The organism is Pseudomonas sp. SMV7, assembly GCF_052041995.1.
In the GTDB taxonomy this organism is placed as follows: domain Bacteria; phylum Pseudomonadota; class Gammaproteobacteria; order Pseudomonadales; family Pseudomonadaceae; genus Aquipseudomonas.
This window is the reverse complement of the sequence record NZ_JBKGGT010000008.1, coordinates 114,990-225,026: the sequence shown is the minus strand read 5'-3', so window position 1 is coordinate 225,026 and position 110,037 is coordinate 114,990. Positions and strand designations below refer to the sequence as shown.

Genomic DNA, 110,037 nt, shown 5'->3' with positions numbered 1-110,037 from the left:
GCGCCCCCGCGAAGAGGCCAGGCCTGCAAAAGATGATCTGAAAGGCCCGATCTGTTAGGGTGCCCGCCGATGCACGCCACCTACACGAGGATCCCCGAGTGAGCGCCGAAGAACCCTTGATCGCCGACCTGTTCGAAGTCGACAAACGCCTGTCCCTCAAGCCTGTGGTGGATTTCAACAGCTACCTGCGCAATGCCTTCGGCGAAGGCCCGTGCCGCTGCCACCGCTGCGCCGAAGGTGGCGAGCAGAGCAGCTACAGCCACACCCACACCTTCACTTTCGACGGCCGCCCGTGGCACCGCCGCTTCGCCAGCACGGCGGCCAGCGACGTTGCCCTGGTACTGAAAAAGGCCTGGTTGTCGTACACCAAGGCTGACCTGAACCTGGTCGGCAACCTGGACCTGACCACGCTCAAGACCTTTACCGAAGCCGCCCTGCACAGCCGCCTGCTGGCCCTGCTGCCGGCCAGCGGCCTGGCGCGCGAAGAAGATGGCCAATGGCTGCTGCTGGCCCAGGCTGACTGACAGCCCGGCGGCACGGCAGGATTCTGCCGGTCTGCTAACGTGGTGGAATCCGACCATTCGCAGGTAGTCCGCCATGGCCCGCACAACACCCATCGAGCTGTACCGCAACATCGGCATCGTCGCCCACGTGGATGCTGGCAAGACCACGACCACCGAGCGGATCCTGTTCTACACCGGGGTCAACCACAAGATGGGCGAGGTGCACGATGGCGCCGCGACCATGGACTGGATGGCCCAGGAACAGGAACGCGGCATCACCATCACCTCGGCGGCGACCACCGCGTTCTGGCAGGGCTCGACCAAGCAGTTCGCCCACAAGTACCGCTTCAATATCATCGACACCCCGGGCCACGTCGACTTCACCATCGAGGTGGAGCGCTCGCTACGCGTACTGGATGGCGCGGTGGTGGTATTCAGCGGCGCCGACGGGGTCGAGCCACAGTCCGAGACGGTGTGGCGCCAGGCCAACAAGTACCACGTGCCGCGCCTGGCCTATGTCAACAAGATGGACCGCCAGGGTGCCGACTTCCTGCGCGTGGTCAAGCAGATCGACCAGCGCCTGGGCCACCACCCGGTACCGATCCAGCTGGCCATCGGCAGCGAGGAAAACTTCCAGGGCCAGATCGACCTGGTGAAGATGAAGGCCATCTACTGGAACGACGCCGACCAGGGCACCAGTTATCGCGAAGAAGCCATCCCCGCCGAACTGCAGGCGCTGGCCGATGAATGGCGGGCGCATATGGTCGAAGCGGCAGCCGAGGCCGATGACGAGCTGCTCGGCAAGTTTCTCGAAGGCGAAGAACTGAGCACCGAAGAGATCAAGGCCGGCCTGCGCAAACGCACCCTGAACAACGAAATCGTGCCGACCATCCTCGGCTCGTCGTTCAAGAACAAGGGCGTGCCGCTGATGCTCGACGCGGTCATCGACTATCTGCCTGCGCCGTCGGAAATCCCCGCCATCAAGGGCACCGACCCGGACGACGAAGGCAAGCACCTGGAGCGTCACGCCGACGACAGCGAGCCATTCTCGGCCCTGGCCTTCAAGATCGCCACCGACCCGTTCGTCGGCACCCTGACCTTCGCCCGGGTCTATTCCGGCGTGCTCAGCTCCGGCAACGCGGTGCTCAATTCGGTCAAGGGCAAGAAGGAACGCATCGGCCGCATGGTGCAGATGCATGCCAACCAGCGGGCAGAAATCAAGGATGTGTGCGCTGGCGACATCGCCGCGCTGATCGGCATGAAGGACGTGACCACCGGCGATACCCTGTGCGACATGGACAAGCCGATCATCCTCGAGCGCATGGACTTCCCCGACCCGGTGATTTCCGTGGCCGTGGAACCCAAGACCAAGGCCGACCAGGAAAAAATGGGCATCGCCCTGGGCAAGCTGGCCCAGGAAGACCCGTCATTCCGCGTGCGCACCGACGAAGAGACCGGCCAGACCATCATCTCGGGCATGGGTGAGCTGCACCTGGACATCATCGTCGACCGCATGCGCCGCGAGTTCAACGTCGAGGCCAATATCGGCAAACCACAGGTGGCCTACCGCGAGAAGATCCGCAACACCTGCGAGATCGAGGGCCGCTTCGTCCGCCAGTCCGGTGGCCGTGGCCAGTACGGTCACTGCTGGATCCGCTTCGCCCCCGGCGACGAGGGCAAGGAAGGCCTGGAATTCATCAACGAGATCGTCGGTGGCGTGGTGCCGCGCGAGTACATCCCGGCGATCCAGAAGGGTATCGAAGAGCAGATGAAGAACGGCGTGCTCGCCGGCTACCCGCTGATCAACCTGAAGGCGGCGGTGTACGACGGCTCGTACCACGATGTCGACTCCAACGAAATGGCCTACAAGATCGCGGCCTCGATGGCCACCAAACAGTTGTCGCAGAAAGGCGGCGCGGTGTTGCTGGAGCCGGTGATGAAAGTCGAGGTGGTCACGCCGGAGGAGTACCAGGGTGACATCCTCGGCGACCTGAGCCGGCGCCGCGGGATGATCCAGGACGGTGACGAAACGCCAGCCGGCAAGGTGATCCGTGCCGAGGTGCCGCTGGGCGAGATGTTCGGCTACGCCACCTCGATGCGCTCGATGACCCAGGGCCGGGCGAGCTTCTCGATGGAGTTCACCCGCTATGCCGAGGCGCCGGCAAGCATTGCCGATGCCATCGTGAAGAAGAACCGCGGGGAATAAGTCCTTCTCTTGCACCGGCCTCTTCGCGGGCATGCCCGCTCCCACAAGGGTGAGGTGCGCCCCTGATGTTGGACAAAAAAGCCAACCTCAGGGGCACAGTTCAAGGGTTATGCAATCCCTGTGGGAGCGGGCGCGCCCGCGAAGAGGCCAGCGCAGGCAACAACCCTTCTCAATGCTGCTCCCCCGCCCGCTTCAACAGCTTCTTGCAGCGCTCCGACAAATGCACCACACGCACATGCTTGCCCGCCTTGGCATAACGCTCGCGCAAGGTCTGCAAAGCCGCAATTGCCGAATAGTCGACAAAGCTCAAATGCTGGCAGTCCAGCGTGACCCGGGCCGGGTCGTTGGCGGCGTCGAACTGTTCGAGGAACGCGGTGGTCGAGGCAAAGAACAGCGTGCCATGCAGCCGGTAATGCTTGCCCCCCTCGCCGTCTTCGTGGCTGTCGGCATACAGCTCCCGGGCATGCTGCCAGGCAAAGTTCAGCGCGGCGATGATGATGCCGAACAACACCGCCACCGCCAGGTCGGTGAACACCGTGACCACGGTTACCGCAATGATCGCCAGCACATCGTTCAGCGGTACCTTGTGCAACACCCGCAGCGACGCCCAGGCGAAGGTCTGCTGCGCCACCACGAACATCACCCCGACCAGCGCTGCCAGCGGAATGCGTTCGATCAGCGGGGCCAGGAACAGTACGAACAGCAGGACCATGCCCCCGGCCACCACCCCCGATAGCCGCCCACGGCCATTGGAGCTGAGGTTGATCACCGTCTGGCCGATCATCGCGCAACCGCCCATGCCGCCGCACAGGCCGGACACCATGTTGGCCGCACCAAGGGCCACGCATTCGCGGTCCGGGAAGCCGCGACTTTCGGTGATTTCATCGGTCAGGTTGAGGGTAAGCAGGGTTTCCAGCAGGCCGACCATGGCCATCAGCAGCGCATAGGGCGCGACGATCTTCAGGGTTGCCAGGTTCCACGGTACATCCGGCAGGGCCAGCTGCGGCAGGCCACCGGCAACCTGCGCCATGTCGCCCAGGGTGCGTGTGGGCAGGCCGAGCAGGTACACCAGCAAGCCGACGCCAAGGATCGCCACCAGCGCCGGCGGCACCGCGCGGGTCAGCTTTGGCAACAGATAGACCACCAGCATGGTCAGCGCTACCAGCCCAACCATCAGGTACAGTGGAGTGCCACGGAGCCATTGCCCAGCTTGCTTGAAGTGTTCGAGCTGGGCCAGGGCGATGACGATCGCCAGGCCGTTGACGAAACCGAGCATCACCGGGTACGGCACCAGGCGCACCAGCTTGCCCAGGCGCAGCAAGCCGAACAGGATCATCACCGCGCCACCCAACAGCACCGTCGCCAACAGGTACTGCACGCCGTGCTGCACCACCAGGGCGACGATCACCACCGCCATCGAGCCGGCCGCGCCGGAAATCATCCCCGGCCGACCGCCAAACAGCGCCGTCAGGGTGCAGATGACGAACGCCCCGTACAGGCCCATCAGCGGGTTGAGATGGGCCACCAGGGCGAACGCGATGCATTCGGGCACCAAGGCGAACGAAGTGGTCAGGCCGGCGAGCAGGTCGGCGCGGAGTCGGGCGGGTTTCATGAGGATCCTGTGGTGCAGTCCGGGGCGGACGGGAAAAACGAGGGGCGCGATGTTACGGAATTTGTCTGCCAGCAGCCACCGTTCAGCGCACCCGGTCCCGGCTTTGTATGGCCAGGTCCAGTGCCCGCTGCATGTCCAGGCGTGCCGAGCGCCCCAGGTCCGGGTGGTCCAGCCGCCCGCCGCGCTCCGACGGCAGTATCGGCGCGGTCAGGTCTTCGGCATCCATGGCCTCGAAATCCTGTTCGCTGCCCAGGGTCAGGGCGCTGCGCCGCAACAACATGCGCACCTGTTGCGGGGTCAGCGCCGGGTTGATCGCCAGCATGGTCGCCACGGTGGCCGTGACCAGCGGTGTGGCGTATGACGTGCCGCAGTGCGGCCGATCCGCGGCGGCCGGGCGAATGCACGCGGCAGCGCTGATATCCACGCGCATGTCGATGTTCGAGCTGTGGCGCTTGCGGACATGCCGAGGGTCTTCGACCGGCACCGCCTGGTCACTGCGCTGATGCCCGCCCACTACCAGCAGCTGCTCGGTGATGAACGAGGAAGGCAGCCGATATTCATCGGTGCCCGACCAGGACGCCCCATTGCCGGCCGAGTTCACCACCAGCACATCGGGATGCCTGGCCCGCAGCCAGAGGAAGAATTCTTCGAGCAACTCTTCATAGCCACTCATCGCCAGCCCGGAGCGCACCAGGGATTCGACCTCATCCCCCTGCACGTTCTTCGCCCCGACCCGGTGGATGCCCCAGCTCCAGTTCAACACCCGCACGCCGTCTTCGACCAGGTTCACCGAGGCAGCGATATTGGCGGTGATCCCGGCATCCGAGTTGCGCCCGACAATCACCTCGAAGCCCGGACTGTGTCGGCCCAGCCCGGGCAGGAAGCCTTGCCCCCGGGCCGCCAGGATGCCGGCCACGTGGCTGCCATGGCTACCCGGGCGATCGCCGTCGGGGCCATACAGGCAGGTCTGACCCTTGTCGCAAGCACCCCGGTAAACGCTGAATGGCGGTGCGTCGAAGTCCACCTCGCGCTCGATCACGCCCACCCGTATTGGCTGCACCGGCATCCCGGAAGCAGGGATGCGTCGCTGGTAGAAGTACAACGCATCCATGAAACGGTTGGCGGCCCATTCGTCTGCCTGGTCGATGGCCGGCTGGCCGCTGCCTTCGCCCTCCTCGCCACGTTCGGGTGCGGACTCCTCGACGATCACGGCATCCACGCTGACCTCGGTGCCGATGCGCAGGACCAGCGCGTCGCGTTGCACCAGGTCACGCACCGGCAGGCGCAACTGGTAAACATTGAGCGGCGGGATGGCACCGACCACCTGGGCACCGTACTTGTCGGCAATACGCCGGGCTTCGGCGGCGCCATCGTGTTTTTCTTCGATCAACAGGCTGACCAGGTCGAGGTAGGTGGTCAGGCCATCCATGTTCTTCGCCACTTCGCCAGGCCCTGCGGCAACAACATGGCTGCGCTGACGGGTCAGCCAGACGGCGTTGCTGGTGCGCTCACCGTCCTGCAGCCACAGCGGCGCGCTGCGTTGCTCATCCTTGGCCAGGGTCAGCCTCAGCGTGTCGCCATGCCGCTCGATGCCAGCCTGCTCAAGTTGCGCCCCGCCGAGCCGGACAATCGGTACACCGGCCCCCAGGCCCTCGGCTCGCACGCACCATTGCTGTTCAGCTTCACCCAACAGGTCGCCGCAACGCTGCAGTTGCTTGATGCGCAGCGTGTCCGCTTGCGCCGACACGGCACAACTGAAGATCATCATCAGCATGACGACATGGCGCTTCATGCGATCAGCCCCCCGCCTTTCCTGACATTGCGACTGCCCGACCAGCGCCAAGGTTCAGCTGCATGAACGCCAACTTGTGACCTGGACCCGGCACAAGCGCTACAAATTTGCCATCATGTTGATTCCACCCGCGGAGACCATCCCCATGCCGCTACGCCCGCTTTTCGCCTCGCTGCTGCTGGCCACCAGCCTTACCGTCCACGCCGCCACCGAGGTCGTGCCACTGCAACACCGCAGCAGCGCCGAACTGCTGCCGGCAGCGCAGGCGTTCATCGGCAAGGACGGCAGCGTCACTGCCTTCGAGAACAAGCTGATCGTCAACGCCAGCGCCGAGCGCATCGACGACCTGCGCGCCCTGCTGCAACAACTGGACACTGCCCCCAGGCGCCTGCTGATCAGCGTCGACAACAATGACAGCAACTTCCAGGACAACCGCGGCAACGTGCACGTCATTCACTACGGCACCAGCAACCGCGACGGCGGCATGCAACAGGTTCAGGCCAGCGAAGGCCAGCCGGCACTGATCCAGGTTGGCCAGAGCATCCCGGTTACCAGCACCAGCACCGACAGCTACGGACGCCTGCAGAGCAACACCGAATACCGCAACGTGACCCAGGGTTTCTACGTCACCCCGAGCCTGAGCGGCGATACGGTTCGTCTGCAAATAAGCACCAATAATGACCGCATCAGCCAGGAACGTGCCGATGTAGTGAAAGTGCAAAGCACCGACACGACGGTCACCGGCAGGCTGGGTGAATGGATCACCCTGGCCGGGTTCAACCAGCAGAGCCAGGCCGAGCGCAGTGCATCCAGCCACAGTTACAGCACCCAGCGCGGTGAAAACATGACTTTGCGGGTCAAAGTCGACCTTGTCGACTGATCCCAGGCAACTCAAGGCCTCGACCAAAGGCCTTGAAACTGACTGCCGAGTCGCATTAGACCAAAGATGTAGTAAGCACAAAAAACCACTACAAAACATTTGACAGGGTCTTTTTGCCAAGGGCATGATGGCCTCGCTCCCGCTAATCAGGGGCCCTGGCAAGGGCCTTCGAGGCGCGCTCCTCCCACCCCTGGAGGCGCCTCGTGTCTATACGGCCCACAAGGCGGTTCGACGGGATTGCGACTGCAACGAAGAAGTTGTCCCGAGGGACGGAAGCGCATCACCGCAGTACTGGCAATCGCGTAGCACCGCAGCAAGGCAACCACGAGCCGACCTGCCGGAGTTCCTTGCGCCTGGCCTGCATCCCCTTTCCCTTCGAGCCTTCGCGTTCGCCGCCGCACTTCCACGAACAGGACAGCCGCCAGCGTCCCTGATCGGCCCCGAGCATCAGCACAATTACCCCAAGATCGATGCGACGAGGTTTATTTCCATGGCACTGACACGCGAACAGCAAATTGCAGCCCTCGAGAAAGACTGGGCCGAGAACCCGCGCTGGAAAGGCGTGACCCGTACCTACACCGCCGCTGATGTCGTTCGCCTGCGTGGCTCCCTGCAGCCGGAGCACACCCTGGCCCGCCTGGGTGCAGAAAAACTGTGGAAGCTGGTCACCGAAGGTGCCCACCCGTCCTTCCGCCCAGAAAAAGATTTCGTCAACTGCATGGGCGCCCTGACCGGCGGCCAGGCAGTGCAGCAGGTCAAGGCTGGCATCCAGGCCATCTACCTGTCGGGCTGGCAGGTTGCCGCCGACAACAACTCGGCCGAGTCGATGTACCCTGACCAGTCGCTGTACCCGGTCGACTCGGTGCCGACCGTGGTCAAGCGCATCAACAACGCCTTCCGTCGCGCCGACCAGATTCAGTGGAAAGCCGGCAAGAACCCGGGCGACGACGGCTACATCGACTACTTCGCGCCGATCGTGGCGGACGCCGAAGCCGGTTTCGGCGGCGTGCTGAACGCCTACGAGCTGATGAAAAACATGATCGAAGCGGGCGCCGCCGGCGTGCACTTCGAAGACCAGCTGGCCTCGGTGAAGAAGTGCGGCCACATGGGTGGCAAGGTGCTGGTACCGACCCAGGAAGCCGTGCAGAAGCTGGTGGCCGCGCGTCTGGCCGCTGACGTATCGGGCGTACCGACGATCATTCTGGCCCGTACCGACGCCAACGCCGCCGACCTGCTGACCAGCGACTGCGACCCGTACGACCAGCCATTCGTGGTGGGCGAGCGCACCCGTGAAGGCTTCTACAAGGTACGCGCCGGCCTGGACCAGGCCATCGCCCGCGGCCTGGCCTACGCCCCGTACGCCGACCTGATCTGGTGTGAAACCGCCAAGCCGGACCTGGACGAAGCCCGCCGCTTCGCCGAAGCGATCAAGAAGGAATACCCGGACCAGATCCTGTCGTACAACTGCTCGCCTTCCTTCAACTGGAAGAAGAACCTGGACGACGCGACCATCGCCAAGTTCCAGCGCGAGCTGTCGGCGATGGGCTACAAGCACCAGTTCATCACCCTGGCCGGCATTCACAACATGTGGCATGGCATGTTCAACCTGGCGCACGATTACGCCCGCAACGACATGACCGCCTACGTGAAGCTGCAGGAGCAGGAATTCGCCGATGCCAGCAAAGGCTACACCTTCGTGGCGCACCAGCAGGAAGTGGGTACTGGTTACTTCGATGACATGACCACCGTTATCCAGGGTGGGGCATCGTCGGTGACTGCACTGACCGGTTCGACCGAGGAAGAGCAGTTCCACTGATAGTGGGTTGCGGTTGAAGGAAGGCCCGGGGCTTGTGAAAGCCCCGGGCCTTTGTTTTTGCGTGTACTGGCGGGCAACAGGCTAGCCAAACATGTGGGGCGGCCTTGTGTCGCGAATGGACCGCAGAGCGGCCCCGGCAATCTTGCGACGATATACCGATCCCGGGGGCGCTTCGCACCCCAATCGCGACGCAAGGCCGCTCCCACAGGAGAAATCACCCTGCCGGTAGCACCTCAGTGCTTCATGCCCAGCTCTGCATCCATCAGCGCCTTGGCCATCGCGCTCAAATAGTGGGCGGCCCAGATCATCATCGGCTTCTCATCCATCAGGCCGGTGATGGTCAGTTCGCGTATATAGCCCATCAGTTCTGAAGATTGCTCGCGGGCGTTGCGACAGGGAATGCCTGGCTCGTTGCGAAACAGTGGACGGGTGCCGTTTTCGCCTTGGTAGAAGGTGTTTTTGTCGACGGTGAATTGGTTGTCTTCTGTGGTCATTGTTGTGTCCGCAGGAATTTCCCGAATGCCTGGGCGGGCCTCTTCGCGGGCGCGCCCGCTCCCACAAGTACTGCGCAATTACTGAAGACTGCGGTGATCCTGTGGGAGCGGGCATGCCCGCGAAAGGGCCGGTACAGGCCAAAGCAAAACCCGGGATCAGGTCTATGCTTGTGGCAGCCCAGCCGCAAGGGACCACCCATGCCTCGTCCAAGCCACCTGACCATTCTCGCCTTGGCCGCTGCGGCCCTCTACATATATGCACTGGCCAGCGACAACACCCTGCTCGCCTGGCTGACCAAACCCATCCCGGTACTGACCCTGATCGCTTGGCTGCGCAGCGCCCATGCCACACCTTATCGCCGCTGGATCACCCTCGGCCTGGCCTTCTCGGTACTCGGCGACATCCTGCTGGCCACCCCCGCCGACCTGTTCGTGTTCGGCCTGGTCGCATTCCTTTGTGCCCACCTGGCCTACCTGCGGGCCTATTGCGGCCAAACCTTGCGCCCCGCCCTGCCCGCATTCCTGTTCAGCGCCCTCACCGGCATCACCCTGTTCGGCGTGCTCGCCAGCCACGGCCTCGGCGCATTGCTAATCCCGGTCGCAGTGTACGCCCTGGCCATCAGCGCCATGCTCTGGCGCGCCCTGGCCCTTGGTGGCCTGGCCGCGCTGGGGGCTGGCCTGTTCGTGTTCTCCGACAGCCTGATCGGCATCGACCGCTTCGTCAGCCCGTTCGCTGCCGCACCGTACCTGATCATCCTCACCTACTGGCTCGGCCAGTGGGCAATCGCCTCGTCAGCCAGTCATCGGCCAATCGGCAAAGTATTGACCCAGAGCGGTGCGAGCGGTGTCGGAAGTTGCTAGAACAGGCGTTTTTCGCGTTTGCAAGTAGGGGCAACCGCCAGATGAACTTTTCAAGGTGCAGAACAGCCGAATTATCAGGGATCAGTTCAAATGATATCAATTATCATTTCGAAGTTTGTCCTTCGTTACCAGCGCCAAGAAACATAATTAACAAAACCGCATGCAATGCCCTAACCTCAAGGCTTTCAGCCGGTTACGCGCGGGTTTTGTACTTAATCCTACGAATAAATTTGCGACAGAAATTTTACTTGCACCGGGTTTACCCATAAAATCAGCCCGATTGATTCAGCTGCGACATTTGGTCACTGCACGTGCGACACCAGGTCGCCGCTCTACACTTATTTCAGACTGCAGAGCTGGGTCTCTGTATAAGGATTTCTAGCATGTCCGATTCGGCAGGACTCATCGCCCACAACTGGGGCTTTGCCATCTTCCTCCTGGGTGTCGTCGGCCTGTGCGCCTTCATGCTCGGCCTGTCCAGCCTGCTCGGCAGCAAGGCCTGGGGCCGCGCCAAGAACGAACCCTTCGAATCCGGCATGCTGCCCGTCGGCAGCGCCCGCCTGCGCCTGTCCGCCAAATTCTATCTGGTCGCGATGCTGTTCGTGATCTTCGATATCGAAGCCCTCTTTCTCTTTGCATGGTCTGTGTCCGTCCGCGAAAGCGGCTGGACCGGATTCGTCGAAGCACTCGTTTTCATAGCAATTCTGTTGGCAGGTCTTGTCTACCTTTGGCGCGTCGGGGCACTTGATTGGGCTCCCGAAGGTCGCCGCAAGCGGCAAGCGAAGCTGAAACAATGAGGCTTTGGCATGCAATACAATCTCACCAGAATCGATCCGGATGCGCCCAACGAGCAGTACCCGGTCGGTGAACGGGAAACCGTCACCGATCAACTGCTGGAGGACCAGGTCCACAAGAACATCTTCATGGGCAAGCTCGAAGATGTGCTGCGTGGCGCGGTCAACTGGGGTCGCAAGAACTCCCTCTGGCCGTACAACTTCGGCCTGTCCTGCTGCTACGTGGAAATGACCACGGCCTTCACGGCACCCCACGACATCGCCCGCTTCGGCGCCGAAGTCATCCGGGCCTCGCCGCGCCAGGCCGACTTCATGGTCATCGCCGGTACCTGTTTCGTCAAAATGGCGCCGATCATCCAGCGCCTGTACGAGCAGATGCTCGAACCGAAATGGGTCATTTCCATGGGTTCGTGTGCCAACTCCGGTGGCATGTACGACATCTACTCGGTCGTTCAGGGGGTCGACAAGTTCCTCCCCGTGGACGTCTATGTGCCCGGCTGCCCGCCGCGCCCTGAGGCTTTCCTGCAAGGCTTGATGCTGCTGCAGGAGTCGATCGGCCAAGAACGACGCCCGCTTTCCTGGGTTGTTGGTGATCAAGGCATCTACCGTGCCGAGATGCCAGCCCAGAAGGACCTGCGTCGTGAGCAGCGCATCGCCGTAACCAACCTGCGCAGCCCCGACGAAGTCTGATCCAGCGACCTGCCGCCCGCTCCCCTGGAGCCGGCGGCCTGGCTTCATTCTTAACGTTGACCCAAAGCGACCGAGACCATGACAGCGGACAACGCTATTTTCATTCCGCCCTACAAGGCAGACGACCAGGATGTGGTCGTCGAACTGCACAACCGTTTTGGCGCCGAAGCATTCGTCGCCCAGGAAACCCGCACCGGCATGCCCGTGCTGTGGGTCAAGCGCGAGCAGCTCAAGGAAGTGCTCAGCTTCCTGCGCGGCGTGGCCAAGCCGTACAGCATGCTGTACGACCTGCACGGCGTCGACGAACGCCTGCGCACCCAGCGCCGCGGCCTGCCAGCCGCCGACTTCAGCGTGTTCTACCACCTGCTGTCGATCGAGCGTAACAGCGATGTGATGATCAAGGTGGCGCTCAGCGAAGGCGACCTGAACCTGCCGACCGTGACCGGTATCTGGCCGAACGCCAACTGGTACGAGCGCGAAGTCTGGGACATGTTCGGCATCGACTTTGCCGGCCACCCGCACCTCAGCCGCATCATGATGCCGCCCACCTGGGAAGGCCACCCGCTGCGCAAGGACTACCCGGCCCGCGCCACCGAGTTCGATCCCTACAGCCTGACCCTGGCCAAGCAGCAGCTTGAAGAGGAATCGGCACGCTTCAACCCGGAAGCCTGGGGCATGAAGCGCCAGGGCGCCAACGAGGACTACATGTTCCTCAACCTCGGCCCCAACCACCCTTCGGCGCACGGTGCCTTCCGTATCGTCCTGCAGCTGGACGGTGAAGAAATCGTCGACTGCGTACCGGACATCGGCTACCACCACCGTGGCGCTGAGAAAATGGCCGAGCGCCAGTCGTGGCACAGCTTCATCCCCTACACCGACCGTATCGACTACCTCGGCGGGGTGATGAACAACCTGCCGTACGTGCTCGCGGTCGAGAAGCTGGCCGGCATCAAGGTGCCACAGAAGGTCGACACCATCCGCGTGATGCTGGCCGAGTTCTTCCGTATCACCAGCCACCTGCTGTTCCTGGGTACCTACATCCAGGACGTCGGCGCCATGACCCCGGTGTTCTTCACCTTCACCGACCGCCAGCGCGCCTACACCGTGATCGAAGCGATCACCGGTTTCCGCCTGCACCCGGCCTGGTACCGCATCGGTGGCGTCGCCCACGACCTGCCGCGCGGCTGGGACAAGCTGGTCAAGGACTTCGTCGAATGGCTGCCGAAACGCCTCGACGAGTACGAAAAGGCTGCCCTGCAGAACAGCATCCTCAAGGGCCGTACCATCGGCGTTGCCGCGTACAACACCAAGGAAGCCCTGGCCTGGGGTACTACCGGTGCCGGCCTGCGTGCCACCGGCTGCAACTTCGACCTGCGCAAGGCCCGCCCCTACTCCGGCTACGAGAACTTCGAGTTCGAAGTACCGCTGGCCCACAACGGCGATGCCTACGATCGCTGCATGGTCCGTGTCGAGGAGATGCGCCAGAGTATCCGCATCATCGACCAGTGCCTGCGCAACATGCCGGAAGGCCCGTACAAGGCGGACCACCCGCTGACCACGCCGCCGCCGAAAGAGCGCACCCTGCAGCACATCGAGACCCTGATCACGCACTTCCTGCAAGTCTCGTGGGGCCCGGTCATGCCGGCCAACGAGTCGTTCCAGATGATCGAGGCGACCAAGGGCATCAACAGTTACTACCTGACGAGCGATGGCGGCACCATGAGCTACCGCACCCGGATCCGTACCCCGAGCTACCCGCACCTGCAGCAGATCCCTTCGGTGATCAAAGGCAGCATGGTCGCCGACCTCATCGCGTACCTGGGCAGTATCGACTTCGTTATGGCTGACGTGGACCGCTAAGCATGAACAGCACGCTTATCCAGACAGACCGTTTCGCCCTGAGCGAAACCGAGCGCTCGGCCATCGAGCACGAAATGCATCACTACGAGGACCCGCGCGCGGCGTCCATCGAAGCCCTGAAGATCGTCCAGAAGGAACGTGGCTGGGTACCGGACGGTGCCATCCACGCCATCGGCGAAGTACTGGGCATCCCGGCCAGCGACGTCGAGGGTGTGGCCACCTTCTACAGCCAGATCTTCCGTCAGCCGGTCGGCCGCCACATCATCCGCGTATGCGACAGCATGGTCTGCTACATCGGCGGCCATGAGTCGGTGGTCAGCCAGATCCAGAGCGAACTGGGCATCGGCCTCGGCCAGACCACCGCCGACGGCCGCTTCACCCTGCTGCCGGTGTGCTGCCTGGGCAACTGCGACAAGGCCCCGGCGCTGATGATCGACGACGACACCTTCGGTGACGTGCAGCCGGCTGGCGTTTCCAAACTGCTGGAGGGTTACGTATGACCATTACTTCCTTCGGCCCGGCCAACCGCATCGCGCGCACGGCCGAAACCCACCCGCTGACCTGGCGCCTGCGTGACGACGGCGAGCCGGTCTGGCTGGCCGAGTACGAGTCGAAGAACGGCTATGCCGCGGCGCGCAAGGCGCTGGCGCAGATGTCGGCCGACGACATCGTGCAGAGCGTCAAGGACTCCGGCCTCAAGGGCCGTGGCGGCGCAGGCTTCCCCACTGGCGTGAAGTGGGGCCTGATGCCCAAAGACGAATCCATGAACATCCGCTACCTGCTGTGCAACGCGGACGAAATGGAGCCGAACACCTGGAAGGACCGCATGCTGATGGAGCAACAGCCCCATCTGCTGGTCGAGGGCATGCTGATCAGCGCCCGCGCCCTGAAGGCCTACCGTGGCTACATCTTCCTGCGCGGCGAATACACCACCGCCGCCAAGCACCTCAACCGCGCCATCGAGGAAGCCAAGGCCGCCGGCCTGCTGGGCGAGAACATCCTCGGCAGCGGCTTCGATTTCGAGCTGTTCGTGCACACCGGTGCCGGCCGCTACATCTGCGGTGAAGAAACCGCGCTGATCAACTCGCTGGAAGGCCGCCGCGCCAACCCGCGCTCGAAGCCGCCCTTCCCTGCCGCCGTGGGCGTGTGGGGCAAGCCGACCTGCGTCAACAACGTCGAAACCCTGTGCAACGTGCCGGCCATCGTCGCCAACGGCAACGACTGGTACAAGTCGCTGGCCCGCGAAGGCAGCGAAGACCACGGCACCAAGCTGATGGGCTTCTCCGGCAAGGTGAAGAACCCGGGCCTGTGGGAACTGCCGTTCGGCGTCACCGCCCGCGAGCTGTTCGAAGACTACGCCGGCGGCATGCGCGACGGCTTCAAGCTCAAGTGCTGGCAGCCAGGCGGCGCTGGTACCGGCTTCCTGCTGCCCGAGCACCTCGACGCGCAGATGTACGCCGGCGGCATCGCCAAGGTCGGCACCCGCATGGGTACCGGCCTGGCCATGGCGGTGGACGACAGCATCAACATGGTTTCGCTGCTGCGCAACATGGAGGAGTTCTTCGCCCGCGAGTCGTGCGGCTGGTGCACGCCCTGCCGTGACGGCCTGCCGTGGAGCGTGAAGATGCTGCGCGCACTGGAAAAAGGCCAGGGCCGCGCCGAAGACATCGAGACGCTGCTGGGCCTGGTCAACTTCCTCGGCCCAGGCCGCACCTTCTGTGCTCACGCACCGGGTGCCGTCGAGCCGCTGGGCAGTGCCATCAAATACTTCCGGTCCGAGTTCGAGGCCGGTGTCGCGCCAGCATCTGCTGGTGACACCCTGCGCCCCAATTTGGCGAAGCCGATCGTGGTCGGCGCATAACAAGATGATTAGGCGAGTGGTCCGTGCCACTCGCCAGCTTGCCGACAGGCCCGATTCATTCGTGGCGTGTCGCAAGCTCACCGATTTCCATTAGCCACGCCCGCTCACGCGGGCCAACGAAGAACTTTGAACAATGGCCACTATCCACGTAGACGGCAAAGCGCTCGAAGTCAACGGTGCAGACAACCTGTTACAGGCCTGTCTGTCGCTCGGCCTCGACATCCCTTATTTCTGCTGGCACCCGGCGCTTGGTAGCGTTGGCGCCTGCCGGCAATGTGCGGTCAAGCAGTACACCGACGAGAACGACACCCGTGGTCGTATCGTCATGTCCTGCATGACCCCTGCCTCCGACGGCACCTGGATCTCCATCGACGATGAAGAGTCCAAGGCGTTCCGCGCCAGCGTCGTCGAATGGCTGATGACCAACCACCCGCACGACTGCCCGGTGTGCGAGGAAGGCGGTCACTGCCACCTGCAGGACATGACGGTAATGACCGGCCACAACGAGCGCCGCTACCGTTTCACCAAGCGTACCCACCAGAACCAGGACCTCGGCCCGTTCATCGCCCATGAGATGAACCGCTGCATCGCCTGCTACCGCTGCGTGCGCTACTACAAGGACTATGCCGGTGGTACCGACCTGGGCGTATACGGCGCCCACGACAACGTGTACTTCGGCCGCGTCGAAGACGGCGTGCTGGAAAGCGAATTCTCCGGCAACCTGACCGAGGTCTGCCCGACCGGCGTGTTCACCGACAAGACCCACTCCGAGCGCTACAACCGCAAGTGGGACATGCAGTTCGCCCCGAGCATCTGCCACGGCTGCTCCAGCGGCTGCAACATCAGCCCGGGCGAGCGCTACGGCGAACTGCGCCGGGTGGAAAACCGCTTCAACGGTTCGGTCAACCAGTACTTCCTGTGCGACCGTGGCCGCTTCGGCTACGGCTACGTCAACCGCAAGGATCGCCCACGCCAGCCGCAACTGGCCGACGGCACCAAGCTGAGCCTGGACGCCGCCCTGGACAAGGCCGCCGACCTGCTGCGCGGGCGTACCATCGTCGGTATCGGCTCGCCGCGCGCCAGCCTGGAAAGCAACTACGGCCTGCGTGAGCTGGTCGGCGCCGAGTACTTCTACTCGGGTATGGAAGCCGGCGAACTGGCCCGCGTGCGCCTGGCCCTGGACGTGCTGAACAACAGCCCGCTGCCAGTGCCGACCCTGCGCGACATCGAAGACCACGACGCCGTGTTCGTGCTCGGCGAAGACCTGACCCAGACCGCTGCCCGCGTCGCCCTGGCCGTGCGCCAGGCCACCAAGGGCAAGGCCGAGGCCATGGCCGAAGCGATGAAGGTGCAGCCGTGGCTCGACGCGGCGGTGAAGAATATCGGCCAGCACGCGCTGTACCCGCTGTTCATCGCTTCGCTGGCGGAAACCAAGCTGGACGACGTCGCCGAAGAATGCGTGCACGCCGCCCCGGCCGACCTGGCCCGCATCGGTTTCGCCGTGGCCCACGCCATCGACCCGAGCGCGCCTGCCGTGGCTGGCCTGGACGCCGAAGCGCAAGCACTGGCCCAGCGCATCGCCGACGCCCTGGTCGCTGCCCAGCGCCCACTGGTAGTCGCCGGTACCTCGCTGGCCGACCCGGCGCTGATCGAAGCCGCCGCCAACATCGCCAAGGCCCTGAAGCTGCGTGAGAAGAACGGTTCGCTGAGCCTGGTGGTGCCTGAAGCCAACAGCCTGGGCATGGCCATGCTCGGTGGCGAGTCCGTCGACGCTGCGCTGGATGCCGTCATCAGCGGCACGGCCGACGCCATCGTGGTGCTGGAAAACGACCTGTACACCCGCGTGCCAGCGGCCAAGGTCGACGCAGCCCTGGCCGCGGCCAAGGTGGTGATCGTTGCCGACCACTCGAAAACCGCGACCGTCGACCGCGCGCACCTGGTGCTGCCGGCCGCCTCGTTCGCCGAAGGCGACGGTACCCTGGTCAGCCAGGAAGGCCGTGCCCAGCGCTTCTTCCAGGTGTTCGACCCGCAGTACCTGGACAGCAGCATCCTGGTTCACGAAGGCTGGCGCTGGATGCACGCCCTGCGTGCCACCCTGCTGAACAAGCCGGTCGACTGGACCCAGCTCGACCACGTCACCAGCGCCTGCGCCGAAGCCGCCCCGCAACTGGCTGGCATCGTCAACGCCGCGCCATCTGCCGCGTTCCGCATCAAGGGCCTGAAGCTGGCCCGCGAACCGCTGCGTTATTCCGGCCGTACCGCCATGCGCGCCAACATCAGCGTGCACGAGCCACGTACCCCGCAGGACAAGGACACCGCGTTCGCCTTCTCCATGGAAGGCTACTCGGGCTCCGCCGAACCGCGCCAGCAGGTGCCGTTCGCCTGGTCGCCGGGCTGGAACTCGCCGCAGGCCTGGAACAAGTTCCAGGACGAGGTCGGTGGCCACCTGCGCGCCGGTGACCCGGGCGTGCGCCTGATCGAATCGCAAGGCGACCGCCTGAACTGGTTCACCCGCATTCCGGGGGCCTTCAACCCGGCCCGTGGCACCTGGACCGCGGTGCCGTTCTTCCACCTGTTCGGCAGCGAAGAAAGCTCCTCGCGCGCCGCCCCGGTGCAAGAACGCATCCCGGCTGCCTATGTCGCCCTGGCCAAGTCCGAAGCCGACCGCCTGGGCGTCAACGACGGCGCCCTGCTGAGCCTGACGGTCGGCGGTGTGGCGCTGCGCCTGCCGCTGCGCATCAATGAACAGCTGGGCGCTGGCCTGGTCGCATTGCCGAAAGGCCTGGCCGGCATTCCGCCAGCCATCTTCGGTGCATCCGTCGAAGGTCTGCAGGAGGCGGCACAATGAGCTGGTTCACCCCCGAAGTGATCGATGTGATCCTCTCCGTGCTGCGGGCCATCGTGGTCCTGCTGGCGGTGGTGGTCTGCGGTGCGCTGCTCAGCTTCGTCGAGCGTCGCCTGCTGGGCTGGTGGCAGGACCGTTACGGTCCGAACCGCGTCGGCCCGTTCGGCATGTTCCAGATCGCTGCCGACATGCTGAAGATGTTCTTCAAGGAAGACTGGAACCCACCCTTCGTCGACCGCGTGATCTTCACCCTGGCACCGGTGGTGGCCATGAGCGCCCTGCTGATCGCCTTCGTGGTCATCCCGATCACCCCGACCTGGGGCGTCGCCGACCTCAACATCGGCCTGCTGTTCTTCTTCGCCATGGCCGGTCTGTCGGTGTACGCGGTGCTGTTCGCCGGCTGGTCGTCGAACAACAAGTACGCCCTGCTGGGCAGCTTGCGTGCCTCGGCCCAGACCGTGTCGTACGAAGTGTTCCTGGGCCTGGCGCTGATGGGCGTGGTGGTGCAGGTGGGCTCGTTCAACATGCGCGACATCGTCGACTACCAGGCACAGAACCTGTGGTTCATCATTCCGCAGTTCTTCGGCTTCTGCACCTTCTTCATCGCTGGCGTCGCCGTGACTCACCGTCACCCGTTCGACCAGCCGGAAGCGGAACAGGAACTGGCCGACGGCTACCACATCGAGTATGCCGGCATGAAATGGGGCATGTTCTTCGTCGGTGAGTACATCGGCATCATCCTCATCTCGGCACTGCTGGTGACCCTGTTCTTCGGCGGCTGGCACGGCCCGTTCGGCATCCTGCCGCAGCTGTCGTTCCTGTGGTTCGCGCTGAAGACCGCATTCTTCATCATGCTGTTCATCCTGCTGCGCGCCTCGATCCCGCGCCCACGCTATGACCAGGTGATGGACTTCAGCTGGAAGTTCTGCCTGCCGCTGACCCTGATCAATTTGCTGGTGACCGCTGCGCTCGTGCTCTACAACGCGCCAGCCGTCGCGGCCCAGTGAGGATTTGACCCATGTTCAAGTATATCGGCGACATCGTTAAGGGCACCGGCACCCAGCTGCGCAGCCTGGCCATGGTGTTCTCCCACGGGTTCCGCAAGCGCGATACCCTGCAGTACCCCGAAGAACCCGTGTACCTGCCGCCGCGCTACCGCGGCCGCATCGTCCTCACCCGCGACCCCGATGGCGAGGAGCGCTGCGTGGCGTGCAACCTCTGCGCGGTGGCCTGCCCGGTCGGCTGCATCTCGCTGCAGAAGGCCGAGACCGAGGACGGCCGCTGGTACCCGGAATTCTTCCGCATCAACTTCTCGCGCTGCATCTTCTGCGGCCTGTGTGAAGAAGCGTGCCCGACCACCGCGATCCAGCTGACTCCGGATTTCGAAATGGCCGAGTTCAAGCGTCAGGACCTGGTGTACGAGAAAGAAGACCTGCTGATTTCCGGCCCCGGCAAGAACCCTGACTACAACTTCTACCGTGTTGCGGGTATGGCGATCGCTGGCAAGCCGAAAGGCGCTGCACAGAACGAAGCCGAGCCGATCAACGTGAAGAGCTTGCTCCCATAAGGACAGAAAGATGGAATTCGCTTTCTACTTCGCATCCGGGATCGCCGTGCTCTCCACCCTTCGGGTGGTGACCGGTACCAACCCCGTGCACGCCTTGCTTTACCTGATCATTTCGCTGATTTCCGTGGCCATGATCTTCTTCGCCCTGGGTGCGCCGTTCGCCGGCGCCCTGGAAGTGATCGCCTACGCCGGCGCCATCATGGTGCTGTTCGTGTTCGTGGTGATGATGCTCAACCTCGGGCCGGCTTCGGTCGCCCAGGAACGCGGCTGGCTCAAGCCGGGCATCTGGGCCGGGCCGGTGATCCTCGCCGCCCTGCTGCTGCTGGAGCTGCTGTACGTGCTGTTCGTCGCCCCGAGCGGCGCCGCCATCAGCGGTACCAGCGTGGGCCCGAAAGCCGTGGGCATCAGCCTGTTCGGCCCGTACCTGCTGGTGGTCGAACTGGCTTCGATGCTGCTGCTGGCGGCAGCCGTCACCGCCTTCCACCTGGGCCGCAACGAGGCGAAGGAGTAAATCATGGGTGCTATCCCTCTCGAGCATGGTCTGGCGGTCGCCGGCATCCTGTTCTGCTTAGGTCTGGTTGGCCTGATGGTCCGCCGCAACATCCTCTTCGTGCTCATGAGCCTGGAAGTCATGATGAACGCCTCTGCGCTGGCGTTCATCGTCGCCGGTGCCCGTTGGGTCCAGCCCGACGGCCAGGTGATGTTCATTCTGGTGATCAGCCTGGCAGCCGCCGAGGCCAGTATTGGCCTGGCCATCCTGCTGCAGCTGTATCGCCGCTTCCACACTCTCGACATCGATGCTGCCAGTGAGATGCGCGGATGAACCTTCTCTTCCTGACTTTCGTCTTCCCCCTCCTCGGCTTCCTGCTGCTGTCGTTCTCGCGCGGGCGCTTCTCGGAGAACCTGTCGGCCCTGATCGGCGTCGGCTCGGTGGGCCTGTCGGCCGCCGTGGCGGCCTACGTCATCTGGCAATTCAACGTTGCCCCGCCGGAAGGCGGCGCATACAGCCAGCTGCTGTGGCAGTGGATGTCGGTGGACGGCTTCGCGCCGAGCTTCACCCTCTACCTGGATGGCCTGTCGGTGACCATGCTCGGCGTGGTCACCGGTGTCGGCTTCCTGATCCACCTGTTCGCGTCCTGGTACATGCGTGGTGAAGCCGGTTACTCGCGCTTCTTCTCATACACCAACCTGTTCATCGCCAGCATGCTGTTCCTGGTCCTCGGCGATAACCTGCTGTTCATCTACTTCGGCTGGGAAGGCGTGGGCCTGTGCTCGTACCTGTTGATCGGTTTCTACTACAGCAATCGCAACAACGGTAACGCGGCACTCAAGGCGTTCATCGTCACCCGCATCGGCGACGTGTTCATGGCCATCGGCCTGTTCATCCTGTTCGCCCAGCTGGGTACCCTGAACGTGCAGCAGCTGCTGGTGCTGGCACCGCAGAAGTTCCAGGCTGGCGACACCTGGATGGTCCTGGCCACGCTGATGCTGCTGGGTGGTGCGGTCGGTAAATCGGCGCAGCTGCCACTGCAGACCTGGCTGGCCGACGCGATGGCCGGCCCGACTCCGGTCTCCGCACTGATCCACGCGGCAACCATGGTGACCGCGGGCGTGTACCTGATCGCCCGCACCAACGGCCTGTTCCTGCTGGCGCCGGACATCCTGCACCTGGTTGGCGTGGTCGGTGGCGTGACCCTGGTACTGGCCGGCTTCGCCGCGCTGGTGCAGACCGACATCAAGCGTATCCTCGCCTACTCGACCATGAGCCAGATCGGCTACATGTTCCTCGCCCTGGGCGTGGGTGCCTGGGACGCGGCGATCTTCCACCTGATGACCCACGCCTTCTTCAAGGCCCTGCTGTTCCTGGCTTCCGGTGCGGTGATCGTTGCCTGCCACCACGAGCAGGACATCTTCAAGATGGGCGGCCTGTGGAAGAAACTGCCGCTGGCCTACGCCAGCTTCGTGGTCGGTGGCGCTGCCCTGGCCGCCCTGCCGATCGTGACCGTGGGCTTCTACTCCAAGGACGAGATCCTCTGGGAAGCCTTCGCCAGCGGCAACACCGGCCTGCTGTATGCCGGCCTGGTCGGCGCGTTCATGACCTCGCTGTACACCTTCCGCCTGATCTTCATCGCCTTCCACGGCGAAGCCAAGACCGAAGCCCACGCGGGCCACGGCATCAGCCACTGGCTGCCGCTGGGCGTGCTGATCGTGCTGTCGACCTTCGTCGGCGCCTGGATCACCCCGCCGCTGGCAGGCGTGCTGCCGGAAAGCGCCGGCCACGCCGGTGGCGAAGCCAAGCACGCGCTGGAGATCACCTCGGGTGCCATTGCCATCGCCGGTATCCTGCTGTCGGCCCTGCTGTTCCTGGGCAAGCGCCGCTTCGTCAGCGCCGTGGCCAACAGTGGCATCGGCCGTGTCCTGTCGGCCTGGTGGTTCGCTGCCTGGGGCTTCGACTGGATCTACGACAAGCTCTTCGTCAAACCGTACCTGTTGATCAGCCATATCCTTCGCAAGGACCCGGTTGACCGCACCATCGGCCTGATTCCTCGGATGGCGCGTGGCGGCCACGTCGCCATGAGCAAGACCGAGACTGGCCAGCTGCGCTGGTACACCGCCTCTATCGCCGTGGGTGCCGTGCTGGTGCTCGGTGCCGTGGTAGTGGCTGCGGTATGACTATGAATCTTGCGACTTTGCCAAAGGAAACCAACCCGTCATGATTTTGCCTTGGCTGATCCTGATCCCCTTCATCGGCGGCTTCCTGTGCTGGCTGGGTGAGCGCTTCGGCGCCACCCTGCCGCGCTGGATCGCGCTGCTGACCATGTCCCTGCTGCTCGGCATCGGCCTGTGGCTGTGGGCCAACGGCGACTACACCCTCGCCCCTGCTCCTGGCGCCGAGCCGGCCTGGGCCCTGGAATACAAAGTCCAGTGGATCCAGCGCTTCGGCATCAGCATCCACCTGGCCCTCGACGGCCTGTCGCTGCTGATGATCCTGCTCACCGGCCTGCTCGGTGTGCTGTCGGTACTGTGCTCCTGGAAAGAAATCCAGCGCCACGTCGGCTTCTTCCACCTCAACCTGATGTGGATCCTCGGCGGCGTGGTCGGTGTGTTCCTGGCCCTGGACCTGTTCCTGTTCTTCTTCTTCTGGGAAATGATGCTGGTGCCGATGTACTTCCTCATCGCGCTCTGGGGTCACAGCTCGGCAGACGGCAAGAAGACCCGGATCTACGCGGCGACCAAGTTCTTCATCTTCACCCAGGCCAGCGGCCTGATCATGCTGGTGGCGATCCTCGGCCTGGTGCTGGTCAACTACACCAACACCGGGGTGATCACCTTCAACTACAGCGACCTGCTGAAAGCCGAACTGCCAGCCGGTACCGAGTACCTGCTGATGCTGGGCTTCTTCATCGCCTTCGCGGTGAAACTGCCGGTGGTGCCGTTCCACTCCTGGCTGCCTGACGCTCACGCCCAGGCGCCGACCGCAGGTTCCGTGGACCTCGCCGGTATCTTGCTGAAGACTGCGGCCTACGGCCTGCTGCGCTTCGCCCTGCCGCTGTTCCCGAATGCCTCGGCCGAGTTCGCGCCGATCGCCATGACCCTGGGCCTGATCGGTATCTTCTACGGCGCCTTCCTGGCCTTCGCGCAAACCGACATCAAGCGCCTGGTCGCGTTCTCCAGCGTCTCGCACATGGGCTTCGTGCTGATCGGTATCTACTCCGGCAGCCAGCAGGCGCTGCAAGGCGCGGTGATCCAGATGCTGGCCCACGGCCTGTCGGCTGCCGCGCTGTTCATCCTGGCCGGCCAGCTGTACGAGCGCCTGCACACCCGTGACATGCGCGAAATGGGCGGCCTGTGGCACCGCATCGCCTACCTGCCGGCCATCAGCCTGTTCTTCGCCGCCGCCTCCCTGGGCCTGCCCGGCACCGGCAACTTCGTCGGCGAATTCCTGATCCTGATCGGCAGCTTCGCCAGCGTGCCGTGGATCACCGTGATCGCCACCACTGGCCTGGTGTTCGGTTCGGTGTACTCGCTGATCATGATCCACCGCGCCTACTTCGGCCCGGCCAAGGCCGACAGCGTGCTGGCCGGCATGGACGGTCGCGAGCTGATCATGGTCCTGGGTCTGGCAGTACTGCTGATCCTGCTGGGCGTGTATCCGCAGCCGTTCCTCGACACCTCTGCCGCCACCATGAGTGGTGTGCAGCAGTGGCTCGGTTCCGCTTTCACTCAACTCGCTTCGGCCCGGTAAGAGCGCTATGGAATTCACCACTCAACACTTCATCGCATTGGCGCCGATGCTGATCACCACCATCACCACGGTGGTGGTGATGCTGGCGATCGCCTGGAAGCGCAACCACTCGCAGACCTTCCTGCTGTCCACCGTGGGCCTCAACCTGGCCCTGCTGTCGATCCTGCCGGCGCTGAAGGTTGCGCCGCTGGCGGTCACCTCGCTGGTGACCATCGACAAGTTCGCCTGCCTGTACATGGCGATCATGCTGGTGGCCACGCTGGCTTGCGTCACCCTCGCCCACGCCTACCTCGGCGAAGGCGCCAAGGGCTTCCCGGGCAACCGCGAAGAACTCTACCTGCTGTTGCTGATGTCGGCCCTCGGCGGCCTGGTGCTGGTCAGCGCCAACCACCTGGCCGGGTTGTTCATCGGCCTCGAGCTGCTGTCGGTACCGGTCTACGGCCTGGTGGCGTATGCCTTCTTCAACAAGCGCTCGCTCGAGGCCGGCATCAAGTACATGGTGCTTTCGGCCGCCGGCTCGGCGTTCCTGCTGTTCGGCATGGCCCTGCTGTATGCCGACGCCGGCAGCCTGAGCTTCGACCAGATCGGCAAGGCCCTGGCTGCCACCAGCATGCCAAGCCTGCTGGCCCAGCTGGGCCTGGCCATGATGCTGGTCGGCCTGGCCTTCAAGCTGTCGCTGGTACCGTTCCACCTGTGGACCCCGGACGTCTACGAAGGCGCCCCGGCGCCGGTCGCCGCGTTCCTGGCCACTGCCAGCAAGGTGGCGGTGTTCGCCGTGGTGGTACGCCTGTTCATGCTCTCCCCTGCGGCCAGCAGCGGCGTGCTGAGCACCGTGCTTGCGGTGATTGCCGTGGCCTCGATCCTGATTGGTAACCTGCTGGCACTGACCCAGAGCAACCTCAAGCGCCTGCTCGGTTATTCGTCCATCGCCCACTTCGGCTACCTGGTCATCGCCCTGGTGGCCAGCAAAGGCCTGGCCCTGGAAGCCATGGGCGTGTACCTGGTCACCTACGTGATCACCAGCCTCGGCGCGTTCGGTGTCATCACCCTGATGTCGTCGCCTTATGGCGGCCGTGACGCCGATGCGCTGTACGAGTACCGCGGCCTGTTCTGGCGCCGTCCGTACCTGACCGCAGTCCTGACCGTGATGATGTTGTCGCTGGCCGGTATCCCGCTGACTGCCGGCTTCATCGGCAAGTTCTACATCATCGCCACCGGCGTCGAGTCGCACCTGTGGTGGCTGGTCGGTGCGCTGGTGATCGGTAGCGCCATCGGTGTCTACTACTACCTGCGCGTCATGGTCACCCTGTACCTGGTCGAGCCGAACCTGCGTCGCCACGACGCCCCGCTGAAGTGGGAACAGCGCACCGGCGGCGTCATGCTGCTGGCCATCGCCATTCTCGCCTTCGTGCTTGGCGTGTACCCGCAGCCGCTGCTGGAAATGGTCCAGCAGGCGGGCCTGCAACTGATCGGCTGATTACCCCGGCAAAACAAGACACCCCGCTGATGCGGGGTGTTTTTTTATCTGCCTTGCCTGTTCTGCAGGTATTGTCAGGTTCACCGTCGATTCCATGCACGCCAGGATCTGGCCAATCTCCCAGGAACTTTTGCCGTAGGCACATCACAACAGGACTTGCTGTTCACGTGGCGTCAGGCGAACCGGGGCGTCCGCCAAAGGTTGCTGCGCGCATCGAGGGTTGTCATTCATGTTTGAACTCCGCAGGTGATTGAGTCAGGCATCGCTGCCGGTCTGCCGCCACCTTACGAAGCGCGTGCCGTGCGGCTCTACTACTGCGGTTTGTAGAGAACTTTCGTACAACCACTCCTGATGAAACCAGCAGCAAATTTGCCGGATTCCTTCGTGCTTTATTCGCGATTTCGCTCGTCTCAACGCCGTTGTCCTTTGCCCTGTCGCCTGGAGTCGTACAATGCGTTGCGTTTTGCCCCTATCGTCCTGCCTTGGCCTGCTGGCCGCCTTGGCCGCCAACCAGGCTGCGGCGGCCTCCTCGGTCGAACTGGGCCAGGTGCTGATCACGGACGAGGAGCAGAATGACCTGGGCGCAGCCCGCGAACGCCTGCGCGAGGTGCCTGGGGCGACCAATCTGGTGGACATGCAGCGTGCAGGACAAGGCCGGGTCGCAAGCAACCAGGACGTGCTCGCCTACCAGCCCGGGGTATTCGCCCAATCGGCTGGCAACGATGGCATCAAGCTGTCGATCCGCGGCTCGGGCATCAACCGCGCCCCAGGGGCCCATGGCTCCGGGGTCTACACGCTGTTCGACGGCCTGCCCCTGACCGGTCCGGGCGGTACGCCGTACGAACTGTTCGAGCCGCTGTGGCTGAGCCGTGCCGAAGTGCTGCGTGGTGCCAATGGCTTTGACCAGGGCGCGCTGGCCCTGGGCGGAGCACTCAACTACATCACCCACACCGGCTACGACGCGGCGCCGCTGCAGGTGCGCTACGAAGTCGGCAGCCGTGGCTATCAGCACCGCCAGGTGAGTTCGGGCCAGGTACTGGGCAACTTCGACTATTACCTGGCGCTGACCGATTCGGAGTATGACGGCTACCAGGCGCACAGCAGCGGCAGTGCGAAAGGCGTTGCCGCCAACTTCGGCTACCGCTTCAACCCTGACCTGGAAACCCGCTTCTACCTGCGTTATCGGGAAACCGAGAACGAACTGGCCGGGCGCCTGACCAAGGAGCAGATCAAGCACCACCCCCGCGCTGCCAACCCGAACTACCTGGCCCGCGACGACAGCCGCCCTCAGCCGGGCAGCACCTGGCTGGGCAACAAGACCACCTTCTACCTCGACGACGATGCACGCCTGGAAGCCGGCCTGGTCTACCACGACTACCCGATGGACCTGCGCGAAGGCCCGATGCGCCTGAAGGTGGCCTACACCGATGTCAGTGGCACCTTGAATTACTTCCGCCGTGACACCCTGATGGGCCACGACAGCAAGACCACCGTTGGCTGGCGCACCACCAAGCACCTGCCCAACAGCGGCGCCTCGCAATTCGAACGGACGGGTGACGTGTTCGGCAAGCGTACCCGCGACTTCACCTACCAGGGTTCGGACACCGTGCTGCATGCCGGCAATGCCCTGGAACTGGTGCCGGACCTGTGGCTGACCACTGGCCTGGCGCTGATCTACACTCGCCGCGAAAGTGCGGTCACCTACCCTGCCGAAGGCGGCAAGGTAAGCCTGCATGACTGGGACTATGCACCTCGCCTGGGGCTGCGCTATGACATCCACCCGGACCTGCAGGTGTACGGCAACCTGAGCCGCTCGGTCGAACCGCCACATCCCTGGGCGCTGATCTGGAGCGCGCCGACTGCCTACCAACCGATCGAAATGCAGAACCAGACAGCCACCACGCTGGAGCTGGGCGCGCGCGGCGATTCGGCAATAGGCCATTGGGACCTGGCCTGGTACTACGCGCAGGTGCGACATGAACTGCTGGCCGTGGAAATCCTGCAGGGCGCTCCGGCGAAGGAATTCAATGCCAGCGCCACCGTGCACCAGGGGGTGGAGGCAGGCCTCGACAGCACGCTATGGGAACGCGCCGGGGCTGGCAGGCTCAGCTTGCGCCAGGCCTACACCTTCAGTGACTTCCACTACCGCGACGACGACCAGTTCGGCGACAACCGCCTGCCCGGCATCCCGATGCACTACTACCAGGCCGAGCTGCGCCATGACTGGCCCAGCGGGTTCTACGCGGCGGTCAACACGCAGATGGCATCGAAGGTGCAAGTCGACTATGCCAACAGCTACCACGCCGACGCCTATGCCTTGCTCGGCGCGCGCCTCGGCTGGAATTCACCGAAACAGGACTGGCAGACCTGGCTTGACCTGCGCAACCTGACCAACAAGCGCTATGCGGCAACGGTGACACCCGGCTACAACGACGCGGGCAAGGACGTGGCCCGCTCGACACCGGGCGAAGGGTTCGCCGTGTATGCCGGGGTTTCCTACAGCTTCCGCTGAAGCGCTGCACACAGCTGGCCTGGTGTCGCGAAAGGGCTGCTGCGCAGCCTTCGCGACACCAGGCCGCTCAAGGCGGTCAAACCGCCCTGTTCAACTTCACCCACGAAGCGAACTTGTCGATGAACCCCTGCAGGAACGGCCGGGTCTTGTCGTTGAGCTTGCCGGCCTCGTCGAACAGGCTCGCCGCACCGCCAATGTAGGCTTCGGGCATCTGCATGCATGGCATGTCCAGGAATACCAGCGACTGCCGCACGGCATGGTTGGCACCAAAGCCACCAATGGCTCCCGGCGATACACTGACCACCGCCGTCGGCTTGCCACTCCAGGCGCTTTGCCCGTAGGGCCGCGAGCCGACATCGATGGCATTCTTCAGGCAGCCCGGCACCGAACGGTTGTACTCCGGGGTGACGAACAGCACTGCATCGCTGCGGCGGATCTCATCGCGAAAACGCTTCCACGATTGCGGCGGCGCATCGGCCTCGACATCCTCGTTGTACAGCGGCAAGTCGCCGATCTCGACGATCTTCAGGGCCAGGCTGGACGGCGCCAGCTCCGAGAGTGCGCGGGCAACCTTGCGATTGTAGGAGTCCTTGCGCAAGCTACCGACGACGACTGCTACCGAATACACCTGGGTCATGGCAATTTCCAACCTTTGCTGGGTAAAGGGACGTTGTAGTTATAGATGACCGTTGTTCGCCACTTTGGTTTTTTTTCCGGCGGGCGAAAACTTCCGAGGCGGTTCCACGGTCTATCCGTTCAGACATTCCCTACGAAATTCAGAGGTTTTCCCACAAATGGCAGCAGTAATGGTCGGCCAATTTCACGCCCGTGACGCCGAAGGCCGCATCTACCCCGTGCACGAGTTTCAGGAGTCGACCCTGCAAGTGGACGGCAGCACGCTGGGCGCGCCCATCACCACTTACCGCCTGGCCATCGGCGACAAGGTCAACCACCTGGGTGAAAACCGCTTCGAACTGGCCCGCAGCGGCGTCGAGCTCATTCGCATTCCTTGATGCAATCCACCGTGTAGCGGCCACTTTCGCTCTGCAGGCCATGCACGTCGGCGAGAAAGCCTGGGAAGCCCTGGTTGAACGCCCTGGCAAAGGCCAGGTAGTCGAGTATCGAGCGGGTCGCTTCGGTGAACCGTTCCCCCGGCATGATCAATGGGATGCCCGGCGGGTACGGCACCAGCATCACCGCCGCCACCCGCCCCGACAGCGCCTCGATCGGCACCGCCTCCACTTCGCCACGCACCATCTGGTCATAGGCACTGGCCGGGCTCATGGCGACCTCCGGCAAGCAGGTGAACAGCCGCTTCAGTTGCTTGGCGGTGGCATTGCTGCGGTAGCAGCCATGCAACTGGTCGCACAGCTCGCGCAAGCCCATGCCCTGGTAGCGGGACGCATCGGCAGCCATTACGCTGGGCAGGCAGTCGTTCAGCGCTGTGTTGCCGTCATAGTGGCGCTTGAACTCCAGCAACTCGGTAAGCAACGTGCTCCACTTGCCCTTGGTAATGCCCATGGAGAACAGCACCAGGAAGCTGTACAAGCCGGTCTTTTCCACCACCAGCCCGCGCTCCCAGAGGAACTTGCTGACCACCGCCGCCGGGATGCCATGTTCGCCCAGCGCACCGCCCGCACTCAGGCCGGGCATTACCAGCGTCACTTTCAGCGGGTCGAGCAGCACGTAGTCATCCGCCACTTCCGTGAAACCGTGCCACTCGGCGCCCGGCTGCAGTAGCCAGTCCTGCGCGGCCAGGCGATGGATGCCTTCGGTGCCCGGCGGCTGCCAGATGCTGAACCACCAGTCGTCTGCGGCAATGTGCTCGCGCAGGTTGGCCAGGGCGCGGCGGAAACTCAGGGCCTCGTCGAACATTTCTTGCAGCAGTGAATGCCCGGCCGGGCCTTCCATCATGGTCGAGGCCACGTCCAGCGAGGCGAGGATGCTGTACTGCGGCGAGGTCGAAATGTGCATCATGAACGCTTCGTTGAAGCGGTCCCGGTCCAGTTGGCGCCTGGCCCCGTCCTGCACGTGAATCATCGAGGCCTGGCTGAACGCGGCCAATAGCTTGTGGGTGGAATGGGTGCTGAACACCAGCGGGCTGTCTGCCGCACAGGCCGTGCCCATGGCGTAGCGCCCGGTAAAGAAGCCGTGGAACGCCGCGTAGGCGAACCAGGCCTCGTCGAAGTGCAGCACCTCGACACTGGCGCCGAGGGTCTGCTTGATCAGCCCGGCGTGGTAGCACAGGCCGTCATAGGTGGAGTTGGTCACCACTGCCAGCTTGATGCGCTGCCCGCGGTCGCGCGCGAGCGGGTTGGCCTGTATCTTCGCCTGGATCGACGCGGGGCTGAATTCACTGAGCGGGATCGGCCCGATGATCCCCAGTTCGTTGCGTTCGGGGCACAGGTACAGGGGGATGGCGCCGGTCATGATGATCGCATGCACCACCGACTTGTGGCAGTTGCGGTCCACCAGTACCAGGTCGTCACGGCCAACCATGGCGTGCCAGACGATCTTGTTGGCGGTGGAGGTGCCATTGATGACGAAGAAGGTGTGGTCGGCGCCGAAGTTGCGCGCCGCCCTGGCCTCGGCCGCGGCCAGGGGACCGGTGTGGTCGAGCAGCGAGCCCAGTTCCGGCACCGAAACCGACAGGTCCGAGCGCAGGGTATTCTCCCCGAAGAACTGATGGAAAGCCTGGCCCACCGGGCTTTTACGGTAGGCCACACCGCCACCGTGGCCCGGCGTGTGCCAGGAATAGTTGGATTGCGCGGTGTGCTGCACCAGGGCCTTGAAGAACGGCGGCAACAGGCCATCGAGGTAAGTGTGCGCGGCACGGGCGACCTGGCGCGCGAGAAACGGCACGGTGTCTTCGAACAGGTAGAGGATGCCACGCAGCTGGTTCAGCTCGCTCATGGCTTCGGCAGGGGCATTTTCCAGGGTGACCTGCTCGCCCAGGGCGAAAATCGGCAGGTTGGGCGCACGCAGCCGAGCCAGGCGGATCAGCTCGGCCATGTTCTGCAGCAAGTGGGTATTCTCGGCGACACCTTCGGCGGCGATCAGCATGCAGGCCAGGCCGTGGTGGGTGGTGGCGACCAGGCGCGCTTCGGCGTGGTCGGCGGCCTTGATGACGGTAAAGCCGTCCTGGCTCAGCTCCTCGGCGATACCGCGCACACGCTCGCCGGCAACGCTGTCGGCCTTGATGGCACGGTGGACGATGAGGATGGGGAACTTGAGGTCCTTGTACATCAGGTGGCTACCTCCGAAGGACATGGAGTCCCAATGAGGTTAGCTGCAGGAACGGCCTCGTGTCGCGAAAGGGCCGCAACGCGGCCGCAACACCTCGCGGCAGGCTATCAACCGGCAGGCGTCTCGGTCAGCACCTGCCACATCGCGGGCCCACCAGCCGACTTGGCAATCGCCGCCAGGCGCTCGGCATGCGCCTCCAGCTCCTCGGCATTGGCCATGATCACCCGCCCCGGTGCACGCCCGACAATCCGGCGGATCTCGCTGCCAGCCGCCGCCTGGCCGTCATCCCCGGCGTCGGCACCGTGGCCTGCCAGCGACAGGCTGGTCTGGCCACCGGTCATCGCCAGGTAGACGTCAGCCAGCAGTTCCGAGTCGAGCAGTGCGCCGTGCAGTTCACGGCCCGAGTTGTCGATGTCGTAGCGTTTGCACAGCGCATCGAGGCTGTTGCGCTGCCCCGGATGGCGCGCGCGCGCCAGCAGCAGGGTGTCGAGGACGGTGCAGTGCTGCGAGATGTCGGCGCGGTCGTGCTGGCCCAGCAGGGCGAACTCGTTGTTGATGAAGCCAACGTCGAACGCCGCGTTGTGGATGACCAGCGTAGCGCCCTGGATGAATTCGAAGAATTCCTCGGCGACATCGGCAAAGCGTGGCTTGCCGACCAGGAAGGCATCGGTGATACCGTGGACGTTGATGGCGCCCTCGTCACTCTCGCGGTCCGGCTGCAGGTAGACATGGAAGTGCCGCCCGGTCAGGCGCCGACCGATCACCTCGACACAGCCGATCTCGATGATCCGGTGGCCTTCGCTGACCGGCATACCCGTGGTTTCGGTATCGAGAATGACAAACCGCTTATCTTGCTGCTGCTCCACGCGGGGCGCTCCAACTTGCATCAGTCACAAAGGTGGCGATTGTACCCCAGCTCAGCGCTGCGCGCGCACCTCATCGACCCCACGGTTGGCGAGCTGGTCGGCGCGTTCGTTGCCGGGGTGGCCGATATGCCCGCGTACCCATTTCCAGGTCACCTTGTGGCGGTTGACCTGCTGATCCAGCAGTTGCCACAAGTCGGCGTTCTTCACCGGTTCCTTGCTTGCGGTCTTCCAGCCGCGCTTCTTCCAGTTGACCATCCATTCGTTGATGCCCTTCATCACGTACTGCGAGTCGGTGGTCAGCACCACCTCGCATTCGCGCTTGAGCGCCATCAGCCCCTGGATCGCCGCCATCAGTTCCATGCGGTTGTTGGTGGTTTCGCGTTCGCCGCCCCACAGTTCCTTCTCGACGCCCTTGTAGATCATAAGGACCCCCCAGCCGCCCGGGCCGGGGTTGCCCTTGCAGGCACCATCGGTAAACATCTCGACGCTTTCGCTCATGTACCACTCATGTTCAGTGCTTTTCAGTGTCCGGATTGACCGCCGTGCGGTTGACCTTGGCCAGCGGCAGCGGCAGCAGCTTGCCCATCGGTTCGCGACGTTCCGGGCGCAGCGGCCGCAGGCCTACCACCATCTTGCGCGCAACCAGCAGGTAGACGCCGCCACCGGAGCCCTGCCAGCCCCCGGCCAGGCGTTCCCAACCCGCCAGGCGCTGTTGCCAGGCGGCAGAGGCGAGCGGCGGACGATAGCACCCGAAGCGGCGTTTCTCCAGCGCGAAGCCCAGCAGGTTGAGCCAGTCACCCACCCGCGAAGGAGAGATGCAGCGGGCCTTGCGCAAGGCGCCATGGCTGAACAGATGGCGCACGCCCCAACCGCTCCATGGGTTGATGCCGATAATCAACAGGTGCCCGCCAGGGCGCACCGCGCTGGCGGCCTCGCGCAGCAAACCGTGGGGTGACAGGCTGAAATCCAGGCCATGCTGCAGCACCACCACGTCGGCGGCGTGCTCGCTCAGCGGCCAGGCCTGTTCTTCACAGACGATCTCCACCCCTGGCAGCGGCGCGCCCAGGCGCACGTTGCGCTGCACCTGCGGGGCGCTGGGTGGCGGCTCGGCGCACGGCCCATAGTGAACAAGGTAACCGCCGAAGAAGCGCCCGAGCTCTTCTTCCAGCAGTTTTTCCTCCTCCTTGAGCATCAGCTGGCCGAGTGGGCCGTTGAACCACTCACGGGCCAGGCTGATCAGCTTGACCCAGTCCGGGTCGGCCTGGGCAAAGGCTTGGTCGGTCATTGCGCTCTCCCTCGAAGGTTCTCGCACCGCGCCATCGCGGCTAAGATGCCCTCATGTGCCACGCTAGGCGAATCGGATCCGCACCATGATACAGATCGATGCTCTCCCCGCTTTCTCCGACAACTACATCTGGTTGTTACAGGATACTGCCAAACGCCGCTGCGCGGTGGTCGATCCGGGAGATGCCGGCCCAGTGGAAGGCTGGCTGTCGGCGCACCCGGGCTGGGTGCTGAGCGACATTCTCGTCACCCACCATCACCATGACCACGTCGGCGGCGTGGAACGGCTCAAGCAACTGACCGGGGCGCGGGTGTGCGGCCCGGCCCGGGAACGCATTCCGTGCCGTGACCTGGCGCTGGACGATGGCGACCAGGTGAGCGTGCTGGATGTGACCTTCCAGGTGCTGGCCGTGCCCGGTCACACCCTAGGCCATATCGCCTTCTTCAGCGACCAGCCGGCAACCCCCGTGCTGTTCAGTGGCGACACCCTGTTCGCCGCCGGTTGCGGACGCATGTTCGAAGGCACCCCCGAGCAGATGCAGCCGGCCCTGGCCCGCCTGGCGGCGCTGCCTGCGCACACCGAGGTGTACTGCGCCCATGAATACACCTTGAGCAACCTGCGTTTCGCCCAGGCGGTGGAACCTGGCAACCTGCATGTTCAGCAGCGGTTCGCGGACGTTACCCGCTTGCGTGCCGACAATTGCATCACCTTGCCATCAACGATCGGCCTGGAACGCCTGACGAATCCCTTCCTGCGCACCTCTGAAACATTAGTTAAACAAAAAGCAGACGAATGGAAGGGACATTCAAACCCCTCGCATGTCGCTGTTTTTGCTGCCTTGAGGTCTTGGAAGGACACCTTCTGATAACGCCAAGATATATCGCAAGCGAGGCTCAACGGTTGACCCGGCCCGGAGCGGTTTCTAGAATCGCCGAAATTTTTCGCCCGGAAACCTGTGTCAGCCGATGTCTTCACGTAGCCGCAGAACCTCTCATTCCGTCGCCCTGACGCGCCTGGCCCAAATCAGTGCGCTGGCCCTGGCCGCCACCCTGGTGGGCTGCCAGAGCACCCGTCAGCTCGACGAATCCGATAGCGTTCGCGCGCACAACTACCAGGCACGGATCAAGCACAAGCCGTCACCGTTGCAGGTCAAGCCGGCCGAGCAGCCGCCGCAGGACGTGTGGGAACGCATGCGCCAGGGTTTTGCCCTGCAGGACAACATCGACGTCAACCCACGCATCGAGCAGCAGCGCCTGTGGTTCGCCAGCAACCCGAGCTTCATCGAAACCGCTGGCGAGCGCGGCAGCCTCTACCTGCACTACATCGTCGAGCGCCTTGAAGAGCGCGACATGCCGCTGGAACTGGCCCTGCTGCCAGCCATCGAAAGTGCCTACAACCCGATGGCCTACTCGCGCGCCCACGCCGCGGGCATGTGGCAGTTCATCCCGTCGACCGGTCGCCACTTCAACCTGCGCCAGACCAACTTCTACGATGGCCGTCGCGACGTGACCGCCTCGACCAACGCTGCGCTGGACTACCTCAGCCGCCTGCACGACATGTTCAACGGTGACTGGCTGCTGGCCCTGGCCGCCTACAACGCCGGCGAAGGCACAGTCAGCCGCGCCATCGAACGCAATGAACGGCTCGGCCTGCCGACCGACTACTGGAACCTGCCGCTGCCCCAGGAAACCCGCGACTACGTGCCCAAGCTGCTGGCCCTGTCGCAGGTGGTGCTGACGCCGGAAGCCTATGGCGTGAACCTGAGCCCGATCGCCAACGAACCCTACTTCGAGGCGGTGGTCATCAACGACCGCCTCGACCTGTCGCGCGTGGCAGCCTTCGCCAACATCGACGAAGACGAACTGATCCAGCTCAACCCGGCGTACAAGAAACGCATGACCGTGGACGGCCCGCAGCAACTGCTGGTGCCAACGGCAAAGGCGCAACTGTTGAGCGACAGCCTGTCCAACCTCAAGCCCGAGCAACTGGTCAGCCTGCAGCCGAACAAGGCCGTGTTTGCCCGTGCCGTCGCGGAAGCCCAGGCACCGGTGGCGGCGCGCAGCTACCGGGTCAAACGTGGCGACAACCTGGGCAGCATTGCCAAGGCCAACCGCGTTTCGGTCAAGGACATCAAGCGCTGGAACCGGCTCTCTGGCAACAGCGTACGCGCTGGCCAGGTCCTGGCCTTGCGCGGGGGCGATGCACCCAGCGCGGCTGCCAACCGGGTAGCGGCATCCGGCAAGCGTTCCACCCAGTACAAGGTGCGCAAGGGCGACTCGCTGTACCTGGTGGCCAAGCGCTTCAACGTTGAAATGCAACATCTCAAGCGCTGGAACCCGCGTAGCGGTCACGCCCTGAAGCCAGGCCAGACCCTGACCGTCTACCTCTCGCATTGACCTCGATAGAAACAACGCAGTCCTTGTAGGAGCGGCCTTGTGTCGCGAAAGGGCTGCGGCCGCAGCCCCAGCTTCTTGCAGTGAATGCCGCTATTGCCGGAGCTGCTGTGCAGGCCTTGCGCGACACGAGACAGCTCCTACAGCTACCGCGCCCCCCTGTTACACATAAGCAGGGACGCCTGCCCTCCTCTCCTGCAAAACCTCTCTTTTTCCAACCCCAGCAAGCTGTTACTGTACCCCGATCAAAGCCCAACGCCTCTGGATCGGATGCCGACTTGATACGTCCCCTCCTGCTGTCACTCAGCCTGGCCTTGAGCTTTCCCGCAGCCGCGATGGTGAGCGAAAGCCACGGATACGCGCAGTTCGGCACGCTCAAGTACCCAGCCACATTCACCCATTTCGACTGGGTCAACCCGCATGCGCCCAAGGGTGGCACCTTGCGCGCCATGGCTTTCGGTACCTTCGACACGCTCAACCCGTACACCTTCAAAGGGTCGAGCCCGGTTACCACGCCCAACTTCCAGCAATATGGCATCAGCGAGCTGAACGAGCCGCTGATGGTCGGCACCGGCCAGTACGACCCGTCCGGCGACGAGCCGACCTCCAGCTATGGCCTGATCGCGCGCTCGGTGGAGTACAGCGAGGACCGCAGCTGGGTGGTATTCAACCTGCGCCCGGAAGCCCGCTGGCATGATGGCAAGCCGATCACCTCGGCAGATGTGGCGTTCTCCTACCGCACGTTGCTCAAGGACGGCCACCCGATCTACCGCACCAACCTGCAGGAAGTGCAGCGGGTGGATATCCTCGGCCCGCTGCGCATCCGCTTCGTGTTCAAGCGCGCCGGCAACCCGCTGCTGATCCTGCGCCTGGGCGAGATGCCGGTGCTGCCCAGGCATTACTGGCAGAACCGCGACTTCAAGGCCACCACCTTCGAGCCGCCGCTGGGCAGTGGCCCGTACCGCATCACCGAGGTCCAGCCCGGGCGCCGGCTGGTATTCGAGCGGGTGAAGAACTACTGGGGCAAGGACCTGGCGGTGAACCGTGGCAAGTACAACTTCAACCGCGTCGAATATGAGTTCTATCGCGATGCCACGGTGGCCTTCGAAGCGTTCAAGGCCGGCGAATTCGACATCTATATCGAACACCAAGCGAAAAACTGGGCCAACGGTTACAACTTCCCGGCCGTGCGCCGTGGCGAGGTGATCAAGGCGCAGATCCCGCACCGCATTCCGACCCAGACCCAGGGCCTGTTCATGAACAGCCGGCGGGCGACCTTCAGCGACCCACGGGTACGCCAGGCACTGGGATTGATGCTCGACTTCGAGTGGACCAACCGCGCGCTGTTCAGCGGCGCCTACCGCCGCTCGACCAGTTACTACCCCAACAGCGATTTCACCGCCAGCGGCCTGCCCACCGGCAAGGAGTGGCTGCTGCTGGCACCGTTTCGCGACCAGTTGCCGGCCAGGCTGTTCAGCGAACCGTACAAGGTCAGCCAGACCGATGGCCGCGGCATCGGCCGCCAGACCCTGCGCCAGGCGCTCGGCTTGCTTGCCGAAGCCGGCTGGAAGCTCGATGGCCAGCGCCTGGTCAACAGCAAGGGCCAGCAACTGCGCATGGAGCTGCTGTTGGTCAACCCCAACCTTGAACGCATCCTGCAGCCTTATGTGGAAAACCTGGCCAGCATCGGCATCGATGCACACTTGCGTACCGTCGACCGTGCCCAGTACAAACAGCGCCTGGACCAGTTCGATTTCGACATGATCCTGATGACCCTGAACCAGACCCTGAGCCCTGGCCTTGAACAGTGGCTGTACTTCCACTCCAGCCAAGCCACGACCAAGGGCAGCAAGAACTATGCTGGGGTCAGGGACCCGGTGGTCGACCACCTGCTCGACGCCCTGCTCGCCGCCCGCACCCGCGATGACCAGGTGGCTGCCGCCCGCGCCCTGGACCGCGTGCTCTCATGGCAGTACTACATGATCCCCAACTGGTACCTCGACAATCATCGCCTGGCCTACCGCAACCGGTTCGCCTTCGTCACCACGCCGCCCTACACCCTCGGGCTGAACAGCTGGTGGATCAAGACTTCGGAGAAAGCCCAATGATGCCAACGCACCGACTGCGCCAGCTGGCCGGCAGCCTGTTGCTTGCCTGCCTGAGCCTTCCCGCCCTGGCCGCACCGCAACACGCACTCACCCTGTATGACGAGCCCCCCAAATACCCGGCCGACTTCAAGCACTTCGACTACGTCAACCCCGACGCCCCCAAGGGCGGCACCTTCCGCCAGTCCAGCTTCGGCGGCTTCGACAGCCTCAACCCGTTCATCAACAAGGGCGTATCGGCCGAGAACATCAGCATCATCTACGACACCCTGATGCGCCAGAGCCAGGACGAGCCGTTCACCGAATACGGCCTGGTGGCCGGCAAGATCGAGAAGGCCCCGGACAATAGCTGGGTGCGCTTCTACCTGCGCCCGGAAGCACGCTTCCACGACGGCCACCCGATGCGCGCCGACGACGTGGTATTCACCTTCAATGCCCTGATCAAGGACGGTGCGCCGCTGTACCGCCAGTATTATTCCGACGTTGCCGAAGTGGTCGCCGAAGACCCGCTGAAGGTGCTGTTCCGCTTCAAGCACAAGAACAACCGTGAGCTGCCGCTGATTCTTGGCCAGTTGCCGGTACTGCCCAGGCACTGGTACGAAAACCGCGAATTCGACCGCGGCAACCTGGAAATCCCGCTGGGCAGCGGCCCGTACAAGGTCGCCGAAGTGAAGGCCGGGCGCTCGGTACGCTACGAGCGGGTCAAGGATTACTGGGCCAAGGACCTGCCGATCAACCGCGGCTTCTACAACTTCGATGTGATGACCTTCGATTCCTACCGCGACACCACAGTCGCCCTCGAAGCCTTGAAGGCGGGGGCGTTCGACTATGCGCTGGAAGTCAGCGCGAAAAACTGGGCCACCGCCTACAACGTACCGGCCGTGCGCGAGGGGCGCCTGATCAAGGAAGAGCTGCCCAACGGTAACCCCACCGGCATGCAGGGCTTCATCTTCAACATTCGCCGCCCGGTGTTCCAGGACATCCGCGTGCGTCAGGCACTGAGCCTGCTGCTGGACTACGAGTGGACCAACAAGCAGCTGTTCAACGGTGCCTACACCCGGACCGGCAGCTACTTCGAAAACTCGGAAATGGCCGCCCGCGGCCTGCCCAGCCCCAGCGAGCTGAAAATCCTCGAACCGCTGCGCGGCAAAGTGCCCGAACAGGTGTTCAGCGAGGCCTTCCACAACCCGGTCAGCGACGGCAGCGGGATGATCCGCGAACAGCAGCGCCAGGCCTACAAGCTGCTGCAGGAAGCCGGCTGGAAAATCGTCGACGACAAGATGGTCGACGCCCAGGGCAAGCCGGTGAGCATCGAGTTCCTGCTGGCACAGACCGAGTTCGAGCGCATCCTGTTGCCGTTCAAGCGCAACCTCGCCGACCTCGGTATCGAGCTGAATATCCGCCGGGTCGACGTGTCGCAGTACATCACCCGCCTGCGTTCACGCGACTACGACATGATCGTCGGCGGCTACCCGCAGTCCAACTCGCCAGGCAACGAGCAGCGCGAGTTCTGGTCCAGCGCCGCCGCCGACAACCCCGGCAGCCGCAACTTCATTGGCCTGCGCGACCCGGCCATCGACCAGCTGGTGGAACAATTGATCAACGCCGATTCACGCCAGAGCCTGATCGACCACTGCCGCGCCCTCGACCGCGTGTTGCTGTGGGGCTACTACGTGATCCCCAACTGGCACATCAAGACCTGGCGCGTGGCCTACTGGAACCACATCGGCCACCCCAAGGTATCGCCCAAGTACGACATCGGCATCGACACCTGGTGGATCAAGCCCGGCGTGACGCCGGCGGTCGGCGCCACCGCTGCGGACGAGGCCAACTGAGATGCTGGCCTATATCCTGCGCCGCCTGCTGCTGATCATCCCGACCTTGTTCGGCATCCTGATCATCAACTTCATCATCGTCCAGGCCGCCCCCGGCGGCCCGGTCGAACAGATGATCGCCAAGCTCGAAGGCTTCGAAGGCGCCACCAGCCGCATTGCCGGTGGCGGTGCCGAAGTGTCGGTGGCCGGTTCCAACTACCGTGGTGCCCAGGGCCTGGACCCGGCGTTGATTGCCGAGATCGAGCGCATGTACGGCTTCGACAAGTCGGCGCCCGAGCGCCTGTGGATCATGATCAAGAACTACGCCCGGCTGGACTTCGGCGACAGCTTCTTCCGTGATGCCAAGGTCATCGACCTGATCATCGAAAAGATGCCGGTGTCGATTTCGCTGGGGCTGTGGAGCACGTTGATCATGTACCTGGTGTCGATCCCGCTGGGTATCGCCAAGGCGGTGCGCCATGGCAGCCACTTCGACGTGTGGACCAGCTCGGCGATCATCGTCGGCTATGCCATCCCGGCGTTCCTCTTTGCCATTCTGCTGATCGTGCTGTTCGCCGGCGGCAGCTACTTCGACTGGTTCCCGCTGCGCGGCCTCACCTCGAACAACTTCGACGAACTGAGCACCACCGGCAAGGTGCTGGACTACTTCTGGCACCTGGTCCTGCCGATCACCGCGCTGGTCATCGGCAACTTCGCCACCATGACCTTGCTGACCAAGAACAGCTTCCTCGACGAGATCAACAAGCAATACGTGGTCACGGCCAAGGCCAAGGGCCTGAGCCGGCCGCGCGTGCTGTACGGCCACGTGTTCCGCAACGCCATGCTGCTGGTGATCGCCGGGTTCCCTTCGGCATTCATCGGTATCTTCTTCACCGGCTCGTTGCTGATCGAGGTGATCTTCAGCCTCGACGGCCTGGGCCTGATGAGCTTCGAGGCGGCCATCAACCGCGACTACCCGGTGGTCTTCGGCACCCTGTTCATCTTCACCCTGCTGGGGCTGGTGGTGAAACTGATCGGCGACCTGACCTACACCCTGGTCGATCCACGCATCGACTTCGCCAGCCGGGAGCACTGACATGGCCTTGTCCCCCCTCAACCGTCGGCGCTTCGAGCGCTTCAAGGCCAACCGCCGTGGCTGGTGGTCGCTGTGGCTGTTCCTGATCCTGTTCGGCCTGAGCCTGGGCGCCGAGCTGATCGCCAACGACAAGCCGATTGCCGTGCGCTACGACGGCGCGTGGTACTTCCCGGCATTCAAGCGCTACCCGGAAACCACCTTTGGCGGCGAATTCCCGCTGGAAGCCAACTACAAGAGCCCGTACATCCGCGAACTGCTGGCGAAGAAAGACAGCTTCGTACTGTGGGCACCGATCCCGTTCAGCTACCAGAGCATCAATTACGACCTGCGCGTGCCGGCCCCGGCGCCGCCGTCGGCAGACAACTGGCTGGGCACCGATGACCAGGGCCGCGACGTGCTGGCACGGGTCATCTACGGTTTCCGCATTTCGGTACTGTTCGCCCTGACGCTGACCCTGCTCAGTTCCATCGTCGGCGTGATCGCCGGAGCCCTGCAGGGCTTCTATGGCGGCTGGGTCGACCTGGCCGGGCAGCGCTTCCTGGAAGTCTGGTCCGGCCTGCCGGTGCTGTACCTGCTGATCATCCTGGCCAGTTTCGTGCAGCCGAACTTCTGGTGGCTGCTGGGCATCATGCTGCTGTTCTCGTGGATGAGCCTGGTGGACGTGGTGCGCGCCGAGTTCCTGCGCGGGCGCAACCTGGAATACGTGCGCGCCGCCCGTGCCCTGGGCATGCGCAATGGCGCGATCATGTACCGGCACATCCTGCCCAACGCGATGATCTCGACCATGACCTTCATGCCGTTCATCCTCACCGGCGCCATCGGCACCCTCACCGCCCTGGACTTCCTCGGTTTTGGCCTGCCGCCTGGCGCGCCGTCGCTGGGCGAGCTGGTCGCCCAGGGCAAGTCCAACCTGCAGGCGCCATGGCTGGGCATCAGTGCCTTCGCCGTGCTGGCGCTGATGCTGAGCCTGCTGGTGTTCATCGGCGAATCCGCCCGCGATGCCTTCGACCCGAGGAAGTGACATGAGTGAACAGAACCTGATCGAAGTGCGCGACCTGGCGGTGGAGTTCGTCACCGGGGAGCAGGTCAACCGCGTGGTGGATGGCATCAGCTTCGATATCCGCAAGGGTGAGACGCTGGCCCTGGTCGGCGAGAGCGGCTCGGGCAAGTCGGTGACCGCGCACTCGATCCTGCGCCTGCTGCCCTACCCCCTGGCCCGCCACCCCAGCGGCAGCATCCGCTTCGAGGGCAAGGACCTCCTGCAGCAGAACGAGAAGAGCCTGCAACGCATCCGCGGCAACCGCATTGCAATGATCTTCCAGGAGCCGATGACCTCGCTGAACCCGTTGCACTGCATCGAGAAGCAGATCAACGAGATTCTCTTGCTGCACAAGGGCCTGAGCGGCAAGGAAGCGACGGCACGTACGCTGGAGCTGCTGGACATGGTCGGCATCCCCGAGCCGCGCAAGCGCCTGAAGGCCCTGCCCCACGAGCTGTCGGGCGGGCAGCGCCAGCGGGTGATGATCGCCATGGCGCTGGCCAACGAACCCGACCTGCTGATTGCCGACGAACCGACCACGGCGCTGGATGTGACCGTGCAGTTGAAGATCCTCGACCTGCTCAAGGAACTGCAGGCGCGCCTGGGCATGGCCTTGCTGCTGATCAGCCACGACCTCAACCTGGTGCGGCGCATCGCCCACCGGGTGTGCGTGATGCAACGCGGGCAGATCGTCGAGCAGGCCGAATGCAGCCGCTTGTTCAGCGCCCCGCAGCACCCCTACACGCAGATGCTGATCAATGCCGAGCCCAGCGGGCTGCCGGCCCACAACCCGGTGGGCGCGCCCTTGCTGGAGGTGGATGACCTCAGGGTGTGGTTCCCGATCAGGAAAGGCTTGCTGCGGCGTACGGTCGACCATGTGAAGGCGGTGGACGGGGTCAACTTCAGCCTGCCGCAGGGGCAGACGCTGGGAATTGTCGGCGAGTCCGGCTCGGGCAAGTCGACGCTGGGCCTGGCGATCCTGCGGCTGATTGCCAGCCAGGGCGGGATTCGCTTCCACGGGCAACAGCTCGAATGCCTCAACCAGAAGGCAGTACGGCCACTACGGCGGGAGATGCAGGTGGTGTTCCAGGACCCGTTCGGCAGCCTGAGCCCGCGCATGTGCGTGGCGGACATCGTCGGTGAAGGGCTGCGCATTCACAAGATCGGCACGCCTCAGGATCAGGAAGCGGCGATCATCGCGGCGCTGGAGGAAGTCGGCCTGGACCCACGCACGCGGCATCGCTACCCGCATGAGTTTTCCGGTGGCCAGCGCCAGCGCATTGCCATTGCCCGGGCCCTGGTGCTGAAGCCGGCGCTGATCCTGCTGGATGAACCGACATCGGCGCTGGACCGCACCGTGCAGCGCCAGGTGGTGGAACTGCTGCGCAACCTGCAGCAGAAGTACAACCTGACCTACCTGTTCATCAGCCATGACCTGGCGGTGGTCAAGGCACTGAGCCACCAGTTGATGGTGATCAAGCATGGCCAGGTGGTGGAGCAAGGGGACGCGCAGGCGATCTTCCACGCGCCGCAACATCCGTATACCCGGCAGTTGCTGGAGGCGGCGTTTCTGGAGGTGGAGGCGTCGTAGCCAACCACTGCCAGGGCGGGGGCCCGCCCTGGCACGCCGCAAACTTCTGTGGATCGCGCGCCCCCGGTCGGACACTCAGAAATCGATGGTGCCGGAGAACTTCACCAGCCGCGGATCGCCCTGGGTCAGGTACCCGCCATTGGCCGAAGCCCAGTAGTTCTTGTCAGTCAGGTTTTCCACGTTGACGCGTAAGGTCAGGTCTTTTTCCGCCACTTTCAGCGTATAGCGGCCACCGATGTCGAAACGGTTCCAGGTCGGCAGGCTGACATTGTTCGCGGCATCCACATACTGGCCGCCAGTGCGCAACATGCGTGCATTCAGCGCCAGCCCCGGCACACCCGGGACATCCCAGTCGACACTGGCATTGAGCTGGAAGGTTGGCACCCCGATGGCGTGGTTGCCGTCATTGCTGCCGTTGGCGGTATTCTTCTGCTCCGAGCTCATGCGGGTACCACCGGCCATCAGCCGCAGGCCTTCGACGGGCTCGCCGAACAGGCTCAGTTCCAGGCCTTTGTTGACCTGTTCGCCGTCGCGGATAAAGACGTTGTTCAAGGTGTAGCCGTCCGACGGCTTCTCGATGCGGAACACGGCCAGGTTCGCGCCAAAGGTCTGCCGGTCGAGCTTGATACCGGCTTCAAGCTGCTTGGTGCGACCTGGGGGAAACATCTCGCTGGCGTTGGAAACATTGGCCGGCGCCGTTGGCCCCTGGGCCAGGCCTTCGATACGGTTGGCGTACAGCGAGACGCTATCGGTGGCTTTGAACACGACGCCGTATACCGGCGTGGTGATCGACTTGTCGTAGGGGTCGCCACTGCGGCTGCCGTCCGTACTCGGCCGGCCAGGCGTGACAGGACCGCTGCCATCGTAGGAATAGCTTTGCATACGCAGTTGCTGGCGGCGCACGCCGTAGGTCAGTAACAGGCGGTCGTCGAACAGGCCAACCGTGTCGGAAATCGCCAGGCTGCGGGTGCGGGTCTTGGCGGTTACCCCCGGGTCGCCCATGTCACCGCCCCAGCGGGTGACATTGGCAGGCTTGGCTTGCTGCACCGTGTCGTAGATGTTGCTGCTGATCGGCGAATAGAAGGTGTAGGCGTTTTCCGCCTGGGTCCACAAGGTGTTCGCCCCCACGGCGATCTGGTGGCTGATCGCTCCGGTCTGCAACCGGCCATTGAGGCCGGCACTGAAGCTGCTGTTGTCTTCACCATGGACAATGTCGGAAGGGGTAATCGTCGCCGCGCCGCTGTTGCCGACCAGCACCGGGGTGCCATAGGTGCCGTGTTCGCGCGTATGCCGTGCACCGCCGGCCAGGTAGGCCGTCCAGTTGTCGTTCAGGTCCCATTCGCCGCGCGCCATGCCAAAGGTGTCTTCCGACTCGCTGTAGCTCCAGGCCTGACCATAGTTATGGCTGGCATCCGGCGCGGTCGGCAGGCGGGTGGTGGTGCCACCCAGGCGCACCGAATTGCGCAGGTGGTTGATGCGCTGCTTCTGGTAGCCGATATCGGTCGACAGGCGGAAGTTGTCGCCGCGGTAATCCAGCCCTGCGGTAAACAACTTGGTGCGCTGGTCCTGATCGTCGACCGCCGTTTCGCCTTCACGCTGGCTGAGGTTCAGCCGCGCACCGAAACGGTTGTCTTCACCATAGCGCTGGCCGATATCGAGGTGTTCGCCCATGCGGCCATCAGCGCTGATGTCCTGGGTGTAGCGACGTGTCGGCAAGTCTTCGGCGCGCTTGGGCCGCAGGTTGACGTTGCCGCCCAGGCCGGTGCCGGTCGGGCTGACGCCATTGAGAAAGGCATTCGGCCCCTTGAACACTTCGACCCGTTCCACGCCGTCGGTGGCCATGACCTGGCGCGGCAGGATGCCGTACAGGCCATTGAAGGAAATGTCATCACCGGCCAGCGGCAATCCCCTGATCACGAACACCTTGGACTGGTTGCCAAAGCCGTACGACTCGCGCACCGAAGGGTCGTTGGCCAGCACGTCGCCGATGTCTTCGGCCTGCTGGTCTTCGATGACCTTGGCGGTGTAGCTGGTCATCGTGAAGGGCACATCCATGTAGTCCTGGTCGCCCAGCACGCCCATCTGCCCGCCCCGGGCAACCTGCCCGCCGGCGAACGCCTCAGGCACTGCGCCTGGCCGCGCCTTCAGGGCATCGGCACTGATGTCGGTAGCCTCCAGCTGGATCGGTTCGCCAGCCTGGGCCAGCAACGGGACGAAACAGCAGAACGCCAGCAGAGCTGGCCGTGACGGTGGCGGCGAAGGCATGTCAGGTTCCGGGGCGAGATCAATGATTTTGCTAATGCTAATGCTTCGCAAACACATATGGCAAATCTGCCCCCCTACGTCATGCCTAGCCCAGGTCTTCGCTGACCCGCTCCACCGCATCCACCACCTTGCGTGCCCCGGCCTGGATGGCGCTGATGGCCGTACCGGCCTGGAGCGCCAACTGCAATGCGCTGGCCGCCTCCATCCGGCTACGCTCGACCTCGCTGACTGCCTGGCTGGCCAGGACCTGGTTACGTGCAACCACGGCATCGATCTCGGCGGTGGCCGTGCTGGTGCGTGCCGCCAGCTTGCGTACCTCATCGGCCACCACGGCAAAGCCTCGGCCCTGCTCGCCGGCACGTGCCGCCTCGATGGCCGCGTTGAGGGCCAGCAGGTTGGTCTGCGCGGCAATCCCGCCAATGGTCTGCACGATGGCGCTGATGCTGGTCGATTGCTCGCCCAGGGCACTGATGGTGACCCCCGCAGCCTGCATCTGGCGCGCCACGTCGTGCATGGTCTGCTCCATGGCATGCATCACCGCCACACCTTCGCTGGCGCCGGCGTCGGTGCTGCGGGAAACGTCCAGCGCCACCTGCGCGGCACGCTTGACCTCCTCCTCGCGGCGCACCTGGTCAGTCACCACCGAAGCGAACTTGACCACCTTCACCAGGCGCCCCCGGGCGTCGGTGACCGGGTTGTAGCTGGCTTCCAGCCAGACCTCACGGCCTTGTCGGTCCAGGCGGCAGAAGCGACCCGCCACATAACGGCCGGTATTGAGCGTCTGCCAGAACGCGGCGTAGTCAGGGCTGCTGGCCTGCGCGGCGCTGCAGAACATCCGGTGATGCCTGCCCACCACCTGCTCGAGCCGATAGCCCATGGCATCGAGAAACATCGGGTTTGCCTCAAGCACAATGCCATCGAGCCCGAACTGGATCACCGCCGTCGAACGCAGCAACGCGTCGAGCAGTGCCTGGCCCTGCTGGGCCGGGCTCGGCAGCCACTGCGCCAGCGGTTGGCCAATGGCACTGTCGGGCTCTGCGCCCAGGACGGCAGCGCATGCCGGGTTGAGTTCCAGCACGCGGCCCTGGGCATCCAGCCTCATGAAAGGTCCCTGTTCGATCTGGGCCAGACGCTGGCGAAGGCTCAGTATTTCCGCATCGCGCTCGGCGAGCGCGGCTTTGAGGTGCCGATTGAACATGGAAGTACCTGCGTAATGACAAGATGTGATCAGGCCAACGGGCCTGCCAACCGGGTGCGGCAGAACCACTGCCGGAACACCTCGACCGGCATTGGCCTGGCGATGTGGTAGCCCTGCGCCTCGGCACAGCCCCAGTCTTTGGCCTGGGCAAGCTGCTCGGCCGTCTCGATACCCTCGGCAGCCACTTGATAACCCAGGCTGCTGGCCAGGCCGACCACCGACTGCACCAGCAAGGCCTCCTTGCCCCCACGCGCGGACCGCTGCACAAGGCTTCTGTCCAGTTTGACCAGCGAGGCCGGAAGGCGAGTGAGGTAGGCCCAGTTGCTGTAACCGGTGCCGAAGTCGTCGATGGCGACAGCAATGCCGGCCTGGCCGGCGCGCTGCAATTGCCGGTGCACCTCTTCGGGCTGCTCCATCAGCACACTTTCGGTGAACTCCAGCTGTACGCGGCCCGGCTCAACCGCCTGGCGTTGCAGTTCGGCCAGCAAGGTGTCCATGAACGTCGCGCTTTCCAGGTCCCGCGCGGTGACGTTGAAGCTGACGCTGAAATCCAGGCCGCGGGTGCACTGCAGAATGCGCAGCACGGCACACATTACCCAGAGGCTGAGGTTGGCCATCAGCGCGGTTTGTTCTGCCAGCGGGATGAACTCGCCGGGCGCAACGTCCCCCAGCAGCGGGTGGCGCCAGCGCAACAAGGCCTCGGCAGAGCGACACTCACCGCTGCGCAGCTCGACCCGCGGCTGCAGGTGCAGGCTCAGTTCATCTTCGCTGTGCAACGCCTGCGCCAGCGATGTGAGCAACATGAACGCACGACGTTGGGCCGCGTCCACCTCGGTCTGGTACCAGGCATGCCGCCCCGCACTGCGCCGTGCCGTGTCGGCAGCGGCCACGGCGCGGCGCAGCCACTCCAGGCTGTTGCGCTCATCCTCCAGCGGGGTGATGGGCGCGATGCCGATGCCTGCGTCCAGCAGCACGGGTATCTGGTGACACTGGGCAGGCGCCTGGAGCGCCTGGAGGATGCGCTGGCAAAGCGGCAGCACAGCAGCGGCATCCTCGAGCAGCACGGCGAACCGGGTGGGGCTGATCTTGTACAACGGCAAGCCGCTTTCCAGCTGGCTGGCGATGCGCGACTTGGCCTGCAAGGTCAAGTCATGGGCAAAGTTGTACCCCAGCCCGCGAATCAGCTCGCTCAGCGCCTCTGCCGACATGATGTCGACGGCCAGCAGTGTCATCGACTGGCCGCGCTCCAGCCCCGCGCCAACGTCACATTCGAGCTTCAGGCGGTTGAACAGCCCTGTGGCCTGGTCGTGAAAGTTGTTGCGGCGCATGCCGGCGATGATCTGCATGGCCATGTCGGCGAAGGCCAGCAGCATCTCGCGCTGAGCGTCGTTCAGCGCTGCGCGCGGTGCGGTGTCGATGATGCAGAAACTGCCGATCGCCACCCGCTGCTCGACCCGTAGCGGCGCACCACAGTAGTAGCGAATACCCGGTTCACCGGTCACCAGAGGATTGTCCGCGAAGCGCGGGTCGGCAGCAGCGTCGAGTATCTCCAGCGGCTGCGCCTGCAGGATGGTGTGGGCACAGAACGATACGTCCCTGGCCGTGCCCGCTGCCTCCAGGCCAGCGCGGGCGGTGAACCATTGCTGGCATTCACCGACTATCGAAACCAGGCAGATGGGTGCCGCAAAATAATGCCGGGCCAGCTCTACCAGCGCACGCAACTCACTGCTCTGCTCCTGATGCTGCACGCACCATTCGGCAACTGTGGCCAGGCGCTCCTGCTCGTAGGTCGGAACGGGCGCAACCTTCATGTCGTTTCACCTGTCCCACGGGGGGAGCCAACGAAGTAATAGCACTACGCTACACCCAATATGTGTACAAGACAAAGTATTTGTACAAGTATTGTATAAGTTTTACGATCGTCGGCCACCGGGATCAGCGCGTAGTCATCAGAAAAATTGACGATTATCGTCTTTCATCATCAATCAAAACCCGCATAAATTTTCTACCGCCCTCTTCAGCGAACACGGTAGAGCCATGCCCACCCAGCCAGTAACGCCCTCTTCCTCCGTCATTGACATCCTGGCCCAGCGTTCCAGCCTGCCAAACCCGGCGCTCGACCCCTGCCAGGCCAGCGATCTGTTGCTGGCCCATTACGGGATTGCCGGCGAACTGTCGGCCATGGGCAGCCAACAGGACCTCAACCTGCGGGTGGACACAGCCCAGGGCAGCTTCGTGCTCAAGGCATGCCACGGCAGTTATGCGCGGGAGGAACTTGAAGCCCAGCATGCAGCGCTGGCTTACCTGCGCGAACAGGGCCTGCCGGTACCAGCCGTGCGCGCGGCCAATGATGGCCAGGCGCTGCTGGAAGTGGACGTGAACGGCCAGGCGCTGCGCATTCGCTTGCTCGACTACATCGAAGGCCAGCCACTGACCCGCCTCGGGCACATGCCGACGTACCTGATGGCCGAGCTGGGCGGCCTCTGCGCCAGGCTGGACAAAGCCCTCGCCGGCTTCGACCACCCAGGCCTGGCGCGGACCCTGCAATGGGACCCGCAGCACGCACAGGCGCTGATCCAGCACCTGTTGCCGGTACTGTCCGACCCCGCACGCCGCGCGCGTATCGAACAGGCCAGCGCCGTGGCAGCCGCGCATCTGGCCCCGCTGGTCGGGCAACTGCCGACCCAGGCCGTGCACCTGGACATCACTGACGACAATGCGGTCTGGGCCCGCGACGCTGCACGCCAATGGCAGCTGCAGGGCGTGATCGATTTCGGCGACCTGCTGCGTACCTGGCGTATCGCCGACCTGTCGGTAACCTGCGCGGCGCTGCTGCACCACGCAGAGGGTGACCCGCTGCGCGTCCTGCCGGCCGTGCACGCCTACCAGGCGCTCAATCCACTGAGCGAAGCCGAGCTACGCGCCCTGTGGCCACTGGTGGTCAACCGCGCCGCCGTGCTGGTGCTGAGCAGTGAGCAGCAGCTCAGCGTCGACCCGGGCAACCAGTACATCCGCGACAACATCGCCCATGAATGGGAAATCTTCGACACCGCCACTGCCATGCCTTTCGCGCTGATGGAAGTGGCCATCCTGCAAGCGGCGGGGCTGCAACCTGCCACGCCGGACCTGAGCAGCTGCGCGCCCCTGCTCCCGGAGCTGAATGAGCAGCCCGTCGCTCGCTTGGACCTCGGCGTGCTCAGCGTGCATTACCAGGCAGGCAACTGGGAACAACCGGGCTTCGACCAGCACCTGCTGAGCACGCAGCCGGCCCCGGCCTGCAGCCTGCACGGCCAGTATCGCCTGTCGCAAACCCATATCGACCGCCCCGAAGAGCCCGCCACCTGCGCCCTCGGCGTCGAGTTGCACGTGCCCAATGGCAGCCTGGTGCAAGCGCCGCAAAGCGGTACCTGGCAGCGCCATGGCGACAGCCGTGGCTGCCTGCGCAGCGCGCACTGGGCCTTGTGGCTGCAAGGCCTGGAAGGCGCCCCCGCCGATGGCCAGGTCGTGGACAAAGGCCAGTTGCTGGGTAGCAGTTGTGGCTTCCTCAGCGTGCAGTTGTGCCTGGACAGCAGCATCCAGCCGCCCTTCTTCGCCACCCCGTCGCATGCTTCGGCCTGGCTGGCCCTGTGCCCGTCGCCGGCAGCGCTGCTGGGCTTCGACTGCGATGCCGAACCGCTGCCGGACCCACAGGCCCTGCTGGCCCGCCGCGACGCCAGCTTCGCCCGCTCGCAGAAGCACTACTACGCACAGCCGCCACATATCGAGCGCGGCTGGCGCAACTACCTGATCGACATGCAGGGCCGCTCGTACCTGGACATGCTCAACAACGTCGCCGTGCTGGGCCACGGCCACCCGCGCATGGTCGCCGAATCGGCGCGGCAGTGGTCGTTGTTGAACACCAACTCGCGCTTCCACTACGCGGCCATCAGCGAGTTCTCCGAACGCCTGCTGGCGCTGGCACCCGCAGGCTTCGACCGGGTGTTCATGGTCAACAGCGGTACCGAAGCCAACGACCTGGCCATTCGCCTGGCCTGGGCCTACAGCGGCGGGCGCGACATCCTCAGCGTGCTGGAGGCCTACCACGGCTGGTCGGTGGCCACCGATGCCATCTCCACCTCGATCGCTGACAACCCGCAGGCTCTGGAAACCCGCCCGGACTGGGTGCACCCGGTAGAAGCGCCGAACACCTTCCGCGGCCGCTTCCGCGGTGCCGACAGCGCCGCGCAGTATTTGCACGATGTCGACGCCAAGCTGGCCGACCTCGACGCCCGTGGCCGCCAACTGGCAGGCATCATCTGCGAGCCGGTATATGGCAACGCCGGAGGCATTGCGTTGCCGGCCGGTTACCTGCGCGCAGCCTATGCCAAGGTTCGCGCCCGTGGCGGGGTATGCATCGCCGACGAAGTGCAGGTCGGGTATGGCCGCCTGGGCGAGTATTTCTGGGGCTTCGAGGAACAGGGCGTGGTGCCGGATATCATCACCATGGCCAAGGGCATGGGCAACGGCCAGCCACTGGGCGTGGTCATCACCCGCCGGGAAATTGCCGAAGCCCTGGAGGCCGAGGGCTACTTCTTCTCCTCGGCCGGCGGCAGCCCGGTCAGCTGCCGCATCGGCATGGCGGTACTGGACGTGATGCAGGAGGAAGGCCTGTGGGACAATGCCCGCGACACCGGGCGCTACTTCAAGGCACGCCTGCAAGCGCTGGTGGACAAGCACCCGCTGGCCGGCGCCGCGCATGGCTCGGGCTTCTACCTGGGGCTGGAACTGGTGCGCGACCGCGAAACGCTGGAGCCGGCCACCGAGGAAACCATGGCGCTGTGCGACCGCCTGCGTGACCTGGGCATTTTCATGCAGCCGACCGGCGATTACCTGAACATCCTCAAGATCAAGCCACCGATGTGCACTACCCGAGCAAGCGTCGACTACTTCGTCGACAGCATCGACCGGGTGCTGGGCGAAGGCCTGTAAGGGGGCTGTCAAGCGGGCCGGCGAGTGGTCATAATTTCCGGCCCGTTCATCAGGTTTGCCGACATGGCTTTCAGCAGCGACTCCCTGGCTATCTTCCTCGCCGTGCTGGAGGCGGGTTCGTTCTCCGCCGCCGCGCGCAAGCTGGGGCGCGTGCCTTCCGCCGTGAGCATGGCGATCGCCCAGCTGGAAGCGGAGCTCGACCTGGTGCTGTTCGACCGGGCCACGCGCAAGGCCTTGCCGACCAGTGCCGCCCTGGCACTGGAGCCCCAGGCCAGGCAGGTGATGTGCCAGCTCAACCTGCTCGACGCGCAGGCCCTGCAGCTGCACAAAGGCCTGGAAAAACGCCTGACCATTGCCATGGCGCCCGAGCTGCAGACCGGCCGCTGGAGCCAGCCACTGGAAATCCTCGCCGAGGAATTCCCCAGCCTGGAGATCGAGGTGCGCTCGGCCACCCAGACCGAGGCCATTCGCCTGCTGCATGACGGCAGCGTGCAACTGGCGCTGGTGTTCGAGCGGCCCGGCATCGACGAGCGCGAATCATTCCTTGAAGCCGGCAGCCAGTTGCTGGTGGCCGTGGCGTCACCACGCCATCCCGCCGGGCAGAACCGTGGCGCACCATTACCCGAAGAGGCTTTCGCCGAACAACGGCAGATCATTGTGGCCTCGGGCAAGGCCACCGGTTCGGACCCGCGCATGGTGCTGTCGCGACGCATCTGGCTGACCGACAGCTACCTCGCCACGCTGGACCTGGTGCAGTCCGGCCTGGGCTGGGCCTACCTGCCGCAGCCGCTGGTGGAACCGCTGATTGCGTCGGGTGCGTTGGCGGAAGTGCGCTTCGACAACATGGCCAGCCGCCTACGGTTGTGGGTCGACATCATCTGGGTCAAGCCGCGCCCGCTGGGGCTGGGTGCGCGGCGCTACCTGGAGGTCATGCGCCAACTGTTCGAGAAGGAGCCGCCGCGGGCCTGATCGTGGCTGGCCCGGCAGCCTCCAAGACCATCGAAAACGCAAGAAGCGAAACTTCCTACAAGCCTTTGGGACGCCCTCACCTCCCCTGCAAATTGATTCCTCGCTAGTGTTCTGCTCTCCCAGCGGACGCCATTCCAGGTGCACTAGTCGAAAAGGAATTTCACATGCAGAGCCAGGCAGAGCCGGCCACTCGCTTCCCACAGCGCCTCCATGACTTCGCCACCCGGCAGCGCAGGCCAGAAGACGCCCTCTATCTTCTGCTCGACCCGTTTGCCGGGTGTCCGCCCGAGCACCCCTTGAGCATTCCGGCCCTCATCGACGCGCTAGGCAGTGAAGCCGTAACCCGTATCGACTGCTCCGGGCTGGTCCAGGACCCGCAATACTGGCCAGCCCTGGTCCAGCTGGCCCAACCTGGCTCAGTGCCGCCCGCCCTGGCCGCTGTCAGCGCGACCTGCGCCGCACGGGAGGCAACGGCCACCTGGCACCATGTGTGTGGCTGGCTGCTCAGCGAGCAACCCGCCGACCTCATCGGCCGGCACATCAGCCAGCAATGCCAGGTGCTGCATCAACCGCCACCGCATGGCATCACGGCCTGGTTCCAGCCTGTGCGCCTGGCCTTGCTGCGCGTGACCATGCGAAACGCAGCCGAGGTGCTCGGGCCCATTCGTAGCTGGCTACACCCGGATGGCCGTGGCAGTTGTGCGGTATTTGAACAGCAGCCATTGGCTGGCGAGCTGGTCGTCCCCGAAGCCGTGAGGGCGACCCAGCACGTCGCACCGCAGATCATTCAACTGCTCGTTGCCTGGCGTCGCCTGAATGCCGTGCAGCAAACCTATGCTCCCTGGCACTTCGCAGGCGCAGCGGGTTTGCCGGTACACGCGCCCGCCCATGCCATGAACCTGATCCTAAAAGCCTTCAAACAGGGCCTGCGCAACCGCGCCGATCTCCAGTGCATGTGCCTGCACCTGCTCATGATTCACCCACTGCTCCTGCAGCACCCGACCATCCAGCACGATGTGGCACAGGCGGCTGCCGGCGAGCAACGCCTGGCGGCCCGCTTCGCCAGCTACGACGACCGCACCTGGTCGCACATCGTCGCAGCTTTGCCGCAGGCAAGGAGTTACTCATGAGCATCAGCAAAGCCATCCACATCGCCATGCAGGAAGAGATTCCCAACACCTATGGCCACTGCAATGCCTGCGGACGGCTCGGCCTGCCGATCCTGCTGCTGCGCGAAGCCTACGCCCCGCGCCCGGATACCGAGCGCCCCTATCGCCTGGCGGACGACAGCGAGATCACTTTCCACCCGATGCACACCGACCAGTTGCGCCTGCTGCGCCAGGGTTACGTCTACGTGCTGCTCGACCAGGAAATCTGGCAAGCCTACGAGGTCGCGGCAGCCGGGACCCTGCAGCGTTTCCCGGTGTCGCAGATGCCCCTGGCGCCACCCAGGCCATTGCCCAAGTGGTGCGCCACCGAGGGCCATGACGTCATCGCCTCGTTCATCAACATCGATACCCTGCGCTACCGCAAAGCCTGGATCGCCTTCGCCAACGACCCCTGGCCGCGGGCGGTCCTCGACCGCTACCGGCAAGGCATCGCCAGCGGCGACCCGGGCACCCTCGCCCGCTTTGTCGAGGTGGACCTGGACACCGCGCGCAACGATCCTGCCAGCCTCGGCATCGCCATGACCGACAGCTTCCGCTTCGGCCTGGAGAAGGTGCTGGAGTTCTCGACGTTTTCCTCCGCCAGGTATGCCAGCGTGCATGGCTTCTACAGCCGCCTGGGGCGCTGGCACGAAACCCGCGTCCAGGTGCGCAACGCCATCCAGCGCGAGCAACTGCCCAACGGCATCCTGGCGCTGACAGTGCCCGACCCGGTCGGCATGGTGATGGAGCTGAATGCGCAGCGCACGGGCTGGGTCCAGTCCATGCAGGCGTGGCGCGCGCAGCCGCAGCGGCACTTCGAGTACTTCACCTCGCAGGCGCTGCTGGGCATCCGCGAGCTGCACGCCGCCACCGCCGCCGCGCAGGGTGCCGAAGATGCACAGCGCGAGGCGCGAGAGGTCGAGCAATGGAACCACAGCGCGCTGGCCGGCAAGGCGCCTCTGCCGGCGGTGGACATCGAGGCAAGGAGCGAACGCAACATCGCGCGCAAACAGCAGGAAGCCCGCGAGCGCCTGGAGGAGCGTTACGACGAAAGCGCCCGCGCCGCGTTCCAGGCCGATTACGATCGCGAGCTGCAGAACTGGCAGGCAATGATCGACCAGGTCGGCAAGCTGTATGCACGGCACTATGCCGCGCGCGCGTTCCAGCAAATCGGTTACTTCGACTATGACGCGGCAGACCCTGTGTCGGTCGAGTATTTCATCCAGATGATGGCGGCCTGCCTGGCCGGTGGCCCTACTGAAGCCCTGCCCGCGCAAGGTCAGCCGCTCGGGCTGACCCAGCATGTCTGGCAGCAACTGCTGGAAGATGAGCAGAGCCTGCTGTACCAGGCACTGCTGGCCAAGCACCAGGGCCTGATGCAGCAGGTGGTCGCTGCGCTGTCCGGGGACGACTTCGGCAAGGTGCACGACATCATCAAGGGCATCGCCGGGACTGGCGACGGCCAGCTGTTGATGATCAAGCCGATCCAGGATGCCGTCGGCCAGTTGCTGGCCGCGACCAACAGTGCGGGGAACGCACTCAGCCAGCACCTCAGTGAACGGGCCAGGACGCTGATCGGCCACGTGCACCGCTCGGCGTTGGCACTGTTCGCCGGGCAGCAGGTGACCCCGTTCCGGCTCTCGCTGACCCTGGGCGAGTACATGAGCCTGCTCGACGAGGCCGTGCAGGCACGGACCGAGGCGTTCTTGCAGCAGATCGACCAGCAGTTCCGCGATCCCCTGAGGCGCAAGGTGCGGGCCATGGTGCTGAGCGGGGCGATCAATATCGCCGCACCGGGCAATCGCAACCAGATGATCGAGGTGGTGCTGTGGACGTTCGAAAGCGCCGAGACGCTGCAGGCGCGGCTGGTACAGCTGCGGGAAGGAGCAGCCGGTGGTGTCGGGGCGCTGGTACGGAATATCGCGATCGGTGCGGGTACGCTGCGTACACAGGTCACGGAGGGGTTGAAGATCAGCTCACTGGCCGCGCAAAGCGTGGCCAGCGATGCCATGCGCAGCCTGCGCGATGCCGCCGCCAGTGGCGGCAGCGCCGGCTTGCTGTTTGCCCTGGGCAGCCTGTGGTTTCACCAGGACAGCCTGGGCAGGAACTATCGGGCGTTGCAGGAAACGCATCAGAACAACCCGGAAGCGCTGGCGGCGATCTGGTCTTCGTCGCTTGGGTTGTTGGGGGCAAGTGTCGAATCGGCAGGACTCGTTGTTGCAGTGGTACGCCCAAAGATACCGTGGCCGGGAATGGTAACCACCGCTTCGCTGGGAACCGGCATTGCTAGATATGGCGCCGGTATTGCGGCCATTGCTGGTGTTATGGATGCAGTCCAATACAGTTATGCAAGATCCAGGGCTCGTCTAAACGGTGACTTCGCAGCAGCGAGAGATTATCGCCGTGCAAGCCTGGCGGCCTTCGGATCGGCAATTGCTGGTACTGCCGCTGCAGTGGGTTCCAGCGCTCTACTCGGCCCTGTAGGCATAGCCATCCTCGCAGGGCTGGTAGCATATACGCTGGCTACATCCGCAAAACAAGCAGAGTCCTCATTAACGGAGCTCTGGGCGAGGCACAGTACATGGGGACTACCTCAACAGCATCGTCAATGGATCCATCCGAAAGACTTGGACACAGCGATAGGCAGCTTGAACGCCGCAGTGATAGGTCTACAGGCGGAAGTTTCAATCCAGATCCAATTCATTCTCAGTAATAACATGCACGTCAAAGCTGGCAGCTCTGTATTTTTTGACGATGGCAACGCTGTACCTGCAAACCAGTACCTACGCTATTTCATACACTTTCCCAATTACAATCCAAGCTTCTCTCGCTACCAGTGGACACTAACCCTACACCGCGGCGGCCTGCATGATGGGACTGTAGTCCTAACAGAGGACAGCATTATACCTACAAAGGCGACAACTAAAGACCAAAAACCACAAGACCTATTTTATGATTTATCCGACGTAAAAACCCATACAGAATTTAACGATATAACGAAAAACCTGAGTTTGCAGGCGTCTATTCCGCTAACTGATCACCATAACATTCAAGCTATTGAGCTTAACGTAACTTACTGGCCAGACAGACAGGATTCATCAGGCTTCGCGCAGCTCATCGTCAAAGAAAACAATATTCAGAAATGGGAGATCGATAAGCTATGAGCCGTCCGTTATTAAACCCTCCGTGTACAGGATGGAAAGAGGATTTACCTGCTCCTGAGTGCAGTCCTTTGCTAGAAGCAAGCTTAGGCAAGCAGGCACCAAATTTTCAGGATTGCGTTTATCTTGAGGTGCCCCGGAGCGCCATGTCGCCACGAGGCATAGTTTCAGCACTCGCAATCATATTACTCATTTCTTACATCACCCAACTGCCTCTCATCGTCACCCATACAAACTTCAAGGACCTTTCCTCAGTATTTGCAACAGCCTTGGAACTTCTGTTGGTTTCTTGGGGTATAGCGGTTTTTATTCGCTGGGACATCATGCCACCCAGGGATCTACCCATCCGTTTCAACCGAGCCCGCCACAAAATCTATGCCTACAACTTCAAACACCAATGGTGGAACCCATTCGACAAAGGCAAAGTCGTGCCGGTGAGTTACAACTGGTCCCAAGTCCGCGCCGAACGCTGGTCACAAACCGGCGTCCTCCCAAACGGCGGAGTCATATTCAAATGGGGTGTCATGCTATCCATCGTAGCTCCGGGCACGAACAACGTAATCGACCGCTTTCCTCTAAGTACGATGGGGGCTGACCAGTACGCCTGGGCCTATATCTGCACGTACATGCAAAAAGGCCCCTCAGCCCTGCCGCCCCCCGGCGAACCGAAGGACCATGACGATGTGCTCTGGTGTGAATTCGCCCTGCGCCTGGCGCCTAGGGTCGTGTGGCCAGCAGAAATGGATCAGGAGTCGAGAACAGCGCCCTGAACCAAGGGGCTTGAGCTTGCTGGGGCTGGCTTGCCGGCGATGTGGCCGGGACAGGCAGCACAGGGCAGCCACTATCACCCGCTTTTCCCACGGTCAGGCGGTTGGCGCTACCAACCTGTACCCGACCCCCGCCTCGGTGATGATGAACCGTGGCGCGGTGGGATCATCGCCCAGCTTCTGTCGTAAATGCCCCACCACGATCCGCAGGTAATGGGTGTCATCCACGTGGGTCGGCCCCCAGATATCCTTGAGCAGCTGCTGCTGGGTAATCACCCGCCCCGGGTGCCCGGCCAGTTGCGCCAGCAGTGCATATTCCTTGCGCGTCAATGCCACCTCTACCCCGTCCAGGGTCACCCGGCGAAAGGCGAAGTCCACGGTCAGCGGCCCGAAGCTGGCGGCGATCTCCGAGCCGCCGGCCTGCGGCACCTGGCGCAGCAAGGCGCGCACCCGGGCGAGGAATTCCTGGATACCAAACGGCTTGGTCACATAGTCATTGGCACCGCCATCCAGCGCATCGACCTTCTGCACTTCGCTGGCGCGCACCGACAACACCAGCACCGGCACCGCACTCCACTCCCGCAACTCACGCAGCACCTGCTGGCCGTCCATGTCCGGCAGGCCGAGGTCGAGCACCACCAGGTCGGGTTTGCCCAGCGCCGCCTGGGCCAGCCCTTCGCTGCCGGTGGCGGCCTCGAGCACCTTGTAGCCTTGCGAAGCCAGGCTGATGCGCAGGAACTTGCGGATCTGCGGTTCATCGTCGATGACCAGAAGAGTAGCGGACTGGCTCATGGGGTTTCGCTTTCGGCTTCAGGTTGAGGGGGCAGCGGCAAGCATAGAGTGATGCAGGTGCCCTGGCCATCGATGCCTTCGCCAACCTCGATCTGGCCACCGTGCGCGCCGATCATGCCCTGGCAGATGGCCAGGCCCAGGCCGGTGCCCTGCCCGCCACGGTCTCCGCGGGCTGCGGTGTAGAACATGTCGAAGATCTTGTCGCGGTCAGCTACCGGAATGCCCGGGCCCTGGTCGCTGACGGCGAAGCATAACCGGGCGTCGCGTACCGACACCTGCAATTCCAGCCGGCCATTGGCCGGCGAGAAGCGCGCGGCATTTTCCAGCACATTGACCAGTGCCTGTTCGATCAGCGCCGCATGCACGAACAGCAACGGCAGCTCGGCCGGCACATCGGTGTGCACGCGCAGCGGTGCCAGCACCACGCGCAGGCGGTTGAGCGCGCTGCCGACGATGTCGGCCGGGGCCACCCAGTCGCGGGCCAGCTTGAGGCCGCCATGGCCCAGGCGGGTCATGTCCAAAAGGTTCTGGATGTAGCGGTCCAGGCGTTCCGCCTCATTACGCGTGCCCTCCAGCAATTCGCGGCGGTCTGCAGCCGGAATCGCTTCGCCCAATGCCAGCAGGCTGTCGATGCTGCCTCGCATGGCCGTCAACGGAGTACGCAGGTCGTGCGACACCGAGGCGAGCAAGGCGCTGCGCAGTTGCTCGGTTTCGCCATGCAGGCGTGCCGCCTCCAGCTGTTCGGCCAGGCGCGCGCGGGCCAGGGCCTGGGCCAGCGGCTGGCCCAGGGCGGTCAACAAGCGCCGGCGCGGATCGCTGAGCGACTGGCCGGAACGTGAGCGCACGCCAAGCAAGGCCAGGGGCTGTTCGTCCACCGCCAGCGGCCACCACCACCAACAGCCATTGGGCAGGGTATCGCTGCCATGGCCGGCGGCCTGGCCATGCTGCCAGGCCCATTCGGCTGCGGCGCGTTCGTTGTCGCTGAAGGCATGGGCAATGCCACTGGCCACCTGCAACTGGCCTTCGGCATTGCGCTCCAGCAGGCATACCTGCGCATCCTGCCATCCGTCCAGGTACTGCGCGGCGGCGTTGAGCACCGCCTGGCGGTCGGTGGCCACCGTCAGCCGACGCGACAGGTCGAGCAACTGGCTGGTCTGCGCCTGGGTTTCGCGCAGCGCCTGCAACTGGCGGCGCTGGCGCGCGGCCAGGTTGCCGGTGAGGGCGGCCATCAGCAGGAAGAACAGCAGGGTCAGCACGTCTTCTTCGCGCTGGATGGTGAACGAGAAGTTGGGCGGGATGAACAGGAAATCGTAGGCCAGGAACGACAGCGCGGCGCAGGCCAGGGCAGGCCCCAGGCTGCTGCGCACTGCCACCAGCAACACGGCGGCGAGGAATACCAGCGAGATATTGGGCAACGCCAGTACGCTCGACACCGCCCAGGCCAGGCCCGCCGCCAGGAGGGTCGCCAGCAGTGCCAGCAGGTAATGGCGCCAGACCCACACCTGCCGCACCGCCAGACGCGGCGCCTGCGGCTGCACGTCACGGTCGAGCACGTTGATTTCCAGGCCGTGGCTGTCCCGCAGCAAGCGCGCGGCCACACCGGCCCCGAACAGGCGCCGGCGCAAGCGGTTGCGCGACTGCCCGACCAGCACCAGGCTGGCGCGCCGCTCGGTGGCATGCTGGATCAATGTGGCCGCCACTTCGCCGGCGCGCAACAGCACCACTTCGCCACCCAGGCGCTCGGCCAGTTGCTGGGCCGCCAGCAGGCGCTGCCGCGCGGTTTCGTCGCGCAAACGGCCATTGTCCACGTGCACCAGGCTCCACGGCAGGTGGCGGCGCTGCGCCACCCGGCTGGCATGGCGTACCAGGCGTTCGGCCTGGTCGTCACCATCCACCCCCACCAGCAGGCGCCCGCGCAGTGCCGGAGCCTCCTGCCCGCGCTGGCGATAGCCGTGCGCCAGGTCGGCATCCACCTGGGCAGCGGCAGTCTGCATGGCCAGCTCACGCAAGGCAGTGAGGTTGGTTTGCGAGAAGAACGCGTCGATGGCGGCGCGCGCCTGCTCGGGCACGTACACCTTGCCTTCGCGCAGGCGCTCGAGCAGTTCGCGCGGTGGCAGGTCGATCAGCACCAGCTCGAAGGCTTCCTGCAGCACCCAGTCCGGCAGGGTTTCGCGCACTTGCACGCCGGTGATGTCGCGGACCTTGTCGTTGAGGCTTTCCAGGTGCTGGACGTTGACCGTGGTGTACACGTCGATGCCGGCGGCCAGCAGCTCCTGAACATCCTGCCAGCGCTTGACGTGGCGGCTGCCGGGCGCGTTGGTGTGGGCCAGCTCGTCGACCAGCACCAGGGCTGGCGCGGCCTTCAGCAAGCCATCGAGGTCCATTTCCTCGAGGGTGACGCCGCGATACTGGCTGCGCAGCATGGGCTGCTGCTGCAGGCCACCGAGCAGCGCCTCGGTTTCGGCGCGGCCGTGGGTTTCGACCACCCCGGCCACTACTTGCACGCCCTGGCGTTGCTGGGCGTGGGCGGCCTGGAGCATGGCGAAGGTCTTGCCGACGCCGGGAGCGGCGCCGAGAAACACCTTCAACCGGCCGCGGCCGGTTTGCGCGAGGGTAGCCAACAGCGCGTCTGCGCGGGTGGAGTCACTCATCTTTCATCCTTTGCTATTTCCAGCAAGCAGCAAATCCAGGGACAAACACCGTACCTGTGGGAGCGGGTTCACCCGCGAATACGATGGTGGCACCACTATCGCATTCGCGGGTGAACCCGCTCCCACAGGGGTCCCTGCTAGCCCCTCAAGTCATCTATCAATGGCTGAGGTTTTCCAAGGCCTGGTTCAAAGCCAGCACATTGACCACCGGCGGGCCAACCAATGGTTGCAGGGTGGCGTCTTCGAGCAAGCCTTGCAAGCGCTCTACCGGCAGTTGCCGCGCCGCCGCCACCCGTGGAATCTGGTAGGCCACGGCTTCCGGTGGCAGGTGCGGGTCGAGGCCACTGCCCGAGGTGGTCAGCAGCGCCTGGGGCACCGGCCCCTGCTGCGCCTGATACTGCGCTGCCGCAGCACCCTTGACCCGCTCGGCCAGCGCCGGGTTGCTCGGCGACAGGTTGCTGGCGCTGCTGGCCACGGTGGCGAATGCGCCTGCCGAAGGGCGTGAATGGAACCAGCCATCGCCGTGGAAATCCTGGGCGATCAGCGCCGAACCGCGTACCTGGCCCTGGTCATCGCGCACCAGGCTGCCGTTGGCCTGGCTGGGGAATGCCAGCTGGGCAATCCCGGTCACCGCCAGCGGATACAGTGCGCCAGTCAGAAGGGTCATCAACAAGGCCAGGCTCAGCGCCGGGCGGACATAGGCGTTCATGATGGCCTCCTCAGACCAGGTGCAGGGCAGTGAGCAGCAGATCGATCAGCTTGATCCCGGCAAACGGCACGACGATGCCGCCCAGCCCGTAGATCAGCAGGTTGCGCCGCAGCAGGTGCGCCGCACTGGCGGCCTGCACCCGCACGCCGCGCAGCGCCAGCGGGATCAGCACGATGATGATCAGCGCGTTGAACACGATGGCCGAGAGGATCGCGCTCTGCGGGCTGGCCAGGTGCATCAGGTTGAGCACGCCCAGCTGCGGGTAGATGGCAGCGAACAGCGCCGGCAGGATGGCGAAGTACTTGGCCACGTCGTTGGCGATGGAAAAGGTGGTCAGCGCACCGCGGGTGACCAGCAGTTCCTTGCCGACCTGGACCACGTCCAGCAGCTTGGTCGGGTCACTGTCCAGGTCGACCATGTTGGCCGCCTCGCGCGCGGCCTGGGTGCCGTCGTTCATGGCCATGCCCACGTCAGCCTGGGCCAGGGCCGGGGCGTCGTTGGCGCCGTCGCCGCACATGGCCACCAGGCGGCCGTCGTTCTGCTCCTGGCGGATGCGGGCCAGCTTCTTCTCCGGCGTGGCCTCGGCCAGCACGTCATCCACGCCGGCCTCGGCGGCAATGGCGGCAGCGGTCAGCGGGTTGTCGCCGGTCACCATGACCGTGCGGATGCCAAGCTTGCGCAGCTCGGCGAAGCGCTCGCGAATACCGGGCTTGACCATGTCCTTGAGGTGGATCACACCGAGCAGGCGCTTGTCCAGGCACACCAGCAACGGCGTGCCACCGCTCTGGGCGATGCGCTCCACTTCACGGGCCAGCGCCGGCGGCATTTCCAGGCGTTGCATGCCGACGAACGCCAGCACGGCATCGACGGCACCCTTGCGGTAACGGTGCTGCTGGAAGTCGATGCCCGACAGGCGCGTCTCGGCGCTGAACGCCACGGCCTCGAATTGCCCGGCGGCCGGCTCGATGAAGTCATGCAGTTGGCGCAGGTACTCGACGATCGACTTGCCTTCGGCGGTGTCGTCGGCCAGCGACGCCAGCAAGGCGCCCTCCCCCAGCTCACGGGCGGTGACGCCCGGGGCGGCATGCAGCGCGCTGCAGCGGCGGTTGCCGAAGGTGATGGTGCCGGTCTTGTCGAGCATCAGCGTGTGCACGTCACCGGCGGCTTCCACTGCACGCCCCGAGCGGGCAATCACGTTCAGCCGCACCAGCCGGTCCATGCCGGCGATGCCGATGGCCGACAACAGGCCGCCGATGGTGGTGGGGATCAGCGTCACCAGCAACGCGGCGAGGAAGATCAGCGGTAGGCTGCCTCCAGCGAAGTGGGCGAACGGCTGCAAGGTCACCACCACGATCAGGAAGATCAGGGTCAGGCCGATCAGCAGGATGTCGAGGGCGATCTCGTTCGGGGTCTTCTGCCGCTTGGCGCCTTCGACCAAGGCAATCATGCGGTCAAGGGTCGATTCGCCCGGGTTGCTGGTGATCCGGATCAACAGCCAGTCGGAGACCAGCCGGGTATTGCCGGTCACTGCCGAGCGGTCGCCACCGGACTCGCGGATCACGGGCGCCGACTCGCCGGTAATGGCGGCCTCGTTGACCGCAGCGATACCTTCGAGCACCTCGCCGTCACCGGGGATCATTTCGCCGGCCGTCACCCGCACCACATCGTCCTTGCGCAGCGCGCTGGCCGCGACGGTTTCGTAGCTGCCGTCGCGCTTGCGGCGTTGCGCAGTCAAGCCCTGGCTGCCGGCCTTGAGGCTGTCGGCGCGGGCCTTGCCACGGCCTTCGGCCAGGGCTTCGGCGAAGTTGGCGAACAACACCGTGAACCACAGCCACAGGGCGATCTGCACGGCTACGCCGGTGCTGACGCCACTGCCAGGCACGGCGCACAGGACGGTGGTCAATAACGCCGTCAGGGCGACCACCAGCATCACCGGCGAGCGCTTGAGCTGACGCGGGTCGAGCTTGACGAAGGCCTGCACCAGCGCCGGGCGCCACAGTGCGGCGAAACGGGTCTGGTCCTTGGCACTGTGGCGGGTTTGCACTTCAGGAATAGGCATGTTCATGGTCGATCCTCAAAAACCCAGGCTCAGGTGTTCGGCAATCGGCCCAAGGGCCAGGGCCGGCAGGAAGGTCAGGCCACCGACCAGCAGAATGGTCACCAGCAGCAGGCCAGTGAACAGCGGGCCATGGGTGGGGAAGCTGTTCAGCCCCTGGGGCGCGCTTTTCTTCGCCGCCAGGCTGCCGGCCAAAGCCAGCACCGGCAGGATGTAGCCGAAGCGGCCGATGAGCATGGCCAGGCCGATCATCAGGTTGTGGAACACCGTGCCGGCGCCGAAGCCGGCAAAGGCCGAGCCGTTGTTGGCGGCACCCGAGGTGTAGGCGTACAGCAACTGGCTGAAACCATGTGCACCGGGGTTGCTCACCGCAGTCGCCGGGCCAGGCAGACTGGCGGCGATGGCACCGAGCACCAGCACGCCGACCGGCATCACCAGCAGGGTAGCCACCAGCAGTTGCACCTCGCGGGCCTGCAGCTTCTTGCCCAGGTATTCCGGGGTGCGGCCAATCATCAGCCCCGCCAGGAACACCGCGATCAACACGAACAGCAGCATGCCGTACAGCCCAGCACCGACACCGCCGAAGATCACCTCGCCGACCATCATGTTGACCATCGCCACCATCCCGGTGAGGGGGTTGAGGCTGTCGTGCATGGCATTGACCGAACCGTTGGAGGCCGCTGTGGTAGTCACCGTCCACAGCACCGAGCCGGTGGTGCCAAAGCGGCTTTCCTTGCCCTCCAGCGGCGCACTCTGCTGTACCTGCGCGCTGTCCAGGGCCGGGTTGGGCTGGTGCTCGGACCACAACGCCGTGCTACCGCCGATCAGGAACAGGGCCAGCATGCAGGCGAGGATGGCGCGGCTCTGGCGCAGGTCCTTCACGTAGTGGCCAAAGGTGAACACCAGCGCCGCCGGAATGAGGATGATCGACGCCACCTCGAACAGGTTGCTCCAGGCCGTGGGGTTCTCGAACGGGTGCGCCGAGTTGACACCGAAGAAGCCACCGCCATTGGTACCCAGTTGCTTGATGGCGATCTGGCTGGCGGCCGGGCCCAGCGGGATGGTTTGTTCGCTGCCTTGCAGGGTGATTGCATGAGCGTAATCGGCCAGGGTCTGCGGCACGCCCTGCCACACCAGCAGCAGCGCCAGCAGCAGGCACAGTGGCAGCAGGCCGTAGAGGGTGGCACGGGTCATGTCGACCCAGAAGTTGCCCAGCGTCGTCGCGCTGCGCCGGGCGATGCCACGGCACAGGGCGACCAGCACGGCCAGGCCGGTGGCGGCGCTGACGAAGTTCTGCACGGTCAGGCCGAGCATCTGGCTCAGGTAGCTGACCGACGCCTCACCGCTATAGGCCTGCCAGTTGGTGTTGGTGACGAAGCTGACAGCGGTGTTGAACGCCAGCGACCACTCTTGCCCGGGCAGGTGCTGCGGATTCAAGGGCAGGTAGCCCTGCAGCAGCAACACGGCGAACAGCAGCAGGAACCCGGCCAGGTTGAAGGCCAGCAGGGCCAGGCTGTACTGCTGCCAGTTCTGTTCCTGGCTGCTGCGCACACCCGCCAGCCGGTAACAGGCCTGCTCGACCGGGCCGAGCACAGGTGACAGCCAGGTCCGCTGGCCTTCCATGACCTTGTGGTAGAAGCGGCCCAGGAAAGGTGCCGGCACCAGTACCAGGGCGAAGAACGCCACCAGCAGTGCGAAATCGTAACTGTGCATGGCCGCTCCCTAGCCGCGATCGGCGCGCAGCAGCGCCACCAGCAGATAAAACGCCAATGCCACTGCCAGCAGCAGTGACAGCCCGTCGAGCACGTTCATGTGTAGTTCTCCCCGTGGTGCGGCTTGAGCCGCTTTGGGGGAATTGTCCGAGGGAGGGGCGTAAAGGGGCGAGATCGAGCGGCCGCGATCAGAATAAAGAATGCGTAAAGATCAAATAGGTGTTGCCTGCACCGACCTCATCGCGGCTAAAGCCGCTACAGGCCGCGTCAGGCTGGCAACCAGACCGGTTCGGTACGTTGCAAAAATACAGGAGCGGATTTATCCGCGATGCGCCGCGCAGGCGGCGCTCGATCACATGGGAGACAAACACCGCAAGGCGAACTAAGACTGCACCTGCCCCGAATTCCGGCTCCAGTCCAGCAACAGGCTATACCCCACGGCCAGCAAGGTCGGCCCGATGAACAACCCGATGAAACCAAAGGCAATCAACCCGCCAAATACCCCCAGCAGCACAATCACCAGCGGCAGGTTGCCGCCACGGCTGATCAGGTACGGCTTCAGCACGTTGTCCACGCCGCTGATGACGAAGGTGCCCCAGATGCCGAGGAACACCGCCATGCCGTAATCACCCTTCCACACCAGCCAGGCCGTGGCCGGGATCCAGGCCAAGGGCGGCCCCATGGGGATCAGGCTGAGCATGAAGGTCACCAGGCCCAGCACGATGGCGCCGGGGACACCGGCAATCAGGAAGCCGATCAAGGCCAGCACGGCCTGCGCCGCAGCCGTGCCGATCACACCGTTGACCACCCGCTGCACCGTGCCGGCGACCAGTTCCAGGTAGTACTCGCCGCGCTCGCCCACCAGGCGGTGCAGCAGGCGCAGGACGAACGCCGACAACCGCGGGCCGTCGCGATAGAAGAAGAACACGAAGACCAGGCTCAGGGTCAGCTCCAGCACGCCGCTGCCGATTTGCGCACTGCGCGCCAGCAACCAGTTACCCACCTGCCCCAGGTGCGGCTTGATCGAAGCCAGCAAGGCCGCGCCCTGCTGGTCCAGCGACTGCCACCAGCCGACCAGGCGTCCGCCCACCAACGGGATGCCACCCAGCCAGGCCGGTGCATCGGGCAGGCCATCGACCTGCACGTCACGGACAAACGCCGTGGCATCGCGAATATGGTCGGCCAGGTTGAACCCCAGCCACACCAGCGGCAGGGCCACGATCAGGATCCAGGCGCTGGTGAGCAGGCTGGCGGCCAGGGTTTCGCGACCGCCCAGCACGCGGGTAAGCAAGCGCATCAGCGGCCAGCTGGCAAAGGCCAGGATGGCCCCCCACAACAGCGCCGAAATGAACGGTGCCATTACCCAAAGCCCGGCACCCAGCAGTGCCAGCAGCAGAATCTGGATCAACAGACGGTCATTGTTAACCATGGCGCGGCTCGTTCAACGGATCAGTTCAAGGTGCAGGCCTTCGCCTGGCGCGCTACCGACCTCGAGACGGCCACTGCGCACCCCCGCCTTGACCAGCGCCTCGCGCCAGGCTTCAGCCTGCGGGCCACTGAGGCTGGCACGCAGGGTGCTGTCGAGGTTGAGGCTGCGCGCCAGCAGGTCTGCCCAGGTGTCTTGCGGCGCCGCCAGGTCAGGGTAGTCGAGCTTGCCGGTGTCGCGCATTTCCCGCAGCACCGTGGCGGCAGTCGGCAGCAGTACCCCCAGCGGGCTGCCGGCGACGAACTCCTCCACATGCAGGTAGGCGCGGCGGTTGCCGCGGGTAACGCTGTACAGCGCGACCAGGGTGTCGGCCTGCTGCGCCGAGCGGCGCAGCAGGATGAACGCCTGTTGCTCGTCGCCACCGTTGAGGCGGGCATTGGCGAATACATCGTTGGCCCACAGGCTGGCTTCGCCGCAATCGCGGCCCTGACACCAGAACAGTGGGTAGCCACCCTCGCGCTGCAGCGCTTCGCGGGCGCTGGTGAATGCTTCGCGGGCGGTGCGCTCGACCGGCAGCTCATAGGTGACCGAGCTGACCTGGCCGCGGCTTTCGACCTTGTTCTCGACCCGCAGGCGACCGCTGATCTTGCGTAACGGGCCCATCGGGTAGACGCGCTCCTGCTCCACCGCCGGGCGCTGGTCGACCACCTTGGCGTCCACCGGTACCGGCAGGCTGCTGCCCCATGACACCGGGCTGACCAACACCACGCAGGCCGCGAAGGCAAAACGAATGGCAACAGGCGCGCTCATCGGCGACCCAGGCGGCGCTCAGCGCCGAGGTGAAGCTCCAGGATGTCTGGCAATTGCATGGTTGTCTCCCTGTTCAACCCGCCAAGCCTCGACAGTTGTCGGTTGCAAGTCAAGCAAAGCCAAAGAAGCGATTGAAACAGTCTGCGACAAGCACTGCGCCGTGCTCATCGTTCAGGTGCAGGTGATGGCCACCGGGCAGCCTCACCTGTTCAAAGGGTAGCTGCTGCAGCAACGCGGTGTGGCGTGCCAGCATGCCATCGGCCGCCACAACCAGGCACACCGGACAGCTCACCCGGCGCACATGGGCCATGGCCTGGGCTTCACTCAGGCGCAGCGGCGATGGCAGGGTCAGGCGGCTGTCGCTGCGCCAGCTGTAGCCACCCGGCACCGGCATCAGGCCGCGCTGGGCCAGCAGCTCGGCGGCCTCGCGACTGACCGCGACCATGCCCTTCATGCGCGCCTCTACGCCCTGCTCGAGCGTCGTGTACACCGACTTGCGCTTGTCGTCCAGGCGCAGCTGGGCCTGCAGGGCCATGCCCAGGCGCTCGGCGGTGTCCTGCTCGGCACCGGTCGGGGGGATGACGCCATCGATCAAGGCCAGGTGGCTGACCCGCTCCGGCAACGCCCCAGCCAGTTGTACCGAAATGATTGCCCCCAGCGAATGGCCGAGCAGGGCGAAACGTTGCCAGCCCAGTTGCCCGGCTACCCGCAGCACGTCATGGGCGTAATCGGCCAGGGCATAGCCGGCGCCGGGCGGCCGGTGCTCCGAGTAGCCATGCCCAGCCAGGTCCAGGGCGACGATGCGCAGGCCTTTGAGGCGCGGTGCCAGGCGGGCGAAGCTGTTGGCGTTGTCGAGCCAGCCATGCAGGGCGATCACCGGCAGGCCATCGTCCGGGCCGAACAGGTGCGCTGCCAGCTCGATATGGCCCAGGCTCAGGCGGATTTCCTCGACCTGCGTGCTCATGCCTGGCTCCAGCGGTCGAACAGGCCCTTGATCAGGCTGGCGGTGTCGGTTGGCCGCTCCAGGGGGAACATGTGCCCGCCCGGCACGCTGTGGTATTCGCCCTTGGGCATGCCGCGTACAGCCAGCGCATGGTGGCGGCGAATGACATTGCTGCGCTCGCCGCGGACCATGGCCAGTGGCACCTGCAGCTGCCGCGCAGGCGCAGGGCTGGTATGCGGAATGCTACGGTAGATGCTGATTTCGGTGGCGACGTCGAAGCGCAGTTGCAGTCCCTGCGGCATCGCCTGCAGACCATGCTCGACATACGCATCCAGGCAATCGGGGTCGAAATGGCGAAACAGCGATTTGCCGGCAAAATAAGCCCGGGCGCTGTTACGGTCGCCGAAGGTTTCGCGGCGTCCCAAGGTGCGGCCAGCCGGGGTGATACGGTCGATGAAACCGAAGCGCTTGGCGGTGCGCAGCAGCCATTGGTCAGCGCGGGTGAGCACTGGCGAGTCGAGCATCACCACGCCCCGGTAGTACTCCGGGCGGCGCAGGGCCGCGTGCAAGTGCAGCACACCGCCCAGCGAATGGCCGACACCCCATACCGGCTGATCCTGCCGGGCCAGGTGGTGCAGCAGTTCATCGACCAGCCCCTGCCAGTTGTCGTCCACCGGGAAGCGCGGATCGTGCCCGTGCTGTTCCAGGTGCTGAACCTGGTAGTCCGGTGCCAGTGCCGCGAACAGCTTGCCGTACGTGGCAGAAGGGAAACCGTTGGCATGGGCGAAGAAGATCTGCTGCGACATGGCGCCACATCCGGATGGCAAATGATGGCCCATTGTCGGTATCGCCGGAAGGTTCGGCAACATCCGGAAAGGTCATCGACAAGGGCTATCAGGTCACTGTTGCTCAAGATCTGAAGCATTGCACCACCTTCGTGGCGGCGGGCAATCCTTGGGTTCAAGCCGGGGAGTTGATCGCCCGCAGGGTCATCAGGCCAGCCAGCGGCCAGTCCCCTTCCAGTTCCGCCAGGCTGGCAGTGCTCATGCCCGCCGGCCGCTGTTGATGGCCATGCTCCAGCGCGCCGACCAATGTCCCCACCAACGGCTGATGACTGACCAGCAACACATGCTCCAGGCCCAGGCGCTCGATTTCGCCGATCACCTGCTGCACGTCACTTTCGGGCGTCAACCACGGCACAGTGCGCACCGGTTCGGCGAAGCCCAGGGTGTGGTGCACCAGGGCTGCCGTCTGCTGGGCGCGCACGTATGGGCTGGCGAGGATCGCCTGCAACGGCTGCCCCAGCAGGCGAGCGGCGCTGTGCAACACCTGCTCGCGACCATGGGCGGTCAGCCGGCGTTCGGCATCGCTGCTGGCCCGCGGCTCCGCTTCACCGTGGCGCAGTACCCACAGCTTCACAGCTTGGGCTCCTCGTCACGCACCGGGTGCGGCGCAGCAGCCACGGCGTGCGGCGCCTCGCCTTCCGGGGCGCGCGGCGTCGGCCAGTCGGCGAACGGCCAGGGTTTCTGGTCAGTGTGGAAAGTGCCGAACCGACCAATCTGCGCCAGGTACTGGCTGAGGCTGTCACCAAAATTCATCAGGCTGGCGCTCGGCGCGCCGTAGACCAGGCGGTAGACCAGTTGCACCAGTACCAGGCCGCCGAGGAGGATCTCGGCCAACTGCCAGACCACCAGGAACACCAGCATCCACAGCACCCGCAGGATGATCGACTCGCGCTGGGCGCGCTCCGGGGTATCGTTCATGTTTCGCTCCTTGCTTCGTGCGGCTCAGTTGAAACCGCTGATGGAAATGAAATCGACATCGGTCTTCGGCTCGGCGCGCATCAGGTGCTCGATCACCTGGTTCAGCGTGCGGCCTTCGAACAGGATCGCATGCAGGCCGGCCACCAGCGGCATGTACACTTGCACTTCCTGGGCCTTGGCCTTGAGTACCTTGAGCGTATTGACCCCTTCGGCCACTTCGCCCAGGCGGTTGACGGCCTGCTCCAGGCTCAGGCCTTGGCCCAGGGCATATCCCACCTGGTAGTTGCGGCTCTTGGGCGAGGAGCAGGTGACGATCAGGTCACCGACGCCGGCCAGGCCGAGGAAGGTCATGGGGTTGGCACCCTGGCTCACGGCAAAGCGGGTCATCTCGGCCAGGGCACGGGTAATCAGCATGCTCTTGGTGTTCTCGCCCATGCCCAGCGCCACCGCCATGCCGGCGATGATCGCGTAGACGTTCTTCAACGCACCACCCAGCTCGACGCCAAAGCGGTCGGTACTGGCATAGACACGGAAGGTACGCCCATGCAGCACGGCCTGCACCTGCTGGCACAACTTTTCGTCTTCGCTGGCGACCACGGTGGCGGTCAGGGCGTGTTCGGCGATCTCGCGGGCCAGGTTGGGGCCGGAGAGCACGCCGATGCGGGCTTCGGGGGCGATTTCCTCGAGGATCTGGCTCATCAGCTTGAAGCTCTGCGCTTCGATGCCCTTGGTCAGGCTGACCAGGTACTTGCCGCGCAGCAGCTCGGCATGGGGCGCCAGCACGCTGCGCAGGGCGCTCGATGGCAGGGCGACGAAGATCAGGTCGCTGGCTTGCAAGGTGGCCAGCAGGTCGTTGACCGGTTCGACACCGTCCTGCAGGCGGATGCCCTTGAGGTAGCGTGGGTTTTCGCGGTTGACGCGCATGGCTTCGGCTTGCTCGGGGTCGCGCATCCATTGGCGCACTGGCACGCCATTTTCGGCCAGCAGGTTCGCCACGGCGGTGCCGAAGCTGCCGCCTCCCAGAACTGCAACAGGTTGCTGTTCAGTCATAATCAATCCGTTAGAGCCATTAAGTTAAGTGGCGACCTGAACATTATACGGGTCGTCTGCTACAGAGCCAGTGGTGGGGTTTTTCGGGTTCGCCTTGGGGGCGCGCTCGATCGCACAGGCGCTGAACCCCTCAAGACATGCACCCCCGCCCCAACCACCCTCCCAAGCCGGCCTACCCCACGGCCCACTGGCAAAACCCGCTCGGTCAGTTACCATGCCTGTCTCAATCCTGAAACAAGGCAGCTTTGTGTTCCCTGGCATGCCCCCGTACCCGCGCCTGCTCCTGCTGACTGCCCTGCTCGGCGGCCCGGCCGTGGCCGACGATCTGTTCATCGACAACACCGACCTGCCGCAGGTGCTGACCGCCACACGCTTGAAACAATCCCCCGCAGCAGTGCCGGGCAGCATGACCGTGCTCGACAGCGAGCTGATCCGCGCCAGCGGCGCCCGCGATATCCCCGAGCTGCTGCGCCTGGTGCCAGGCATGATGATCGGCTACGGCGCCGGCAACCAGCCGACGGTCAATTACCACGGCAGCAACGTCAATGACGCCCGGCGCATGCAGGTACTGATCGACGGCCGCTCGGTGTACCGCGCAGGCCTGGCCACGGTGGACTGGAGCGATATCCCGCTGGCCATGGAAGACATCGAGCGCATCGAGGTATTCCGTGGCCCCAACACGGTCAGCTACGGCGCCAATGCGCTGATGGCGGTGGTCAACATCCTCACCCGCAACCCCGCCGACAGCCATGGCACGCGGCTGAAGACCACCCGCGGCGAGGACGGCATCAACGATTTCTACGCCAGCCACGGCTTCGGCTGGGACGGTGGCGACATGCGCCTGTCGCTGTCCGGCCAGCAGGACGACGGTTTCGATGAAAACCAGTTTGGCCAGGACTACCGTGACAGCCGCCGGCTGACCCGCCTCAACCTCAATGCCAGCCACAGCCTGGCACACGACCAGACCCTGGAATGGCAACTGGCAGCGAAGGAAGGCAGCAACCAGCGGCCATACACCTACCAGCCGGTGTTCAAGAAATACGAGGCGGGCAACGACGCTGACGTCAATGCCAAGGACTACGCTGGCTCGCTACGCTGGACCAAAGACTTCAGCTCCGAGCACAGCCTGTATGTCCAGGGCTCGGCCCAGCACTTCGACCGTCAGCAGGTCTGGCGGGCCTGCGACGCCTTGCAGTCGTTCAGCCCGGAATTGACCCAGCTTTGGCAGATCAACCCTGACTTTGCCGAAAAAGTGGCACGCGGCATTGCAACCGGTGCGCCGCTTTCGACCGACGACCCGGTCATGAAAGGGCTGCTGGAGAAGGTTCAGCAGCAATGGGCGAACGGTGGCAACCAGCAGGTCTGCGGGGATGTCGACCAGAGCACGCGGGAAACCCGCTACGACCTGGAAATCCAGGACACCCTGAGCCTGACCGACAGCCTGCGCCTGCTCAGCGGCATGAATTACCGCTACGATCGTGCCGACTCGCAAACCTACTTCAATGGCAGCATCGACGACCAGACCTGGCGCCTGTTCGGCCAGTTGGAGTGGCGCGCCGACGAGCACTGGATCCTGCAAGGCGGCACCATGTTCGAAGACTCGCGCCTGTCGGGCAGCTCGCTGACGCCGCGGGTGGCGGTCAACTACCTGATCACCCCGCGCCATGGATTGCGCGCGGTGTATTCGGAGGCCGTGCGTTCGCCCGACATGTTCGAGAACAACGTCAACTGGAGCTACACGGTCAAGAACCTCAGCCCCAATGCGTTCGGCCTGCAAAACGGCGAGTACTTCGTCAAGACCCGTGGCCCGGGCGACCTTGAGCAGGAGCGTATGCGCTCGCGCGAGGTAGGCTACAACGGTTACTTCAGCGACATCGGCCTGAGCATGGATGTGAAGCTGTTCTACGACGAGATCACCGGAATGATCAGCGAGCCCCTGAAGAACAACCAGTTTATCGCCAGCAATGCCAACAAAGCCCGTTTCAGCGGTAGCGAGGCACAACTGGACTGGCGCCCGACCCTGCGCGACCGCCTGCGCCTGACCTATGCCTACGTGGATGCGTGGGCCAGCAACCCCGACGACCGCCGCCTCAGCGCCCGCAACAGCGGTTCGGCCGGGTGGATGCACGAATGGGGCGATGGCTGGTCGAGCGCGCTGTTCTACTATGGCGACGATGCGCTCAACCAGTACCGTTACGAGCGCCTCGACCTGCGCCTGGCCAAACGTTTCCGGGTGCGCGGCAGTAACCTTGAACTGGCGGCGCTGTGGCAACAGCGCCTGGACGATGAGCCGACCACGGCGATCCAGAACCGCTACGACAGCCGCCACCGCCTGAGCGTCAGCGCGGAGCTGGAGTTCTGATGGCCCTGTTGCTGCGCCTGTTGCTGCTGTGCCTGTGGCCGTGGGGGCCGCTGTCCGCCAGCGAAATCGTGCTGGTCGGCGCAGAGGACCAGCCCGGCATCCGCAGCTTCGTCGCGGCACTGGAAAGCCGTCGCCCGCACGATCATGTGCACTTCCAGACCACCGCCGACCTGCCACGCCCCGGCCTGCTCAAGAGCGACCTGCGCCTGATTTTGCTGGACAACGCCGCGCTGGAATGGCGCCTGGGTGAAAACACCGGCCCGCCAGCCCTGGCCATGCGGGTCAGCCGAGTACAGGCTGCACAGCGCCTGGGAAAGTCGCTGCCAGCGTTCCTCACGTTGTTGTGGAGCGACCCACCGCTGGGCCGGCAACTGCGCCTGGCGCGCTACCTGCTGCCACAGGCCCAGCGCATTGGCGTGCTGTATGGCGAGCACAGCGGTTTCCTGCTCGAAGAGCTGCGCCTTGCCGCCCGCCCGCTGGGCCTGGAGATCATTGCCCAGGACTGGCCCGACCCGCGTGACAGCCGGCCGCTGCAGCACCTGCTGGCCAACAGCGATGTGCTGCTGGGCCTGGACGACCCTGACCTGTACAACTCCAAGACCGCCAAGAACCTGCTGCTGAGCAGCTATGGCCGGCAGATGGCGCTGATCGGCCCGAACGCCGGGTTCGTCCGCGCCGGCGCACTGGCCAGCACCTTCAGCGACCAGGACGACTGGCTGGCGGTACTCGACCAGTTGCTCGACCAGCCGCCGGCGCGCTGGCCGCGCAGCTTGTATCCGGCACGCTACGGCGTCAGCGGCAACCAGCAGGTGGCACGCGCCCTGGGCCTTGAACCGATCGATCCGAACGCCGCCGCCAAGGCCATGGCCGAAGGAGAACCCACCCCATGAGCAAGCGCCTGAGCTGGGACATCCACACCCGCACCCAGATCATCAGCCTCGGCCCTGCCCTGTTGCTGACCCTGCTGCTGATCAGCTTCTTTACCTTCGTCCGCATCCAGGACCTGCGCCAGGAGCTGAACCACACCGGGCAACTGATCGCCAACCAGTTGGCGCCGGCCTCGGAGTACGGGGTGATCTCCGGCAACAACGAGGTGCTCGAGGGCCTGATGCGCGCCACCCTCAGCATTCCCCACGTGCGCTTCCTCGAAGTGCAGGACAGCCGCAACCACATTCTGGTGTACGTCGAGCAGTCCGACGAAAGCGCCAACCGCGCGCAGCGTGTCGAAGTGTTCCAGGCGCCCATCCGCCTGCAGCAGATCCGCCTGGACAGTGACTTCCTGCAACAGGGCAAGACAACCGCCCCGGCCATCGGCGACGACTACCTCGGCCGGGTGATCGTCGGCATGTCCGATGACGCCTTCAGCCAGCGCCAGCAGGAAATCGTGATCAAGGCCGGCATCCTCGCGCTGTTCGCCCTGTTGTTCACCTTCCTCCTGGCGCGCCGCCTGGCCCTCAGCCTGGCCAAGCCGATCAGCGACATGGGCCATGCGGTCAAGGCCATCCAGCAGGGTGAGTACGACAGGTTGTTGCCGGTGGTCGACGACAGCGAGCTGGGCCACCTGGCGCGCCATATCAACAACCTGGCGCATGCCCTGGAGCAGGCCAGCGACGAGCAGAAACAGGCGATTGCCGAGCTGATCCAGGCCCGCGAAGAGGCCGAGCAGGCCAACCGCGCCAAGTCGGACTTCCTGGCAATGATGAGCCACGAGCTGCGCACACCGATGAATGGCGTGCTGGGCATGCTGCAGTTGCTGGAAACCACGCCGCTGAACACCGAACAGGCCGAGTACGCCGCGGTGGCCAGCGAGTCCACCGGGCACCTGCTCAAGGTCATCAATGACATCCTCGACTTCTCGCGCATCGAACGTACCGCGCTGCAGCTGGAACACATCGACTTCAACCTCGGCGAGCTGATCACCAGCAGCGTCCTGTCGTTCCAGCACAGCGCCCAGCAACGCGGCCTCGGCCTGCACCTGCAACTCCCGGTCGGGATCGAGCACTTGCAGGTCAACGGCGACCCCACGCGCATCCGCCAGATCCTGCTGAACCTGGTCGGCAACGCACTGAAGTTCACCGAACGCGGGCAGGTGCAGGTCGAGGCGCACTGGCAGGTGCTCGACCGGCAACTGATCTGGCTGACCTGCAGCGTGCGTGACACCGGTATCGGCATCGACAGCGAACGCCTGGAAATGATGTTCGTGGCCTTCCAGCAGGCCGACAGCTCGATTTCCCGTCGCTATGGCGGCACCGGGCTGGGGCTGTCGATCGCCCGCACCCTGGCCGAACGCATGGGTGGCAAGCTGCGCGGCGAAAGCCGTGAAGGCCTTGGCTCGACCTTCACCCTGGAAATGCCCTTGGCCCTGGCCAGCCCTGCCGCGGCCGCGCTGGCGCAGCCTGCCGATACACAACCTGCGGTTGGCGACCACGACCAGGTGCTGCTGGTGGAGGACAACCAGGTCAACCAGAGCGTCATCGCCGCCATGCTGCGCAGCCTGGGGCTGGCGGTATGCACCGCCGAGGACGGCCTGGAGGCGGTCGAGCGGGTCAGCCGGCAGCGCTTTGCCGCCGTGCTGATGGACTGTCGCCTGCCGCACCTGGACGGCTATGAGGCCACCCGGCGCATCCGCCAATTGCCCAACGGTGCCGCGCTACCGATCATCGCCTTGACTGCCAATGCCTTGCAGGGCGACCGCGAGCGTTGCATGGCAGCCGGGATGGACGACTACCTGAGCAAACCCTTGCGCCGCACCGAACTGCAGCAGGTACTGCAGCGCTGGCTGCCCGGTCGGACAACCGCGACTGGCGATAAATGCTAAAGTGCGGCAGTCTTAAACACTGGACAGGACCTTCAACGGACCTGAAAATAGACGTTTCAGTGCACACCTGTACTTCTTTCACCAGGCGCACTGTGACTTTCACCACAACGCAATAGTCTACCTGTAGGCTGCCGCCCCGAAGCAGTTGGTTTTCGGGCCGGCCGGGAAGATTCATCCCCTGCCACAGGGGGTTATTGAGGAGCTCGCATGACCAAACAACACGCCTTTACTCGGGAAGACCTGCTGCGCTGCAGTCGCGGTGAGCTGTTCGGCCCAGGTAATGCGCAACTGCCCGCGCCGAACATGCTGATGGTCGATCGCATCACCCATATCAGCGAAGAAGGCGGCAAGTACGGCAAAGGTGAATTGGTCGCCGAGCTGGATATCACCCCGGACCTGTGGTTCTTCGCCTGCCATTTCGAGGGCGACCCGGTAATGCCGGGCTGCCTGGGCCTCGACGCCATGTGGCAGCTGGTCGGTTTCTTCCTCGGCTGGCAGGGCCTGCCGGGCCGCGGCCGCGCCCTGGGTTCGGGCGAGGTGAAGTTCTTTGGCCAGGTACTGCCGCAGGCCAAGAAGGTCACTTACAACATCCACATCAAGCGCGTCCTGAAGGGCAAGCTGAACATGGCCATCGCCGATGGCTCGGTCAGCGTCGACGGCCGCGAGATCTACACTGCCGAAGGCCTGCGAGTCGGCGTGTTCACCTCCACTGACAATTTCTAAGGGTTATTCGCATGCGCCGCGTCGTTATCACTGGTCTGGGCATCGTATCGTGCCTGGGCAATGACAAAGCTACCGTCACCGAAAACCTGCGCAACAGCCGTCCGGGTATCCGTTACAACCCGGAATACAAGGAAATGGGGCTGCGTAGCCAGGTTTCCGGGTCCATCGACCTCAACCTCGAAGAACTGATCGACCGCAAGGTCTACCGCTTCGTCGGCCATGCCGCTGCCTACGCCTACCTGGCGATGCAGGACGCGATCAAGGACGCCGGCCTGACCGAAGAACAGGTTTCCAACCCGCGTACCGGCCTGGTGGCTGGCTCCGGCGGCGCCTCGACCCTGAACCAGATGGAAGCGCTGGACACCCTGCGCGAGAAAGGCGTCAAGCGTGTCGGCCCGTACCGCGTAACCCGCACCATGGGCAGCACCGTTTCGGCGTGCCTGGCCACCCCGTTCAAGATCAAGGGCATCAACTACTCGATCTCGTCGGCCTGCGCCACTTCGGCACACTGCATCGGTACCGCGCTGGAGCAGATCCAGTGGGGCAAGCAGGACATCGTCTTCGCCGGTGGCGGTGAAGAAGAGCACTGGAGCCAGTCGTTCCTGTTCGACGCCATGGGTGCCCTGTCGACCAAGCGCAACGAGACCCCGGAACTAGCCTCGCGCGCCTACGACGCCGACCGTGACGGCTTCGTCATCGCCGGTGGTGGCGGCATGGTAGTGGTCGAGGAGCTGGAACACGCGCTGGCCCGCGGCGCCAAGATCTACGCCGAAATCGTCGGCTACGGCGCTACTTCCGACGGTTACGACATGGTCGCTCCGAGCGGCGAAGGTGCCATCCGCTGCATGCAGCAGGCGCTGTCCACCGTCGACACCCCGATCGACTACCTGAACACCCACGGCACCTCGACCCCGGTCGGCGACGTTGCCGAGATCAAGGGCGTGCGCGAAGTATTCGGTGCCAACGCGCCGAAGATCAGCTCGACCAAGAGCCTGTCGGGCCACTCGCTGGGCGCCGCCGGCGTGCACGAGGCGATCTACTGCCTGCTGATGATGGAAAACAACTTCATCGCCGGCTCCGCCAACATCGACGAGCTGGACCCGGAGGTCGCCGACCTGCCGATCCTGCGCAAGACCGAAGAAAACGCCAAGATCGACACGGTCATGAGCAACAGCTTCGGCTTCGGCGGCACCAACGCCACCCTGGTGCTCAAGCGCTGGACTGGCAAGTAAGACGCTGATGCAGTAGACGAAAACGCCCCGACTGGTTCGGGGCGTTTTCATTTGTATCGCCTGTGCCGGCCTCTTCGCGGGCACGCCCGCTCCCACAGGGGCCCCATGGCATTCAGGCTTGTGGTGACCCTGTGGGAGCGGGCATGCCCGCGAAGAGGCCGGCACAGGTCACTGGCGAACTTTGGGCAACACCGCCAGAAAATTCTCCCGGGCCACTTTGTTGGCCACCTGTTCCGGCAATGCATCCAGAAACGGCCTGAACCCGTGCATCTGCTCCCCAAGGCTGCCAAACCGCCCTACCACATCCGAGCCCAGCATGAAGCGCTCCGGGTACTTCTCGACCAGGGCCAGCCACGCCTTGCGCGGCACGCCCTTGTCGTCCAGCAGGTAGGGCTCCAGCACGCTCCACGACAGGTCGACATACAGGTTCGGGTAATCCTCCAGCAACCGCGTCAGCACCGGCAGGAGAAAATCCATCTGCGTCTGGTGCCGGTGAATTTCCATGCTGGTACCGGCGTGCGCCCAGATGAAACGCGTGTGCGGGTGATTGCGCAGCGGCTCTTCGATCTCTGCCAGGTACAGCGGGTTGCGCTCGCGCTTGGAGGTGATATTGGAATGCAGCAGCACCGGCAGGTCGCGCTCGGCCGCCAGGTGGTAGATGCGGGTCATGGCTTCGTTGTTGGCGCGCGGTGTGTCGCCGCTGGTCAGCGCCGTCAGGTCGTCATGCCGGGTGAACACCTCGCCGATGCCCTGCCACAGCCCCGGGTACAGATCGAGCATGCGCTCGATATGGCTGACGGCATTCTTGTCTACCGGGTTGAAGCCGGTCAGGAACGGGTGAAAGCGTTTGCGCTGCGCCGGCGGCAACTGCTGCAGTGCCGCCGCCACATAGGTGTCGGTGGCGCTGTACCAGTAGGCATCGGCGTCGTCACCCGCGTAGTAGCGCGGGCGCTTGGGCTCGTCTTCATGCCATTTCTTGGCCACCGGGATGCCGGAAATCATCGATTGCTCGATGCCTGCAGCATCCATCGCCTTGATCAATGCCGACATGCCTTCGCTTTCCTGGAAGAAATCGACGTAGTGCAGATGCGCATCACTGTAGCGGTAGTCACGCGCCTGTACCGCCTGGCACAACCAGGCGGACAACAGCGCGCAGGCCAGCGCTCGGGCTATCATGGGCAGGGTCCTTTTGCGAATACCGACCCAGTAGACCGGCAGCCCAGCGAGACGGTTCAGCCGAGGCAGACAAACCGCTATGCTTGGGGCATTTCCACCGTGCCTGGAGCCCGTCCCATGAGCAGCCCCTTGGTCATCCACCCGCGTGCCGAATCGGTCGAGGGCCAGCCGATCCTCCGGCCGCTGCCGTCGGCCCAGTGCCGCAGCGTCGGCCCGTTCGTGTTTTTCGACCACATGCTCGAAACCGACTATGCCCCGGGGCATGGCATGGACATCCGCCAGCACCCGCATATCGGCCTGTCTACCCTGACCTACCTGTTCGAAGGGGCAATACTGCACAAGGACAGCCTCGGCTCGGCACAGCGGGTGCTACCGGGTGACGTCAGCTGGATGACCGCAGGCAGCGGCGTGGCCCACGTCGAGCGCACGCCCGAGGATGCCTTGGCGCATGGCTCGCGCCTGCATGGGTTGCAGGTATGGCTGGCATCGCCGCGCGCGCAGGAACAAGGCCCGGCGAGCTACAGCCATTACCCGGCTGCCAGCCTGCCCGTCAGTGACAGCCTGGGGGTGCGCATCTGCATGATCGCCGGCAGCGGGTTCTGCCTGGAATCACCGGTGGCAGTGCTTTCCCCTACCCTTTACGCCTACGTGCAAATGCAGCCGGCGACCACCTTGCGCGTCCCGACCGAGCATGCCGAGCGGGCGTTGTACCTGCTCGATGGCGAGCTGGTGATGAACGATGAGGAGGTGGAGCCGTGCAGCCTGGTGATCCTGCCGGAGGGCGAAGAGGTGACGCTGTATGCGGAGGGTGAGTGCCAGCTGGTGCTGATTGGCGGTGCGCCACTGGATGGTCCACGGCGAATGAACTGGAATTTTGTCGCCAGTGATGGAGAACTGATCGAGCAGGCCCGGGCCAGGTGGGCCGCTGGGGACTGGCCGGTGGTACCGGGAGAGACGTCGAGAATCGAGTTGCCACGCTGATTGGGGCCGCAAAGCGGCCCCAGGCCAGGTCAGCGCTGGAACACTTCAGTCAGCAGATTATGCATCGCGCGGAACGCCCGCTCCGAGGTACGCCGGTCATACTGCATCTTGCCTGGCACATTGGCGCTCGGGTCGGTAAACGAATGCACTGCGCCGCCATAGCTGAGCAATTGCCAATCGACCTTTGCCGCGTTCATCTCGTCCTCGAACGCCGGCAGCTGCTCTTTCGGCACCAGCGGGTCCGAGGCGCCGTGCAGCACCAGCACCGCGCCCTTGATGCGCTTGGCATCCGCAGGGTCCGGCGTGTCCAGGGTGCCATGGAACGACACCGCCGCGCGCAGGTCGGCGCCAGAACGTGCCAGCTCCAGGGCACAGCAGCCACCGAAGCAGAAGCCGAACGTGGCCACCTTGCCCGGCTCCAGCAGCGCCTTCGACTGCCCCAGCAGCTGGGCCAGGGCTTCCTGCATGCGCTTGCGCAATTCGCCACGGTCGTTCTTCAGCGGCATCATGGCCGCACCCGCCTCGTCGGCATTAGACGGGCGCAACGATTGCCCGTACAGGTCGGCAATCAGCACCACATAGCCCTTCTCGGCCACTTCCTTGGCGATGCGCTCGGCCCCTTCGCCAATGCCCATCCAGTTCGGCGCCATCACCAAGCCAGGGCGGCGGAGCGCACCCGGCTCATACACCAGGCGGCTTTCGTAGGTCTTGCCGGAGAGGTGGTAGACCAGCGATTCGACGATTACTTTGCTCATCAAACACTCCTTTGCCACTCATGATCACAATGCCCGCCATGAAAAAAGCCCGCCGAAGCGGGCTTTTCATCCATCAACTCAAGCAGACAGCTCGACCAGCAGCTTGTTCAGGCGACGAACGTAAGCCGCAGGGTCCTTCAGGCTGTCACCGGCTGCCAGGGCCGCCTGATCGAAGAGGATATGCGACAGCTCGGCGAAGCGGTCTTCGCTCTGCTCGTTGTCCAGCTTCTCGATCAGCGGGTGGGTCGGGTTGAACTCGAAGATCGGCTTGGACTCCGGCACCTTCTGCCCGCTGGCCTCGAGGATCTGACGCATCTGCAGGCCCAGGTCCTGCTCACCGATGGCAAGAATCGCCGGCGAGTCGGTCAGGCGGTGCGACACGCGAACTTCGGCCACGCTGTCACCCAGTGCGCCCTTCAGGCGCTCGACCAGGCCTTCCTTCTCCTTGGCGACTTCTTCCTGGGCTTTCTTGTCTTCTTCCGAATCCAGCTTGCCCAGGTCCAGGTCGCCGCGGGCGACGTCGACGAAGGCCTTGCCGTCGAACTCGTTGAGGTAGCTCATCAGCCACTCGTCGATACGGTCGGTCAGCAGCAGCACTTCGATGCCTTTCTTGCGGAAGACTTCCAGGTGCGGGCTGTTCTTGACCTGCGCATACGATTCGCCGGTCAGGTAGTAGATCTTGTCCTGGCCTTCCTTGGCACGGGCCAGGTAGTCGGCCAGGGCAACGCTCTGCTCGCCGCTGTCGTCCTGGGTGGAGGCGAAGCGCAGCAGGCCGGCGATCTTCTCCTTGTTGGCGAAGTCCTCGGCCGGGCCTTCCTTCAGCACCTGGCCGAAGTTTTTCCAGAAGCCCTTGTACTGCTCGGGTTCGTTCTTCGCCAGCTTCTCCAGCATGTCCAGCACGCGCTTGGTCAGCGCGGTCTTCATCGAGTCGATGATTGGGTCTTTCTGCAGGATTTCACGCGACACGTTCAGCGACAGGTCGTTGGAGTCGACCACGCCTTTGATGAAGCGCAGGTACAGCGGCAGGAACGACTCAGCCTGGTCCATGATGAACACGCGCTGCACGTACAGCTTCAGGCCGCGTGGTGCTTCGCGCTGGTACAGGTCGAACGGCGCGCGCGCCGGCACGTACAGCAGCGAGTTGTATTCGAGCTTGCCTTCGACCTTGTTGTGGCTCCAGGCCAGCGGGTTCTCGAAGTCGTGGCCGATGTGCTTGTAGAACTCCTGGTATTCCTCGTCCTTGATCTCGGTACGCGGACGGGTCCACAGGGCGCTGGCACGGTTGACGGTTTCCCATTCCTGGGCTGGCTGCTCCTCGCCTTCGGCGGCAACCTGCTCCTTCGGCAGCTGGATCGGCAGGGCAATGTGGTCGGAGTATTTCTTGACCACGTTGCGCAGGCGCCAGCCATCGGCGAACTCCTGCTCGCCCTTCTTCAGGTGCAGGACAATGCGGGTACCGCGCTGCGGCTTGTCGACGGTGGCGACTTCGAACTCGCCCTCGCCCTTCGACGACCAGTGCACGCCTTCGGCGGCCGGCAGGCCGGCGCGGCGGCTGTACACGTCGACCTTGTCGGCGACGATGAAAGCGGAGTAGAAGCCCACACCGAACTGACCGATCAGGTGCGAGTCCTTCTTCTGGTCACCGGTGAGGTTCTTCATGAAGTCGGCGGTGCCGGACTTGGCGATGGTGCCCAGGTGGGCGATGACGTCTTCGCGGCTCATGCCGATGCCGTTGTCCTCGAGGGTCACGGTACCGGCGTCCTTGTCGAAGCTCAGGCGAATCTTCAGGTCGGCGTCGTCCTCGAACAGCTCTGGCTTGGCCAGGGCCTCGAAACGCAGCTTGTCGGCGGCGTCGGAGGCGTTGGAGATCAATTCACGCAGGAAGATCTCCTTGTTCGAATACAAGGAATGGATCATGAGGTGCAGCAGCTGCTTCACCTCGGTCTGGAAGCCCAGCGTTTCTTTTTGAGTCTCCACACTCATGGTCTTCAAAACTCCGATCTGATGGCAGTTGGCGCCGGCGGCCGGTTCGGCCTGCGTTAACGGCGGATGTCATGCAGATGGGGGCTGCCCGGATGATTTCAAGGGCGTTTCCGGTTCGATCTTGAAATGCGCACGGGCGGTGGCAATCGGCGCCTGCCGGTCGCCCTGCCAAGCCGTGATCGCCACATTGGTCACCCGCCGCCCCTGGCGCCATAGCTGGCACTGGGCATAGGTATCGCGAAAGTGCCCGGCGCGCAGGTAGTCGATGGAAAAGTCGATGATCTTCGGAATGCTCGCGCTCTCGCTGTAGATCAACAGATAAAGGGCTGCCGACAACTCCATGAAGCCTGCAATCACCCCGCCGTGGATCGCCGGCAGCAGCGGGTTGCCGATGTTGTCCTGGCTGGCCGGCAGGCGGAACAGCAGATCATCGCCCTGGCGTTCGCATTCGATGCCGATCAGGCTGGCATAGGGAATCAGCGCCAGTAAAGGCCGGTAATCGCCAACCGCGTGGGCGGCGTTGAGCTGCTGGCGAACCGCGTGCGGAATCATGCGCCGCCCTCCTTCAGGCTGTTGCCGAAACGGATGCCACCCTTGATCTGCTGGCCCAGGCGCATGAACGTACCCACTACCTGGCAGATCGGTTGCGCCGGGTCGTCCTGGTAGGCCGTGCCACGGGTAAAGATTACGTCGCGGGTTACCCGATAGCACTGGGCGTGACCGTAGATGGCCTTGCCGGCTTCGGCCGGGTGCATGTAGTCGATGCGCAGGTCCAGGGTCGGGCACACTTCGAAACGCGGTAGCACGCACAAGGTGGCCATGCCGCAGGTGGTGTCCATCAGCGTGGTCAGCGCGCCGCCGTGCACGGCACCGGTCTGCGGGTTGCCGACAATGGCCGGCGACCAGGGCAGGACCAGGGTCATGCCATCGGCATCGGCCTGGGCCACGCGCATCTGCAATAACTGACAATGTTGCAGCGCCGAGAGAAAACGCTCGGCCATGGCCTTCAAGGTTGCATCGCTCATAGGCTGTTACCACCCACCTTGCCACTGCGGCATAAATTCGTTAAAAAGTCTATATAGAAGAGGATGTTATATATGTGTAACCTTCGCGGAACTTATTCCGCGTAGTTGGACTCGAAGGAACAAGTCACTTATTCCACCAAGGAGAAACACCCCCATGCGTAAACCTTTTGCTTTTGCTCTGATGCTGGCCGCTGCCATGGGCCTGGCTGCTTGCGATAAAGCGAGCGAAGACAAAGCCCAGGACGCACAGCAACACGCCGAGCAAGCCCAGGAAAAAGCGGGCGAAGCTCAGGATAAAATGAACGAGGCTGCCAAGGAAAACGCCGAAGCCGCCAAAGATCAGGCCGAAGCCGAGCAGAAGGCTGCCGAAGAAGCCGCTCCGGCTACTCCGGCTCCGGAAGCCGCGCCAGCCACCCCGGCCGAACCTGCCAAGCAGTAATCGGTCTACACAAAAAAACCCGACATGGTCGGGTTTTTTTGTGCCTGAAAACAGCAAGTAAAACGTTTCAGTTGTTTACGCCCACAGCGTGTTCCCTCGGCACTTCGGTTGGCAGACTTTCAGTGGGTGTGAATACCATCACATCCAGCACGTCCGAATGGAACTCGCGGCGGTACAGAATCAGCACCACGCCCACACTCATGGCCATGAATAACCACGGGCTGATGAACCAGCTCAACATGGCCATGCCGAAGTAATAAGAACGCAGCCCGAAGTTGAACTGGTTGGCTGCCAGTGACAACACCCTTGCCGCCCGCGAGGCGAATGCCTTGCGTTCCAGTTCATTGACCAGGCGCTCGCCGATCATCGGCGCCGAACCCACCAGCACTGCGGCGAAGTTGTACTGGCGCATGCACCAGCTGAAGGTGAAGAAGGCGTAGACGAACACCATTGCCAGGCACAACAGCTTGATCTCCGACATGCCCTGCGAGGTTTGTTGCACCAGCGGCAGGTCCGCCAGCAATGACAGTGCCCGGTCGGAAGCGCCGAGCACAGTGAGGATACCCGCCAGGATGATCAGGGTACTGGAGGCGAAGAACGACGCGTTGCGCTCAAGGTTGCCAATTACGCTGGCATCGGCGATGCGGTTGTCACGCAACAGCATGCGGCGCATCCAGTCCTCACGGTAGAGATGCAGCACGCTGGCCAGGCACGCGGTGTCGCGGCCCTTCCAGATGGCATAGCGGGTGTAGCCGCCCCAGCACAAGGCGAACCAGGCGATGGCCAACAGGTTGTTGAGATTGCTTTGGATGAAGTTCATGCAGGGTTCCCGAGCGGGCCAGATACCTGAAGGATAGGGACCGGATTTCGACGCTGGCAAGCGGCAAAAGGCACACATCCATCCTGATATTTGTACTGCTCATCCCGGCCTCTTCGCGGGCACGCCCGCTCCCACAGGTACACCGCCAATTCTGAGGCTTGCGCTTTACCTGTGGGAGCGGGCGCGCCCGCGAAGAGGCCGGTGCAGGCAAACAAAAAGCCCCGTATCCTCTCGGATACGGGGCTCTTTTGGGCTTCCACCCTTGGCGAGCACCTTGTGGCTTGTGGCCAGTGCCGCCCTCAGGCTTCGACTGTCAGGCCAGCGCTTCGCGCGGCTTGCCCAGCAGGCGGTCGCAGGCCACGGCGCCGACCAGGGTCACCACCGAAGGCACCAGCCAGGCCAGGCCCTGGTCGCTCAGCGGCAGGTGGGCCAGGAAGTCCGGCAGCACGTGGGCAATGCTGCTGCCCTTGATGGCATCGACCATGCCGAACAGCAGCGACACCAGCATCACTGGCGCCAGGATGCGGGTCGGCGAGTTCCACAGCTCTTTAACGAAGCTCAGGCCGACCACCACGATGCAGGGTGGGTAGATCGCGGTGAGCACCGGGATCGAGAACATGATCAGCTTGGTCAGGCCGAGGTTGGAAATCAGCAGCGAGAAGCCCGCCAGGATCACCACAAGGGCACGGTACGACAGCGGCAGGATCTGGCTGAAATACTCGGCGCAGGCGCAGGTCAGGCCGACAGCGGTGACCAGGCACGCCAGTGCGATCAGCACGGCGAGGAAGCCGCTGCCCAGCGAGCCGAAGGTGTGCTGCACATAGGCATGCAGCACCGCCGCGCCATTGGTGGCACCCGCCGCGATCTCGTGGCTGCCGGCGCCCAGGCGGAACAGGCTTACGTACACCAGGGCCAGGCCGACACCGGCGATCAGGCCGGCGATGATCGCATAGCGGGTGATCAGCTTCGGCGACTCGACCCCGCGCGAGCGGATGGCATTGACGATGACGATACCGAATACCAGGGCGCCCAGGGTGTCCATGGTCAGGTAGCCATCGGAGAAGCCCTTGGAGAAGGCCGCGGCGGCATAGGCCGGCTGCGCTTCACCCATGGTCCCGGCGGGCAGTGCGAAGGCGGCGATGCCCAGCACCGCCAGGGCGATGATCTTCAACGGCGCCAGGAAGCGGCCCACGGTATCGAGCAACTTGCCCGGGTACATGGACACCGCCAGCACCACGAGGAAGTACACCAGGCTGTAGATGAACAGTGCCAGCGGGCTTTCGCCGGTCAGCGGTGCCACACCCACTTCGAACGACACGGTCGCGGTGCGCGGGGTGGCGAACAGCGGACCGACCGACAGGTAGCACACGGCCGCCAGCAGGCCACCAAAGAACTTGCCGATCGGGCTGCTAAGGGCATCCATACCGCCACCGACCTTGGCCAGGGCGACCACGGTGATGACCGGCAGGCCCACGGCGGTAACCAGGAAGCCCAGGGCGGCCATCCATACGTGCGGGCCAGACTGCAGGCCGACGATAGGCGGGAAGATGATGTTGCCCGCGCCCACGAAAAGCGCAAACGTCATAAAGCCAAGCGCCAGGATGTCCTGGCCTTTTAAAACTTTCATTTAAGGTAGTACCACACTGCTGAAATCGGGATTCGAGAAGGGATTTCCCCATGGGTTGGGGGAAATGCTGCCCGGCTTGATAAGCCAGACCCGTTTAGCGTGTCGTTCCCTTTTGGGGGACGGGCACAGAGTGAGCGCGTAGGGTAACTGTTTTGTCACTTAAACGCACTGGCACAGTGCTGCTTGTCCGATGTGCGTATGTGTTTGTCGTCTGTGCAACCGCGGGACGGTCAGGATTATCCCGATATCGGGAAATTCGTCTGCCTGAAAATTCCTATCAAACCCATCGAAAAATCAATATTGCCTGTACCGGCCTCTTCGCGGGCTTGCCCGCTCCCACAGGAGATCTCCACATTCCGAGCCTGTGGTGATCGCCTGTGGGAGCGGGCAAGCCCGCGAAGAGGCCGGTACAGGAATACCCAACCCCCGGAAACGACAAAGGCCACCCGAAGGTGGCCTCTGTGCGCGTGGGGGGGTGCAGCGGTATTACTTCTTGACTTCCCAGCCAGTCAGCTCGGCCAGGGCCTTGCCGATGTCAGCCAGGGAACGCACGGTCTTCACACCAGCGTCCTGCAGGGCAGCGAACTTCTCGTCTGCAGTACCCTTGCCGCCGGAGATGATGGCGCCAGCGTGGCCCATGCGCTTGCCCGCCGGAGCGGTAACACCAGCGATGTAGGAAACGACAGGCTTGGTGACGTTGGCCTTGATGTAGGCCGCAGCTTCTTCTTCAGCCGAACCGCCGATCTCGCCGATCATGACGATCGCCTCGGTCTTCGGGTCTTCCTGGAACAGCTTCAGGATGTCGATGAAGTTGGAGCCTGGAATCGGGTCGCCACCGATACCGACGCAGGTCGACTGGCCGAAGCCGGCGTCGGTGGTCTGCTTGACCGCTTCGTAGGTCAGGGTGCCGGAACGCGAAACGATACCGACCTTGCCTGGCAGGTGGATGTGGCCTGGCATGATGCCGATCTTGCACTCGCCCGGGGTGATGACGCCTGGGCAGTTAGGGCCGATCAGGGTCACGCCCAGCTCGTCGCACTTGACCTTGGCATCCAGCATGTCCAGGGTAGGAATGCCTTCGGTGATGCAGACGATCAGCTTGATGCCGCCGAAGGCCGCTTCCAGGATCGAGTCCTTGCAGAAAGGAGCCGGAACGTAGATGACCGAAGCGTCAGCGCCGGTGGCCTCTACCGCTTCTTTCACGGTGTTGAACACCGGCAGGCCCAGGTGGGTGGTGCCACCCTTGCCTGGGGTTACGCCGCCGACCATCTTGGTGCCGTAGGCGATGGCCTGTTCGGAGTGGAAAGTACCCTGCGAGCCGGTGAAGCCCTGGCAGATAACCTTGGTGTCTTTATTGATCAGGACGCTCATTACTTGCCCTCCGCAGCTTTGACAACTTGTTGAGCAGCGTCGGTCAGGCTGGTTGCCGCAATGATGTTCAAACCGCTTTCTGCCAGTACTTTAGCGCCCAGTTCGGCGTTGTTGCCTTCGAGGCGAACGACCACCGGAACCTTGACGCCGACTTCTTTCACTGCACCGATGATGCCTTCGGCAATCATGTCGCAGCGAACGATGCCGCCGAAGATGTTGACCAGAACGGCCGCGACATTGCTGTCGGACAGAATGATCTTGAACGCTTCGGTAACGCGCTCTTTGGTAGCACCACCGCCAACGTCGAGGAAGTTGGCCGGCTTGCCGCCGTGCAGGTTGACGATGTCCATGGTACCCATGGCCAGGCCGGCACCGTTGACCATGCAGCCGATGTTGCCTTCGAGGGCAACGTAGTTCAGTTCGAACTTGGCAGCGTGGGCTTCACGGGCGTCGTCCTGCGACGGGTCGTGGAAGGTTTTCAGCTTCGGCTGACGGTACATGGCGTTGGCGTCGATGTTGATCTTGGCATCGAGGCAGTGCAGGTCGCCGTCGGCCTTGATCACCAGCGGGTTCACTTCCAGCAGCGCCAGGTCGTGGTCCTTGAACAGCTTGGCCAGGCCTACGAAGATCTTGGCGAACTGTTGAACCTGCTTGCCTTCCAGACCCAGCTGGAACGCCAGTTCACGGCCCTGGAACGGCTGAGCGCCGACCAGCGGATCGATCGTGGCCTTGAGGATCTTTTCAGGGGTTTCGTGAGCGACTTTCTCGATGTCCACGCCACCTTCGGTGGAGGCCATGAACACGATACGGCGGCTCGAACGATCGACTACAGCGCCCAGGTACAGCTCTTTGGCGATGTCAGTGCAGGATTCGACCAGAATCTTGGAGACGGGTTGACCGTTGGCATCGGTCTGGTAGGTAACCAGATTCTTGCCCAACCACTGTGCAGCGAACGCCTTGGCGTCTTCTTTGCTGCGAACCAGCTTGACGCCGCCCGCCTTGCCGCGACCACCCGCGTGAACCTGGGCTTTTACCACCCACTCGTTCCCGCCGATCTTGTCGCAGGCTTCTGCCGCTTGCTCAGGGGTATCGACAGCGAAACCCTTGGAAACTGGCAGGCCGTATTCAGCGAACAGCTGCTTACCCTGATACTCGTGAAGATTCATGCTTTTTACCGTCTTCGTTAGGTACTGCGCTTCGGCGCTGCGCCATTGGGCGCCGCACCACCTGTGACCGTTGACCCCGGTTTTCCCGTGTGATCCGGTCCGGCGGACTTTCCGCGGTGAGTCATGCACGCAAGACTCACGACGGGCAGCCCGCCGTGGTTTCTTATAATTAACGCTTCTTACGGTTGGCCACGTGAATGGCGCCGCCATTCACAGCCAGCGCTGCTTCATGCAACGCTTCGGACAGGGTCGGATGGCTGAAGACCATCATGCCCAGGTCCTCGGCACTGGTGCCGAATTCCATTGCGATTGCACCCTGCTGCACCAGTTCGGCAGCCGATGGGCCAATCACGTGTACACCCAGGACGCGGTCGGTCTTGGCATCGGCGATGACCTTGACGAAACCACCGGTGTCGTTGGCAGCCATCGCACGGCCGCTGGCCGCGAACGGGAAGGTGCCCACGTTAACCTCAACGCCCTCGGCCTTCAAGGCCTGTTCGGTCTTGCCGACCCACGCGATTTCCGGGTGGGTGTAGATGACCGACGGGATCAGGTCGTAGTTCATCTGAGCCTTGTGGCCCTTGATGCGCTCGACCACCATGATGCCTTCTTCCGAAGCCTTGTGGGCCAGCATCATGCCGCGTACCACGTCGCCGATGGCGTAGACGCCCGGCACGCTGGTGGCGCAGTAGTCGTCGACGAAGATGTAGCCACGCTCGTCGATGGTCACGCCGCTGTCGGCAGCCAGCAGGTCAGTGGTCACCGGGCGACGGCCGACCGCGACGATCAGCTTGTCGAAGGTGATCTTCTGTTCGCCATTGGCGTCGGTGTAGGTCACTTCAACTTCGTTGCCGTTGACTTTCGAACCGGTGACGCGTGCGCCCAGCTTGATGTCCAGGCCTTGCTTGGTCAGGGTCTTCTGGGCTTCTTTCGACACGGCGGTGTCGGCAGCCATCAGGAAGGTGTCCAGGGCTTCCAGGACGGTGACTTCGGCACCCAGGCGCGCCCATACCGAGCCCAGCTCGAGGCCGATCACGCCAGCACCGATTACGCCCAGGCGCTTCGGCACGGCCTGGAATTCCAGGGCACCGGTGGAGTCGACGATGACGTTCTGGTCGACCGGAGCCGGCGGAATGTCGATCGGGCGCGAACCGGAAGCCAGGATCACGTTCTCGGCTTCGATGACTTCGGTGGTGCCGTCAGCCTTGGTGACTTCGACCTTCTTGCCCGCCAGCAGCTTGCCGTGGCCCTGGATCGAGGTCACGCCGTTGGCCTTGAACAGGGTGGCAACACCACCGGTCAGGTTCTTGACGATGCCAGCCTTGCGGCCAACCATCGCGGCGACGTCCATCTTCACTTCGCCAGTGGAGATACCGTGGACATTGAAGCTCTCTTTGGCTTCCTTGTATTTCCAGGAGCTGTCCAGCAGCGCCTTGGAAGGAATGCAACCCACGTTCAGGCAGGTGCCGCCCAGGGCCAGCTTGCCCTCGGCGTCGGTGTATTTTTCGATACAGGCAGTCTTCAGACCGAGCTGTGCGGCCTTGATGGCAGCCACATAGCCGCCAGGACCTGCACCAATCACCACTACGTCGAATTTCTGGGTCATAAAAGATTCCTTTTTTAGCTTCAAGCGACAAGCTGCAAGCCGCAAGACCGGCAGGCTTCAAACTGAAGCCTGCCGCTTGCCGCTTGCAGCTGCGCGATTAGATGTCCAGCAGCAGGCGAGACGGGTCTTCCAGCAGGTTCTTGATGGTGACCAGGAAGGTTACCGCTTCCTTGCCGTCGATCAGGCGGTGATCGTACGACAGCGCCAGGTACATCATCGGGCGAATCACGACCTGGCCGTTGATGGCCATCGGGCGCTGGATGATGTTGTGCATGCCGAGGATGGCGGCCTGCGGCGGGTTGACGATCGGGGTCGACATCATCGAACCGAAGGTACCACCATTGGTGATGGTGAAGGTGCCACCGGTCATCTCTTCGATGGCCAGCTTGCCGTCACGGGCCTTCTTGCCGAAGGTGGCGATGCCGTTCTCGATTTCCGCCAGGCTCATCGACTCGGCGTTACGCAGTACCGGTACCACCAGGCCACGGTCGCTGGACACGGCAACGCCGACGTCGGCGTAGCCATGGTAGACGATGTCGTTGCCATCGATCGAGGCGTTCACGGCCGGGAAGCGCTTCAGGGCTTCGGTAGCGGCCTTGACGAAGAACGACATGAAGCCCAGGCGCACGCCGTTGTGGGTCTTCTCGAACAGGTCCTTGTACTTCGAACGCAGGGCCATGACTTCGGTCATGTCGACTTCGTTGAAGGTGGTCAGCATGGCCATGCTCGACTGGGCTTCGACCAGACGCTCGGCGATCTTGGCACGCAGGCGGGTCATCGGCACGCGCTTCTCGGTGCGGTCGCCAGCGGCAACCACAACCGGGGCAGCAGCGGCAGCTGGCTTGGCCGCCGGGGCCGGGGCCGACTTCTTGTTGGCGACGGCAGCGACGACGTCTTCCTTGGTGATGCGACCACCTTTGCCAGTGCCGGCAACGCTGGCCAGGTCGATGCCGTTTTCTTCAGCCAGCTTGCGCGCGGCCGGGGCGGCAACCGGGTCTTCTTCGCCAGCGTCGGCAGCAGCGGCAGCCGGAGCAGCAGCGGCCGGGGCGGCGGCTGGAGCAGCGGCGGCAGCACCGCCTTCAACGATCGAACCCAGCACTTCGTCGGACAGGACGGTGTCGCCCTCGCCCTTGACGATGGCGCCCAGTACGCCGTCGGCGGTAGCCAGTACTTCCAGGACGACCTTGTCGGTCTCGATGTCGACGATCAGCTCGTCACGCTTGACGGCATCGCCCGGCTGCTTGTGCCAGGTGGCAACGGTGCCATCGGCAACCGATTCCGGGAAGGTTGGGGCTTTGATCTCGATAGCCATTATCAGTGTTTCCTTAAATTCGGTTTCAGGTGCGCGAAGGCGTTAGACAGTGAAGGCGTCTTGCAGCAGTTTTTCCTGCTGTTCGGCGTGCTTCGAAGCGTAACCACAGGCTGGCGCGGCGGAAGCGTCGCGGCCGGCGTATTCCAGGACCAGTGCCTTGTTGTGGCGGCCCAGGATACGGCGCATGTGGTGCTGGCTGCTGTACCAGGCGCCCTGGTTCATCGGCTCTTCCTGACACCAGACCGCATGCTTGAGGTTGGTGTACGGCGCCAGGATTTCGACCAGGTCGTCCTCCGGGAACGGATACAGCTGCTCGATACGCACGATGGCGATGTCTTCGCGGCCTTCGGCACGGCGTTTTTCCAGCAGGTCGTAGTAAACCTTGCCACCGCACAGGATCAGGCGTTCGACCTTGGCCGGATCGAGGCTGTCGATTTCCGGGATCACGGTCTGGAACGAACCTTCTGCCAGGTCCTCGAGGGTCGACACGGCCAGTTTGTGGCGCAGCAGCGACTTCGGCGTCAGGACGATCAGCGGCTTGCGCAGCGGACGAATGACCTGGCGACGCAGCAGGTGGTAGATCTGGGCCGGAGTGGTCGGTACGCAGACCTGGATGTTGTGCTCGGCGCACAGCTGCAGGTAACGCTCCAGGCGCGCGGAGGAGTGCTCCGGGCCCTGCCCTTCATAACCGTGTGGCAGCAGCATGGTCAGACCGCACAGGCGGCCCCACTTGTGCTCGCCGCTGGTGATGAACTGGTCGATCACCACTTGCGCACCGTTGGCGAAGTCACCGAACTGGGCTTCCCAGATCACCAGCGCGTTCGGCGTGGTGGTGGAGTAGCCGTATTCGAAGGCCAGTACCGCCTCTTCCGACAGGAACGAGTCGTACAGTTCGAACTTCGGCTGGCCCGGGAACAGGTTCTTCAGCGGTACGTAGGTGCTGGCGTCCTTCTGGTTGTGCAGCACCGCGTGACGGTGCGAGAAGGTGCCACGGCCGATGTCCTGGCCGGTCATGCGGATCGGGTGACCTTCGAACTGCAGGGTGGCGTAAGCCATGGTCTCTGCATAACCCCAGTTGATCGGCAAGCCACCGGCCTGCATCTTCTGGCGGTCTTCGTAGATCTTGGCGACCTGGCGCTGCACGACGAAGCCTTCCGGGATCTCCAGCAGCTTGGCCGACAGTTCCTGCAGGGTCTTGAGGTCGAAGCGGGTGTCGTGACGCGCGGTCCAGGCATGGCCCAGGTACGGACGCCAGTCGACGAACAGCTCGCGGTTCGGCTCCTTGACCAGGCTCTTGACCACGTGCAGGCCGTTGTCCAGCGCGTTGCGGTACTCGTCGATCTTGGCCTGGGCGCGCTCGGCATCGATGCGGCCGGCCTGGATCAGTGCATCGGCGTACAGCTCACGGGTGGTGCGCTGCTTGCTGATCTGCTGGTACATCAGCGGCTGGGTGCCGTTCGGTTCGTCGGCCTCGTTGTGGCCGCGACGGCGGTAGCAGACCAGGTCGATGACCACGTCACGCTTGAACTGCATGCGGTAGTCGATGGCCAGCTGGGTCACGAACAGCACGGCTTCCGGGTCGTCGCCGTTCACGTGCAGGATCGGCGCCTGGATCATCTTGGCCACGTCGGTGGCGTACTCGGTGGAGCGCGCATCCAGCGGGTTGCTGATGGTGAAACCGACCTGGTTGTTGATCACGATGTGCACGGTGCCGCCGGTCTTGAAACCGCGGGTCTGCGACATCTGGAAGGTTTCCATGACCACGCCCTGGCCGGCGAATGCGGCATCGCCGTGGATCGAGATCGGCAGTACCTTGTCGCCAACGGTGTCGTTGCGGCGGTCCTGGCGGGCGCGCACCGAACCCTCGACCACGGGCGAGACGATTTCCAGGTGGGACGGGTTGAACGCCATGGCCAGGTGCACTTCGCCACCCGGGGTCATCACGTTCGAGGAGAAGCCCTGGTGATACTTCACGTCACCGGAGCCCAGCTCGTTCATCTTCTTGCCTTCGAACTCGTCGAACAGCTCGCGCGGGTTCTTGCCGAAGGTGTTCACCAGCACGTTCAGGCGGCCACGGTGGGCCATGCCGATCACGACTTCCTTGGTGCCGTAGGAGCCGGAACGCTGGATCATCTCGTCCAGCATCGGGATCAGGCTTTCGCCGCCCTCGAGGCCGAAACGCTTGGTGCCCGGGTACTTGGTGCCCAGGTATTTCTCGAGGCCTTCACCGGCGGTCACGCGCTCGAGCAGGTGGGCCTGCACGTCGGCGGAGAACTCCGGACGGCCGCGCACGCTTTCCAGGCGCTGCTGGAACCAGCTGCGCTGCTCGGAGTCGACGATGTGGGTGAACTCGGCGCCAATGGTGCGACAATATGTCTTCTGGAGCGCCTCGACGATCTCGCGTAGGCTCGCCTCCTCTTTGCCGATGAACAGGTCGCCGGCACGGAAGGTCGTATCAAGATCGGCATTGGTCAAGCCGTAGTGATTGATCGACAGGTCTACAGGCGCTGGACGCTGCCACAACCCCAACGGGTCGAGCTTGGCAGCCTGATGGCCGCGCATGCGATAGGCCTGGATCAGTCGCAGAACTTCAACCTGCTTCTTCTCGTGTTCACTGCTCACGCTCCCGGCAGATACCGGTTGGGCGCGGCGCTGGTTCTTCGCCAGCAGTACGAAATGGTCGCGGATTGTCGAGTGCGATACATCGGTAGCGGTGCTGCCGTCGGCGGGCAACTTCTGGAAGTAGGTGCGCCACTCTTCTGGCACAGCGTTAGGGTCGTGCAGGTAGAGCTCATAAAGCTCTTCCACATATGCAGCGTTACCACCTGAAAGGTGGGCGCTTTCCCACATGCGCTGCATCACGCTTTCTTGCATGCTTGGTCACCCTCGGTTAGGGGACTGATCGGCGAGAGCCACAGCAAACCTGGAAAAGTCCGAACACAGCGACTGAACCACGCCACTTGGATCCTGCTGATTTTCCGGGTACCAGCCCGGAAAGCCCCTGCTGGTCTCATATCTTCATAGGTAATGAACGCAGGCTTTGTGGGCCTTTGTTCGGGTTTTACCTCAGTGCGGGCTCACCGCCCGCACCTCGGCTTACTGCAGGTACAACGCTTTGTATCAGGTACCGCTTTGCAGCAGCATGTTACGTACGTGACCGATTGCCTTGGTCGGGTTCAGACCTTTAGGGCAAACGTTGACGCAGTTCATGATCCCGCGGCAGCGGAATACGCTGAACGGGTCATCCAGGGACGCCAGGCGCTCCTGGGTCTTGGTATCGCGGCTGTCGGCCAGGAAGCGATAGGCCTGCAGCAGTGCAGCGGGGCCCAGGAACTTGTCCGGGTTCCACCAGAACGACGGGCAGGAAGTCGAGCAGCAAGCGCACAGGATGCACTCGTACAGGCCGTCCAGCTTGTCACGGTCTTCCGGCGACTGCAGACGCTCGATAGCTGGCGCCGGCGTGTCGTTCTGCAGGAACGGCTTCACCTTCTCGTACTGCTTGTAGAAGATGCTCATGTCGACGACCAGGTCACGAATGACCGGCAGGCCCGGCAGCGGACGCAGGATCAGCTTGTTGCCCTTCACCACCGCCGACAGCGGAGTGATGCAGGCCAGGCCGTTCTTGCCGTTGATGTTCATGCCATCGGAACCGCAAACGCCTTCACGGCACGAGCGACGGTAGGAGAACCCTTCGTCCTGCTCCTTGATCAGTGCCAGCACGTCCAGCACCATCAGGTCCTTGCCGCCGGTATCGACCTGGAAGGTCTGCATTTTCGGCGCGGAATCGGTGTCCGGGTTGTAACGATAAACTTCGACTTGCAACATAGCGGCCACCCTTAGTAAGTCCGGACTTTTGGTTCGAAGGCTGGAACAGTCTTCGGCGCAAAGTTGACGCCACGCTTGGCGACGCGCTTCTCACCCGGGTAGTACAGGGTGTGGCACAGCCAGTTTTCGTCGTCACGGTCTTCGTAGTCTTCACGGGCGTGAGCGCCGCGGGACTCTTTACGGGCTTCGGCCGCGATGGCGGTAGCTTCGGCGACTTCCAGCAGGTTCTGTAGTTCCAGTGCCTCGATACGCGCAGTGTTGAAGGCCTTGGACTTGTCGTTGATCTTGACGTTGGCGATACGGTCGCGCAGACCGGCCAGCTGCTCGATACCCTTCTGCATGTATTCACCAGTACGGAATACACCGAAGTAGTTCTGCATGCAGCTCTGCAGCTCGCGCTTCAGGCTGGCAACGTCTTCACCGGTGGTGCGCTCGTTCAGCTTGTTCAGGCGGTTCAGGGCAACATCGACGTCGGTGTCGCTGGCGTCGCGGTATTCCACGCCTTCGCTCAGCGCCTTCTCCAGGTGCAGGCCGGCAGCACGGCCGAACACCACCAGGTCGAGCAGCGAGTTGCCGCCCAGGCGGTTGGCACCGTGCACCGATACGCACGCCACTTCACCTACGGCGAACAGGCCAGGGATGATCTGGTCGTTGCCTTCGGCGTCCATGGTGATGGCCTGGCCGTGAATGTTGGTGGCAACGCCGCCCATCATGTAGTGGCAGGTCGGAATGACCGGTACCGGCGCGACCACCGGGTCGACGTGGGCGAAGGTCTTGGACAGTTCGCAGATACCTGGCAGGCGGCTGTGCAGCACTTCCTCGCCCAGGTGGTCCAGCTTCAGCAGTACGTGGTCCTTGTTCGGGCCCACGCCGTTGCCGGCGATGATTTCCTTGACCATGGAACGGGCGACCACGTCGCGGCCGGCCAGGTCCTTGGCGTTCGGCGCGTAACGCTCCATGAAGCGCTCGCCGTGGGCGTTGATCAGGTAGCCACCTTCACCGCGGCAACCTTCGGTGACCAGTACACCGGCGCCGGCGATGCCGGTCGGGTGAAACTGCCACATTTCGATGTCCTGCACCGGTACGCCGGCACGCAGGGCCATGCCCACGCCGTCACCGGTGTTGATCAGGGCGTTGGTGGTGGAGGCATAGATACGGCCGGCACCGCCAGTGGCCAGTACGGTGGCCTTGGACTTGATGTACAGGGTTTCGCCGGTTTCGATGCAGATCGCGATCACACCCACGAACGCGCCGTCCTGGTTCTTCACCAGGTCTACGGCGTAGTACTCGTTGAGGAAGGTGGTGCCGGCTTTCAGGTTGCCCTGGTACAGGGTGTGCAGCAGCGCGTGACCGGTACGGTCGGACGCGGCGCAGGTACGGGCAGCCTGCCCGCCTTTGCCGAAGTCCTTGGACTGGCCACCGAACGGACGCTGGTAGATACGACCGGTTTCGGTACGCGAGAACGGCAGGCCCATGTGGTCCAGTTCGAAGACCGCAGCCGGGCCTTCCTGACACATGTATTCGATAGCGTCCTGGTCACCGATGTAGTCGGAGCCCTTGACGGTATCGTACATGTGCCAGCGCCAGTCGTCGTTCGGGTCGGCCGAGGCGATGGCGCAGGTAATGCCGCCCTGGGCGGATACAGTGTGCGAACGGGTCGGGAAGACCTTGGTGACCACGGCGGTCTTGTGGCCGCCTTGAGCCAGCTGCAGCGCAGCGCGCATGCCGGCACCGCCGCCACCGATGATGATGGCGTCGAAAGAAATGGTTGGAATGCTAGCCATGGATCAGATACCCCAGAGAATCTGCACACCCCAGACGAAGTAAGCGAACATCGCAACGCCGCATACCGCCTGGAACAGGAAACGAATCGCAGTTGCCGACTTGCCGAACGACATTGGCGTCAGGTAGTCGGTGGCGATGGTCCACATGCCGACCCAGGCGTGAGCGCCCAGGGCAACGAGGGCCAGCAGACTGAAGATCCGCATCGCGTTGTTGGAGAACAGACCATGCCACTGGGTGTAGTCGATGCCTGGGTGGGCGACCACGTAGCCGATCAGGAACAGGAAGTAAGCCGCGAGAACGACCGCAGAAACGCGCTGCGCCATCCAGTCATAGAGACCCGAACGCGACAGGTTCGTGACATTGGTTACCATACCCAAACTCCCACCAGAACGATCAGCACCACGGAGATGACGATCACGATTTTCGAGCCCAGCTTGCCGCCTTCCAGCGTCTCACCGATACCCATGTCCATGATCAGGTGACGCACACCTGCCACGAGGTGATAAAGCAGGGCGGACAGCAGGCCCCAGGTCACGAACTTGGCCAGCGGGCTGGTCAGACACGCCTTCACCTCGCCGAAGCCTTCCTCGGAACCCAGCGACTTGCCCAGTGCATAAAGCATGATGGCAAGGCCGAGGAACAGGATGACGCCGGAGATACGGTGCAGGATGGACGTGTACGCAGTGACGGGGAGCTTGATGGTCCTTAGGTCTAGGTTTACAGGTCGTTGGCTTTTCACGGCTTTTTTCACACTGAAGAGCCCCTAGCGAATCAGGGCAAAGTTGTTGGTAAGTGTACTGGTCAGGTACCCACCACCCAGGGAACGGCGACCCCCAGCAGTTCGGGCTTGCAAGCCCCTGGCGGTCGGGTTGCGAGTATAGACAGTTAGGCTGCTTATGACAACGTGACGGGGTAGCCCAAATAGCGCATTGCCTTTAACGGACAAAAGGCGTAAATGGGCGAGAATTTCGCGAAAAACCAGGCCTCAATGCCTGTTTCAACAAGCCTTTAGGCAAATTGACTTCTGAATTTATCCCTCTATAGTGGTGCGGGCCCTGCGTGGGGGGTCTGTCTGATGATTTCAAGCATTAATAGGAGGCCACATGGCTGACAAAAAAGCGCAGTTGGTCATCGAGGGCGCTGCCCCCGTCGAGCTGCCCATTTTAACCGGCACCGTTGGTCCTGATGTAATCGACGTCCGCGGGTTGGGGGCCACTGGTCACTTCACCTTCGACCCTGGGTTCATGGCGACCGCTTCGTGCGAGTCGAAGATCACCTACATTGACGGCGACCAGGGTATCCTGCTGCACCGCGGCTACCCGATCGAGCAGCTCGCCGAAAAGTCCGACTACCTCGAAACCTGCTACCTGCTGCTCAACGGCGAACTGCCGAATGCCGAGCAGAAGGCCCAGTTCGTCAGCACCGTGAAGAACCACACCATGGTTCACGAGCAGCTGAAGTCCTTCTTCAACGGCTTCCGCCGCGATGCCCACCCGATGGCGGTGATGTGCGGCGTGGTCGGCGCCCTGTCGGCGTTCTATCACGACTCCCTGGACATCAATAACCCGCAACACCGCGAGATTTCCGCGGTGCGCCTGGTCGCCAAGATGCCGACCCTGGCCGCGATGGTGTACAAGTACTCCATGGGCCAGCCGATGATGTACCCGCGCAACGACCTGTCGTACGCGGAAAACTTCCTGCACATGATGTTCAACACCCCGTGCGAGATCAAACCGATCAGCCCGGTGCTGGCCAAGGCGATGGACCGGATCTTCATCCTCCATGCCGACCACGAGCAGAATGCCTCCACCTCCACCGTTCGCCTGGCCGGTTCGTCGGGTGCCAACCCGTTCGCCTGTATCGCCGCCGGTATCGCCGCACTGTGGGGCCCGGCCCACGGCGGTGCCAACGAAGCGGTGCTGACCATGCTCGATGAAATCGGCGATGTCTCGAACATCGACAAGTTCATCGCCAAGGCCAAGGACAAGAACGACCCGTTCAAGCTCATGGGCTTCGGCCACCGCGTGTACAAGAACCGCGACCCGCGCGCCACCGTGATGAAGCAGACCTGCGACGAAGTCCTGCGCGAGCTGGGCATCAAGAACGACCCGCAGCTGGAACTGGCCATGCGCCTGGAAGAGATCGCCCTGACCGATCCGTACTTCATCGAGCGCTCGCTGTACCCGAACGTCGACTTCTACTCGGGGATCATCCTCAAGGCGATCGGCATTCCGACCAGCATGTTCACCGTGATCTTCGCCCTGGCACGTACCGTGGGCTGGATCTCGCACTGGAAAGAAATGCTCTCCAGCCCGTACAAGATCGGCCGCCCACGCCAGCTGTACACCGGCGAGCAGAAGCGCGACATCGTTGCGCTGCAGGACCGCAAGTAAGCTTCGCTAGCCGAACGCAAGAAGGCTGCCCTCGGGCAGCCTTTTTCATTTCTGTTCGACGCGATACGGTTTTGTGGGAGCGGCCCTCACCAGGGCCGTTCCTCAGTTTTTCTCAGCCCGCTCGCGCAACCCTTTCAGGGTATTGAACGGCGCATCCACCACGAACTTGTTGGCCACCATCGCCGGCACGCTACCACCCGGCTCGGTGTGCACCTGATAAGTCACTTCGGTGCTGTCACCCTTGGGCACCAGCTTCCAGAAGCCTTCAACCTTCGCTACCCGCACAAAGCCTTTCTCTTCCGGGATGTAGGTCGGCTCTTCCTTAAGGTTGCGCACCAGGCTGCCATCTGCGCCCTTGACCGTGGTCACATGCAACACCGAGTCACGCGGCGTCACCGGCCATGGCGTATTGAACTGGGTATAGGTCCAGACCTGGTCACCTTCCTGCTTGAGCACCTTCTGCGTCTTGCATTCGTGGATCCACGCGCAGGCCCCGACCACATCCTCCTGCAGCGCCTGCACCTTCGCCAACGGCGCCTTGATCAGGGTTACCCCGCGGTAGGCCTTGTACTTGGAACCGGCCACTTCACTGAGCGATACCTTGATCCCCTCCTCATCCTTGGCCACCTGCCAGTTCTCGGCCCAGGCCACAGGGGACAGCAGAACACCCATGCCACACAGCAGTGCAATACGCTTGAACGGTCTCATCATGTTTATCCTTGTTGTCGAAGATCCAGCCTCACGCCGCCGTCATCTGCTCCCACCAGCCAAGCATCCTGATCGCCTCGTCACGGTCGCTGCCGCACACCTCGACATCGGCCTGGAAACCGCCGCACACCGCGGGCCGTTCGGGCTTGCCGAACAGGTCGCAGAGGTTGTCGGCGGTCAGGTGCAGGCAGCGCTCGCCAGCCGGCTTGCCGTTGGGCATACGCGGCATTGCAGAGCTGATGGACGGGGCAATGCAGCAGGCACCACAACCCTCACGGCATTTCATGGCAACTCACCAAGATCAGGACTCCCTGGAGCAAAACGGGACGAACGTCCCTGGATAGTAACCGCTCAAACAGTCGTTTGAAATTACTGGCACGATGAAATGTGCCATGACCCGCCAGTCAGTTACTGGCTACTGGCGGTACTCGAAATCGATCGCCGCCCCTTCTACGTCACGACGGCTGTCATTGCGCAGCTGTAGCTGCATTTCGTTATTGATCAACCGGCCATTGAGCTGGAACGGGCTGTCGTCGGCCTCTGGCTTTTCCGTGAACAGCGGTGGCAGCAAAGGCTTGCGGCGCTGGATCGGCGAAGGGTCACCAACCTCCGGCTCCAGCTTGTCGACCATATCGGTGGGCAGGCTGAGATCGAGCCTGGCCTTGGGCAGCGGCTTGGCCACCGCCTGGCTTATCGGCTTGCGCGCCGGCTTGACCTTGCTTTTGGCAGCCTTGCTTGCCGCCGGCTTCTGCGCGGGCTTCGCCTGCGCCTTGTGTGCCGGTTTGCCCTGCGCCGCCTGCGCCGGGCCGGCCGGCTGCGCGGCCTGGCTCGCACCAAGGTAGCAGAGCGGAGCAAGGCACAGGATCAAGGCAAAACGACGCAGAGCTTTCATGGCAAAAGGACAGGCTGGCAGTAAAAGTGCGTATGCTCCCTGTTCCGCAGGCGCGTGGCAAGCCTACAAAAACGCGGCCGCCGGCTCCCGGCATAATTGCTGGGCCAGCAACCCGAGGGTAATCACCGCGCGCTCGGCCTCCTTGTTCCACGGAATCCCGCAGTTGAGGCGGATGCAGTGGTTGAACTGCTCGGTATTACTGAAGATCAGCCCCGGCGCAATGCTGATGCCCTGCTCCAGCGCACGCACATGCAGCTCCTGGGTATTGACCCGCCCCGGCAAGCTCACCCACAGGATGAACCCGCCGGTCGGCCGGGTCATCTGGGTGCCCTCGGGGAAATGTTGCTGCACCGCCAGCTGGTAGGCACTGAGGTTCTTGCGGTACTCCTGGCGAATGTAACGCAAGTGCCGGTCGTAGCCGCCATTCTCCAGATAAGCTGCCACCCCCATCTGCGTCACACTGCATGCCGAGTGGGTGGTGAAGGTTTGCAGGCGCTGGATCTCGTCCTGGTAGCGCCCGGCGATCATCCAGCCCACGCGCACGCCGGGGGACAGGGTCTTGGAAAAGCTCGAGCAGTAGATCACCCGGTCCAGCCGGTCGAACGCCTTCAGCGCCTTGGTCTTGCCCTGTTCGAACATCAACTCGCCGTAGATATCGTCCTCGACGATCTGGATATCGAAATCCGACGCCAGGCGCAGCAACTGCTTCTGCCGCTCTTCCGGCACCGTGCCGCCCAGTGGATTGCTCAGCCGCGCAGTCAGCACCAGGGCCTTGATCGACCACTGGTTGGCGGCCAGCTGCAACGCCTCGAGACTGATGCCGGTGGACGGGTCGCTGGGGATCTCGATCACCTTCAGGCCCAACAGGTCAGCCAGTTGCAGCAGGCCGTAATAGGTAGGCGACTCGGCAGCGATCAGGTCGCCGGGGCGGGTCAGCACGCGCAACGACATCTGCAGCGCATCGACACAACCATGGGTCACGATCACTTCACGCGGGTCGACCAGCACGCCGGCATCGCGCATGCGGATGGCGATCTGCCGGCGCAACGGTTCGAAACCGGGGCTGAACATGTAGCTGAAGGCCCGCGGGCTATGGAAGCGCGTCACCTTGGCGATTTGCTGGTGCAGGGCGCGGACCGGCAGGTAATCGACGTGCGGCACCGCGGCGCCGAACGGGAACACACCGTCGCGGCGCGCCTCGGTGAGCACCTGCTGGATGATGCTGGCGCGGGTCACCAGGCCGGGGCGCTCCACCCGGGCAATATCCGGCGTCTGCGCGGTGAGGGCCGGGGTCTGGTGCACATAGTAGCCGGACTGCGGCCGCGCACGGATCAACCCCTGGTCTTCGAGGTTGGCATAGGCCTGCAGCACCGTGGCATGGCTGACGTTGAGCTGGGCACTCATCTTGCGCACGGACGGTACGCGCTCGCCTGGCTGGTAGACACCGCGACGGATGTCATCGGCCAGTTGCTGGGCGATACGCTGGTACAACAGCAGGTTGGTCATGGCGGGATCTCGACGCGCGGACGGACTCGTTGTTCTTGTGTCGCTCACTCAGGGTAGAGAATACCGTAACAGTTGCAAAGTGTACGGGGACAGATTGCAGGATAGTCAACAATACAGTTGCGTGAAAAGCAGCGAGGACCGCAAAGCGGTCCTCGCACAAGGGTCAGCGCGCCGGCGCGAGCCTGCCCTTGTCATCGGAGAATACGATCTCCACCCGGCGGTTCTGCGCCCTGCCCCGCTCCGAGGCATTGGCCTCGATCGGGTACTGGTCGCCATACCCTTCGACCTGCAGGCGCTTCTCGTCGATGCCCAGGTCGACCAGCATGTCCGCCACGGCCTGCGCCCGGTCACGCGATAGCTTGAGGTTGTCCTCGGCAGTGCCGGTACTGTCGGTATAACCTTCGATCCGTACCACCCGGCGCGGGTTGAGCTGGAGGAACTGCACCAGCTTGAGCACGGTGCGGCTGGCCGAGTTCTTCAGGTCGGCACGGCCGGTATCGAACAGCACGTCACCCAAGGTCATTACCAGACCGCGATCAGTCTGCTCCGAGGCCAGCGCAGCGATCTGCGACTCGATCCACTTGCCCTGCTGCTGGACACTGGCCAGCTTAGCCTCGCGCAAGGCCAGCTGCAGGCGCTGGCGCTCCAGGTCGAGCTTGGCCTGGCGCTCCTGGTTCAGCGCCAGCCGGGCGTGCTCGCTGGCGATCTCGCTGTAGCGCTGGCTGAGGTAGGCGTAATGGCGCACGTCGGCACCCGTGCCGATGTAGCTGGACAGGCGCTCGGCGCGGGCCAGCGACTCGCCTGCGCGAATCACGTCACGCGGGGCACTGCGCAGCACATCGGAGTTGTCCTTGACCTTCTGGAAGGCGGCGCTCGCCTCATCCAGTGCTGCACTGCTGCGCTGGCTGGCGCAACCCTGCAAACCTGCCGCCAGCGCCAGTACGGCCAGCGCGGCCAATGGTGCACGGCGAATCATGGTTGCACCTCCAGCTGCTTGCGCAGGCGCTTGACCCGCGACTGCAGCAGCTGTAGCTGCTCTTCGCTCTTCTGGTTCAATACCTGGGCTTCGGCCAGGCGCGCATCCAGCTCGGCCTGCTCGGCGCGCATGCGCGCATCGCGGTAGTCTTCGGTGAGCATGTTGGTCTTGGCCCGGGCCAACTTGTCTTCGGCCAGCTTGAGCGCTTCGACCTGCTCGGTGGCACCGACGGCCTTGGCCTGCTCCAGCGCCTGCTCGGAGATACGCATCTGCTCGACAGGGGCCGGATCGTTGGCGCAGCCAGCCAGGCCGAGCACGGCCAAGGCAAGGATTAGTGGTTGGGTTCTCACGCAATCTTCCTAGTGTTTGGGGGCGTCCGACGGCACTTGCAGCTGGGCTTTCCAGCGCTCGACATTGCGCTGCAGCACGGCCTCGGACGCACCGGAGATCGGCAATTCTGTCAGTTTTTTTGCCAATTGCCCACGCAACCAGCTGTCATTGCAGGCTGAATTATGCGACACGGCCAGGTACAGCCCTGGCCGGTCCACCGGCAGGCCGCGGGCAATCAGCTGGTTGCTCATGCCCAGGCTCTGCACCATCGCCATGCCCGCATAGCGGCCCGCCAGCACATAGTCGACCTGGCCAAGCACCAGCTTCTGGAATGCCTGGGTCAGGTTCTGCGCCGGCGTCAGCTTCAGCTGCGCCTTGACGAAAGCGCTGAAGGCCGGCGTCAGCCGTGCATGCTCGGACACACTGCCTTGGTAACTGGCCAGGTCCGCCGGGCCATCGAAAGCCAGCTCGGCATCGTGGCGGGTCCACACCAGGTACTCGTTGAGCTGCAGGGGTGGGTGAATGTAGTCGAGCGCGGTCAGCTGCTCCACCTGCATGGGTGTGTCGAGCAACAGGTCCATGCGCCCGCTGCGGACTCCCTCCAACGCCTGGTCACGACGCCCGGCGCTGAGCACCTCTACCTTCAACCCCAGCTCGCCAGCCACCTGACGCAGCAGGTCGACGTTGGCACCGATCAGGTGTTTCGGGTCGTTCGGGTCTTGCCATGAGTACGGCGGCGCATCGGGGCTGCCAGTGGCCACCAGGCGTTCGCACTTGCCTGCCGCCATGGCCAGCGGCGACACCAACACCGCCATGCATGCCAGCAACCTGCCCGTTCCGCGCAACGTCATCCCTCACTCCTCAGCCCATAAAAAAACCCGACCCTCGAAACGAGGGCCGGGTTCTTTATAAGTGAAGCAGGCGGATCAGACCAGCTTTTCCAGCTCTGGCACCGCTTCGAACAGGTCGGCGACCAGGCCGTAGTCAGCCACCTGGAAGATCGGCGCTTCTTCATCCTTGTTGATCGCCACGATCACCTTGGAGTCCTTCATGCCGGCCAGGTGCTGGATCGCGCCGGAGATACCGACGGCGATGTACAGCTGCGGCGCAACGATCTTGCCGGTCTGGCCGACCTGCATGTCGTTGGGTACGAAGCCCGCATCGACCGCGGCGCGCGAAGCACCGACGGCAGCGCCGAGCTTGTCGGCCAGGCTGTACAGGTGCTTGAAGTTGTCACCATTGCCCATGCCACGGCCGCCGGAGACGACGATCTTGGCAGCGGTCAGTTCCGGGCGGTCGGATTTGGCCAGCTCTTCGCCCACGAAGGCCGAGATGCCGGCGTTGTGCGCAGCGCCCACGGCCTCGATGGCAGCCGAACCACCTTCGCCTGCCACGGCGTCGAAGCCGGTGGTACGCACGGTGATGACCTTGATGGCCGCGCTCGACTGCACGGTGGCAATGGCGTTACCGGCATAGATCGGGCGCTTGAAGGTATCGGCGGACTCAACCGAGATGATCTCGGAGATCTGGTCCACGTCGAGCAGCGCGGCAACGCGCGGCAGGATGTTCTTGCCGTTGGTGGTGGCCGGGGCCAGCACGTGGCTGTAGCCCTTGGCCAGTTCGACGATCAGCGGCGCGACGTTTTCCGGCAGGACGTGTGCATAGGCTGCGTTGTCGGCAACCAGCACCTTGGCCACGCCAGCGATCTTCGCGGCAGATTCAGCAACGCCGCCCACGTTCTGGCCGGCGACCAGCACATGCACATCACCGCCGATCTTGGCGGCAGCAGCAACAGTGTTCAGGGTGGCCGGGGCTACGGCACCGTTCTCGTATTCAGCGACAACCAGGATAGTCATTTAGATTACCTTCGCTTCGTTCTTCAGCTTCTCGACCAGTTCGGCCACCGATTTGACCTTGATGCCTGCGCTGCGGGCAGCCGGGGCTTCAACCTTCAGGGTCTTGTTGGTGGAGGCGAGGGAAACGCCCAGCGCGTCTGGAGTGACGGTCTCCAGCGGCTTCTTCTTGGCCTTCATGATGTTCGGCAGCGACGCGTAGCGTGGCTCGTTCAGGCGCAGGTCGGTGGTGACGATGGCTGGCAGGTTCAAGGCCACGGTCTGCAGGCCGCCGTCGATTTCACGGGTGACGTTCAGCTTGTCGCCAGTCACTTCCACCTTGGAGGCGAAGGTGCCCTGGGCAAAGCCGGTCAACGCGGCCAGCATCTGGCCGGTCTGGTTGTTGTCGCTGTCGATGGCCTGTTTGCCAAGGATGACCAGTTGCGGCTGCTCCTTGTCGACAACGGCCTTCAGCGCCTTGGCCACGGCCAGGGAGTTCAGTTCGTCAGCGGCTTCCACCAGGATCGCGCGGTCGGCGCCCAGGGCCAGGGCGGTACGCAGTTGTTCCTGGGCAGTGGCCGGGCCGACGGAGACGACGACGATCTCGGTCGCAACGCCCTTTTCCTTCAGGCGCACGGCTTCTTCCACGGCGATTTCGCAGAAGGGGTTCATGGACATCTTGACGTTAGCAAGGTCGACGCCGGAGTTGTCCGCCTTGACGCGAACCTTGACGTTGTAGTCGACCACTCGTTTGACAGCTACAAGAACCTTCATGGATTCCTCGTTACTCTCCGGTGAATAGATAGTCGCCTGGGGCCATGCCCGGCGATGCGCGTGGGTACAAGGGCACCTCCAAAAACGTACCGGGAGGCAGTAACTTCACAGTGACCGAACAGTCTTGTCCGGACGCTTGCGTCAAATACTCACGGGTCATTTTCTGTCGTGGCGTGTAAACTCCACTACAAACCGGCCCAGGGCCGCAAAACCCTGCTCCACACCTGGTCTTTAGAGGTGTACCTGCGCCCGGCTGCAAGCCTACGGCGAACGTAAAACCGCTCGTATCTTGACCGTAACACCCAATCCGGTCAATACGGCAAATCGGTCACCCTCCAGCCGCGCTCCAGTGATTTTACTGGCCTGCGGCAAATTCAAACAAACGTTTGTATTGGACCCGCCAAGTGGTGTAGATATAATGCGCGGCCAAGACAAAACGGTGTAGTCCGTCATTTGCCCAGCTACAGCTCCGCCGCTGCATAGAACCGCGGCGAATGCCCCGCGCACCCATAAGACCAAGCAACAGCACGAGCCTTGATGAGTAGGAGAGAACCAGTGGAACGCGAATACATGGAATTCGACGTGGTCATCGTCGGCGCCGGCCCGGCAGGCCTGTCCGCCGCCTGCCGCCTGAAGCAGAAGGCCGCCGAAGCCGGTAGCGAAATCAGCGTCTGCGTGGTGGAAAAGGGCTCTGAAGTCGGCGCCCACATCCTCTCCGGTGCGGTGTTCGAACCGCGTGCCCTGAACGAGCTGTTCCCCGACTGGAAAGCCCTTGGCGCGCCACTGAACACCGAAGTGAAACGCGACGACATCTACGTGCTCAAGGATGCCGGCAGCGCGACCAAGGTGCCTGACCTGTTCGTGCCCAAGACCATGCACAACCATGGCAACTACATCATCTCGCTGGGCAACCTGTGCCGCTGGCTGGCCCAGCAGGCCGAGAACCTCGGCGTGGAAATCTACCCGGGCTTCGCCGCCCAGGAAGCGCTGTTCGATGACAACGGCGTGGTCCGCGGCATCGTTACCGGTGACCTCGGCGTGGACCGCGAAGGCAACCCGAAGGACGGCCTGTATACCCCGGGCATGGAATTGCGCGCCAAATACACCCTGTTCGCCGAAGGCTGCCGTGGCCATATCGGCAAGCAGCTGATCAAGCGTTTCAACCTCGACAGCGAAGCCGATGTTCAGCACTACGGCATCGGTCTGAAGGAAATCTGGGAAATCGACCCGGCCAGGCACGAACAGGGCCTGGTGGTGCACACCGCCGGCTGGCCGCTGGATGTGATGGCCAAGGACAACACCGGTGGTTCGTTCCTGTATCACCTGGAAAACAACCAGGTGGTCGTCGGCCTGATCGTCGACCTGTCCTACGCCAACCCGTACCTGTCGCCGTTCGACGAATTCCAGCGCCTGAAGCACCACCCGGTGATCAGCCAGTACCTCGAAGGCGGCAAGCGGATCAGCTACGGCGCCCGCGCGATTGCCAAAGGTGGCTTGAACTCGCTGCCGAAAATGGTGTTCGATGGCGGTGCGCTGATCGGATGTGACCTGGGCACCTTGAACTTCTCCAAGATCAAGGGCAGCCACACCGCGATGAAGTCCGGCATGCTGGCGGCCGAAGCGGTCGCCGACGCGCTGGCCGCCGGCAGCGAAGGCGGCGACAAGCTGAACGGCTACGTCAGCGCCTTCAAGGCCAGCTGGTTGTACGAAGAACTGTTCGCCAGCCGCAACTTCGGCGCGGCCATCCACAAGTTCGGCCCGATCCTCGGTGGTGCGTTCAA

89 protein-coding genes and 3 pseudogenes (1 of these 92 cut by a window edge) are annotated in these 110,037 nt (G+C 63.8%); 41 read left to right on the top strand and 51 right to left on the bottom strand.

The window, feature by feature from the left end; genetic code table 11:
* Positions 1-98: 98 nt before the first annotated feature.
* Entirely contained in the window at positions 99-524 is a 426-nt protein-coding gene (locus tag ACLEJP_RS12790; protein ID WP_440806875.1) for a hypothetical protein, read from the top strand.
* 73 nt (positions 525-597) lie between these two features.
* Positions 598-2,709 carry an elongation factor G gene (gene fusA / locus ACLEJP_RS12785; RefSeq protein WP_440806874.1) on the top strand — a complete coding sequence of 704 codons (2,112 nt, stop codon included), beginning with the start codon at positions 598-600 and terminating at the stop codon, positions 2,707-2,709.
* 169 nt (positions 2,710-2,878) lie between these two features.
* Here the strand turns inward: fusA and ACLEJP_RS12780 are convergent, their stop codons facing one another.
* Together ACLEJP_RS12780 and ACLEJP_RS12775 are read right to left on the bottom strand one after the other, a co-directional pair.
* Positions 2,879-4,321, bottom strand: coding sequence for a SulP family inorganic anion transporter (locus tag ACLEJP_RS12780; protein ID WP_440806871.1), 1,443 nt, complete (start codon positions 4,319-4,321; stop codon positions 2,879-2,881).
* Positions 4,322-4,403: 82 nt separating this feature from the next.
* Positions 4,404-6,113, bottom strand: a complete 1,710-nt coding sequence (locus ACLEJP_RS12775) for a S8/S53 family peptidase (RefSeq protein WP_440806868.1) — start codon at positions 6,111-6,113, stop codon at positions 4,404-4,406.
* 145 nt (positions 6,114-6,258) lie between these two features.
* Between ACLEJP_RS12775 and ACLEJP_RS12770 the strand changes: the two genes are divergently transcribed.
* Complete coding sequence (locus tag ACLEJP_RS12770) at positions 6,259-6,993, top strand: secretin N-terminal domain-containing protein (RefSeq protein WP_440806866.1); 735 nt, start codon at positions 6,259-6,261, stop codon at positions 6,991-6,993.
* 490 nt (positions 6,994-7,483) lie between these two features.
* On the top strand, positions 7,484-8,809 hold the full coding sequence (gene aceA, locus ACLEJP_RS12765; protein WP_170030726.1) for an isocitrate lyase: 1,326 nt from the start codon (positions 7,484-7,486) through the stop codon (positions 8,807-8,809).
* 233 nt (positions 8,810-9,042) lie between these two features.
* Here aceA and ACLEJP_RS12760 read toward each other — a convergent pair whose 3' ends face one another.
* A complete protein-coding gene (locus ACLEJP_RS12760) occupies positions 9,043-9,303 on the bottom strand; it encodes a DUF3077 domain-containing protein (protein ID WP_440806863.1) in 261 nt (86 codons plus the stop codon).
* A gap of 198 nt (positions 9,304-9,501) precedes the next feature.
* On the opposite strand from ACLEJP_RS12760, the gene ACLEJP_RS12755 reads away from it, so the two are divergent.
* The 14 genes from ACLEJP_RS12755 to nuoN all read left to right on the top strand — a co-directional run bounded on the left by ACLEJP_RS12755 (position 9,502) and on the right by nuoN (position 25,504).
* Complete coding sequence (locus ACLEJP_RS12755) at positions 9,502-10,164, top strand: lysoplasmalogenase (protein WP_440806861.1); 663 nt, start codon at positions 9,502-9,504, stop codon at positions 10,162-10,164.
* A 383-nt stretch (positions 10,165-10,547) separates the two neighbouring features.
* Positions 10,548-10,961 carry an NADH-quinone oxidoreductase subunit A gene (locus tag ACLEJP_RS12750; RefSeq protein ID WP_003251427.1) on the top strand — a complete coding sequence of 138 codons (414 nt, stop codon included), beginning with the start codon at positions 10,548-10,550 and terminating at the stop codon, positions 10,959-10,961.
* 9 nt (positions 10,962-10,970) lie between these two features.
* Positions 10,971-11,648, top strand: coding sequence for a NuoB/complex I 20 kDa subunit family protein (locus ACLEJP_RS12745; protein ID WP_003251429.1), 678 nt, complete (start codon positions 10,971-10,973; stop codon positions 11,646-11,648).
* A gap of 78 nt (positions 11,649-11,726) precedes the next feature.
* Positions 11,727-13,508, top strand: coding sequence for an NADH-quinone oxidoreductase subunit C/D (gene nuoC, locus ACLEJP_RS12740; RefSeq protein ID WP_406819347.1), 1,782 nt, complete (start codon positions 11,727-11,729; stop codon positions 13,506-13,508).
* A gap of 2 nt (positions 13,509-13,510) precedes the next feature.
* Positions 13,511-14,008, top strand: coding sequence for an NADH-quinone oxidoreductase subunit NuoE (gene nuoE, locus ACLEJP_RS12735; protein ID WP_003251433.1), 498 nt, complete (start codon positions 13,511-13,513; stop codon positions 14,006-14,008).
* A complete protein-coding gene (gene nuoF / locus ACLEJP_RS12730) occupies positions 14,005-15,369 on the top strand; it encodes an NADH-quinone oxidoreductase subunit NuoF (protein WP_440806859.1) in 1,365 nt (454 codons plus the stop codon). The genes nuoE and nuoF overlap by 4 nt, the downstream gene beginning before the upstream one ends.
* Before the next feature lie 133 nt (positions 15,370-15,502).
* Positions 15,503-18,217 carry an NADH-quinone oxidoreductase subunit NuoG gene (nuoG, locus tag ACLEJP_RS12725; RefSeq protein WP_440806856.1) on the top strand — a complete coding sequence of 905 codons (2,715 nt, stop codon included), beginning with the start codon at positions 15,503-15,505 and terminating at the stop codon, positions 18,215-18,217.
* Positions 18,214-19,221 carry an NADH-quinone oxidoreductase subunit NuoH gene (gene nuoH / locus ACLEJP_RS12720; RefSeq protein WP_186674746.1) on the top strand — a complete coding sequence of 336 codons (1,008 nt, stop codon included), beginning with the start codon at positions 18,214-18,216 and terminating at the stop codon, positions 19,219-19,221. The genes nuoG and nuoH overlap by 4 nt, the downstream gene beginning before the upstream one ends.
* A gap of 11 nt (positions 19,222-19,232) precedes the next feature.
* The gene (gene nuoI / locus ACLEJP_RS12715; protein ID WP_016488223.1) at positions 19,233-19,781 is read left to right on the top strand and encodes an NADH-quinone oxidoreductase subunit NuoI; all 549 of its coding nucleotides are present in this window, start codon (positions 19,233-19,235) and stop codon (positions 19,779-19,781) included.
* Between the two features lie 10 nt (positions 19,782-19,791).
* A complete protein-coding gene (nuoJ, locus tag ACLEJP_RS12710; protein WP_440806853.1) occupies positions 19,792-20,292 on the top strand; it encodes an NADH-quinone oxidoreductase subunit J in 501 nt (166 codons plus the stop codon).
* A 3-nt stretch (positions 20,293-20,295) separates the two neighbouring features.
* Positions 20,296-20,604 carry an NADH-quinone oxidoreductase subunit NuoK gene (nuoK, locus tag ACLEJP_RS12705; RefSeq protein ID WP_008096201.1) on the top strand — a complete coding sequence of 103 codons (309 nt, stop codon included), beginning with the start codon at positions 20,296-20,298 and terminating at the stop codon, positions 20,602-20,604.
* A complete protein-coding gene (gene nuoL / locus ACLEJP_RS12700; RefSeq protein ID WP_289133343.1) occupies positions 20,601-22,454 on the top strand; it encodes an NADH-quinone oxidoreductase subunit L in 1,854 nt (617 codons plus the stop codon). Before nuoK ends, nuoL begins: the two co-directional genes overlap by 4 nt.
* A 40-nt stretch (positions 22,455-22,494) precedes the next feature.
* Positions 22,495-24,027 (top strand): NADH-quinone oxidoreductase subunit M, encoded by a 1,533-nt coding sequence (nuoM, locus tag ACLEJP_RS12695; RefSeq protein WP_170030746.1) that lies wholly within the window; start codon positions 22,495-22,497, stop codon positions 24,025-24,027.
* Between the two features lie 7 nt (positions 24,028-24,034).
* The gene (gene nuoN, locus ACLEJP_RS12690) at positions 24,035-25,504 is read left to right on the top strand and encodes an NADH-quinone oxidoreductase subunit NuoN (protein ID WP_225778493.1); all 1,470 of its coding nucleotides are present in this window, start codon (positions 24,035-24,037) and stop codon (positions 25,502-25,504) included.
* A 69-nt stretch (positions 25,505-25,573) separates the two neighbouring features.
* Here the strand turns inward: nuoN and ACLEJP_RS12685 are convergent.
* A pseudogene (locus ACLEJP_RS12685) lies at positions 25,574-25,735 on the bottom strand (LuxR C-terminal-related transcriptional regulator); the annotation flags it as partial.
* 220 nt (positions 25,736-25,955) lie between these two features.
* Between ACLEJP_RS12685 and ACLEJP_RS12680 the strand changes: the two are divergent.
* The gene (locus ACLEJP_RS12680) at positions 25,956-28,016 is read left to right on the top strand and encodes a TonB-dependent receptor family protein (protein WP_440806849.1); all 2,061 of its coding nucleotides are present in this window, start codon (positions 25,956-25,958) and stop codon (positions 28,014-28,016) included.
* A 76-nt stretch (positions 28,017-28,092) separates the two neighbouring features.
* On the opposite strand, the gene ACLEJP_RS12675 is transcribed toward ACLEJP_RS12680, so the two are convergent.
* Positions 28,093-28,653 carry an NADPH-dependent FMN reductase gene (locus ACLEJP_RS12675; protein WP_225778500.1) on the bottom strand — a complete coding sequence of 187 codons (561 nt, stop codon included), beginning with the start codon at positions 28,651-28,653 and terminating at the stop codon, positions 28,093-28,095.
* 157 nt (positions 28,654-28,810) lie between these two features.
* Between ACLEJP_RS12675 and ACLEJP_RS12670 the strand changes: the two genes are divergently transcribed.
* Positions 28,811-29,029: a hypothetical protein gene (locus ACLEJP_RS12670; RefSeq protein ID WP_225778501.1), complete on the top strand. Its 219-nt coding sequence runs from the start codon at positions 28,811-28,813 to the stop codon at positions 29,027-29,029.
* On the opposite strand, the gene ACLEJP_RS12665 is transcribed toward ACLEJP_RS12670, so the two are convergent.
* The 4 genes from ACLEJP_RS12665 to ACLEJP_RS12650 all read right to left on the bottom strand — a co-directional run bounded on the left by ACLEJP_RS12665 (position 29,013) and on the right by ACLEJP_RS12650 (position 33,413).
* The gene (locus ACLEJP_RS12665; RefSeq protein WP_440806882.1) at positions 29,013-31,262 is read right to left on the bottom strand and encodes an Orn/Lys/Arg decarboxylase N-terminal domain-containing protein; all 2,250 of its coding nucleotides are present in this window, start codon (positions 31,260-31,262) and stop codon (positions 29,013-29,015) included. The two genes, ACLEJP_RS12670 and ACLEJP_RS12665, sit on opposite strands and share 17 nt — an antisense overlap.
* Positions 31,263-31,369: 107 nt before the next feature.
* Positions 31,370-32,128 (bottom strand): DNA polymerase III subunit epsilon, encoded by a 759-nt coding sequence (gene dnaQ / locus ACLEJP_RS12660; RefSeq protein ID WP_440806848.1) that lies wholly within the window; start codon positions 32,126-32,128, stop codon positions 31,370-31,372.
* A gap of 51 nt (positions 32,129-32,179) precedes the next feature.
* The gene (gene rnhA, locus ACLEJP_RS12655) at positions 32,180-32,626 is read right to left on the bottom strand and encodes a ribonuclease HI (protein ID WP_186674758.1); all 447 of its coding nucleotides are present in this window, start codon (positions 32,624-32,626) and stop codon (positions 32,180-32,182) included.
* A gap of 13 nt (positions 32,627-32,639) precedes the next feature.
* A complete protein-coding gene (locus ACLEJP_RS12650; RefSeq protein ID WP_440806847.1) occupies positions 32,640-33,413 on the bottom strand; it encodes a class I SAM-dependent methyltransferase in 774 nt (257 codons plus the stop codon).
* Between the two features lie 85 nt (positions 33,414-33,498).
* Between ACLEJP_RS12650 and gloB the strand changes: the two genes are divergently transcribed.
* The 7 genes from gloB to ACLEJP_RS12615 all read left to right on the top strand — a co-directional run bounded on the left by gloB (position 33,499) and on the right by ACLEJP_RS12615 (position 43,451).
* A complete protein-coding gene (gene gloB / locus ACLEJP_RS12645; protein WP_440806845.1) occupies positions 33,499-34,278 on the top strand; it encodes a hydroxyacylglutathione hydrolase in 780 nt (259 codons plus the stop codon).
* A gap of 100 nt (positions 34,279-34,378) precedes the next feature.
* On the top strand, positions 34,379-35,809 hold the full coding sequence (locus ACLEJP_RS12640) for a transglycosylase SLT domain-containing protein (RefSeq protein ID WP_440806842.1): 1,431 nt from the start codon (positions 34,379-34,381) through the stop codon (positions 35,807-35,809).
* 275 nt (positions 35,810-36,084) lie between these two features.
* Positions 36,085-37,914: an extracellular solute-binding protein gene (locus ACLEJP_RS12635; RefSeq protein WP_440806840.1), complete on the top strand. Its 1,830-nt coding sequence runs from the start codon at positions 36,085-36,087 to the stop codon at positions 37,912-37,914.
* A complete protein-coding gene (locus ACLEJP_RS12630) occupies positions 37,911-39,746 on the top strand; it encodes an extracellular solute-binding protein (protein WP_440806837.1) in 1,836 nt (611 codons plus the stop codon). The genes ACLEJP_RS12635 and ACLEJP_RS12630 overlap by 4 nt, the downstream gene beginning before the upstream one ends.
* A 1-nt stretch (position 39,747) precedes the next feature.
* Positions 39,748-40,821, top strand: coding sequence for a microcin C ABC transporter permease YejB (locus ACLEJP_RS12625; RefSeq protein ID WP_225778509.1), 1,074 nt, complete (start codon positions 39,748-39,750; stop codon positions 40,819-40,821).
* A gap of 1 nt (position 40,822) precedes the next feature.
* The gene (locus ACLEJP_RS12620; protein ID WP_170030782.1) at positions 40,823-41,842 is read left to right on the top strand and encodes an ABC transporter permease; all 1,020 of its coding nucleotides are present in this window, start codon (positions 40,823-40,825) and stop codon (positions 41,840-41,842) included.
* Between the two features lies 1 nt (position 41,843).
* Positions 41,844-43,451, top strand: coding sequence for an ABC transporter ATP-binding protein (locus tag ACLEJP_RS12615; protein ID WP_440806834.1), 1,608 nt, complete (start codon positions 41,844-41,846; stop codon positions 43,449-43,451).
* Positions 43,452-43,526: 75 nt separating this feature from the next.
* Here ACLEJP_RS12615 and ACLEJP_RS12610 read toward each other — a convergent pair whose 3' ends face one another.
* The 4 genes and pseudogenes from ACLEJP_RS12610 to ACLEJP_RS12595 all read right to left on the bottom strand — a co-directional run bounded on the left by ACLEJP_RS12610 (position 43,527) and on the right by ACLEJP_RS12595 (position 48,725).
* A complete protein-coding gene (locus ACLEJP_RS12610) occupies positions 43,527-45,716 on the bottom strand; it encodes a TonB-dependent receptor (protein WP_440806832.1) in 2,190 nt (729 codons plus the stop codon).
* A gap of 85 nt (positions 45,717-45,801) precedes the next feature.
* Positions 45,802-46,239, bottom strand: a pseudogene (locus tag ACLEJP_RS12605) (methyl-accepting chemotaxis protein); the annotation flags it as partial.
* A 99-nt stretch (positions 46,240-46,338) separates the two neighbouring features.
* Positions 46,339-46,818, bottom strand: a pseudogene (locus tag ACLEJP_RS12600) (PAS domain-containing protein); the annotation flags it as partial.
* Between the two features lie 125 nt (positions 46,819-46,943).
* Positions 46,944-48,725 (bottom strand): bifunctional diguanylate cyclase/phosphodiesterase, encoded by a 1,782-nt coding sequence (locus tag ACLEJP_RS12595; RefSeq protein WP_440806831.1) that lies wholly within the window; start codon positions 48,723-48,725, stop codon positions 46,944-46,946.
* Between the two features lie 226 nt (positions 48,726-48,951).
* Here ACLEJP_RS12595 and ACLEJP_RS12590 point away from each other — a divergent pair, with 226 nt between their 5' ends.
* The 5 genes from ACLEJP_RS12590 to ACLEJP_RS12570 all read left to right on the top strand — a co-directional run bounded on the left by ACLEJP_RS12590 (position 48,952) and on the right by ACLEJP_RS12570 (position 57,930).
* Positions 48,952-51,882 (top strand): aminotransferase, encoded by a 2,931-nt coding sequence (locus ACLEJP_RS12590; RefSeq protein ID WP_440806829.1) that lies wholly within the window; start codon positions 48,952-48,954, stop codon positions 51,880-51,882.
* Between the two features lie 63 nt (positions 51,883-51,945).
* Positions 51,946-52,851 (top strand): LysR family transcriptional regulator, encoded by a 906-nt coding sequence (locus ACLEJP_RS12585; RefSeq protein WP_440806828.1) that lies wholly within the window; start codon positions 51,946-51,948, stop codon positions 52,849-52,851.
* A 164-nt stretch (positions 52,852-53,015) separates the two neighbouring features.
* A complete protein-coding gene (locus tag ACLEJP_RS12580; protein WP_440806826.1) occupies positions 53,016-53,981 on the top strand; it encodes a hypothetical protein in 966 nt (321 codons plus the stop codon).
* Positions 53,978-57,163 (top strand): T6SS effector BTH_I2691 family protein, encoded by a 3,186-nt coding sequence (locus ACLEJP_RS12575; RefSeq protein ID WP_440806824.1) that lies wholly within the window; start codon positions 53,978-53,980, stop codon positions 57,161-57,163. The genes ACLEJP_RS12580 and ACLEJP_RS12575 overlap by 4 nt, the downstream gene beginning before the upstream one ends.
* Positions 57,160-57,930: a DUF6708 domain-containing protein gene (locus tag ACLEJP_RS12570; RefSeq protein ID WP_440806823.1), complete on the top strand. Its 771-nt coding sequence runs from the start codon at positions 57,160-57,162 to the stop codon at positions 57,928-57,930. The genes ACLEJP_RS12575 and ACLEJP_RS12570 overlap by 4 nt, the downstream gene beginning before the upstream one ends.
* A 93-nt stretch (positions 57,931-58,023) precedes the next feature.
* Here ACLEJP_RS12570 and ACLEJP_RS12565 read toward each other — a convergent pair whose 3' ends face one another.
* The 13 genes from ACLEJP_RS12565 to ACLEJP_RS12505 form a co-directional block, all read right to left on the bottom strand.
* Entirely contained in the window at positions 58,024-58,719 is a 696-nt protein-coding gene (locus ACLEJP_RS12565; RefSeq protein WP_186688170.1) for a response regulator, read from the bottom strand.
* A complete protein-coding gene (locus ACLEJP_RS12560) occupies positions 58,716-61,370 on the bottom strand; it encodes a DUF4118 domain-containing protein (RefSeq protein ID WP_440806822.1) in 2,655 nt (884 codons plus the stop codon). The genes ACLEJP_RS12565 and ACLEJP_RS12560 overlap by 4 nt, the downstream gene beginning before the upstream one ends.
* 157 nt (positions 61,371-61,527) lie before the next feature.
* Positions 61,528-62,079 carry a potassium-transporting ATPase subunit KdpC gene (kdpC, locus tag ACLEJP_RS12555; RefSeq protein WP_440806821.1) on the bottom strand — a complete coding sequence of 184 codons (552 nt, stop codon included), beginning with the start codon at positions 62,077-62,079 and terminating at the stop codon, positions 61,528-61,530.
* Positions 62,080-62,089: 10 nt separating this feature from the next.
* Positions 62,090-64,144, bottom strand: coding sequence for a potassium-transporting ATPase subunit KdpB (kdpB, locus tag ACLEJP_RS12550; RefSeq protein WP_440806818.1), 2,055 nt, complete (start codon positions 64,142-64,144; stop codon positions 62,090-62,092).
* Between the two features lie 9 nt (positions 64,145-64,153).
* On the bottom strand, positions 64,154-65,848 hold the full coding sequence (kdpA, locus tag ACLEJP_RS12545) for a potassium-transporting ATPase subunit KdpA (RefSeq protein ID WP_440806816.1): 1,695 nt from the start codon (positions 65,846-65,848) through the stop codon (positions 64,154-64,156).
* A gap of 9 nt (positions 65,849-65,857) precedes the next feature.
* Positions 65,858-65,947 carry a K(+)-transporting ATPase subunit F gene (kdpF, locus tag ACLEJP_RS12540; RefSeq protein ID WP_440806814.1) on the bottom strand — a complete coding sequence of 30 codons (90 nt, stop codon included), beginning with the start codon at positions 65,945-65,947 and terminating at the stop codon, positions 65,858-65,860.
* 282 nt (positions 65,948-66,229) lie between these two features.
* Entirely contained in the window at positions 66,230-67,276 is a 1,047-nt protein-coding gene (locus tag ACLEJP_RS12535) for an AI-2E family transporter (protein ID WP_440806812.1), read from the bottom strand.
* Between the two features lie 12 nt (positions 67,277-67,288).
* Entirely contained in the window at positions 67,289-68,083 is a 795-nt protein-coding gene (locus ACLEJP_RS12530; protein ID WP_440806809.1) for a DUF4892 domain-containing protein, read from the bottom strand.
* Positions 68,084-68,192: 109 nt separating this feature from the next.
* Positions 68,193-69,047 (bottom strand): alpha/beta fold hydrolase, encoded by an 855-nt coding sequence (locus ACLEJP_RS12525; RefSeq protein ID WP_440806807.1) that lies wholly within the window; start codon positions 69,045-69,047, stop codon positions 68,193-68,195.
* The gene (locus ACLEJP_RS12520) at positions 69,044-69,832 is read right to left on the bottom strand and encodes an alpha/beta fold hydrolase (RefSeq protein ID WP_440806805.1); all 789 of its coding nucleotides are present in this window, start codon (positions 69,830-69,832) and stop codon (positions 69,044-69,046) included. Before ACLEJP_RS12520 ends, ACLEJP_RS12525 begins: the two co-directional genes overlap by 4 nt.
* 154 nt (positions 69,833-69,986) lie before the next feature.
* Positions 69,987-70,445, bottom strand: a complete 459-nt coding sequence (sixA, locus tag ACLEJP_RS12515; protein WP_440806802.1) for a phosphohistidine phosphatase SixA — start codon at positions 70,443-70,445, stop codon at positions 69,987-69,989.
* The gene (locus tag ACLEJP_RS12510; protein WP_440806799.1) at positions 70,442-70,789 is read right to left on the bottom strand and encodes a DUF4389 domain-containing protein; all 348 of its coding nucleotides are present in this window, start codon (positions 70,787-70,789) and stop codon (positions 70,442-70,444) included. Before ACLEJP_RS12510 ends, sixA begins: the two co-directional genes overlap by 4 nt.
* Positions 70,790-70,813: 24 nt before the next feature.
* Positions 70,814-71,839 (bottom strand): NAD(P)H-dependent glycerol-3-phosphate dehydrogenase, encoded by a 1,026-nt coding sequence (locus tag ACLEJP_RS12505; protein WP_440806798.1) that lies wholly within the window; start codon positions 71,837-71,839, stop codon positions 70,814-70,816.
* 214 nt (positions 71,840-72,053) lie between these two features.
* On the opposite strand from ACLEJP_RS12505, the gene ACLEJP_RS12500 reads away from it, so the two are divergent.
* From ACLEJP_RS12500 to fabB, 5 genes are all read left to right on the top strand, one after another.
* Positions 72,054-74,201, top strand: coding sequence for a TonB-dependent receptor plug domain-containing protein (locus tag ACLEJP_RS12500; RefSeq protein ID WP_440806796.1), 2,148 nt, complete (start codon positions 72,054-72,056; stop codon positions 74,199-74,201).
* Positions 74,201-75,091, top strand: a complete 891-nt coding sequence (locus ACLEJP_RS12495) for an ABC transporter substrate-binding protein (protein WP_440806793.1) — start codon at positions 74,201-74,203, stop codon at positions 75,089-75,091. The genes ACLEJP_RS12500 and ACLEJP_RS12495 overlap by 1 nt, the downstream gene beginning before the upstream one ends.
* Positions 75,088-77,019 carry an ATP-binding protein gene (locus tag ACLEJP_RS12490; RefSeq protein WP_440806791.1) on the top strand — a complete coding sequence of 644 codons (1,932 nt, stop codon included), beginning with the start codon at positions 75,088-75,090 and terminating at the stop codon, positions 77,017-77,019. The genes ACLEJP_RS12495 and ACLEJP_RS12490 overlap by 4 nt, the downstream gene beginning before the upstream one ends.
* A 207-nt stretch (positions 77,020-77,226) precedes the next feature.
* Positions 77,227-77,742, top strand: coding sequence for a 3-hydroxyacyl-[acyl-carrier-protein] dehydratase FabA (fabA, locus tag ACLEJP_RS12485; protein WP_170030830.1), 516 nt, complete (start codon positions 77,227-77,229; stop codon positions 77,740-77,742).
* A gap of 11 nt (positions 77,743-77,753) precedes the next feature.
* On the top strand, positions 77,754-78,974 hold the full coding sequence (gene fabB, locus ACLEJP_RS12480) for a beta-ketoacyl-ACP synthase I (RefSeq protein ID WP_225778538.1): 1,221 nt from the start codon (positions 77,754-77,756) through the stop codon (positions 78,972-78,974).
* A gap of 168 nt (positions 78,975-79,142) precedes the next feature.
* Here the strand turns inward: fabB and ACLEJP_RS12475 are convergent, their stop codons facing one another.
* Positions 79,143-80,150 (bottom strand): amidohydrolase family protein, encoded by a 1,008-nt coding sequence (locus ACLEJP_RS12475; RefSeq protein ID WP_440806788.1) that lies wholly within the window; start codon positions 80,148-80,150, stop codon positions 79,143-79,145.
* A 117-nt stretch (positions 80,151-80,267) separates the two neighbouring features.
* On the opposite strand from ACLEJP_RS12475, the gene ACLEJP_RS12470 reads away from it, so the two are divergent.
* Positions 80,268-81,131 carry a pirin family protein gene (locus ACLEJP_RS12470; RefSeq protein WP_440806785.1) on the top strand — a complete coding sequence of 288 codons (864 nt, stop codon included), beginning with the start codon at positions 80,268-80,270 and terminating at the stop codon, positions 81,129-81,131.
* 29 nt (positions 81,132-81,160) lie between these two features.
* Here ACLEJP_RS12470 and ACLEJP_RS12465 read toward each other — a convergent pair whose 3' ends face one another.
* From ACLEJP_RS12465 to ACLEJP_RS12450, 4 genes are all read right to left on the bottom strand, one after another.
* Positions 81,161-81,886 (bottom strand): dienelactone hydrolase family protein, encoded by a 726-nt coding sequence (locus ACLEJP_RS12465; RefSeq protein ID WP_440806783.1) that lies wholly within the window; start codon positions 81,884-81,886, stop codon positions 81,161-81,163.
* A gap of 78 nt (positions 81,887-81,964) precedes the next feature.
* Positions 81,965-83,869 carry a molecular chaperone HtpG gene (gene htpG / locus ACLEJP_RS12460; protein ID WP_186688238.1) on the bottom strand — a complete coding sequence of 635 codons (1,905 nt, stop codon included), beginning with the start codon at positions 83,867-83,869 and terminating at the stop codon, positions 81,965-81,967.
* Between the two features lie 69 nt (positions 83,870-83,938).
* Positions 83,939-84,421, bottom strand: coding sequence for a PaaI family thioesterase (locus ACLEJP_RS12455; RefSeq protein ID WP_440806780.1), 483 nt, complete (start codon positions 84,419-84,421; stop codon positions 83,939-83,941).
* Positions 84,418-84,894, bottom strand: coding sequence for a PaaI family thioesterase (locus ACLEJP_RS12450; RefSeq protein ID WP_440806777.1), 477 nt, complete (start codon positions 84,892-84,894; stop codon positions 84,418-84,420). The genes ACLEJP_RS12455 and ACLEJP_RS12450 overlap by 4 nt, the downstream gene beginning before the upstream one ends.
* A 154-nt stretch (positions 84,895-85,048) precedes the next feature.
* Here ACLEJP_RS12450 and ACLEJP_RS12445 point away from each other — a divergent pair, with 154 nt between their 5' ends.
* Positions 85,049-85,333, top strand: a complete 285-nt coding sequence (locus ACLEJP_RS12445; RefSeq protein ID WP_086978461.1) for a hypothetical protein — start codon at positions 85,049-85,051, stop codon at positions 85,331-85,333.
* A 67-nt stretch (positions 85,334-85,400) separates the two neighbouring features.
* On the opposite strand, the gene ACLEJP_RS12440 is transcribed toward ACLEJP_RS12445, so the two are convergent.
* From ACLEJP_RS12440 to sdhC, 11 genes are all read right to left on the bottom strand, one after another.
* Positions 85,401-86,153 carry a DUF599 domain-containing protein gene (locus ACLEJP_RS12440; RefSeq protein WP_440806774.1) on the bottom strand — a complete coding sequence of 251 codons (753 nt, stop codon included), beginning with the start codon at positions 86,151-86,153 and terminating at the stop codon, positions 85,401-85,403.
* A gap of 313 nt (positions 86,154-86,466) precedes the next feature.
* Positions 86,467-87,780 (bottom strand): branched-chain amino acid transport system II carrier protein, encoded by a 1,314-nt coding sequence (brnQ, locus tag ACLEJP_RS12435; protein WP_440806772.1) that lies wholly within the window; start codon positions 87,778-87,780, stop codon positions 86,467-86,469.
* A 486-nt stretch (positions 87,781-88,266) separates the two neighbouring features.
* Complete coding sequence (sucD, locus tag ACLEJP_RS12430; RefSeq protein WP_004376004.1) at positions 88,267-89,151, bottom strand: succinate--CoA ligase subunit alpha; 885 nt, start codon at positions 89,149-89,151, stop codon at positions 88,267-88,269.
* Positions 89,151-90,317 (bottom strand): ADP-forming succinate--CoA ligase subunit beta, encoded by a 1,167-nt coding sequence (gene sucC / locus ACLEJP_RS12425; protein ID WP_003254205.1) that lies wholly within the window; start codon positions 90,315-90,317, stop codon positions 89,151-89,153. Before sucC ends, sucD begins: the two co-directional genes overlap by 1 nt.
* Positions 90,318-90,486: 169 nt before the next feature.
* Positions 90,487-91,923: a dihydrolipoyl dehydrogenase gene (gene lpdA, locus ACLEJP_RS12420; RefSeq protein ID WP_013973439.1), complete on the bottom strand. Its 1,437-nt coding sequence runs from the start codon at positions 91,921-91,923 to the stop codon at positions 90,487-90,489.
* 97 nt (positions 91,924-92,020) lie between these two features.
* Positions 92,021-93,235, bottom strand: coding sequence for a 2-oxoglutarate dehydrogenase complex dihydrolipoyllysine-residue succinyltransferase (gene odhB, locus ACLEJP_RS12415; RefSeq protein ID WP_170030852.1), 1,215 nt, complete (start codon positions 93,233-93,235; stop codon positions 92,021-92,023).
* Between the two features lie 42 nt (positions 93,236-93,277).
* The gene (locus ACLEJP_RS12410) at positions 93,278-96,109 is read right to left on the bottom strand and encodes a 2-oxoglutarate dehydrogenase E1 component (protein ID WP_225778551.1); all 2,832 of its coding nucleotides are present in this window, start codon (positions 96,107-96,109) and stop codon (positions 93,278-93,280) included.
* Positions 96,110-96,355: 246 nt separating this feature from the next.
* Positions 96,356-97,060, bottom strand: coding sequence for a succinate dehydrogenase iron-sulfur subunit (locus ACLEJP_RS12405; protein ID WP_011534752.1), 705 nt, complete (start codon positions 97,058-97,060; stop codon positions 96,356-96,358).
* A gap of 11 nt (positions 97,061-97,071) precedes the next feature.
* Positions 97,072-98,844: a succinate dehydrogenase flavoprotein subunit gene (sdhA, locus tag ACLEJP_RS12400; protein WP_289135914.1), complete on the bottom strand. Its 1,773-nt coding sequence runs from the start codon at positions 98,842-98,844 to the stop codon at positions 97,072-97,074.
* A gap of 3 nt (positions 98,845-98,847) precedes the next feature.
* On the bottom strand, positions 98,848-99,216 hold the full coding sequence (sdhD, locus tag ACLEJP_RS12395; RefSeq protein WP_003254214.1) for a succinate dehydrogenase, hydrophobic membrane anchor protein: 369 nt from the start codon (positions 99,214-99,216) through the stop codon (positions 98,848-98,850).
* Positions 99,210-99,596, bottom strand: a complete 387-nt coding sequence (sdhC, locus tag ACLEJP_RS12390) for a succinate dehydrogenase, cytochrome b556 subunit (protein WP_012315350.1) — start codon at positions 99,594-99,596, stop codon at positions 99,210-99,212. The genes sdhD and sdhC overlap by 7 nt, the downstream gene beginning before the upstream one ends.
* 352 nt (positions 99,597-99,948) lie before the next feature.
* Here sdhC and gltA point away from each other — a divergent pair, with 352 nt between their 5' ends.
* Complete coding sequence (gene gltA, locus ACLEJP_RS12385; protein ID WP_085625400.1) at positions 99,949-101,238, top strand: citrate synthase; 1,290 nt, start codon at positions 99,949-99,951, stop codon at positions 101,236-101,238.
* Positions 101,239-101,340: 102 nt separating this feature from the next.
* Here gltA and ACLEJP_RS12380 read toward each other — a convergent pair whose 3' ends face one another.
* The 9 genes from ACLEJP_RS12380 to ACLEJP_RS12340 form a co-directional block, all read right to left on the bottom strand.
* Positions 101,341-101,949, bottom strand: a complete 609-nt coding sequence (locus ACLEJP_RS12380) for an START domain-containing protein (protein ID WP_440806765.1) — start codon at positions 101,947-101,949, stop codon at positions 101,341-101,343.
* 28 nt (positions 101,950-101,977) lie between these two features.
* Positions 101,978-102,232, bottom strand: coding sequence for a YkgJ family cysteine cluster protein (locus tag ACLEJP_RS12375; protein ID WP_440806763.1), 255 nt, complete (start codon positions 102,230-102,232; stop codon positions 101,978-101,980).
* Positions 102,233-102,361: 129 nt separating this feature from the next.
* Complete coding sequence (locus tag ACLEJP_RS12370; RefSeq protein WP_440806761.1) at positions 102,362-102,838, bottom strand: hypothetical protein; 477 nt, start codon at positions 102,836-102,838, stop codon at positions 102,362-102,364.
* A 63-nt stretch (positions 102,839-102,901) separates the two neighbouring features.
* On the bottom strand, positions 102,902-104,344 hold the full coding sequence (locus tag ACLEJP_RS12365) for an aminotransferase-like domain-containing protein (protein WP_013973449.1): 1,443 nt from the start codon (positions 104,342-104,344) through the stop codon (positions 102,902-102,904).
* A 163-nt stretch (positions 104,345-104,507) separates the two neighbouring features.
* On the bottom strand, positions 104,508-105,320 hold the full coding sequence (locus ACLEJP_RS12360; protein WP_440806758.1) for an OmpA family protein: 813 nt from the start codon (positions 105,318-105,320) through the stop codon (positions 104,508-104,510).
* Positions 105,317-105,670: a DUF4398 domain-containing protein gene (locus ACLEJP_RS12355; protein ID WP_170030864.1), complete on the bottom strand. Its 354-nt coding sequence runs from the start codon at positions 105,668-105,670 to the stop codon at positions 105,317-105,319. Before ACLEJP_RS12355 ends, ACLEJP_RS12360 begins: the two co-directional genes overlap by 4 nt.
* Before the next feature lie 9 nt (positions 105,671-105,679).
* Positions 105,680-106,501, bottom strand: a complete 822-nt coding sequence (locus ACLEJP_RS12350) for a substrate-binding periplasmic protein (protein WP_440806755.1) — start codon at positions 106,499-106,501, stop codon at positions 105,680-105,682.
* A gap of 75 nt (positions 106,502-106,576) precedes the next feature.
* On the bottom strand, positions 106,577-107,506 hold the full coding sequence (locus ACLEJP_RS12345; RefSeq protein ID WP_289135907.1) for an electron transfer flavoprotein subunit alpha/FixB family protein: 930 nt from the start codon (positions 107,504-107,506) through the stop codon (positions 106,577-106,579).
* Complete coding sequence (locus ACLEJP_RS12340; RefSeq protein ID WP_440806752.1) at positions 107,507-108,256, bottom strand: electron transfer flavoprotein subunit beta/FixA family protein; 750 nt, start codon at positions 108,254-108,256, stop codon at positions 107,507-107,509. It lies immediately after the preceding gene.
* 537 nt (positions 108,257-108,793) lie between these two features.
* Between ACLEJP_RS12340 and ACLEJP_RS12335 the strand changes: the two genes are divergently transcribed.
* Positions 108,794-110,037 carry the 5' portion of an electron transfer flavoprotein-ubiquinone oxidoreductase gene (locus ACLEJP_RS12335; protein WP_440806750.1) on the top strand. Its footprint extends 439 nt past the window's final position, so only the first 1,244 of its 1,683 coding nucleotides appear in the window; it begins with the start codon at positions 108,794-108,796; its stop codon lies off the right edge, out of view.

Bases quoted from the DNA above. Each gene is read 5' to 3' on its own strand.
- ACLEJP_RS12630 (WP_440806837.1), top strand. From the start codon at position 37,911: ATGATGCCAACGCACCGACTGCGCCAGCTGGCCGGCAGCCTGTTGCTT.
- ACLEJP_RS12370 (WP_440806761.1), bottom strand. From the start codon at position 102,838: ATGAAAGCTCTGCGTCGTTTTGCCTTGATCCTGTGCCTTGCTCCGCTC.
- ACLEJP_RS12675 (WP_225778500.1), bottom strand. From the start codon at position 28,653: ATGACCCAGGTGTATTCGGTAGCAGTCGTCGTCGGTAGCTTGCGCAAG.
- ACLEJP_RS12380 (WP_440806765.1), bottom strand. From the start codon at position 101,949: ATGATGAGACCGTTCAAGCGTATTGCACTGCTGTGTGGCATGGGTGTT.
- ACLEJP_RS12470 (WP_440806785.1), top strand. From the start codon at position 80,268: ATGAGCAGCCCCTTGGTCATCCACCCGCGTGCCGAATCGGTCGAGGGC.
- kdpC (WP_440806821.1), bottom strand. From the start codon at position 62,079: ATGAACGCCTATGTCCGCCCGGCGCTGAGCCTGGCCTTGTTGATGACC.
- ACLEJP_RS12625 (WP_225778509.1), top strand. From the start codon at position 39,748: ATGCTGGCCTATATCCTGCGCCGCCTGCTGCTGATCATCCCGACCTTG.
- nuoK (WP_008096201.1), top strand. From the start codon at position 20,296: ATGGGTGCTATCCCTCTCGAGCATGGTCTGGCGGTCGCCGGCATCCTG.
- nuoI (WP_016488223.1), top strand. From the start codon at position 19,233: ATGTTCAAGTATATCGGCGACATCGTTAAGGGCACCGGCACCCAGCTG.
- ACLEJP_RS12575 (WP_440806824.1), top strand. From the start codon at position 53,978: ATGAGCATCAGCAAAGCCATCCACATCGCCATGCAGGAAGAGATTCCC.
- ACLEJP_RS12440 (WP_440806774.1), bottom strand. From the start codon at position 86,153: ATGAACTTCATCCAAAGCAATCTCAACAACCTGTTGGCCATCGCCTGG.
- ACLEJP_RS12570 (WP_440806823.1), top strand. From the start codon at position 57,160: ATGAGCCGTCCGTTATTAAACCCTCCGTGTACAGGATGGAAAGAGGAT.
- rnhA (WP_186674758.1), bottom strand. From the start codon at position 32,626: ATGAGCGAAAGCGTCGAGATGTTTACCGATGGTGCCTGCAAGGGCAAC.
- ACLEJP_RS12565 (WP_186688170.1), bottom strand. From the start codon at position 58,719: ATGAGCCAGTCCGCTACTCTTCTGGTCATCGACGATGAACCGCAGATC.
- ACLEJP_RS12510 (WP_440806799.1), bottom strand. From the start codon at position 70,789: ATGAACGATACCCCGGAGCGCGCCCAGCGCGAGTCGATCATCCTGCGG.
- ACLEJP_RS12495 (WP_440806793.1), top strand. From the start codon at position 74,201: ATGGCCCTGTTGCTGCGCCTGTTGCTGCTGTGCCTGTGGCCGTGGGGG.
- htpG (WP_186688238.1), bottom strand. From the start codon at position 83,869: ATGAGTGTGGAGACTCAAAAAGAAACGCTGGGCTTCCAGACCGAGGTG.
- sucC (WP_003254205.1), bottom strand. From the start codon at position 90,317: ATGAATCTTCACGAGTATCAGGGTAAGCAGCTGTTCGCTGAATACGGC.
- ACLEJP_RS12580 (WP_440806826.1), top strand. From the start codon at position 53,016: ATGCAGAGCCAGGCAGAGCCGGCCACTCGCTTCCCACAGCGCCTCCAT.
- nuoN (WP_225778493.1), top strand. From the start codon at position 24,035: ATGGAATTCACCACTCAACACTTCATCGCATTGGCGCCGATGCTGATC.
- ACLEJP_RS12595 (WP_440806831.1), bottom strand. From the start codon at position 48,725: ATGAAGGTTGCGCCCGTTCCGACCTACGAGCAGGAGCGCCTGGCCACA.
- lpdA (WP_013973439.1), bottom strand. From the start codon at position 91,923: ATGACCCAGAAATTCGACGTAGTGGTGATTGGTGCAGGTCCTGGCGGC.
- ACLEJP_RS12350 (WP_440806755.1), bottom strand. From the start codon at position 106,501: ATGACGTTGCGCGGAACGGGCAGGTTGCTGGCATGCATGGCGGTGTTG.
- ACLEJP_RS12535 (WP_440806812.1), bottom strand. From the start codon at position 67,276: ATGGTTAACAATGACCGTCTGTTGATCCAGATTCTGCTGCTGGCACTG.
- ACLEJP_RS12525 (WP_440806807.1), bottom strand. From the start codon at position 69,047: ATGAGCACGCAGGTCGAGGAAATCCGCCTGAGCCTGGGCCATATCGAG.
- fusA (WP_440806874.1), top strand. From the start codon at position 598: ATGGCCCGCACAACACCCATCGAGCTGTACCGCAACATCGGCATCGTC.
- ACLEJP_RS12770 (WP_440806866.1), top strand. From the start codon at position 6,259: ATGCCGCTACGCCCGCTTTTCGCCTCGCTGCTGCTGGCCACCAGCCTT.
- nuoH (WP_186674746.1), top strand. From the start codon at position 18,214: ATGAGCTGGTTCACCCCCGAAGTGATCGATGTGATCCTCTCCGTGCTG.
- ACLEJP_RS12360 (WP_440806758.1), bottom strand. From the start codon at position 105,320: ATGATTCGCCGTGCACCATTGGCCGCGCTGGCCGTACTGGCGCTGGCG.
- sdhA (WP_289135914.1), bottom strand. From the start codon at position 98,844: ATGGCTAGCATTCCAACCATTTCTTTCGACGCCATCATCATCGGTGGC.
- ACLEJP_RS12640 (WP_440806842.1), top strand. From the start codon at position 34,379: ATGTCTTCACGTAGCCGCAGAACCTCTCATTCCGTCGCCCTGACGCGC.
- ACLEJP_RS12585 (WP_440806828.1), top strand. From the start codon at position 51,946: ATGGCTTTCAGCAGCGACTCCCTGGCTATCTTCCTCGCCGTGCTGGAG.
- ACLEJP_RS12465 (WP_440806783.1), bottom strand. From the start codon at position 81,886: ATGAGCAAAGTAATCGTCGAATCGCTGGTCTACCACCTCTCCGGCAAG.
- sucD (WP_004376004.1), bottom strand. From the start codon at position 89,151: ATGAGCGTCCTGATCAATAAAGACACCAAGGTTATCTGCCAGGGCTTC.
- ACLEJP_RS12530 (WP_440806809.1), bottom strand. From the start codon at position 68,083: ATGAGCGCGCCTGTTGCCATTCGTTTTGCCTTCGCGGCCTGCGTGGTG.
- sdhD (WP_003254214.1), bottom strand. From the start codon at position 99,216: ATGGTAACCAATGTCACGAACCTGTCGCGTTCGGGTCTCTATGACTGG.
- ACLEJP_RS12680 (WP_440806849.1), top strand. From the start codon at position 25,956: ATGCGTTGCGTTTTGCCCCTATCGTCCTGCCTTGGCCTGCTGGCCGCC.
- fabA (WP_170030830.1), top strand. From the start codon at position 77,227: ATGACCAAACAACACGCCTTTACTCGGGAAGACCTGCTGCGCTGCAGT.
- nuoM (WP_170030746.1), top strand. From the start codon at position 22,495: ATGATTTTGCCTTGGCTGATCCTGATCCCCTTCATCGGCGGCTTCCTG.
- ACLEJP_RS12410 (WP_225778551.1), bottom strand. From the start codon at position 96,109: ATGCAAGAAAGCGTGATGCAGCGCATGTGGGAAAGCGCCCACCTTTCA.
- gloB (WP_440806845.1), top strand. From the start codon at position 33,499: ATGATACAGATCGATGCTCTCCCCGCTTTCTCCGACAACTACATCTGG.
- ACLEJP_RS12665 (WP_440806882.1), bottom strand. From the start codon at position 31,262: ATGTACAAGGACCTCAAGTTCCCCATCCTCATCGTCCACCGTGCCATC.
- ACLEJP_RS12505 (WP_440806798.1), bottom strand. From the start codon at position 71,839: ATGACTGAACAGCAACCTGTTGCAGTTCTGGGAGGCGGCAGCTTCGGC.
- ACLEJP_RS12520 (WP_440806805.1), bottom strand. From the start codon at position 69,832: ATGTCGCAGCAGATCTTCTTCGCCCATGCCAACGGTTTCCCTTCTGCC.
- nuoC (WP_406819347.1), top strand. From the start codon at position 11,727: ATGACAGCGGACAACGCTATTTTCATTCCGCCCTACAAGGCAGACGAC.
- ACLEJP_RS12775 (WP_440806868.1), bottom strand. From the start codon at position 6,113: ATGAAGCGCCATGTCGTCATGCTGATGATGATCTTCAGTTGTGCCGTG.
- fabB (WP_225778538.1), top strand. From the start codon at position 77,754: ATGCGCCGCGTCGTTATCACTGGTCTGGGCATCGTATCGTGCCTGGGC.
- ACLEJP_RS12490 (WP_440806791.1), top strand. From the start codon at position 75,088: ATGAGCAAGCGCCTGAGCTGGGACATCCACACCCGCACCCAGATCATC.
- ACLEJP_RS12560 (WP_440806822.1), bottom strand. From the start codon at position 61,370: ATGAGTGACTCCACCCGCGCAGACGCGCTGTTGGCTACCCTCGCGCAA.
- ACLEJP_RS12670 (WP_225778501.1), top strand. From the start codon at position 28,811: ATGGCAGCAGTAATGGTCGGCCAATTTCACGCCCGTGACGCCGAAGGC.
- ACLEJP_RS12445 (WP_086978461.1), top strand. From the start codon at position 85,049: ATGCGTAAACCTTTTGCTTTTGCTCTGATGCTGGCCGCTGCCATGGGC.
- nuoE (WP_003251433.1), top strand. From the start codon at position 13,511: ATGAACAGCACGCTTATCCAGACAGACCGTTTCGCCCTGAGCGAAACC.
- nuoF (WP_440806859.1), top strand. From the start codon at position 14,005: ATGACCATTACTTCCTTCGGCCCGGCCAACCGCATCGCGCGCACGGCC.
- ACLEJP_RS12475 (WP_440806788.1), bottom strand. From the start codon at position 80,150: ATGATAGCCCGAGCGCTGGCCTGCGCGCTGTTGTCCGCCTGGTTGTGC.
- ACLEJP_RS12745 (WP_003251429.1), top strand. From the start codon at position 10,971: ATGCAATACAATCTCACCAGAATCGATCCGGATGCGCCCAACGAGCAG.
- kdpF (WP_440806814.1), bottom strand. From the start codon at position 65,947: ATGAACGTGCTCGACGGGCTGTCACTGCTGCTGGCAGTGGCATTGGCG.
- ACLEJP_RS12750 (WP_003251427.1), top strand. From the start codon at position 10,548: ATGTCCGATTCGGCAGGACTCATCGCCCACAACTGGGGCTTTGCCATC.
- ACLEJP_RS12650 (WP_440806847.1), bottom strand. From the start codon at position 33,413: ATGACCGACCAAGCCTTTGCCCAGGCCGACCCGGACTGGGTCAAGCTG.
- ACLEJP_RS12780 (WP_440806871.1), bottom strand. From the start codon at position 4,321: ATGAAACCCGCCCGACTCCGCGCCGACCTGCTCGCCGGCCTGACCACT.
- gltA (WP_085625400.1), top strand. From the start codon at position 99,949: ATGGCTGACAAAAAAGCGCAGTTGGTCATCGAGGGCGCTGCCCCCGTC.
- kdpA (WP_440806816.1), bottom strand. From the start codon at position 65,848: ATGCACAGTTACGATTTCGCACTGCTGGTGGCGTTCTTCGCCCTGGTA.
- ACLEJP_RS12450 (WP_440806777.1), bottom strand. From the start codon at position 84,894: ATGAGCGATGCAACCTTGAAGGCCATGGCCGAGCGTTTTCTCTCGGCG.
- odhB (WP_170030852.1), bottom strand. From the start codon at position 93,235: ATGGCTATCGAGATCAAAGCCCCAACCTTCCCGGAATCGGTTGCCGAT.
- ACLEJP_RS12345 (WP_289135907.1), bottom strand. From the start codon at position 107,506: ATGACTATCCTGGTTGTCGCTGAATACGAGAACGGTGCCGTAGCCCCG.
- ACLEJP_RS12760 (WP_440806863.1), bottom strand. From the start codon at position 9,303: ATGACCACAGAAGACAACCAATTCACCGTCGACAAAAACACCTTCTAC.
- ACLEJP_RS12405 (WP_011534752.1), bottom strand. From the start codon at position 97,060: ATGTTGCAAGTCGAAGTTTATCGTTACAACCCGGACACCGATTCCGCG.
- ACLEJP_RS12590 (WP_440806829.1), top strand. From the start codon at position 48,952: ATGCCCACCCAGCCAGTAACGCCCTCTTCCTCCGTCATTGACATCCTG.
- aceA (WP_170030726.1), top strand. From the start codon at position 7,484: ATGGCACTGACACGCGAACAGCAAATTGCAGCCCTCGAGAAAGACTGG.
- nuoG (WP_440806856.1), top strand. From the start codon at position 15,503: ATGGCCACTATCCACGTAGACGGCAAAGCGCTCGAAGTCAACGGTGCA.
- ACLEJP_RS12620 (WP_170030782.1), top strand. From the start codon at position 40,823: ATGGCCTTGTCCCCCCTCAACCGTCGGCGCTTCGAGCGCTTCAAGGCC.
- brnQ (WP_440806772.1), bottom strand. From the start codon at position 87,780: ATGAAAGTTTTAAAAGGCCAGGACATCCTGGCGCTTGGCTTTATGACG.
- nuoL (WP_289133343.1), top strand. From the start codon at position 20,601: ATGAACCTTCTCTTCCTGACTTTCGTCTTCCCCCTCCTCGGCTTCCTG.
- nuoJ (WP_440806853.1), top strand. From the start codon at position 19,792: ATGGAATTCGCTTTCTACTTCGCATCCGGGATCGCCGTGCTCTCCACC.
- ACLEJP_RS12615 (WP_440806834.1), top strand. From the start codon at position 41,844: ATGAGTGAACAGAACCTGATCGAAGTGCGCGACCTGGCGGTGGAGTTC.
- ACLEJP_RS12365 (WP_013973449.1), bottom strand. From the start codon at position 104,344: ATGACCAACCTGCTGTTGTACCAGCGTATCGCCCAGCAACTGGCCGAT.
- ACLEJP_RS12375 (WP_440806763.1), bottom strand. From the start codon at position 102,232: ATGAAATGCCGTGAGGGTTGTGGTGCCTGCTGCATTGCCCCGTCCATC.
- ACLEJP_RS12610 (WP_440806832.1), bottom strand. From the start codon at position 45,716: ATGCCTTCGCCGCCACCGTCACGGCCAGCTCTGCTGGCGTTCTGCTGT.
- ACLEJP_RS12755 (WP_440806861.1), top strand. From the start codon at position 9,502: ATGCCTCGTCCAAGCCACCTGACCATTCTCGCCTTGGCCGCTGCGGCC.
- kdpB (WP_440806818.1), bottom strand. From the start codon at position 64,144: ATGAACATGCCTATTCCTGAAGTGCAAACCCGCCACAGTGCCAAGGAC.
- ACLEJP_RS12500 (WP_440806796.1), top strand. From the start codon at position 72,054: ATGCCTGTCTCAATCCTGAAACAAGGCAGCTTTGTGTTCCCTGGCATG.
- ACLEJP_RS12455 (WP_440806780.1), bottom strand. From the start codon at position 84,421: ATGATTCCGCACGCGGTTCGCCAGCAGCTCAACGCCGCCCACGCGGTT.
- ACLEJP_RS12340 (WP_440806752.1), bottom strand. From the start codon at position 108,256: ATGAAGGTTCTTGTAGCTGTCAAACGAGTGGTCGACTACAACGTCAAG.